The sequence below is a fragment of the Flavobacterium sp. GQ95 genome (assembly GCF_059758655.1).
Genome location: NZ_JCAXEB010000010.1, coordinates 172,752 through 272,347 on the forward strand (window position 1 = coordinate 172,752; position 99,596 = coordinate 272,347).

General features: G+C 33.5%; 88 protein-coding genes (1 of these 88 only partly in view). 52 read left to right on the plus strand and 36 right to left on the minus strand.

The window, feature by feature from the left end:
* From AC6CH4_RS19035 to AC6CH4_RS19055, 5 genes are all read right to left on the minus strand, one after another.
* Positions 1-61: the beginning of an undecaprenyl-diphosphate phosphatase gene (locus AC6CH4_RS19035; protein WP_498105740.1), read on the minus strand. The gene continues 737 nt to the left of window position 1, outside the view; only the first 61 of its 798 coding nucleotides appear in the window; its start codon is at positions 59-61; its stop codon lies off the left edge, out of view.
* 104 nt (positions 62-165) lie between these two features.
* Complete coding sequence (locus AC6CH4_RS19040; protein WP_072969714.1) at positions 166-420, minus strand: DUF3098 domain-containing protein; 255 nt, start codon at positions 418-420, stop codon at positions 166-168.
* Between the two features lie 85 nt (positions 421-505).
* Complete coding sequence (locus AC6CH4_RS19045; protein WP_498105742.1) at positions 506-1,381, minus strand: cell division protein FtsX; 876 nt, start codon at positions 1,379-1,381, stop codon at positions 506-508.
* Between the two features lie 274 nt (positions 1,382-1,655).
* Positions 1,656-4,208, minus strand: coding sequence for a TonB-dependent receptor (locus tag AC6CH4_RS19050; RefSeq protein WP_498105744.1), 2,553 nt, complete (start codon positions 4,206-4,208; stop codon positions 1,656-1,658).
* 96 nt (positions 4,209-4,304) lie between these two features.
* Positions 4,305-4,652, minus strand: coding sequence for a winged helix-turn-helix domain-containing protein (locus AC6CH4_RS19055; protein ID WP_498105746.1), 348 nt, complete (start codon positions 4,650-4,652; stop codon positions 4,305-4,307).
* Between the two features lie 324 nt (positions 4,653-4,976).
* On the opposite strand from AC6CH4_RS19055, the gene leuS reads away from it, so the two are divergent.
* Together leuS and AC6CH4_RS19065 are read left to right on the plus strand one after the other, a co-directional pair.
* Positions 4,977-7,844, plus strand: coding sequence for a leucine--tRNA ligase (gene leuS, locus AC6CH4_RS19060; protein ID WP_498105748.1), 2,868 nt, complete (start codon positions 4,977-4,979; stop codon positions 7,842-7,844).
* Positions 7,845-8,276: 432 nt separating this feature from the next.
* The gene (locus tag AC6CH4_RS19065) at positions 8,277-8,963 is read left to right on the plus strand and encodes a zinc metallopeptidase (RefSeq protein ID WP_498105750.1); all 687 of its coding nucleotides are present in this window, start codon (positions 8,277-8,279) and stop codon (positions 8,961-8,963) included.
* Positions 8,964-9,122: 159 nt separating this feature from the next.
* On the opposite strand, the gene AC6CH4_RS19070 is transcribed toward AC6CH4_RS19065, so the two are convergent.
* The 3 genes from AC6CH4_RS19070 to AC6CH4_RS19080 all read right to left on the minus strand — a co-directional run bounded on the left by AC6CH4_RS19070 (position 9,123) and on the right by AC6CH4_RS19080 (position 11,397).
* A complete protein-coding gene (locus tag AC6CH4_RS19070) occupies positions 9,123-9,593 on the minus strand; it encodes an Lrp/AsnC family transcriptional regulator (RefSeq protein WP_041518480.1) in 471 nt (156 codons plus the stop codon).
* Between the two features lie 368 nt (positions 9,594-9,961).
* Entirely contained in the window at positions 9,962-10,711 is a 750-nt protein-coding gene (locus tag AC6CH4_RS19075) for a uroporphyrinogen-III synthase (RefSeq protein WP_056187230.1), read from the minus strand.
* A 14-nt stretch (positions 10,712-10,725) separates the two neighbouring features.
* The gene (locus AC6CH4_RS19080; protein WP_498105752.1) at positions 10,726-11,397 is read right to left on the minus strand and encodes a DUF4271 domain-containing protein; all 672 of its coding nucleotides are present in this window, start codon (positions 11,395-11,397) and stop codon (positions 10,726-10,728) included.
* A gap of 105 nt (positions 11,398-11,502) precedes the next feature.
* On the opposite strand from AC6CH4_RS19080, the gene AC6CH4_RS19085 reads away from it, so the two are divergent.
* From AC6CH4_RS19085 to AC6CH4_RS19095, 3 genes are read left to right on the plus strand one after another with little or no spacing between them, the layout of a single operon-like run.
* A complete protein-coding gene (locus tag AC6CH4_RS19085) occupies positions 11,503-12,228 on the plus strand; it encodes a polyprenol monophosphomannose synthase (protein WP_498105754.1) in 726 nt (241 codons plus the stop codon).
* Positions 12,229-12,238: 10 nt separating this feature from the next.
* Positions 12,239-13,579 carry a dihydroorotase gene (locus tag AC6CH4_RS19090; protein ID WP_498105756.1) on the plus strand — a complete coding sequence of 447 codons (1,341 nt, stop codon included), beginning with the start codon at positions 12,239-12,241 and terminating at the stop codon, positions 13,577-13,579.
* Between the two features lie 9 nt (positions 13,580-13,588).
* Positions 13,589-14,071: a DUF4296 domain-containing protein gene (locus AC6CH4_RS19095; RefSeq protein ID WP_498105758.1), complete on the plus strand. Its 483-nt coding sequence runs from the start codon at positions 13,589-13,591 to the stop codon at positions 14,069-14,071.
* A 3-nt stretch (positions 14,072-14,074) separates the two neighbouring features.
* Here AC6CH4_RS19095 and AC6CH4_RS19100 read toward each other — a convergent pair whose 3' ends face one another.
* Positions 14,075-15,076 (minus strand): NAD-dependent epimerase/dehydratase family protein, encoded by a 1,002-nt coding sequence (locus tag AC6CH4_RS19100; protein WP_498105760.1) that lies wholly within the window; start codon positions 15,074-15,076, stop codon positions 14,075-14,077.
* A 170-nt stretch (positions 15,077-15,246) separates the two neighbouring features.
* Positions 15,247-16,497, minus strand: a complete 1,251-nt coding sequence (locus tag AC6CH4_RS19105) for a porin family protein (RefSeq protein ID WP_498105762.1) — start codon at positions 16,495-16,497, stop codon at positions 15,247-15,249.
* Between the two features lie 237 nt (positions 16,498-16,734).
* Here AC6CH4_RS19105 and tyrS point away from each other — a divergent pair, with 237 nt between their 5' ends.
* Both tyrS and AC6CH4_RS19115 read left to right on the plus strand, forming a co-directional pair.
* Positions 16,735-18,030 carry a tyrosine--tRNA ligase gene (tyrS, locus tag AC6CH4_RS19110; RefSeq protein WP_498105764.1) on the plus strand — a complete coding sequence of 432 codons (1,296 nt, stop codon included), beginning with the start codon at positions 16,735-16,737 and terminating at the stop codon, positions 18,028-18,030.
* Between the two features lie 125 nt (positions 18,031-18,155).
* Positions 18,156-18,728: a uracil-DNA glycosylase family protein gene (locus AC6CH4_RS19115; RefSeq protein ID WP_498105766.1), complete on the plus strand. Its 573-nt coding sequence runs from the start codon at positions 18,156-18,158 to the stop codon at positions 18,726-18,728.
* Between the two features lie 27 nt (positions 18,729-18,755).
* Here the strand turns inward: AC6CH4_RS19115 and AC6CH4_RS19120 are convergent, their stop codons facing one another.
* The 4 genes from AC6CH4_RS19120 to AC6CH4_RS19135 all read right to left on the minus strand — a co-directional run bounded on the left by AC6CH4_RS19120 (position 18,756) and on the right by AC6CH4_RS19135 (position 24,526).
* Positions 18,756-19,736, minus strand: a complete 981-nt coding sequence (locus AC6CH4_RS19120) for a LuxE/PaaK family acyltransferase (RefSeq protein ID WP_498105893.1) — start codon at positions 19,734-19,736, stop codon at positions 18,756-18,758.
* A 137-nt stretch (positions 19,737-19,873) separates the two neighbouring features.
* Positions 19,874-20,212 carry a T9SS type A sorting domain-containing protein gene (locus AC6CH4_RS19125; RefSeq protein ID WP_498105768.1) on the minus strand — a complete coding sequence of 113 codons (339 nt, stop codon included), beginning with the start codon at positions 20,210-20,212 and terminating at the stop codon, positions 19,874-19,876.
* Between the two features lie 203 nt (positions 20,213-20,415).
* Positions 20,416-21,546, minus strand: coding sequence for a beta-helix domain-containing protein (locus tag AC6CH4_RS19130; RefSeq protein WP_498105770.1), 1,131 nt, complete (start codon positions 21,544-21,546; stop codon positions 20,416-20,418).
* Positions 21,547-21,751: 205 nt separating this feature from the next.
* Complete coding sequence (locus AC6CH4_RS19135) at positions 21,752-24,526, minus strand: TonB-dependent receptor (RefSeq protein WP_498105772.1); 2,775 nt, start codon at positions 24,524-24,526, stop codon at positions 21,752-21,754.
* Positions 24,527-24,756: 230 nt separating this feature from the next.
* On the opposite strand from AC6CH4_RS19135, the gene AC6CH4_RS19140 reads away from it, so the two are divergent.
* From AC6CH4_RS19140 to AC6CH4_RS19150, 3 genes are all read left to right on the plus strand, one after another.
* Entirely contained in the window at positions 24,757-25,440 is a 684-nt protein-coding gene (locus AC6CH4_RS19140) for a response regulator transcription factor (RefSeq protein WP_498105774.1), read from the plus strand.
* Positions 25,441-25,735: 295 nt separating this feature from the next.
* Positions 25,736-26,815, plus strand: a complete 1,080-nt coding sequence (locus AC6CH4_RS19145) for a sensor histidine kinase (protein WP_498105776.1) — start codon at positions 25,736-25,738, stop codon at positions 26,813-26,815.
* Between the two features lie 171 nt (positions 26,816-26,986).
* Entirely contained in the window at positions 26,987-28,282 is a 1,296-nt protein-coding gene (locus tag AC6CH4_RS19150; protein ID WP_498105895.1) for a porin, read from the plus strand.
* Between the two features lie 2 nt (positions 28,283-28,284).
* On the opposite strand, the gene AC6CH4_RS19155 is transcribed toward AC6CH4_RS19150, so the two are convergent.
* The 3 genes from AC6CH4_RS19155 to AC6CH4_RS19165 form a co-directional block, all read right to left on the minus strand.
* Positions 28,285-29,355 (minus strand): glycosyltransferase, encoded by a 1,071-nt coding sequence (locus AC6CH4_RS19155; RefSeq protein ID WP_498105778.1) that lies wholly within the window; start codon positions 29,353-29,355, stop codon positions 28,285-28,287.
* A gap of 226 nt (positions 29,356-29,581) precedes the next feature.
* Positions 29,582-30,190 carry a hypothetical protein gene (locus tag AC6CH4_RS19160; protein ID WP_498105780.1) on the minus strand — a complete coding sequence of 203 codons (609 nt, stop codon included), beginning with the start codon at positions 30,188-30,190 and terminating at the stop codon, positions 29,582-29,584.
* A gap of 62 nt (positions 30,191-30,252) precedes the next feature.
* Positions 30,253-33,684 (minus strand): DUF8818 domain-containing protein, encoded by a 3,432-nt coding sequence (locus AC6CH4_RS19165; RefSeq protein ID WP_498105782.1) that lies wholly within the window; start codon positions 33,682-33,684, stop codon positions 30,253-30,255.
* Between the two features lie 238 nt (positions 33,685-33,922).
* On the opposite strand from AC6CH4_RS19165, the gene AC6CH4_RS19170 reads away from it, so the two are divergent.
* Together AC6CH4_RS19170 and AC6CH4_RS19175 are read left to right on the plus strand one after the other, a co-directional pair.
* Positions 33,923-34,984, plus strand: a complete 1,062-nt coding sequence (locus AC6CH4_RS19170; RefSeq protein ID WP_498105784.1) for a helix-turn-helix domain-containing protein — start codon at positions 33,923-33,925, stop codon at positions 34,982-34,984.
* Between the two features lie 115 nt (positions 34,985-35,099).
* Entirely contained in the window at positions 35,100-37,274 is a 2,175-nt protein-coding gene (locus AC6CH4_RS19175) for a TonB-dependent receptor domain-containing protein (RefSeq protein WP_498105786.1), read from the plus strand.
* Positions 37,275-37,352: 78 nt separating this feature from the next.
* On the opposite strand, the gene AC6CH4_RS19180 is transcribed toward AC6CH4_RS19175, so the two are convergent.
* Entirely contained in the window at positions 37,353-38,612 is a 1,260-nt protein-coding gene (locus AC6CH4_RS19180; protein WP_498105788.1) for an aspartate kinase, read from the minus strand.
* 46 nt (positions 38,613-38,658) lie between these two features.
* A complete protein-coding gene (locus AC6CH4_RS19185; protein ID WP_498105790.1) occupies positions 38,659-39,147 on the minus strand; it encodes a GNAT family N-acetyltransferase in 489 nt (162 codons plus the stop codon).
* A gap of 263 nt (positions 39,148-39,410) precedes the next feature.
* On the opposite strand from AC6CH4_RS19185, the gene fbp reads away from it, so the two are divergent.
* Positions 39,411-40,418 carry a class 1 fructose-bisphosphatase gene (fbp, locus tag AC6CH4_RS19190; protein WP_498105792.1) on the plus strand — a complete coding sequence of 336 codons (1,008 nt, stop codon included), beginning with the start codon at positions 39,411-39,413 and terminating at the stop codon, positions 40,416-40,418.
* A 133-nt stretch (positions 40,419-40,551) separates the two neighbouring features.
* On the opposite strand, the gene AC6CH4_RS19195 is transcribed toward fbp, so the two are convergent.
* The gene (locus AC6CH4_RS19195) at positions 40,552-40,983 is read right to left on the minus strand and encodes a TerB family tellurite resistance protein (RefSeq protein ID WP_498105793.1); all 432 of its coding nucleotides are present in this window, start codon (positions 40,981-40,983) and stop codon (positions 40,552-40,554) included.
* Positions 40,984-41,154: 171 nt separating this feature from the next.
* Here AC6CH4_RS19195 and AC6CH4_RS19200 point away from each other — a divergent pair, with 171 nt between their 5' ends.
* The 5 genes from AC6CH4_RS19200 (at position 41,155) to AC6CH4_RS19220 (ending at position 44,542) form a co-directional block, all read left to right on the plus strand.
* Positions 41,155-41,748 carry a HupE/UreJ family protein gene (locus AC6CH4_RS19200; RefSeq protein WP_498105795.1) on the plus strand — a complete coding sequence of 198 codons (594 nt, stop codon included), beginning with the start codon at positions 41,155-41,157 and terminating at the stop codon, positions 41,746-41,748.
* A 5-nt stretch (positions 41,749-41,753) separates the two neighbouring features.
* Positions 41,754-42,185 (plus strand): deoxycytidylate deaminase, encoded by a 432-nt coding sequence (locus tag AC6CH4_RS19205; protein WP_498105797.1) that lies wholly within the window; start codon positions 41,754-41,756, stop codon positions 42,183-42,185.
* Positions 42,186-43,763, plus strand: a complete 1,578-nt coding sequence (locus AC6CH4_RS19210; protein ID WP_498105799.1) for a S41 family peptidase — start codon at positions 42,186-42,188, stop codon at positions 43,761-43,763.
* A gap of 17 nt (positions 43,764-43,780) precedes the next feature.
* Positions 43,781-44,146, plus strand: a complete 366-nt coding sequence (locus tag AC6CH4_RS19215; RefSeq protein ID WP_498105801.1) for a nuclear transport factor 2 family protein — start codon at positions 43,781-43,783, stop codon at positions 44,144-44,146.
* A gap of 78 nt (positions 44,147-44,224) precedes the next feature.
* On the plus strand, positions 44,225-44,542 hold the full coding sequence (locus AC6CH4_RS19220; RefSeq protein WP_498105803.1) for a hypothetical protein: 318 nt from the start codon (positions 44,225-44,227) through the stop codon (positions 44,540-44,542).
* A 118-nt stretch (positions 44,543-44,660) separates the two neighbouring features.
* On the opposite strand, the gene AC6CH4_RS19225 is transcribed toward AC6CH4_RS19220, so the two are convergent.
* The 3 genes from AC6CH4_RS19225 to AC6CH4_RS19235 all read right to left on the minus strand — a co-directional run bounded on the left by AC6CH4_RS19225 (position 44,661) and on the right by AC6CH4_RS19235 (position 46,161).
* Complete coding sequence (locus AC6CH4_RS19225; protein ID WP_498105805.1) at positions 44,661-45,266, minus strand: FAD-dependent oxidoreductase; 606 nt, start codon at positions 45,264-45,266, stop codon at positions 44,661-44,663.
* A gap of 4 nt (positions 45,267-45,270) precedes the next feature.
* A complete protein-coding gene (locus AC6CH4_RS19230) occupies positions 45,271-45,474 on the minus strand; it encodes a hypothetical protein (protein WP_056187321.1) in 204 nt (67 codons plus the stop codon).
* A gap of 108 nt (positions 45,475-45,582) precedes the next feature.
* A complete protein-coding gene (locus AC6CH4_RS19235; RefSeq protein ID WP_056187324.1) occupies positions 45,583-46,161 on the minus strand; it encodes a MarC family protein in 579 nt (192 codons plus the stop codon).
* A gap of 319 nt (positions 46,162-46,480) precedes the next feature.
* On the opposite strand from AC6CH4_RS19235, the gene AC6CH4_RS19240 reads away from it, so the two are divergent.
* The 22 genes from AC6CH4_RS19240 to AC6CH4_RS19345 all read left to right on the plus strand — a co-directional run bounded on the left by AC6CH4_RS19240 (position 46,481) and on the right by AC6CH4_RS19345 (position 72,382).
* A complete protein-coding gene (locus AC6CH4_RS19240) occupies positions 46,481-47,050 on the plus strand; it encodes a DUF3109 family protein (protein ID WP_498105807.1) in 570 nt (189 codons plus the stop codon).
* Between the two features lie 336 nt (positions 47,051-47,386).
* Positions 47,387-48,364 carry a ribonucleotide-diphosphate reductase subunit beta gene (locus AC6CH4_RS19245; protein WP_210668018.1) on the plus strand — a complete coding sequence of 326 codons (978 nt, stop codon included), beginning with the start codon at positions 47,387-47,389 and terminating at the stop codon, positions 48,362-48,364.
* Positions 48,365-48,617: 253 nt separating this feature from the next.
* On the plus strand, positions 48,618-51,011 hold the full coding sequence (locus AC6CH4_RS19250) for a ribonucleoside-diphosphate reductase subunit alpha (RefSeq protein WP_498105809.1): 2,394 nt from the start codon (positions 48,618-48,620) through the stop codon (positions 51,009-51,011).
* 145 nt (positions 51,012-51,156) lie between these two features.
* Positions 51,157-51,411: a histidine kinase gene (locus tag AC6CH4_RS19255; protein WP_498105811.1), complete on the plus strand. Its 255-nt coding sequence runs from the start codon at positions 51,157-51,159 to the stop codon at positions 51,409-51,411.
* Positions 51,412-51,709: 298 nt separating this feature from the next.
* The gene (locus tag AC6CH4_RS19260; protein WP_498105813.1) at positions 51,710-53,107 is read left to right on the plus strand and encodes a DUF1800 domain-containing protein; all 1,398 of its coding nucleotides are present in this window, start codon (positions 51,710-51,712) and stop codon (positions 53,105-53,107) included.
* Positions 53,108-53,119: 12 nt separating this feature from the next.
* Positions 53,120-54,286 (plus strand): DUF1501 domain-containing protein, encoded by a 1,167-nt coding sequence (locus AC6CH4_RS19265; RefSeq protein WP_498105815.1) that lies wholly within the window; start codon positions 53,120-53,122, stop codon positions 54,284-54,286.
* A 100-nt stretch (positions 54,287-54,386) separates the two neighbouring features.
* Positions 54,387-54,593 (plus strand): addiction module protein, encoded by a 207-nt coding sequence (locus AC6CH4_RS19270; RefSeq protein WP_498105817.1) that lies wholly within the window; start codon positions 54,387-54,389, stop codon positions 54,591-54,593.
* Positions 54,593-54,892, plus strand: a complete 300-nt coding sequence (locus AC6CH4_RS19275) for a type II toxin-antitoxin system RelE/ParE family toxin (RefSeq protein ID WP_498105819.1) — start codon at positions 54,593-54,595, stop codon at positions 54,890-54,892. Before AC6CH4_RS19270 ends, AC6CH4_RS19275 begins: the two co-directional genes overlap by 1 nt.
* 373 nt (positions 54,893-55,265) lie before the next feature.
* A complete protein-coding gene (locus AC6CH4_RS19280) occupies positions 55,266-56,102 on the plus strand; it encodes a prephenate dehydratase (RefSeq protein WP_498105821.1) in 837 nt (278 codons plus the stop codon).
* Between the two features lie 77 nt (positions 56,103-56,179).
* Positions 56,180-57,325 carry a pyridoxal phosphate-dependent aminotransferase gene (locus tag AC6CH4_RS19285; protein ID WP_498105823.1) on the plus strand — a complete coding sequence of 382 codons (1,146 nt, stop codon included), beginning with the start codon at positions 56,180-56,182 and terminating at the stop codon, positions 57,323-57,325.
* Positions 57,326-57,444: 119 nt separating this feature from the next.
* Positions 57,445-58,305: a prephenate dehydrogenase gene (locus tag AC6CH4_RS19290; protein WP_498105825.1), complete on the plus strand. Its 861-nt coding sequence runs from the start codon at positions 57,445-57,447 to the stop codon at positions 58,303-58,305.
* Between the two features lie 12 nt (positions 58,306-58,317).
* Positions 58,318-59,400, plus strand: a complete 1,083-nt coding sequence (locus AC6CH4_RS19295; protein WP_026983484.1) for a bifunctional 3-deoxy-7-phosphoheptulonate synthase/chorismate mutase type II — start codon at positions 58,318-58,320, stop codon at positions 59,398-59,400.
* Positions 59,401-59,658: 258 nt separating this feature from the next.
* A complete protein-coding gene (gene rsgA / locus AC6CH4_RS19300; protein WP_498105827.1) occupies positions 59,659-60,642 on the plus strand; it encodes a ribosome small subunit-dependent GTPase A in 984 nt (327 codons plus the stop codon).
* An 85-nt stretch (positions 60,643-60,727) separates the two neighbouring features.
* Positions 60,728-61,180, plus strand: a complete 453-nt coding sequence (gene dtd, locus AC6CH4_RS19305; RefSeq protein ID WP_498105829.1) for a D-aminoacyl-tRNA deacylase — start codon at positions 60,728-60,730, stop codon at positions 61,178-61,180.
* A gap of 63 nt (positions 61,181-61,243) precedes the next feature.
* Complete coding sequence (locus AC6CH4_RS19310) at positions 61,244-63,151, plus strand: DUF3858 domain-containing protein (protein ID WP_498105831.1); 1,908 nt, start codon at positions 61,244-61,246, stop codon at positions 63,149-63,151.
* Positions 63,152-63,164: 13 nt separating this feature from the next.
* A complete protein-coding gene (locus tag AC6CH4_RS19315; protein WP_498105833.1) occupies positions 63,165-65,192 on the plus strand; it encodes a DUF3858 domain-containing protein in 2,028 nt (675 codons plus the stop codon).
* Positions 65,192-67,183: a DUF3858 domain-containing protein gene (locus AC6CH4_RS19320; protein ID WP_498105835.1), complete on the plus strand. Its 1,992-nt coding sequence runs from the start codon at positions 65,192-65,194 to the stop codon at positions 67,181-67,183. The genes AC6CH4_RS19315 and AC6CH4_RS19320 overlap by 1 nt, the downstream gene beginning before the upstream one ends.
* Before the next feature lie 2 nt (positions 67,184-67,185).
* A complete protein-coding gene (locus tag AC6CH4_RS19325) occupies positions 67,186-67,512 on the plus strand; it encodes a nucleotide pyrophosphohydrolase (protein WP_012022600.1) in 327 nt (108 codons plus the stop codon).
* Positions 67,513-67,646: 134 nt separating this feature from the next.
* Positions 67,647-68,870 carry a 3-phosphoshikimate 1-carboxyvinyltransferase gene (locus AC6CH4_RS19330; RefSeq protein WP_498105837.1) on the plus strand — a complete coding sequence of 408 codons (1,224 nt, stop codon included), beginning with the start codon at positions 67,647-67,649 and terminating at the stop codon, positions 68,868-68,870.
* 337 nt (positions 68,871-69,207) lie between these two features.
* Entirely contained in the window at positions 69,208-70,257 is a 1,050-nt protein-coding gene (gene queA, locus AC6CH4_RS19335; RefSeq protein WP_498105839.1) for a tRNA preQ1(34) S-adenosylmethionine ribosyltransferase-isomerase QueA, read from the plus strand.
* Between the two features lie 228 nt (positions 70,258-70,485).
* Positions 70,486-71,763 carry a kynureninase gene (gene kynU / locus AC6CH4_RS19340; RefSeq protein WP_498105841.1) on the plus strand — a complete coding sequence of 426 codons (1,278 nt, stop codon included), beginning with the start codon at positions 70,486-70,488 and terminating at the stop codon, positions 71,761-71,763.
* A 190-nt stretch (positions 71,764-71,953) separates the two neighbouring features.
* On the plus strand, positions 71,954-72,382 hold the full coding sequence (locus tag AC6CH4_RS19345) for a YMGG-like glycine zipper-containing protein (RefSeq protein ID WP_498105843.1): 429 nt from the start codon (positions 71,954-71,956) through the stop codon (positions 72,380-72,382).
* Between the two features lie 54 nt (positions 72,383-72,436).
* Here the strand turns inward: AC6CH4_RS19345 and AC6CH4_RS19350 are convergent, their stop codons facing one another.
* A complete protein-coding gene (locus AC6CH4_RS19350; RefSeq protein ID WP_498105845.1) occupies positions 72,437-74,248 on the minus strand; it encodes a hypothetical protein in 1,812 nt (603 codons plus the stop codon).
* A 182-nt stretch (positions 74,249-74,430) separates the two neighbouring features.
* Complete coding sequence (locus AC6CH4_RS19355; RefSeq protein ID WP_498105847.1) at positions 74,431-75,993, minus strand: hypothetical protein; 1,563 nt, start codon at positions 75,991-75,993, stop codon at positions 74,431-74,433.
* Between the two features lie 116 nt (positions 75,994-76,109).
* Between AC6CH4_RS19355 and AC6CH4_RS19360 the strand changes: the two genes are divergently transcribed.
* On the plus strand, positions 76,110-78,497 hold the full coding sequence (locus AC6CH4_RS19360) for a penicillin acylase family protein (protein ID WP_498105849.1): 2,388 nt from the start codon (positions 76,110-76,112) through the stop codon (positions 78,495-78,497).
* Between the two features lie 74 nt (positions 78,498-78,571).
* Here the strand turns inward: AC6CH4_RS19360 and AC6CH4_RS19365 are convergent, their stop codons facing one another.
* From AC6CH4_RS19365 to AC6CH4_RS19395, 7 genes are all read right to left on the minus strand, one after another.
* Complete coding sequence (locus AC6CH4_RS19365; RefSeq protein ID WP_498105851.1) at positions 78,572-79,021, minus strand: hypothetical protein; 450 nt, start codon at positions 79,019-79,021, stop codon at positions 78,572-78,574.
* A gap of 148 nt (positions 79,022-79,169) precedes the next feature.
* The gene (locus AC6CH4_RS19370; RefSeq protein WP_498105853.1) at positions 79,170-80,621 is read right to left on the minus strand and encodes a serine hydrolase; all 1,452 of its coding nucleotides are present in this window, start codon (positions 80,619-80,621) and stop codon (positions 79,170-79,172) included.
* Between the two features lie 231 nt (positions 80,622-80,852).
* Positions 80,853-81,320: a nuclear transport factor 2 family protein gene (locus AC6CH4_RS19375; RefSeq protein WP_498105855.1), complete on the minus strand. Its 468-nt coding sequence runs from the start codon at positions 81,318-81,320 to the stop codon at positions 80,853-80,855.
* Between the two features lie 32 nt (positions 81,321-81,352).
* Entirely contained in the window at positions 81,353-82,885 is a 1,533-nt protein-coding gene (locus AC6CH4_RS19380; protein WP_498105857.1) for a serine hydrolase domain-containing protein, read from the minus strand.
* A 76-nt stretch (positions 82,886-82,961) separates the two neighbouring features.
* A complete protein-coding gene (locus AC6CH4_RS19385) occupies positions 82,962-83,756 on the minus strand; it encodes a helix-turn-helix domain-containing protein (protein WP_498105859.1) in 795 nt (264 codons plus the stop codon).
* A gap of 36 nt (positions 83,757-83,792) precedes the next feature.
* Positions 83,793-84,626 carry an alpha/beta fold hydrolase gene (locus tag AC6CH4_RS19390; RefSeq protein ID WP_498105861.1) on the minus strand — a complete coding sequence of 278 codons (834 nt, stop codon included), beginning with the start codon at positions 84,624-84,626 and terminating at the stop codon, positions 83,793-83,795.
* Between the two features lie 61 nt (positions 84,627-84,687).
* Positions 84,688-85,281, minus strand: coding sequence for a GNAT family N-acetyltransferase (locus AC6CH4_RS19395; protein ID WP_498105863.1), 594 nt, complete (start codon positions 85,279-85,281; stop codon positions 84,688-84,690).
* 489 nt (positions 85,282-85,770) lie between these two features.
* On the opposite strand from AC6CH4_RS19395, the gene AC6CH4_RS19400 reads away from it, so the two are divergent.
* Positions 85,771-87,114 (plus strand): FAD-dependent oxidoreductase, encoded by a 1,344-nt coding sequence (locus AC6CH4_RS19400; RefSeq protein ID WP_498105865.1) that lies wholly within the window; start codon positions 85,771-85,773, stop codon positions 87,112-87,114.
* A gap of 196 nt (positions 87,115-87,310) precedes the next feature.
* On the opposite strand, the gene AC6CH4_RS19405 is transcribed toward AC6CH4_RS19400, so the two are convergent.
* Positions 87,311-88,828: a helicase HerA-like domain-containing protein gene (locus AC6CH4_RS19405; protein ID WP_498105867.1), complete on the minus strand. Its 1,518-nt coding sequence runs from the start codon at positions 88,826-88,828 to the stop codon at positions 87,311-87,313.
* A gap of 379 nt (positions 88,829-89,207) precedes the next feature.
* On the opposite strand from AC6CH4_RS19405, the gene AC6CH4_RS19410 reads away from it, so the two are divergent.
* The 8 genes from AC6CH4_RS19410 to AC6CH4_RS19445 all read left to right on the plus strand — a co-directional run bounded on the left by AC6CH4_RS19410 (position 89,208) and on the right by AC6CH4_RS19445 (position 95,701).
* The gene (locus AC6CH4_RS19410; RefSeq protein WP_498105869.1) at positions 89,208-90,032 is read left to right on the plus strand and encodes a MotA/TolQ/ExbB proton channel family protein; all 825 of its coding nucleotides are present in this window, start codon (positions 89,208-89,210) and stop codon (positions 90,030-90,032) included.
* A 56-nt stretch (positions 90,033-90,088) separates the two neighbouring features.
* Positions 90,089-90,715 carry an ExbD/TolR family protein gene (locus AC6CH4_RS19415; protein WP_498105871.1) on the plus strand — a complete coding sequence of 209 codons (627 nt, stop codon included), beginning with the start codon at positions 90,089-90,091 and terminating at the stop codon, positions 90,713-90,715.
* Positions 90,716-90,734: 19 nt separating this feature from the next.
* Positions 90,735-91,292: an ExbD/TolR family protein gene (locus AC6CH4_RS19420; RefSeq protein WP_498105873.1), complete on the plus strand. Its 558-nt coding sequence runs from the start codon at positions 90,735-90,737 to the stop codon at positions 91,290-91,292.
* Between the two features lie 38 nt (positions 91,293-91,330).
* Positions 91,331-92,128, plus strand: coding sequence for an energy transducer TonB (locus tag AC6CH4_RS19425; protein WP_498105875.1), 798 nt, complete (start codon positions 91,331-91,333; stop codon positions 92,126-92,128).
* Positions 92,128-92,358 (plus strand): hypothetical protein, encoded by a 231-nt coding sequence (locus tag AC6CH4_RS19430; protein WP_194570439.1) that lies wholly within the window; start codon positions 92,128-92,130, stop codon positions 92,356-92,358. The genes AC6CH4_RS19425 and AC6CH4_RS19430 overlap by 1 nt, the downstream gene beginning before the upstream one ends.
* Before the next feature lie 2 nt (positions 92,359-92,360).
* Complete coding sequence (locus AC6CH4_RS19435) at positions 92,361-93,284, plus strand: PstS family phosphate ABC transporter substrate-binding protein (protein WP_498105877.1); 924 nt, start codon at positions 92,361-92,363, stop codon at positions 93,282-93,284.
* Positions 93,285-93,300: 16 nt separating this feature from the next.
* Positions 93,301-94,968, plus strand: a complete 1,668-nt coding sequence (locus tag AC6CH4_RS19440; protein WP_498105879.1) for a tetratricopeptide repeat protein — start codon at positions 93,301-93,303, stop codon at positions 94,966-94,968.
* Positions 94,969-95,068: 100 nt separating this feature from the next.
* Positions 95,069-95,701, plus strand: a complete 633-nt coding sequence (locus tag AC6CH4_RS19445; RefSeq protein WP_498105881.1) for a 7-carboxy-7-deazaguanine synthase QueE — start codon at positions 95,069-95,071, stop codon at positions 95,699-95,701.
* Positions 95,702-95,785: 84 nt separating this feature from the next.
* Here AC6CH4_RS19445 and AC6CH4_RS19450 read toward each other — a convergent pair whose 3' ends face one another.
* Together AC6CH4_RS19450 and AC6CH4_RS19455 are read right to left on the minus strand one after the other, a co-directional pair.
* Positions 95,786-96,331: a YfiT family bacillithiol transferase gene (locus AC6CH4_RS19450; RefSeq protein ID WP_498105883.1), complete on the minus strand. Its 546-nt coding sequence runs from the start codon at positions 96,329-96,331 to the stop codon at positions 95,786-95,788.
* Between the two features lie 18 nt (positions 96,332-96,349).
* Complete coding sequence (locus tag AC6CH4_RS19455; protein ID WP_498105885.1) at positions 96,350-97,057, minus strand: class I SAM-dependent methyltransferase; 708 nt, start codon at positions 97,055-97,057, stop codon at positions 96,350-96,352.
* 74 nt (positions 97,058-97,131) lie between these two features.
* Between AC6CH4_RS19455 and AC6CH4_RS19460 the strand changes: the two genes are divergently transcribed.
* Together AC6CH4_RS19460 and AC6CH4_RS19465 are read left to right on the plus strand one after the other, a co-directional pair.
* Positions 97,132-97,626 (plus strand): YkgJ family cysteine cluster protein, encoded by a 495-nt coding sequence (locus tag AC6CH4_RS19460; protein WP_053472553.1) that lies wholly within the window; start codon positions 97,132-97,134, stop codon positions 97,624-97,626.
* Positions 97,627-97,745: 119 nt separating this feature from the next.
* Positions 97,746-98,981, plus strand: a complete 1,236-nt coding sequence (locus tag AC6CH4_RS19465; RefSeq protein ID WP_498105887.1) for an ABC transporter permease — start codon at positions 97,746-97,748, stop codon at positions 98,979-98,981.
* A 139-nt stretch (positions 98,982-99,120) separates the two neighbouring features.
* Here the strand turns inward: AC6CH4_RS19465 and AC6CH4_RS19470 are convergent.
* Positions 99,121-99,596 (minus strand): hypothetical protein (locus AC6CH4_RS19470; RefSeq protein ID WP_498105889.1); only part of this gene is annotated, 476 nt, incomplete at its 5' end.

The window sequence follows — 99,596 nt, forward strand, 5'->3', positions numbered from 1 at the left end:
CAGGTAAAAATTCTGTGATTCCTTCAATAATGGCAAGAACGATAGCTTGTAATGTATTCATTTAATTAGATTTTTAGATTTTTAGACATCTTAGATTTTAGACTTTTTTAAAAGATTAATCTAATAATCTAAGATGTCTGAGAATTCTAAGGAGTCTAAAAAAGTCTATTTTGATTTTTTGAAGATAGAATAAATCGTGATTCCAAAACCGATTAAAACAGTTGTCGGAGCTAAACGAATACGTCTAAAACTAAAAACATCTTCATTAAAAACATTCGGATTATCACTTCCTCCACCGGACATTAAGATAAATCCCAAAGCGATTACACCAATCCCGATCAATAAGATTTTGTAATTGATACCGTCAAAAAGGAATTCTTGTTTTTGAGGTTGTTGTTCTTCTTTAATATTGTTTTTCATTTTGTCATTGCGAGGAACGAAGCAATCCCATCCTCTGTTTTATGAGTTTGTTTTTAATCTAATATCTTAAATCTACAATCTAAAATTAATAAAGATCGTCTGTTCTTAAATTCAGGAAACGTTGTGTTGCAAAATGCGTGCTTACCCAGGTAATTAAAACACCTAATCCGAAAACGGCTAATAATACCAATCCAATTAAAATCTTATCTTCTAAAATTCCTAATCCCGGGAAATTAGTTTCTACATAAAGTAAAAGTGCAATCAAAGCTATAATAGCCAATCCGGCACCCAACATTCCTAATTTTACACTACGCATTACAAATGGTTTACGTATAAACGATTTTGTTGCGCCCACCATTTGCATGGTTTTAATGATAAAACGGTTCGAGTGAATGGATAAACGTAGCGAACTGTTGATTAATAAAACAGCAATTATCGCAAGGAAAGCACTGATAATTAAAATCCACATACTTACTTTTTTGATGTTGTCGTTTACCAGATTTACCAATTGTTTGTCGTAAACAATATCTTCGATCATTGTATTTTGACGTAAACTGCTTTCAATTTTAGAAATGCTGTCTCTCTCAACGTAATCTGCTTTTAAGTGAATGTCGTAAGAATTCAATAATGGGTTTTCACCCAAAAAGGTTAAGAAATCTTCTCCGATAATCTCTGTATGCTCTTTTGCTGCTTTTTCTTTAGAAACATAAGCATAAGATTTTGCGAAAGGCGCTCTTTTTAATTCAGCGTTGAATGCTTTGATAACACTATCATTGGCTTCGTTTTTAAAGAAAACCGTCATTGCGATTTTTTCTTTAAAATCATTAGCCAGTTTTTTAGAATTGATAATGAATAATCCGAGTACTCCTAAAAGGAATAGTACCAGAAAAACACTTAATACAACCGAAAAATAAGAGGAAATTAACCTGCGCTTTTGAAATTTATCAAAGTTGGAACTCATAGTATGCTTAAATTATGTGGTAAAAATAATAAAGAATTTCTTTATTTAAAGTTAATAACGATCAAAGTTTTAACTTTTGTTCCATAAATATACGATTAGATATTGAATAAAAAGTTGATTTAACCGCAAAGTACGCTAAGTTTTGCGCCAAGTTTGCAAAGTTGTTTCTATTTAATCTCGCAAAGTCGGGAAGTCGCAAAGAATATAAAAACTTTGCGACTTCCCGACTTTGCGTGAGATAAGTAAGCTTCTTTAGTGCACTTTGCGGTTAGATTTATTTCGTTTCCCAAACTAAAGATAAATAATATAACCCGCCAATTGACGGTCCGCCAAGAATAGAAGTATAGGTTTTATTTAAGACATTCGTTGCTCCTAATTTAGCTGAAATTCCTTTTTTGAAACCATAATTTACCTGTGCATCCATGGTCCAATAGGCCGGAACAGTCCCGCTTACTAAAAAAGAAACGTAATCAAAATTGTTTTGATAACGGACCGTTACGCTCGCGCCAAGATTTCTCCAGATATTATTGGCTAATAACGTTCCGTTCACATTAAATTCAGGTGTATTAAAACCGTCTTCTAAGCCATCTTTATCGTCTGTTCTGTCAAGTTTAGTGTAAGTAATATTTGTCAAAGCGGTAAAAGTCTGATCGAGACGATATCTTAAACCTAAACTTCCTCCGTAATTATAAATTTTACTTTTAGAATTCGTCCATAAACGATAACGATTTTGCGTGTTTTTCGAATATAAAGCGGTCGGAATTAAATTTGGATCGTTAGTATTTGGAATACTGGCTTCAACCTGAGCAATGAAATTTTTATAGGAGTTGTAATAAAAATCGACATCAATAAAAAGATTTCGGTTTAAGGCCATTGCTCTGAATCCAAATTCAAAAGATTTTACAAATTCAGGTTCTAAATAAGTATATGGATTTTTCTGAATCGTATTTTTATTCTTTTCAATGGCCTGCGCCTGAGTTAAACCATTTGTGTTTACATCACTGTTGACCTGCGCCTGAAATTTATCAATTGAAGCTTTAGTGTACGAATTTTCGAAAATTCCGTCAGACATAATTCTCAAACCACCAACACGTTTTACACCACCTGAATTTACATTCGAAAATCCTTCAAAAATACTAGGGAAACGATATCCGGTTTGATAAGATGTTCTAAAACTAATGGTTTCTTTCGGAGAATAAACTGCGGTAAATTGAGGCGTGAATTTAGCATCAAAATAATCAGCTTTGTCAACTCTTAAAGTCGCGCCCAAAATTAATTTCTCCTGGAATAAATTTTTTGTCAATTGTGTAAATCCGCCTGTTTTTTGATAAGTCAGATTTTCAGAACTGCTTACAGGATTAATGAAATAATTTCCATCGGGAACAATTATATAATTTCTATAATCGAATCCGCTTAATAATTTGGTGTCTATTTTTTCGAAGAAAGAAGCAAAAGCCTTATCCCAATTAATTAAACCCTCGCCATGAACCAAAGTTGATTTTACACGTAGTGCCGCGCCAATATCCCAATTGTTGATGTCGATTAATTCATTTTTCTTGTTTTCGTAAGCTTCTGTTCCAGGGACAAATCGTCCCTGATCAGATGAAGTTCTTGCCATTCTGTGTGCATCGGCAACTGTTGCACCACCCGTAATGGCATTTTTATAGGCAGTTGAATAATCGGTAAACCATTTATCGTCTGATTTATAAGCGCGATCCATATTTTCGGCTAAGGAACGCATATTATAAGAGTCTCCTGTATTTTCGGTTGTTGCGTATGCCTTTACCTGAAAAATTGGTGTGTGGTAATCAACAGCAAATTGATTTAAGGTATAATTGTCTAATCTAAACCGATTCGAACGTTGATAAATTGTATTTATTAAAGCCGTTTTATATGTTGCTGATAATTCATGTCCCTGTTTCGGACGGAAATAAAAACCAATATCCGCCTTATAATTTTTGATTTCATAATCTGAAATATCAGTTTCGCGATAACCCGTTCTGGCAACAACGTAGTTTTTACCGTTTAAATTCAGTGTTTTTCGGTTCGCCGATTCATTTCCGTATCCGTTGACTTCGTCATAAGCCGGATTGTCAGCACCAAATAAATTGGTTGATGCATTGGCAAGTGGAGCCAAATCGTTTCGGTCATCGGCAACCCAATCTGTTCCGCCCGTTGATGAAGCATTTATTTTGAAAGCGAATTTTTCAGTAAATGCTCTGGCAAATCTTAAATTAAATTGCGAATATACTTTTGGTGAAAACCGGTCAATATTGCCGACATGATTTACGCCGGTTAATTGCTGAATGCTGATGCCTTGATATTCGAATGGATTTTTAGTCTGAATATTTGCAAGACCATTTATGGCGTTCATTCCGTACAAAGCCGCAGCCGTTCCTGGAATTATTTCGATTTTGTCAATATCAAGATCATTTGCTCCGAGTGCATTCGCAATTGGCGCACCTAAATGTGGTGCCTGATTGTCGATTCCGTCAACCAATTGCGCAAATCTAACGTTGGTCGAATTGGCAAAACCTCTCGTATTTATCACTTTAAATCCCAAACTCGGCGTAATAATCTGAACGCCTTTTACATTTTCAAGTGCTTCATAAATACTTGGGGATGCCATTTTCTTGGCTTCCGCCGATTTCAATTGTTCGATACTTATAGGAGAATGCATGATATTTTCAGAACGACGGGAAGCGGTAATTATAACTTCGTTTAAATCTTCTTTTTTGATGCTGTCTTGAACTGTTTTTGATTTTTCAGTTTGAGAAAAGCTTTTCAAACTTATAAAAAGAAAAATCAGATATAATTTTTGGTTCATAATCTAGGGTTTAGCTTTCAGTATGTTTTAAAATGAATACTGATGATTAAAAAAAATGGTTTTGGTTATTTTGTTTTTTTAAATAAAATAATGAGTTTAAAATTTCAGATTTTGAGTTTCTTTTAAAGCAAAATCCTTAATACGTTTTTCAATTTCATAAAAAACAGAAATTGCTTTTTCTCCGGCTTCAGTCAGTTTTGCACCGCCGCCGCCTTTTCCACCAAGCAGTTTTTCTACTAAAGGACTTTCAGCGCGCTGATTCATTTCTTCTACTAATTGCCAGGCCTGACGATACGCCATTTTCATTTCTTTGGCGGCATTGGTTATAGAACCTGTTTTGCGAATATTTTCAAGCAACCAGATTTTTCCAATTCCAAGAAAAGCTCCTTCAGTTTCTTCAATCCAAACCCGAACTTCAACTTTGTATTTTTTGCTGTCAGCCATTTTGATTTTTTTAATGCTATTCAAAAATAATTCTTTTTTGATTAATAATTCTTTCGCTGGTCTTCGTTTAAACTGGACTGAAGTCCAGCCCTACAATATGGTTCGTCCCTCCGGAACTTTATAGACTTCACAATCTTAAGCAAAAAGATTATTTCCTAAGTATTAAAATACAAACATACGTATTTTTACGTAATTAAAAATACGTATTTTGTTATTTTATTTGTTTGTCAACGAAATAGCTTTGGTACAATCTGTAATAAATGTAAATTTGCGCACTAAAAACTTAGAAACTTAGTTACTCAGTAACTTAGCAACTCAAAAAAAATGAAATACAATCCAAACGAAATCGAAGAAAAATGGCAAAAATATTGGGCTGAAAACCAAACTTTTGCTGCAAGTAACAATTCTGAAAAACCAAAGCATTATGTGTTAGACATGTTTCCTTATCCATCCGGAGCGGGATTACACGTTGGGCATCCGCTGGGTTATATTGCTTCAGATGTTTATTCTCGTTTCAAAAGACATCAGGGTTTCAATGTATTGCACCCAATGGGATATGACAGTTTTGGATTGCCTGCAGAGCAATATGCGATACAAACTGGACAGCGTCCTGAAGATACAACGCGCGTAAATATTGATGGTGGAGTTGATAAAGAAGGAAAACAAATTGCCGGATACAGAAAACAATTAGATAAAATCGGATTTTCATTTGATTGGAGCCGTGAAGTTCGTACTTCGAATCCCGATTATTACAAACATACTCAATGGATTTTTATCCAATTATTCAATTCATGGTATTGTAGAAAAGAAGGAAAAGCTTTTGATATTGCTGAACTTGTAAAAGTTTTTGAAGAAGAAGGAAATGGATTGGTAGAAGCAGTTTGCGATGACAACGTTGCAATTTTTACTGCGGCAGAATGGAAATCTTATTCTGAAGATCAAAAAGAAAAAATCCTTTTGCAATACAGAATGACGTATTTGGCAGAAACAGAAGTAAACTGGTGTCCTGGTTTAGGAACTGTTTTGGCAAATGACGAAATCGTAAACGGCGTTTCGGAACGTGGAGGATATCCTGTTATAAGAAAAAAAATGACACAATGGAGTATGCGAATTTCTGCTTATGCCGAACGCTTGCTTCAAGGTTTGAATGATATCGATTGGAGTGAATCTATAAAAGAGTCGCAAAGAAACTGGATCGGAAAATCAGTTGGTGCAATGGTTTCTTTCAACGTGAAAAATCATGATGAGGTAATCGATGTATTCACAACTCGTCCTGATACTATTTTTGGAGTGACTTTTATGACTTTGGCGCCAGAGCATGATTTGGTAGCGAAAATTACAACTCCGGAACAAAAAGCGACTGTTGAAGCGTACATCGAAAAAACGGCAAAACGCTCAGAGCGTGAGCGTATGGCTGACGTGAAAACCATTTCCGGAGTATTTACAGGAGCTTATGCTGAACATCCTTTTACGAAAGAACCAATTCCGGTTTGGATTGGAGATTACGTTTTGGCCGGTTACGGAACAGGCGCTGTAATGGCGGTTCCTTGTGGAGACGAAAGAGATTACGCTTTTGCGAATTTCTTTAAAGGTCAAAACGGAATGCCGGAAATCAAAAATATTTTTGCCAATGTTGATATTTCTGACGCCGCTTACGGTTCAAAAGATAATGTTGAAATTGCCAATTCTGATTTCTTAAACGGATTAAATTATAAAGAAGCAACTCAGGCTGTAATTACCGCTTTGGAGAAAATAGGACAAGGAAGCGGAAAAACAAATTACCGTTTGCGTGATGCTGTTTTTTCTCGTCAGCGTTATTGGGGAGAGCCTTTCCCTGTTTATTATGTAAATGGATTGCCAAAAATGATCGATGCACAGCATTTGCCAATCATTTTGCCTGAAGTAGAAAAATATTTACCAACCGAAGATGGTTTGCCTCCGTTAGGAAATGCGACAATCTGGGCTTGGGATACAAAAAACAATGAAGTTGTCAATACTGATTTAGTTGATAATTTCGAAATTTTCCCTCTTGAATTGAACACTATGCCAGGTTGGGCAGGAAGTTCATGGTATTGGATGCGTTATATGGATGCACACAATGAAGACAGATTCGCTTCCGCGGAAGCGTTAAAATATTGGGAAAGTGTAGATTTATACATTGGAGGAAGCGAGCACGCAACCGGGCACTTATTGTATTCTCGTTTCTGGAATAAATTCTTAAAAGACAAAGGTTTTGCTCCAACAGAAGAACCATTCAAAAAACTGATCAATCAGGGAATGATTTTGGGAACTAGTGCTTTTGTTTATAGAATTGAAGGAACGAATAGTTTTATTTCTAAAAATAAAATTGGAGATCATAAAGTACAACCAATTCACGCTGATGTCTCAATGGTTAATTCTTCTGATGAATTAGATGTTGAAAAATTCAAAGCGTGGAGAGAAGATTATACTGATGCAGAATTCATTACAGATGATAATGGAAAATACATTGTAGGCCGTGAGGTTGAAAAAATGTCAAAATCAAAATACAATGTCGTAACTCCGGATGATATTTGTGCTGAATATGGTGCTGATACATTGCGTTTGTACGAAATGTTTTTAGGTCCGTTAGAGCAGGCAAAACCTTGGAATACCGCTGGAATTTCAGGAGTATTTGGCTTCTTGAAAAAATTGTGGAGATTATACATCGATGAGAACAATGGTTTAATCGTTAATAATGACGAACCAACAAAAGACAATCTAAAATCATTACATAAAACTATCAAAAAAGTGGCAGAAGACATTGAGAATTTCTCTTTCAATACTTCGGTTTCTCAGTTTATGATTTGTGTGAACGAATTGTCTTCTCAAAATTGTCATTCAAGAGCAATTCTTGAACCATTGGCTATTTTGGTTTCGCCATATGCACCTCACATTGCTGAAGAATTATGGGAACAATTAGGTCACACCACTTCAATTGCAACAGTTGATTTTCCTGTTTTTGATGCGAAACACTTAGTAGAAAGCAGTAAAGAATATCCCGTTTCTTTCAACGGAAAAATGCGTTTCACTATCGAATTGCCTTTGGATTTAACCGCAGTGCAAATCGAGGAAATCATTATGAAAGATGAAAGAACATTACGTCAATTAGATGGAAGAACTCCAAATAAAGTGATTATTGTTCCCGGGAAGATCATCAACCTTGTTGGATAAATAAAAATTCCAAATATTTTAAATTCCAAATTCCAATTTTACGATTGGGGTTTGGGATTTTTTTTACATCCAGTTTGTCATCCTGACGGAGGAAGGATCACACTAGAAACTCGACAAAGATTGACGAATCACTATGCGGAGTTACATGTATGGTCCTCCGTTCCTCAGGATGACAAGATTGTAGAAATTTTAGTTTTTTTGCCACGAATTGCACAAATTTCCACAAATTCAATTCGTGCTAATTCGTGACTCGAGCGATAGCACAGACGAAGTAAATTCGTGGTTAAAAAACATCCTTAATTGGAATTTGGAATTTCCTATTTGGAATTTAATTTAAAATTAGGATGTCATTTTGGCATTTTAGAAAAATGGTTCGTAAATTGTAGAATATTTAAAAAACATATTCTAAAACAATTTAAAAAATATATAAACATGGGAAGTGGATATTTAATTATTGCCGGAGCAATTATGCTTTTCAGTTGGCTGGTAAGCTCAAGATTGAAAAGTAAATTTGAATTATATTCTAAACTGCAACTAAGAAACGGAATGAGCGGTGCCGAAATTGCCGAAAAAATGTTGGCTGATAACGGAATCAGAGATGTTCGTGTAATCTCGACTCCGGGTCAGTTAACAGATCACTACAATCCGTCAGATAAGACGGTTAATTTGAGTGAAGCGGTTTACAATCATCGCAACGCTGCTGCTGCTGCAGTTGCAGCGCACGAGTGCGGTCACGCAGTTCAACATTCAATAGGATATGAATGGCTAACAATGCGTTCTAAGTTAGTACCCATTGTTAGTGTAGCATCTAATTATGTACAATGGATTTTACTTGCAGGAATTTTGATGATCAGAACTTTTCCGCAATTATTATTAATCGGAATAATCATTTTTGCCGCAACAACCTTATTTACAATCATTACTTTGCCTGTAGAATACGATGCAAGTAACAGAGCGCTGGCCTGGTTGGAAAATAAACACATGCTGACACAAGAGGAGCAGGCCGGAGCAAAAGACGCCTTAAAATGGGCTGCAAGAACTTATGTAGTAGCGGCTATTGGTTCTATTGCAACGCTGTTGTACTATATTTCGATTTATTCAGGGAATAGGAGGAATTAATAATGTGCCAATTAGATAATGTGGCAATTAGATAATTAATAGCAAACCCGACAGGTTTTAAAAACCTGTCGGGTTTTTTGTTGTAAGTATTTTTGAAATTATCTAATTATCAAATTGCCGCATTCTCTAATTAAATTATCTAATTGCGGCATTATCTAATTAAAGTTGAATCTGCCTGTCAATCTGCTGATCTAGCGAAATAAATGTTTCTGTTCTTGAAACCCCTTCGATTGCCTGAATTTTAGTATTCAAAAGCTGCATTAAATGTTCGTTGTCGCGACAGATGATTTTAATCAAAACTGACCAGTTTCCTGTAGTATAATGACATTCTAAAACTTCAGGGATTTTTTTTAAGTCCTTTACGGCTTCAGAGTTTCGGGAAGCTTTGTCAAGATAAACACCTATAAACGCCATGGTGTTATAGCCTAAGACTTTTGGATTTACGGTAAATTTTGAGCCTGAAATTACACCCGATTGCTCCAGTTTTTTCAAACGCTGATGAATTGCCGCTCCGGAAATGCCAATTTTATTAGCAATTTGTAAAATAGGTTTTCGGGCATCGTCCATTAAGTAACGTAGAATTTCTTTGTCGATACCGTCAATTTCAATTATAAGGGAGTTAATTTTCATGAGTTGTAATTTGAAACTAATTTAGTTGTTTAGGTTTTAGTTAGAAATCAAATGTACTCAAAATGCTGTAAAAAAGAAAATTCCAATGTTTGAAACTCCAAATTCCAAATGATTAATATGAAACAAGAATTTAAAATAGTATTGAGACAAAGATTTTGATATAAGAAATTAATCGTATTTCAATTATAGCCCACGGATTTAGCCGTGGGAGACGGATTGTGATAAATTTTTTTGCTTCAACTACGGATACCGAGGACAATATCAAGGTTTGAGTGTGTTTTTTAGAGTTTCATCTAAAAAAGAAAAATTCCAAATCTCAACAGAAAGTTGGAATTTGGAATTTTCAATATTGTAATTTAAAAAGAATTTTATTTTCCTTTGTTTGCTTCACTAATGTATTTCTCTAAAGCCATTGTCATAGAAGGTGTTTCAGGAGTTGGGGCAAGAATATCAATTCTTAAACCATAGTCTAAAGCTTCTTTTTGAGTTGTACTTCCAAAAACAGCAATTCTGGTGTCGTTTTGTTTAAAGTCCGGAAAGTTTTTAAATAAAGATTTAATTCCGGTTGGACTAAAAAATGCTAAAACGTCATAATAAACATCAGCCAAATCAGATAAGTCACTCATTACAGTTTTGTAAAAAATAGCTTGAGTCCAATCTACTTTTAAGTTGTTTAATGTAACAGGTGCATCTGCATTTAATTGATCAGAAGCAGGTAACAAGAATTTTTCATCCTTGTATTTTTTAATAAGAGGGGATAAGTCTGCAAAATCTTTTGCTCCCACATAAATTTTACGCTTTCTGTACACTACATACTTTTGCAGATAAAATGCAACAGCTTCAGATTGACAAAAATACTTCAATCCTTCTGGGACTTTGTAACGCATTTCATCAGCCACTCTAAAAAAATGATCTACAGCATTTCGACTTGTTAAAATGATCGCAGTGTAATGATTAAGATCGATTTTTTGCAATCGAATCTCTTTTGCGCTAACCCCTTCCACATGAATAAATGGTCTGAAATCAATTTTTATTTTGTGTTTTTGTTGGAGCTCAAAGTAAGGAGAATTCTCCACTTTAGGTTCAGGCTGTGACACCAAAATTGTTTTCACTTTCATATTATAAACATTTTCTAAGCACTCCCTTTTGTAATCCAATAATAGAGAAAATAATAAGGGGCTATTTCAAGTGCGCAAAGATATAAAATAAAATAAAATAACTTGCCGATTATTACGTTTTGATATGTTTTTATCGAAATAAAATACGAGTAGAGGCTCAGACACAGCGAAACGCCTATGATTACTAGAGGAATGATCTGTGGAATATTGTCATAATAGAACAAAACAGCATTGATAGGCAGAATTAAAACGCCAATATAGGTTCTGTAAGTTACTTTTTGTAAGTTAAAAAGGTCCGCAAAATCGTCAATATTGAAGGAAGTAGCTACAATTTTCTCAATTAAATATTTTGCAAGGATAAAATAAAGTAAAAAGGTAGCAATCTGAATGAATAAAATCCAGTCGGTTTTTTTTATACTATCGTCAAAAATATTTAGCGTAAGCAGTATGAAAAAAGCAAACGAAATAATCTGAACGAAAAACAACCCAATAGTAAAACTGCTTTTCAAATGGTTATTATCACGATAAATTTTTGCGTATTTATCTGAAAAAATAAGCTTACTAAATTCGCTGAATCTAGTTTCATAAGCTGATTTTGTCATTGCAACAACGGCAAAGGTCACCACAAATAAAAGTGTTGCCCAATCTTTGTTTTCGAGGATTCTGGGAGTAAGTTGTTCAATCATAACGACACAAAATTAGTAATTTTTTGTTTCAATACTTTTATTATAAATTTATTATGAATCAAATGCCATAAAAAGTTTACTTTTGCGGTGAAATTACCCAGAAAAATGAATGATTGTATTGTCATAATTCCCACTTACAACGAAATCGAAAATATTGAAAGTATAGTTAGAGCTGTTCTTTCACAACATAAACCTTTTCATCTCTTAATCATTGATGATAATTCGCCAGATTTTACTGCAAATAAAGTAATTGCATTACAGGAAGAATTTCCTGATAGGTTATTTTTAGAAAAAAGAGCCAAAAAATCGGGTTTAGGAACTGCTTATGTTCACGGTTTCAGATGGGCTTTAGAACGCAATTATGATTTCATTTTTGAAATGGATGCCGATTTTTCCCATAACCCAAATGATCTTGAAAAATTATATGACGCCTGTCATTTTGGAGGCGCATCATTAGCTGTTGGATCTCGTTATGTAACGGGTGTAAATGTGGTCAACTGGCCGTTAAGTCGTGTATTAATGTCTTATTTTGCTTCGGTTTATGTGAAATTCATTACCGGAATGAAAATTCATGATGCAACTGCTGGTTTTGTTTGTTATAAAAGAGAAGTTTTGGAGAAGATAAATCTGAACAAAATTAAATTTGTTGGATATGCTTTTCAAATCGAAATGAAATATCGAACATATTGTGGTAAATTTGAAATAACAGAAGTTCCGATTATTTTTACGGATCGGACTAAAGGAGTTTCAAAAATGAGCAATGCCATTATTAAAGAAGCTATACTTGGAGTAATTTCACTTCGATTAAAAAAATTATTCAATACATTATAAAGCCAGGGTGATGAACAGGATTTTAATTAAAAATGCTAAAATTGTAAACGAAGGATCAATTTTTGAAGGTGATGTTTTGATCGAAAACGACTTAATCGTTGAAATTTCAGACAGCATCAGCCTAAAAACCTCTGATTGCAAAGTAATAGATGCCGAAGGAAGTTATTTAATTCCCGGAGCAATTGATGATCAGGTTCACTTTAGAGAACCGGGATTAACACACAAAGGAGATATAGAATCAGAATCAAGAGCGGCAGTTGCGGGTGGAATTACTTCTTTCATCGAACAACCCAATACGGTTCCGAATGCTGTTACTCAGGAAATCCTTGAAGATAAATACGAGATTGCTGCCGAAAAATCATTTGCGAATTATTCGTTTATGATGGGAGCAACCAACGATAATTTAGAAGAAGTTCTAAAAACGAATCCCAAGAATGTTGCGGGAATTAAGATCTTTTTAGGTTCTTCAACCGGAAATATGTTGGTTGATAAAGAAGAAACTTTAGAGAAAATTTTCTCAAGTACGCCCATGTTAATTGCAGTTCACTGTGAAGATGAAACTACAATTCAAAATAATCTTGCTGCATTTAAGGAACAATATGGTGATGACATTCCGGTAACGGCGCATCATTTAATTCGTAGTGCGGAAGCTTGTTATATTTCGTCTTCAAAAGCAGTTGCTTTGGCGAAAAAAACAGGAGCAAGACTTCATATTTTCCATCTTTCAACTGCGAAGGAAATGGAATTATTTACGAATAAAATTCCGTTAGAAGATAAAAAAATTACCGCTGAGGTTTGTGTGCATCATCTTTGGTTTACTGATGAGGATTACAAAACAAAAGGAAATTTTATCAAATGGAATCCTGCGGTAAAAACAGCTGATGATAGAAAAGAACTGTGGAAAGCTTTAAATGACGGACGTATTGATGTTATTGCAACAGATCATGCACCTCATACGAAAGAAGAGAAAGAACAGTCTTATTTAAAAGCGCCTTCTGGAGGTCCGTTGGTTCAGCATGCTGTGGTGGCAATGTTTGAAGCACATCACCAAGGAAAAATTACTGTTGAAAAAATCGTAGAAAAAATGTGCCACAATCCGGCTAAAATTTTCAAAATCGAAAAAAGAGGTTTTATAAAAGAAGGTTATTTTGCTGATTTGGTAATTGTGAATCCAAGTTTGCCATGGAGTGTTAAACCAGAGAATATTTTATATAAATGCGGTTGGTCGCCATTTGAAAATTTTACTTTTAAATCGAGAATCACTCATACTTTTGTAAATGGTGAAATGGTTTATAATAATTTTAAAGTAAAAGATATTCGTGCCGGAAAAAGATTATTGTTTGACAGATAAAAAAGGTAAATGAAGAATTTTGTATTTATAATATTGGTATTGTTTCTTTCTGTAAGTTGTAAAAAAGAATTGGTCAAAGAACCAAAACGACTTATTGAGAAAGAGAAAATGATTGATATTATGTATGATTTGTCTCTTTTGGAGGCGATCAAATATCAAAATCCATTGTCTTTGGATTCTGTTAATTCTGATCCAAAGAATTTTGTTTTTAAGAAATATAAAGTAGACAGCCTTCAGTTCGCTCAAAGCAATATCTATTACGCAGCCGATTACAATATGTATAAGGAAATGTATGATGAAATTGGCAAACGATTAGCTGTGAACGAACGAGCCGTTGATTCAATTGTTAAAATTGAAGAGAAAAAGGCTGCAAAAGCTGTAAAAGCCGCTGCTAAAAAGAAGAAGGTAAAAGTGAATCCAAAAGATTCTATAAAAAAGCCTTTAAAACCTATAAATATTGATTCGATCAGAAGAACAAGACAATTAAGATAGTTTTTATAACGTCGAACTGTCTTTTATATATTGATGAACATCCAGAAAAACCGTTCCCAGAGCGGTTTTTATTTTTTCATTTGAATAGAGATTTTTAGAATAAGAAGCTTTTGCGGTTGCTTTGGTCATGCGTCTTTTCTGAAAAAATAAGGTTGAAAATATTCCGTCAGCTATCCAAAGGAAATTCATGAATATTGGCGCTGCGTGAATAGTTGGTTTTTTTACGTTTAAAGTCTCAGCAATTGTATTTAGGATATCTCTGAAAACAATATTATCTGAAATTATAGTAAAACGTTCATTTTTGATAGCGCTTTTCATTAATTCAAAAGCAATTTTCACTACGTCATTTACGGTAATAAAGCCAGTGTTTCCCAGTGTGTAAAACGGAAGCCCGTTAGCCACTTTTCGATATAGCTCATTACTACCTTCGTGAAAAATCTTTGTTGTTGCAATTGGTCCTAAAATCACGCCCGGATTTATAATAATAATATCTAAACCTTCCTGAACAGCACGCCAAACTTCCATTTCAGCACCATATTTAGAAATGGCGTAGTCACTATGTGGTTTTTCTGGATTCCAGTCGGTTTCTTCGGTTATATAGGTTTCGTGAGGAGCCAAATCTCCCAAAGCCGCAATGGAACTTACATAGCAAAATTTCTTTATTCCTTTAGCTAAAGAAAAATTAACCATATTGGCAGTTCCTTCAATATTGGTCTTTCGGAGTCCGTCTTCATCTTTTGGATCAAATGAAATTAAAGCGGCACAATGATAAACGTATTCAATATGCATAAAAGCAATTTCAAGGGAAGGAACGTCTAAAATATCGGCTTCAAGCCAATTAATTTTTTCAAATAAATCAGTTTTTCCATAAAGTTCAAAAACCGATTTTGTTTTCTGAATGCTATTGTGGGTACGGTAAATTGCCCGAACGATTTCTCCATTTTCAATTAAATGAAGTATTAAATGTGCGCCAACTAAACCCGTTCCTCCAGTTACTAGTACCATTTTGTAAAGATAAGTTTTTGCTTTAAAGGTGCAAAGTTACAAAGGCTCAAAGTTGCAAAGGTTTTTGATTACATTTTACAAAATGCTGATTTTATAAAGTGTTATAAAAATAAAGCAGGTTAGTAAACTTGCTAACCTGCTTTGCTGTAGAATTTTATATAATGTTTTTATTAAAATATGCTGTACCCTAAAATAAAATCGATAGCATTATATTGTGCGGAATAATTGCTATAGTCACGCATTAGTTCTTTTTTAGTGTTTAATCTTATTTCAGCACTTAATTTATTTTTAAAATTGTATCCAAGGCCAAAAGCAAAATTAGCTCCTGATTTACTTTTGTAATCTGTTTTTGTGTTATTTGATATGATAGTGTAATTAATTTCTGTGTTACTGGCGATATCAACCGCATAAGCTGCGTTAACGAAAATTTTTGATGTTGCATTTAAGAATATATAATGTCTTACACCAATAGGTACTTGTATTGAAGTGTATTTTGCTTTTACATTGGCTTCAGTTTCAGGATTTGTTATAAAACCACTTGGAATCATATATGTTTTTTCATCTTGATATTTTTGATAAGAAGGATTGATGAAAATACTCCACTTGTTTTTATTGTATGGAAGTATATATTCTGCTTCTCCACCAAATTTGAAAGTGACTTTGTTGTCCAGTTTAACATTATTTTGTGTTGCAATTTCATTTTTAGCAGTTAGTGATACCATACTTATAGCAGGTGTGATTTTAACTAGAAAACGACCTTTGTTTATTTTTGCTTCTTTATCACCAGTGGTACTTGGTGCGATGTTATTGTACTTTATAAAATACTTTATCAAATCTGATTTTTTGTAAGAAAGCTTTAATATGTCATTTTCGGATGTATTTGCTGATGATACATTTTTGAATAATTGCTGTTTATATTCATTGTTTTCATTTAATTTAATGGCTCCTTCGTTATCGTCAGATTGAGAGTATTTTACATAAATTAGTTGTTCTGTTGGGACTACTTTGGTATCGTAAAAATATCTGTTAATATTCTCGTCGCTATAACTGTATAAAGTTGCATCGCCTTTTACAAGAGTTTTTAAGAAGATTGTTTCTTCATTCCAAACAGGATTTTTGTTGGTTGTTATTTTTTTTAAATCATTGCTTGAACGATCTATTTTTATTTTAAATCTTTTGAAGGTTACGTCGTTATCAATTCCAAATTCCTGCACATTTGCAATGTTTTCAGTTTTAAATTCGGAATCACTAAATTCTATTTTGTATTTGAATTCAGTTGGGTTATTTTTCCAGTCTAAGTTTTTTATAAAGCATTCTGTCTTAGTTCCGTTGTTTGAAATAAAATATCCTTTTTCAAAAGATATTTGGGCATTGATAAAAGAGAAATTGAGGAAAAGTAAAAGGAGTAGAATTTTTTTCATGTTGCTGTTTTTAATTTTGACGAAACTAGAGAAAAAGACAAACAAATTTTTACGGTTTCGCGTAATTTTATTTAGCATTTTCAATGTTTTTTATAATGCACTGAAAATCATCTATTTGTTTGTAAATTTTTAAATAATAGTATTAGGAATTAAAATGAGGAAATAATTTTTAGTGATACAATTTATGCCAACACTACTGATGGAATTAATTATATTTGCACCAAATTATTTTAAAAAATGAAGAATCTAGTTGAAGAATTAAAGTGGCGCGGGTTATATCATGATAGCATGCCAGGAACGGAAGAACAATTGCTAAAGGAAGTAACTACGGCGTATATTGGTTTTGATCCAACGGCAGATTCACTACATATTGGTAGTATGGTTCAGATTATTTTATTGGTTCATTTAAATAAAACTGGTCATAAAGCGATTGCTTTAGTTGGTGGTGCGACCGGAATGATTGGTGATCCATCTGGAAAATCTGATGAGAGAAATTTACTGAACGAAGAAACTTTGGCTAAAAACGTTGCGGGAATCAAAAGTGTATTGTCTCGTTTCTTAGACTTTAATTCATCTGATAAAAATGCTCCGGTTATGGTGAACAACTATGACTGGATGAAAGAATTCTCCTTTATTGATTTTGCCCGTGAAGTTGGAAAACGTATCACGGTAAATTATATGATGGCAAAGGATTCTGTTAAAAAAAGATTGAGCGGAGAAGGAGAAGGGATGTCTTTCACAGAATTCACTTACCAATTAATTCAGGGTTATGATTTTTACCATTTATATAAAAACAATGGTTGCCTTTTGCAAATGGGAGGTTCTGACCAATGGGGAAATATTACTACCGGAACAGAATTAGTACGCCGAATGGGTGGAGAAAATGCAAAAGCATTCGCCTTAACAACGCCATTAATTACAAAAGCAGACGGATCTAAATTTGGAAAATCTGAAGGAGGAAATGTTTGGCTGGATGCTGATAAAACTTCGGTATATAAATTCTACCAATTTTGGGTAAATGCAACAGATGTTGATGCAGAAAAATATATCAAAATCTTTACTTTCTTAGATAAAGAAACTATTGATGCTTTAATTGAAGAGCATAAAACGGCTCCGCATTTAAGAGTATTACAAAAGAAACTAGCTGAAGAAATTACTATTTTTGTTCATAGCAAAGAAGAATTAGAAAAAGCAATCCAATCTTCAAATATTTTATTTGGAAATTCAACTTCTGAAGATTTAAAACAATTAGACGAGGCTACTTTCTTAGAAGTTTTTGACGGAGTTCCTCAGGCAGAAATAGCAAAAGCAGATTTTGAAAACGGATTGGATATTGTTTCTGTTCTAAATGAAAAAACGGGTTTCTTTAAATCAAACGGAGAAGCGAGACGTGCTTTGACAGCAAATTCAATTTCGGTAAACAGAGAAAAAATCAAAGAAGATTTTGTTTTAACAGCAAATGATTTAATCAACAATCAGTTTGTATTATTGCAAAGTGGGAAGAAGAATTATTTTGTGATTAGAGCAAAATAATTCCTGGCTTTCCCTAAATTCTTCAAGTTTTAAAATCCGATTAAGTTTTAATCGGATTTTTTTTAGAACTTTTTTTGTTGGTGAAGAATACAAAATTTAGTACTTTAATTGAAATGTATAAATTTATGGAGGAGCTTTTCGAACAAATTAAAAACTGTCGTGTTTGTGAAGATTGCTTAAAAGACGGGGTGAATCCCGTTGTTGCGGCTAGTGAAAAGAGTAAAATTATCATCATAGGTCAGGCACCTGGGCGCATAGTGCATAACACAGGTATTCCCTGGAATGATAAAAGCGGGGATAATTTGAGAAGTTGGTTGCAAATTGATAAAACAACATTTTACGACGCTACTAAAATTGCTTTAATGCCTATGGGATTTTGTTTTCCGGGTACAGGAAAAACAGGAGATTTAGCACCACGACCAGAATGTGCTCCATTATGGCATGAAAAATTACTAAAATTAATGCCAAATGTAGAACTTGTTTTACTTATTGGGCAATATGCACAAAAATATTATTTAGGGGACAATGCTAAAAGCACTCTAACGGAAACGGTTCGTAATTTTACGACTTATTTACCACAATACTTTCCGTTGCCACATCCTTCACCAAGAAATAATATCTGGCAAGCTAAAAATGAATGGTTTCGGGAAATTGTTTTAACTGAATTAAGAGAAAAAATTAAAGGTATATTGAGCTAAAAGCGGAAATATGTGAATATTCGACTTTTACAATACCATCAAATTACAACCACGAATATCAGAATTATCAAAACGTCCCAATACCTCAAAAGAGTTGTTGGGATATTTTTTGCCTAAATCCTGTGTGGCAATAAAAGAGCATGAATTGATGTTGGCTAAATCAATAACATTAATTCCGCCGGTTTTTCCGTCTTTTACGTAAGTGAGTGCATCTTCAGGATCGCGAACTAAAATATGCATCCATGACGGACATTCGAATATCCCTTCACCTAAAGAGTAGGCTTGCGCTAAAAGTTCCGTCATTCCGTATTCAGAATGAATAGAAGAAACACTAAAACCTTTACAAAGCTGTTCGTGCAATTCTTCGCGAATCATTTCTTTGCGTTTTCCTTTCATTCCCCCAGTTTCCATAATAATGGTATTCTGAAGATTGAATTGATGCTTTTCAATCAAATCTAATAAGGCGTAAGTCACACCAATTAAAATCACATTTTGCCCAGATTCATCTAAGGCAGTCAGTTTTTTAATTAAGTCGTCGTGGTTATGTAAATAAAACCCGCTCTCAGGCTGATTGGATAGCTTTATTAGGTCTTCGACCATGTAAATTAACGAAGAGCCATCGCGCTCAAGATAAGACGGCAAAAGAGCTAAAACAACGTAATCTTCAATATTACCATAAAACTGTGAAAATCCGTTGCGGTAACTTTCTTCATAAAGAGAAACATCGGTAACTAAATGTCGGCTGGTGATCATTCCGGTTGTACCGCTGCTGGTAAAAGTAACCTGTGGTAAATTTGAATTGGAAACTACCTCATGACTTTTGAAAAACTGAATGGGTAAAAACGGAATTTGTTCCAAGGATTTTACCTGTTGTGGATTTACTTTTAAAAAATCACAGAAATCGCGATATACCTTATTATTCTCGTGCTGAAAACGAAACACTTTCAGTGCTATTTTTTCAAACTGTTTCTGACTCGAAATGGTAAAGATATCGTTGGCTGTAATCAAAACTTTTTTTTGCAAAGATATTGTTTTTTAGTTTTCAGTCTCAGTTTTCAGTCTCAGTTTTACAATGCAATATGCTTAACTGAATACTGCGACTGTAAACTAAAAAAAGCTCCTTTTGGGAGCTTTTTTTTTATGTTTTACCGAATAATGAGTTTTCGGGTTGCTGATGCATTTTCTTCGTAAATTTTGATGATATAAACACCGGGAACCAAATCAGAAACGTTTAATTCTTTTGAAGATAAATGGGTTTGAATTAATTTTTTTCCAAGAATATCAAAAACGATTACCTCTTTTTCTAAATCATTCTTAGAGGAAATATAAACCTTTCCGTTTGTAACTGGATTAGGGTACAAGCTCAGTCCCTCAATAGTTGTAGGCTCTTGAGTTTTTGGTAATTGCTTACTGTCTTGTGCCGAGACACTTACAGTAAAGAAAAAAGCCAATAAGAATGTAATATAAAAGTAGTTTTTTGCCATCGCGTTATTTTGGTTACAGTAAATATACAAAAAAAATTACAAAAACTACACCAAAAAAAAACATCCTAAATATTTAGGATGTTTTTAACATTTTACAAACGAGTGACTTACGTCTTTGTTGATTATTTGAGAAAAATAAGTTTAAAAAAAAAGCTGTCAGAAGATTTTTTCTGACAGCTTTAATTAAAAATATTTTAAACTAATTATTTAGTCCAGTTAGCCCAAGTTGGTAAGTCAGCACCAGCACCAGCACCAGTTGCACCAGTAGTAGTTCCTGATAATTTAGCACCCTCAAAAGCAGTTACAGAAGCTCCAAAAGTATAGTTTGTGATAGTAAAGTTACCAGCAGCGATATTCGCAACTGCACCTGCATCAGTAGATAATTTTGTAAGGTCTTTAGGCATTCCGTCAGCAACATATAAGTTTGTGTAAGCTTGTTTTCCACCACCTTCTTTGTAATTGATTGCTTTTTCGTCAGCTAAGAAAGCAGCACCACCTTTAACGATAGAGATGTTGATGATTTTAGCGTTAGTCATTGGAACAGCTGTACTTGGGTCTTTTGCGTTAGTAGATCCTTCAACACCCGCTTTAGAAACACCGCTAATGTATACGTTAGTAGCAGTACCTTGCCATCCGTCAGCGAAATCTAATGAATCATCATAAGAGTTTATGATTGTTAAGTTAGAAGCGTTTACAGCTCCTCCGAAGAACTCAATTCCGTCATCACCACTTTCAAAAGTATAGATGTCAGATACTACTGTTCCTGAACCTACTCCAAAGAAAGAAACTCCATTATATTCTTTTTCAGAAGTGTATTTAGAACCTGTGTAAGAAATTTTCAAGAAGTTGATATTTCCAGAAGAATCTGAATTGTCATTACCTCCATAGCTTAAACCACCTACTTCAGAAGTACCATTGTCTCCAGTGTTTACTTTAGCATTACCGGCGATAATTAATCCACCCCAGTCACTTTGAGCAGGAGTAGCTTTTCCAGATGTCATAATAACTGGTTTAGCAGCAGTACCATTGATATTGATTTTAGCATTTCTTTCTACAGCGATATATAATGATGTAGCTTGTGCAGTAGCAGAACTTTTAATTACTGTTCCAGCAGGAATAACTAAAGTAGCTCCGCCTTTAACAACTAAACCTCCAGTTAAAGTATAAGTTTGTGTTGGATCTAAAGTTACAACACCATCATTGATACTCCCTTGTAAATCGTCAACTTTTAAAACGAAAGTACTTTTGTTGTCGTTTTTGTTGTTATCATCAGAACTACAGCTTGTTAAAGCAAGTCCTAATATTGCAGCCATTGCAAATAAACTTTTTTTCATTTTGTTGTGTTTTTATTGTTTTATTTTATTGAAGCAAAGTAAAAGAATATATGTTTTTACTGGGTTAAGACCGTATTAACAATACATTAAGTATATTGAGTAAAAAACAAACCTGCTTAATGTAAAATTTACATTGTCTTTATGATTAATAAAAAAAGGTGACTAGAGAATACTAATCACCTTTGTTTTTTTTATGGTTTTACTTTTAGAATGTATAGTTTAAAGTAAATCTAAGATCTGAACCTGCTTTGTATGAAACTGCAGTAATATCTCCAACAGATTCTTTTCCTGGTACTTCACCCTGCTCCTGGACACGTTTGAAAGTTGGATTCAGAATGTTGTTGTAAATAAGACCAAGTTTAAGGTTTTTAGTCAAACTTGTATTAGCGATAAAGTCTAATTTATTTACAGCTTTATCAACCAGGTTTCCTACTCTTGAAGTTCCAATTACAGCTAATTTATCTGAGAAATAAGAGTAAGATACTGTTGCACTGAAATCCTGTCCTTCTCTGAATTCATTTAAAAAGGATAAGTTAGCATTGGCAAGGAAATTAGAAGCTCCTGTTAATTTACTTTCTGTAAAAGTAAAGTTTGCTCCAAAATCATTTTCGTCGTTTACTTTTTCGTTGCTTAGATCCTGGTTTGTGTATAAATAAGATCCGTTTGCATCAAAAGAAAGTTTTGTCTTTAGGTTGTCATTTTTTTCAATTTCAAAAATATCTTTTCTAAATTCTACTTCAACCCCTGCTACTGTTCCCTTGTCTCCTGTATTTGCGTACGAGATATCATTTGAAGAAGAATTAAGGAACATTTCGTTGATCGGGTTTTGAATAATTTTTCCAAATGCAGTTACAGAAATTAACTCCCCTGCTTTCGGGAAAAATTCCCATCCTAAATCGAAGTTGTAATTTGTTGAAGCATATAAATTAGGATTTCCTTCGTATGCTTGTGCGACATCTTCGTAAATAATTGGCACTTTTTCTTTAAACTGAGGAAGCGTATAAGTTTTACTTGCAGAGAATTTTAAATTCTGCTTCTCATTCAGGGTATACTTCGAAATTAAACTTGGTAAAATATTAAACTTTGAATCATTAGAAGTATCTCCTGCAGGAACTGTAGTTGTGATATAGGAAACATTTTGAGTCAATTGCTCCAGTCTCGCACCTAATATCACACTCAATCTATCAGTTAAAGAGTATTGAACATTAACAAATGCAGCATTAATATCTAAATTTCCATTATAAAATTGGTTAATTCTGTTTGAATATGATGAACCCCAATGTGCAGGATCTAAATAATTATCTACATGGTGTATGTCTTCTTTAGGAAAAGAAATTGTAGTTCTGTTCGGGAAGAATGAATATTGTTCCATATTGTAATCTACATCCTTGAACTTTCCTGAATAACCAACAGTTGCTTTTCCTTTGTAAGTATCATCAATTCCTTTTTTGAAGTTATATGAAAGAGCAATATTTGCAGCGATTTCATTTTCTTTTAAGTCCTGAAAAAATCTGTGATTATTGATATTTGAATTGGTAAAGAATGTGTAGTCTATAGCATTTGGAGCATATACAAAAGAGTTTTGCATACGATCCGGAATTGCACTGTTAGACATACTGTATCCTACTCCCCAGTTTAAATTCCATTGATCGTTGAATTTGTTTTTTCCTGTTAATTGGTTTACAATTAATTGAGTTCTTTCAAAAGTTCCACGTTTGATAAAACCTGATATTTGTTGAAGAGCGTCTCCACCACCGTCAAAATTCTGGTTTGTTCCTTCGTACTCACTGTAATCCTGATCACTTGAATTTAAGAATAAAGAAGTAAAGAAGATCGAATTCTTTTTGTTGATTTTATAATCAGCAGTCCCCATAACAGTTGTAGTAGTGCTATGTTTGTATGCCGTTCTGATAAAATCAGAAAATATATCTCCGTCAGAAGTAATTCCTCCTCTGCTGTATCCTTCTGTGTATTTGTTCTTTGCACTAAATGAACCAGTAACAAAAGTACCGATTGAACTTTCTTCATTTATATTAAATCTTTTACCAGCTGATACCGTATAGAAAGCATTCAATACATTTTTGTTTTCTTGTCTGTCCCAGCTTGTTGCATAGCTGTATGGCAATAAGGGAGCGTTAGGTACTCCAACTTTTTTAAAACCAGTATAATTTGGGCCATCTTGTAAGTAAAAATGATCTTGTCCTAATACATTTGTGTTAGCGCCTGTTCCGATTGAAAAACTAACGAATGGTTTTCCATTGAATTTTTTTGCGGTAATGTCAATATTTGCTCCACCAAAATCAGCGTAATTTTGAGCCTCAAATGTTTTGCTTACTCCAATATTATCTACAATATTTGTTGTGAAAATATCTAAAAGAATATTTTTATTAGCTGGATTATTTGATGGTAACGGAAGTCCGTTTAAAGTAGTAACGTTATAACGGTCACCTAATCCTCTTACAAAAACATTTCCAGAATCATCTTGCTTAGATACGCCGCTCACTTTTGCTACGGCATTAGCAACATCGTTAAGTCCTTTTCTTGAAATTTCTTCGGCACCAATTGCTGCTTTAAAAGAAACTGCATTTTTTTGGTCCAATAATAAGGCTGATTCTTTTTGTTTGTTTACTGCTGCTGATTTTACTACAACATCTTTAAGAGTATAGCCTCCCGAAGAAAGAACCTGATCTAAAGTAACAGTTTCGCCTGCTTTAACCGTTACAGGTTTTTCTACAGATTCATATCCTACGAAGCTAAAAATAATAGTATAAGTTCCAGTATTTACATTTATGGAATATTTTCCGTCAATGTCAGTGTTAGCGCTAATGTTAGTTCCTTTTATAAGGACATTTGCAAAAGGTAAAACTTCATTATTCATTTCTTTGTCAGTTAGTACACCAGAAATTGTACCTTTGTTTTGAGCGATCGAAATCGTGCAGATAAATAATGTAATAAATAGAAATTTTAAATTGAATTTCATTTCAGTTGTGTTTAATTTATTTTTGTGCAAAGAAATGACCGCTTTGTAAAGTTCATGTTAGCTACTTGTTATGTTTTTGTTCCTGCTAGATTATCAAATTGTTACCAGATTAAATTACCGTTAACACGAATTTTTAACCGTTGATTTATTGTTATATTTACCATCGCAATTACAAATCATCGGATTTAGAAGAATAGAATTTGATGAAAAAACTCAATTTTTGCTATTTTATGAAAAAAACTCAAACCAAGATCTTATTAGTTGACGATGAACCGGATATCCTGGAAATTGTAGGCTATAACCTTGCTCAGGAAGGCTACCAAATTGTAACAGCTTCAAATGGAAAAGATGCCATTGCAAAAGCTCAAAAAGAACTTCCGGACTTAATTATTATGGATGTGATGATGGCCGAAATGGATGGAATGGAAGCCTGTGAACACATCAGAAAAATTCCTGAATTAAATAATGTTATCATAACATTTTTAACGGCTAGAAGTGAAGATTATTCACAAGTTGCTGGTTTTGATGCAGGTGCAGATGACTATATTACAAAACCAATAAAACCAAAATTATTGGTCAGCAAAGTAAAGGCTTTGTTAAGAAGGTTAAAAGAACAAGAAGTGGTTAGCGATACCTTAAACGTTGGCGGCATCGAGATTAACCGTGAAGAATATAAGATCATTAAAGGCAATGTCGAAATTGCTTTGCCAAGAAAAGAATTCGAATTGTTCTACTTATTAGCTTCAAAACCCGGAAAAGTTTTTAAAAGAGACGAAATCCTTGATAAAGTTTGGGGTAACGAAGTAGTTGTGGGTGGAAGAACAATCGATGTTCACATCAGAAAACTACGTGAAAAGATTGGAGAAGATTTTTTCAAAACAATAAAAGGAGTAGGATACAAATTTGAGGTTTAATTTTTTTTAAGATACTAAGTTGCTAACGGACTAAGATTCTAAGCGATTTTTTAGATTTAAAAATAAATTCAATTTTTTTAAAGTATAATGAACCTGTAAGTGATATAAGTTCATTTTAATTAGACTCTATACTTTTATAAATTTAAAGTCAATGTTTGTCAAAGTTTTAATTTTGACAAACATTGACTTTTTCAAAATTCTTATTTGATTCACAGAAATAAGCTTTACTTTTAAATGAGCTTATATTTCTTATATGGTGGAAAGAATAATTTCTAAATGGTTATCAAATATTTCAATGAAAATTAATTTTAAAAAAACATACAAGTTTGCTGTAAAATCGGCATTATACATAAGCCTCTTTGCTACTGGATTTGTATTGATGTTAATGTCTTTGTTCTATAAAGGTCAATTGAACCATCAAATTGCTTTTGGAATAATTTTTCTGATATCCATTTATATATTCTCTTTTTTGGTTTTACAATATCGTGTAGAACGCTTCATCTATAGAAGAGTGAAAAAAATCTACGATGAGGTTTCCCTACTAGAATCAACAACATTGATCAACCAGCCGATCACTACTGATATGGAAACGCTTTCGCGCGAAGTGAAAAAGTTTGCTACCGATAAAAAACTCGAAATTGAAATGCTCGAAATTCGTGAACAATATCGAAGAGAGTTTTTAGGAAATGTTTCACACGAACTTAAAACGCCTTTGTTTACCGTTCAGGGGTATGTTTCAACTTTATTGGATGGGGCTATGGATGATAAAAACATTCGAAAAAAATATTTAAAACGTGCTGAAAAAGGAGTAGAGCGTCTTATATATATAGTCGAAGATTTAGATATGATTACCAAATTGGAATCTGGTGATCTGGATTTGAATATGACTGATTTTGATATTGTGGAGTTGATTCAGAATGTTTTCGATTTATTGGAAATGAAAGCGGACAAAAAGAAAATCAAATTGGCTTTTGAAAGCCGAAATGTAAAATCTGTTATTGTTCGTGGTGATCAGGACAGAATTCAGCAAGTTTTGGAAAATTTAATTGTGAACTCTATTAAATACGGAAAAGATGGCGGTCTGACTGAAGTTGGTGTTGTAAATCTAACCAAGAAAAAAGTCTTAATTCGTATTAGTGATAACGGTGAAGGTGTTGAAAAACAAAATATTCCAAGACTTTTTGAGCGTTTTTACAGAGTAGACAAAAGCGGAACCCGATCTGAAGGTGGTTCTGGTTTAGGTTTGGCTATCGTAAAACATATTATTGAAGCACATAAAGAGAAAGTTTATGTAGAAAGCGAGTTTGGAATTGGTTCTGAATTCTCTTTTACACTTGAAAAAGCGAATAAAACGGTAAAGACTGAGGTTAAATAATTGTAAGTTCAATTAATATAAAGTCGCGTATAACAAGGTATAGTAATCTCAATAATAGTTACCTAACTATTTGGAAACAAATATTCTTATAATGGTAACATCCTGTTAATGATTTCTTAACACAGGAAGTTACATCTTTGCACTCGAAATTGAGTGTCAAAGAAAAAAGAAATAATGAAAATAAAATTTTTAGCAATCTTGTTGCTATTTACTTGTGTTTCAAACGCACAAGAATTGAATAAAGAAGATGTAAAAAAAGAAGTAATTCGACTTCTTGATTCAATTAATAAAGCAAAATTACCGGATACTAAGTCGGGAGTTAGTAATAATGAACATTGGTACGACAGAATTTCGTTAAGAGGTTACGCGCAAATCAGATACAATGGTTTGTTATCTACAAATGATAAAGTTTCCTGTGAACAATGTGATAAATCCTGGGGAACTACTTCTACAGCTCCTGATGCAAAAGCAAACAACGGACTTTTTATTCGTCGTGCACGTTTAGTGTTTTCAGGACAGGTTCATCCAAATGTATTTTTCTATTTCCAACCTGATTTTGCCAGTTCACCAGTGACCGGAATTCAAAACTTCGTTCAGATTCGTGATTTATATTTTGATCTTTCTTTTGATAAGAAAAAGGAATATCGCGTTCGTGTAGGGCAAAGTAAGATTCCGTATGGTTTTGAAAACATGCAGTCAAGTTCACAGCGTTTAACTTTAGACCGCGCTGATGGTATAAACAGTTCAATAGCAAATGAACGTGATTTGGGTATATTCTTTTATTGGGCACCAGCCGAAATCAGAGAACGTTTTGCCATGTTGGTTAAAGACGGTTATAAAGGTTCGGGTGATTTTGGTGTATTTGCTTTTGGAGTTTATAATGGGCAGATCGCAAATAAAATAGACGGAAACAGAGATTTGAATGTGGTAACAAGAGTAACTTATCCGTTTGTCATCGGAAGCCAGATTATTGAACCTGGAATTCAGGCATACACAGGAAAGTGGGCTTTTACCGGTGAAGTTTCATCAGGGGTTATTGTTAATGATCCGCAATATGTGAAAGACCAGAGAGTTGGAGCAACTTTTGTTTTATATCCAAGACCTTTCGGAATCCAGACTGAATATAACATTGGTACCGGACCACGTTACAACACACTTACCAATACGATCGATGAAACGGATCTAAACGGTGGTTACGTTTTGTTAAATTACAAATGGGATGTGAAAAAACAGCATATTTATCCTTTCGCAAAATTTCAGTATTATGACGGAGGAAAAAAATATGAAAAAGATGCCAGAAGTTATGTAGTAAGAGATTACGAGTTCGGTGTAGAATGGCAGCCAATTAGTGCATTAGAACTTACGGCTGAATATGTAATTGCAGATCGTACTTTCGAAGACAGTGCGCTTCCAATAAACAGGCAACAAGGAAATGTTTTGCGATTACAAGCACAGTTTAATTTCTAAAATTAATCTTCAAAAACAGAAAATAACTTGTCCCAATCGATTTCATTATTAAATTGAGACAAACCTTTAAACGACTTTACTTTGGAGAGATCTTCAATGGTAAAGTCGTCTTGCATTGCATACGGTACCAAATTCTCTTCCTGAAGTTTTATCGCCAGATATTCCTGTTCATATTGTCCCGGAGTTGGAATAAAAAAGGCTTTTTTGCCCAATTTCGCCAAATCCATTACGGTAGTATATCCTGAACGGCAAAGAACAAATTCACTCTCATTAAAAGTTTGTTCGAGCTGCTTTGAGTTCATGAAATTATAATACGTTACATTTTCGGCCTGCCATTTGGTTTGTGTTTTATCAACAATACCTTGTACAAAAACAACCTTGCCTTTAAAATTTGTAACTTCTTTTTGCAATTTCTCATCGAGATAAGTACGCTGAGGTTCCGGCCCGGACAAAATGACCATTAGATCATATACTTTTGGTGTTTCCTTTTGGCGCATTCTGCTTAAAGGGCCAATATATTTTAAGTTCAGATTACTGGTTTTTAAATGTCCTAAATCGCCCGTAAGATTAGTTTCTTCATTTGTATCAGGAATCCAGCATTCAGTATATTTTTTTATAATATGCTGATGATATTTACTAGTAAACCAGGTCGTATTTCCTGTCATCACATTCAATTGATGCGTCATAAAAACGGATGGAATTTTTCTGCTGAAAACTCCCAATCTATTATCAGAAATGATACCGTCAATTCCGTGTTTTTTAATCCAGGAATTCACTATTTTTTTCTCATCCAAAATAGCGGTAATCATTTTGGGCAAGTTCTTAATCAGTTTCCATTTAAAATTTTTACCATTTTTAGCATATTCAATATGATAAGATGGTAATTCTAAAGTTTGTATGTAAGGAAATTCTTTTCGAAGTAAAGCAAGTGCAACTCCATCAGAAGCTATAATCGGAATAAAATTATTTTCCTGAAGCGCTTTAATAATTGGGATACATCTCGTGGCATGGCCTAATCCCCAGTTTAATGGAGCAACTAATATTGTTTTGTTCGCAGAATAGTCAATGCTCATAGTTTAACGCTTTTTAAAACGAAGATAAAGAAATATGTTTTTTAAGCTATTTCGCACACATTACTAAATTATTAACTCTATATTTTTTTTAAGTTGCTAAGATGCTGAGATTCTAAGGTTCTGAGTTTTTTTGCTTAACAAAGAAAAAAGGCCGAACGTAAGTTCGGCCTTTTTTAATCCTCGTATTAAGTGACTTAGAGACTTAGAGTCTTAGTAACTTAGAATCTTAATCTTGGATATAGGTTTTGTTTCCGTTTTTATTAATGTAGTATTTACCGCCTCGAGGTCCGGTATATACTTTTTTGCCATTGTATTCTCCTGTAACTTTGTCCGGAACTGACGGTGCTTTTTCGTTAGTTTCTTTTAAAGTTTTAGTGCTGCTTTTTTTAGCCGCAGTTGCATCTTTTTTAGCTTTTGCTGCTGCTGCATCAGCGCTGGCTGCAGATTTTTTAGCTTTATCAGCACTAGCTTTTGCTTTTGTTGCTTCTTTGTCTGCTGATTTTTTAGCTGCGCTTGCAGATTCTTTTTTCGCTTTTGATGCCGCTGTAGTAGCATCATCTGCTGATTTTTTAGCTTTTGCCGCTTCTTTATCTGCTGTTTTTTTAGTTGCGCTTGCAGATTCTTTTTTCGCTTTTGATGCTGCTGCAGTTGCATCATCTGCAGATTTTTTTGCTTTTGCAGATTCTTTTTTTGCATCTGCTGCTGCTTTATCTGCTGTTGCTTTTTTCTTTTTAGCCGTTGCCTCGCTTTTGGCTTTAGTTGTTGTTGCGGTTTCCTGAGCGTAAAAATTACCCGATAAAACTACTAGAAAACAAAGTAAAAATAATTTTTTCATGAGGTTAAGAGTTTAAATTCCAACTAAAATTAAACAATTTATCTATACGTTTTTGTAAAGTGTTAAAAATAAGCACGTAACTGAATATTTCCTGTGTGAACAGTTGCGCCAGCCTCACTTTTACGCCCCTGATAATTTAAATTCACATCCAGAAACTGTGTGATATTTTTCTGCAAGAGCAATTTCCATACTAAGTTTTGTCCGGCTTGAAGTCCTTCCAGCATTTGAAAACCGACGGATGAAAATTCATTTCCGTCAAATTTATTTTCATAGAAAGAAAACTCTCCGTTTAGGGTGACTTTTTTTTCACCGGCATAAGAAAATGATGTTCCAAGTCGGTTTTGACGTAAAGTCTCTAAATTTCCAATTTGATTTTCTTTGTTCTGAAATTCATAAAAGAAATCTAAACTGGTATTCTTTGAAAATAAATAACTGATTTTTGGCGCAATTTGATAACCCTTTAAATCGTAATTTTTCTCCACAAAATCTTCTGAAACTAAATCGGTTTTGATGGTTTTGGTAAAGAAGTTAAACAACCAGCTTTTTTGATATAGATGAGTATATTGTAATTGATGGGAGTTGTTTGTGACCGTTTGCGAACCAACCGAAAGCAGGTTTTTTCCTTTATTAACAAGGTAAGAATAGGTAACAGAATGTTTCTGTTTTCCACGATTATAAAATAAACTGTTCCTGAAACTCGAATTTAATCCCAAAATATTTTCTTCAGAGGAAGCAAACGGATTCAGTTCTAATCGTTCGCCTTCACTTTTTACTTTTCGATCCATTATAAAGGACGTCTGATTGTAAAAATAAGAAACAAACTTTTTAAAACCTTTTTCATTTTGCCATTGCAAAGGATTCAAGGCAACTGACTGTGAAAACTTATTTTGATTGGTTTTGATGTAAACCTGATTCGGTAAAAATATCCTGATGAATCTAGCCTGATCAGAATATTGGGCAATTTCAAATTCTTCTAATTCCTGAATACCATTGCCGTTATAATCGTTCCAGGTATAAACGCCTTGCCCCGTTGGAACTTCAATATAAGTGAATTCCTGTTGCGCAATAGTTCCTGAACTCGTTTCGTAAGCAGTTCCAAGTTGCATTAATTGATTAAAAAAACGGTCAGTGTATAAAATTCTTGAATTTAGTGATGGTTCGTTTTTTCTAGAAGTGTCTGTGAAATCTAAAGTTCTGTAACTTGCATAAACAGCTAAATCTGTTTTTTTGTTCTGAATCAATTTTGATCTAAAAAAGTAGGTTTGCGAATTGTTTACATGTTGTAATAATCCGTTTTGTAAACTGTCGTTACGACGTTGCAGAAATCCGAGTTCGATAAAGACTTTTGTACTGTCTCCGCGACCAACGAAAGCGCCATATTCTGAAAATCTTTGGCTCAGGGCCGAAAACTGATTGGTAACTTTATCTTTTTCCTGATTGTCTTCAATTTGAAAACTTGCACCAATCCAGTTTTTTCCAAAATGATATTTAGTTCGCGCCTGATTTCGAATAAATTTCGAAGTTGAGGTTGTAGCGTCACTATTTAAAAAGCTACCCTGATTTTCAATCGTCCATTTTTTTAATTTGAAAAAGGCAGTTGTAGTATGTCGCGCTCCCGAGTAACTTTCGGTATAATCTAATTTCTCAAATTGATAAGTAAATAAACCAATGTTTGCCGTTTTCTTTTTAGCAAACAAATTAAAATTTAAACCTGTTACAAAAAGACTTTGATTGCCAAAAAGTGTAGTGTTTAAATTCCAGTCGCGGTTAAATTCAATATTATACAAACGCTCCACAGATCTGAAATCTTCCTGAACAAATTGATAATTGGCAAATCCGTCTAAAGTCCAGCTTCGGGTAAAAAGTCGTTTTTTGATATTGGTTTTCAAAGCAATTCCATTATTATTGGCGTCATCAATATTCGAAAACAAATTTTTATCATTGCTGCTCATTGCAATTTCAAAATCAACAGCCGTTTTTTCGTTAGGATTGTATTTTCCTAAAAAAGTGGCAACCTGAATTTTTATGGGTGCTACCAATTGAACGATAGGTTCATAATTTCCTTGTGGAATGCCATTTATCGGAGCAATATATTCGAAAATTCGTTCTACCGTATTGCTGTTTTGAATGATGTAGTTTCCGAGATTATTCCCTACAAGGCTAAATTTTACATTGTACAAAACTTCATTGGGATCGTTTGAATATTCATAAACTTCAACCGAATTAAGAATCGTTTTTTTATACAAAATTTTGTTGTCGGCATATTTGTCGACGTAAGCAGACGGCGCAGTCATTAAAGTTGGATCATCTCCGGCCTGACTTAAAACCTGTACCTGATCTGTCGAAAGATTTTGTTGTAAAGGCTGATTTTTTAAATCGTTTTCAGAATATAAATAACCGCCAAAACTCCAGTTTTTGTTTTCGTGTGTGGCGCCAGCGTAGGTAACTAATCGATTATAATTTCGTTCGGAATATTGATATTCAACATTAATTCTCATTTCAGAAGTAATTGTAAAAAGAGAGGTAAACACAATTTCACCCGCGTTGTAATCAATCACATAATCATTATTTTCACCACGTTTCAGCAAAACACCATTAACGTACACCCTTTCTGAACCCGAAATAACCAAAACATACAATTCACCATTTTGGCCTTTTAACTTATAGGGACCCTGATTACCTTCCTGTCCGGTAAAAGTACTTTTGGCATATTGTCCCTTTACAAAGGCGACCGATGCAAAAACATTGGTTTTACTTTCGTCTGTCCCAAAATTAAAACTCGTTGAAAGACCCTGAACCTTTTTATTGAAACTTAAAAATTGCGTTTTTCTATTTTCTAAAAAAACATCTCCTGCACGAATGTTCCAGTCATCGCTAAAAAGTTCCATGAATATATTATCGAACTGATCCAGTTTTTGAGAATATCCGCCATCCTGCAACGGAATATTACTATCCTGAAGCGAGGCCCGCAAACTAACTTTATCCGATATTTTTCCGGTAATCTGAAGATCCAGATTTGAATTTAAAACGGTGTTTTGATTGTTTCCAACAGTCACGCCACGCGTAATACTTCCGGAAGTATTTAAGCCATCAAACGGTGTGACTTTTTTCGTGTTTTGATTTTCTATCTTATATAGTTTCTCCGTACCAACATCATTACTTACAACCTGACTTTCTTTGTATAGGCCATACTCTTTAGTTAGAAAATCGGGATATTTTAGATAATTGACAATTAAAGTGTCAGAGCCTAAATTGAATTTTTCGTTTAAAAGTAAAGTTCCTTTTTGGAAATCGATTTTATAAAAGGCTGAATCGACAGGTTCGTTTTTTGTATTTAAAAGCTGAAAATAACTAGAGTTGATACTGAATTTTTCCAGATGAATGGTATCGCGGGTTGCAATTACTTTTTTGGTTTTGTACGCTGATTCTGTTTCTTGGGCATGAAGTCCAGAAAACCAGAAGATAACCGTTAAAAACAGTAATTTTTTCAACATAAATACTTTAACTCTAAAAAGCCAAAAGTAGTATTTATAATTGGGAAATACGGGGTGGTAAATTTTAGTTTTATTAGCTAATAAGTACGATTACAGCCGTATTTGGCAAATTTTATAAAAATGACTATAACAGCAATTAATAATGAAATTGTAATTATGATAGTAATATTTTGAAATTTTATTCTCAGCTTACGTCAATCTTTTTTTTAGCTTTGTCCTGATAAAATAAACTTAAATCATGGATACAGGCAAAGAACTTTTATTTTTTTTTAGTGCTTTGGGAGTTTTCAACGGAATTATTTTGGGAGTTTATTTCTTCTTCTTTACCAAGAAAAAATACCTGACCAATTATTTCCTGGGAGCGCTTTTATTCGCATTAAGCATACGAATTGGGAAATCTGTATTTGTATACTTTGATTCGGCTTTGCCAAAAATGTATTTGCAATTTGGGCTTACGGCTTGTTTTTTTATTGGTCCTTGTTTGTATTATTTTCTTAAATCGGCAATTGAAGAAATCAATATAATGCCGAAATCGTGGAAATTCACACTTTTATTTTGGGCGATACTTATTATTACTACTGGCGTTATCTTTCCTTATGAATATTACCCAAAACTTTGGGGTGGTTATTTTATAAGAATTATTTATTTGCAATGGTTTGTTTACATTGTTTTTTCAGGTTTTGCAATCAAAGATATATTGGTAAAAATTATCAGCAGAAAACACAAAGCAACTCCGGCAGAAACGTGGTTTGGAATGCTTTTTCTTGGGAATTTTTTATTATTTCTTTTTTATTTTCTGTCAATAATGGGAGCGCCGGGAGCAACTTATATAAGTGGAGCAGTAGTTTTTTCTTTTATTCTGTATTTAATTATTTCGATTCTTTTGTACCGAAAAAAGACAGATGATTTGTTTCTTTTGAATAATCAGAAGTATTCAGGCAAGAAAATAGATTTGGCAGAAGCGGTAATTTTATCTCAAAAACTGGAAAATGTAATGAATGAGAAAAGTTTATATAAAAACCCAAATTTAAGCTTGCAGGACTTATCACAGGAACTCAATATTTCAAGCCACCAATTGTCACAGTTTTTAAATAATAATCTGAATAAGAATTTTACCAGTTTTGTGAATGAATTCAGGATAAATGAAGCTTGCAAAATTATTACATCAAATGATAAATTTACGTTAGAAGCTGTAGGTTATGATGTTGGTTTTAATTCTAAATCGACTTTCTTTTCAGCCTTTAAAAAACATACCGGAACAACGCCGCTAAATTACCAACTCCAGGCTTTACAAGTATAAAACGAAGTGTGAATTTATAAATTCGTACTCCTGATTTCTCTTTTGGTTACCTCATTTTGCGATTAAGAATTGACTTTTGTTTCAAGTAAAGTCAAATTTATAATCGCTAAAATTTATGAAATTCCAGGTTTCAGTTATCTTCTCTCTTTATTTGTTTTTGTATTCTACAGAAGCAAATGCACAAACAACACAAACTACTTCGGATAAGGTTGTCAATAAGAATAATGAATTAGATGAGGTTGTCATTAAAAAACAGACAGCATTAGTAAAATATTCTTCAAACGGAACAATCGAAGTAAATGTGGCCAATACATTGCTTTCGACAAGTAGTTCTGTAAATGAATTATTAGGAAGGGTACCAAATGTGATTGTTGCTGAAGGGCAAATTAGTGTACTCGGAAAAGGAGAAGCAATAATTTATCTTAACGGAATATTGATTAATTACGAAAGGTTTGCTGCAATCCCAGTTTCGCAAATCTCGAAAATTGAAGTAATTTCAAATCCGTCGTCAAAATATGATGCCGAAGGAAAAGCCGTAATCAATATTATTACGAAAAGAAATATCGAAAACGGAATTATGGGAACCGCAACGCAGCAGGCAACTGTTTCAGAATTTGCCGGAACGAGCACGAATACACTTCTCGATTTTAATTATACCAAAGGAAAGTTTTCTTTTATAACCAATTACGGTTTGCAGTTAGGGAAAGGGAGAGAGTTATTGTACACGACAAGAACACGGCCAAATCCTGACGAATTTATGAGATCAGAATTGACAACAGACTGGAAACGTCGGTTTAATAATTACTCTAATTTCGGGTTTGGATTGCAATATGCTTTTTCTGAAAAGAATTACATTTCACTTGCTTACAGCGGTAATATTGAAGATTTAGACGGAGTTGTTGAAAGTCGAAATGCAATCGAAAATAATTCAGGGAATAGCTTTTATGCCACTGATATTGATAAAAATGATGTTTTGTTAAATCAGTTTGTGAATTTAAATTACAATGCAATAACGGATAAAAGAGGGACGTCATTATTTATTGGATCGCAATATTCTAATTATAACGGAACCATCAGAGATTTTATTGATGAAAATGGTTTGGTAAATGACGTTTTTACACAAAAGTATCTTAAGAATAATGTTGGTAATACTATAAATATAATTGCCACTCAGGTTGATTATTCAAAAAAAATTAAAGTAGACACCAGACTAGAAACAGGAGCTAAGTATAGCTATGCGACCATAAAATCAACTACAGATTTTTTGATTGCAGCTGCAGCTGATATGAACTTTGAGTTTGATGATCAACTATCGAGCGATTTTAAATACGAGGAACGTATTGGTGCAGCCTATTTTAACTACGGAAGTTCAATTGGTAGTAAGTTTGATTTTTCTGTAGGTGCAAGAGGCGAATGGACAAAATATAATTTGTACACGAATGCAAACGGGATTCAAAAATTTGAGAAAAGTTACGGGAATCTTTTCCCAAACGTACTTTTAAACATGAATTTTTCTGAAGATTGGAAAGCTCATTTTTCGTATGTCTCAAGAATTACAAGACCACGATATCAGGCACTAAATCCGTATGTTATTTATCAGGATCCATTTACAACCATCGAAGGAAATCCTGATTTACTTCCGGAAAAAATTCATGCATTTGAAATTGGCACAATGTATAAAAAGTTTGATTTTAAAATAGGATATACTTATAAGATTGACCCTATTTCTGGAGCAGCTTTACGGGGAGATACTCCAAACAGTTATATTTTACGATCATTAAATCTTGATAAGGGACATGTCTTTTTTACTTCTCTTTCAAGATCTTTTAATGTAAAATGGTGGAATTCTACTAATACCGTAAGTATGAACGTGACCAAATCTGTAGACAATTTTTATTCGTTTGAAATGGGACAGGTTAGGCTCCAGATTTATTTATACTCGAATAATACATTTACGATTCCGAATCTTTTTAAGCTGCAGCTCCTTGCCTGGTATTTAGGAAACAGAAGTTATGGGTTGGGAAGTGATAACAGCCGTTCAACAGTAACATTAGGAATCGAGAGAAATTTTTTCAAGGATGCTTTAAAGCTAAATTTTACTGCAAATGATATTTTTCACGACTTTATGGTTTCGGGAGATTATAATGTTGGACAAACTCAAATATATTATCATAGAACTTATACAACTAACTATTTTAAGTTTATCGCAACTTATAGTTTTGGGAATTCAAAGAAAACAAATTACAAGAAATCAGAATTAGAACAAACTGAAAATAATAGAGCAAGATAGAAAGTAAAAAAGGCTTCACGTATTTGTGAAGCCTTCTTGAAATATGTTTGAATTTGAATAATTAACTTTTCTAAAGTATTAGTTTAGCTCTTTAGTAACAATCTGCATCGTTTCGCGGCTTACTTGTTTCAATAAAACTTCCTTGTTTTCTTCGACAGTATGTGCAGCATTTTCTGTAAAGTGACGAATTGTGTATAAAGTTACATGTTCGTTATAATCAACTTTGAATTTTTTCGAAAGTATCGCGTTCAATTCATTGAAATTCTCAAATTTATCTTCCACACAAACAGAAAAACTAATCGCCGAATTCTGAATTAAATTCACTTTTATTTTGAATTCATGAAACAAAGCAAAAATCTCACTGATATTTTCTTCCATAATGAAAGAGAAATCTATAGATGAAAGCGAAATTAAAAGCTGATTTCTTTTTACGATGAAACAAGGATATTGTGGTTCAAGATCAACACCTTTAGAAACGCAGGTTCCTTTTAATAATGGGTTGATAAATGATTTTACGTATAAAGGAATTTCTTTTTTCTGTAAAGGCTGTAATGTTTTTGGGTGAATTACCGTTGCACCGTAAAAAGCCAATTCAATAGCTTCACGATATGAGATTTGGTTTAACAAACTCGCATTTTCAAAATAGCGCGGATCAGCATTCATAACTCCCGGAACATCTTTCCAGATCGTTACACTCTCGGCATTTAAGCAATAAGCAAAAATCCCTGCAGTATAATCAGAACCCTCGCGACCTAAGGTGGTTGTGAAATTATTTTCATCGGCACCTAAAAATCCTTGCGTGATATTTAATTGTTTTCTTGGAACATTTTTACTGATAAGTTGTTGCGTAGTTTCCCAATCCACTTCTGCATCTCTGTAATTTGCATTAGTTTTGATGAAATTACGAACGTCCAGCCATTGGGTTTTAATGCCCATGAAATTCATGAAATGACTTAGGATTGTAGTCGAAATCAATTCTCCAAAACTTACAATCTGATCGTAAACAAAATTGTAATTTGGAGATTTATTATGTGCCAAAAAGTATTCTAATTCAGAGAATTGATCTTTTACAGCAGCAAAAACAGCATGTTTTTCATCCTCAAACAAATCTAATAATATTTGATTGTGATATTTCTTGATTTCCTGTACAGACGAATTCAACTCTGCCGATTTATCAAAATAATTCTTGATCACAACTTCAAGAGCATTTGTGGTTTTTCCCATTGCCGAAACCACCAAAATTACATCTTCATACCCCACTTTTTGTAAAACGTCATAAACGTTTTTAATTCCATCTGCATCTTTTACTGATGCTCCTCCAAATTTAAATACTCTCATTTTTAATTTTGTATATGCTGTTCTTTTTAATTTTTAATCTGTTTATTTATAGTTTTTCGAGAAACGAATTAATTCCGGTTTCATCCATCTGAACCACTTGCCAGTCTTCAAGAATTCTTGCGCCTGAATTCTTGTAAAAGTTAACTGCCGGTGTATTCCAGTCTAAAACGTTCCATTCAATTCTTCTCACATTATCTCTTTTTCCTTGTTGCATAATTTCAGCATAAAGTGCAGATCCTAAACCTGTACCACGCATTTTTTCTTTTACAATTAAGTCTTCAAGATGTATTGTTTTTCCTTTCCAGGTTGAGTAACGGTAATAGTATAATGCGATTCCAACAATTTCTTTCTGTTTTTCATCATTTTCAATTTCTGCTACAAACACATGAAATAATGGTTTTTCACCAAAACCATCACGCACTAAATCTTCTTCGGTTATTACAACTGCTTCTGGTTCTTTTTCGAATATTGCCAACTCCTGTATCAATCCTAAAACTGATTTCATGTCTTCATGATTCCCTTTTCTAATATTCATATTTATAAAATTTATCTTTTGTACTATAATAGAGTATTTACCATTCTCTGAACGTGTTTATTTACGTAAACCTTTTCTTAAGGGCAATTTCTATATTCTTATTATTAAGTGTTTATTAGCTAAAAAAGTGTGTTTTTACTACGTGCTTTGTGCCTTTAATTAGCAAATATACAATAGTAGCAAACTAACAAAATAATTTTTAAATCATTCTCACAAAATAAGCGATATTTGTGACTTAAAATTAAAACTATAACGATATAGCAATGGAAGAACGCAATAAAACACTGGGAGAGTTTATTATTGAGAACCAAAAAGCATTTCAGTATTCGTCGGGGGAGCTTTCCCGAATTATCAACTCTATACGTTTGGCAGCAAAGGTTGTCAACTATAAAGTAAACAAGGCTGGATTAGTCGATATTATTGGCGCCGCTGGCGAGCAAAATATTCAGGGCGAAGACCAGCAAAAATTAGATGTGTATGCCAACGAAGTATTTATTCAGACGTTAATAAACCGTGAGATTGTCTGTGGAATTGCTTCAGAAGAAAACGACGATTTTATAACTGTTCAGGGGAGCGACAACAGTCATAATAATAAGTACGTGATCTTAATGGATCCGCTTGACGGATCTTCAAACATTGATGTGAATGTTTCTTTGGGAACTATTTTTTCTGTTTTTAGAAGAATAACGCCAATTGGAACTCCGGTAACAAGCGAGGATTTTTTACAACCGGGAATCAATCAGGTAGCAGCAGGTTATGTAATTTATGGAACTTCAACAATGTTAGTTTATACAACCGGACATGGCGTAAATGGTTTTACATTGAATCCGGCAATCGGAACATTTTATCTTTCACATCCAAATATGCAATTTCCAAAAGACGGGCATATTTATTCTGTAAACGAAGGAAATTATGTTCATTTTCCGCAAGGAGTGAAAAATTACATTAAATATTGTCAGCGTGAAGAAGATGACCGACCTTATACTTCAAGATACATTGGAAGTTTGGTTTCTGATTTTCATCGAAATATGATCAAAGGCGGGATTTATATTTATCCAACAAGTTCAAAAGCACCAAAAGGAAAGTTACGTTTATTATATGAATGTAATCCGATGGCATTTATTGCTGAACAAGCTGGAGGAAAAGCAACAGATGGTTTTGGAAGAATTATGGAAATCCAGCCTACAGAATTGCATCAAAGAGTTCCGTTTTTCTGCGGAAGTTATAATATGGTTGAAAAAGCTGAGGAATTTATGGCAGAAGCTTTATAGTTTTCAGTCTCAGTCACAGTTTTCAGTTTTATATTGAAACTAAAAAATAAAACCCGACACGTTTATAAAACGGTCGGGTTTATTTTTGAAGTTCAAACAGTCACTGAAAACTGTGACTGAGACTGAAACTTTCTTATTTGTTCATGTTTTCCATTTCGAAAAGGAAAGTATCCAAATCTACTTTTTTGTCAACTAAAGACAATGCTTTTCTAATAATATGATTTACGTTTCCTGGTGTAAATCCTAAAGCTAATCCCATACGGGTTAACATCACTTCTTGTTGGTCACCCAAATGATGGTCTACGTGAACCATTCTTGCTAAATCATACAAACGCTCTAAACGCTGCGCATATAAATAAGGTGGATTTATAGAATGTTGCCACGGATCTATAAGGATTTCCTTGTATTCTTCTTCTGAAATTTCTAATCTTGAAGCTAATTTGTCCAAGAAAGCTTTTTCTTCGTCATTAATTTTTCCGTCAGCATAAGCTACACGAACAATGGCAGAGAAATGACCTCTGTTTCTTTGTTTGAATTCGTTATCAAATAATTCTGAAAATGGCATAATTAATAGGGTTTTTTATTGAACAAAGATAAATCTTATTTTAATTTAACATTTTAAATTTCTCATAAAATTTAACTTATTTTTCTGCGTTGATTTAATATCGGGGTTTCTTTCATTTTCAAAATAAATCGTAAGTTTACATCCCCTTAATCAATTAATACCATTACCCCTATGTCAGAATTTTGGATTTATTTTCAGATAGGATTAAAACACGTTTTAGATATCCACGCTTATGATCACGTTCTTTTTTTAATCGCTTTAACGATTCCGTATTTGTTTAAAGACTGGAAACGCATTTTGCTTTTGGTTTCTCTTTTTACAATCGGCCATACGTTGGCTTTGCTGCTTTCTGTCTTTGGAATTATTACTATAAAAGTAAATATAGTCGAATTTTTAATTCCGATTACCATTTTAATAACAGCAGTATATCATCTTTTTACAGCTGGAAAAGCAACTAAAAATGAAGGTGTAAATTTAATTTTTATGGTGACGCTGTTTTTCGGAATCATACACGGACTTGGTTTTTCGAACTATTTTAAAACTATTTTAGGTGGTTCGCCAAGCTCAAAATTACTACCTTTAGGCGAATTTGCATTAGGAATTGAAGTAGCGCAGTTAATTGTGGTTTTTGTGGTTTTGATATTATCCTATATTGTGCAAACCGTGTTTCGTTTTTCTAAACGCGATTGGGCACTTGTAATGTCGGCTTTTATTATCGGAGTTGTGATTCCGATGATTATTGAAAGCCCAATTTGGAACAGATAAAATAAATGGACTTAAAAAAAATAAATAAGTACGATAAAGCGTACCTTCGTATAGCAAAGGAATGGGGCGCACTCTCTTACTGCAAACGCAAACAGGTAGGTGCCATTATCGTAAAAGACCGAATGATTATTTCTGACGGTTATAACGGAACACCATCCGGATTTGAAAATTGCTGCGAAGACGAAGAAGGATTGACCCGTTGGGAAGTTTTACATGCCGAAGCAAATGCAATTCTAAAAGTGGCCAGATCAACACAATCTTGTGAAGGTGCCACTTTATATATTACACTTTCACCCTGCAAAGAATGTAGCAAATTAATACATCAATCGGGGATCAGGAGAGTGGTTTACCAAAACGGATATCGCGATGATTCCGGAATTCAATTTTTATTAAAAGCAGGTGTCGAAGTCGAACATATTCCTGTTTTAGAAGAGTAAATGAAATTTAATTCGAAATATTTGCCAATCGTGATCGGAGCGACTTTTGCTCTCGGAACTGTCCTCGGAAGCCTGATGAATGCTCCCGTTGATGACGGTCTTTTGGCTAAAAATTACTCCAAAACAAAACTCAATAAACTGATTGATTTTATCAATAATGAATATGTCGACAGTATCAATACAGATTCAATTGTAAATCTTACAGTGGATAATATTTTATCCAAATTAGATCCACATTCTGTTTACATTCCGCCAAGCGAACAGGCAGAAGTGGCTGAAAGCATGAAAGGTGATTTCGTTGGAATCGGAATCAATTTTTATATGTATAAAGATTCGGTTGCGATTATAAAACCAATTGAAAACGGACCTTCGGCGAAAGCCGGAATAAAATCCGGAGACCGAATTTTATTTGCCGGAAAGACAAAATTATTTGGCAGAAAATTACCTTCGGATAGTTTGTTCTCCAAATTAAAAGGTTTGCAGGGTTCTGAAATAGAATTGACGGTTTTTAGAAAATCGGAACAAAAGAAACTGAAATTTAAAGTAAAACGAGATGTTATTCCGATAAAAAGTGTCGATGCTTCTTTATTGCTTGGAAATAATACAGGTTACATCAAAATCAATCGTTTTGCTGAAACGACTTTTAATGAATTCAAAACCGGTTTAACAAGATTAAAACAAAGCGGAATTCAATCACTTGTAATTGATCTTCGTGACAACGGCGGTGGTTATATGGAAGAAGCGGTGGCTATTGCTGATGAATTTTTAAAGGACAAACAATTAATCGTTTTCACCAAAAATAAAAACGGAACAACAGAGAAAACATACGCAACAAAAGCCGGAAGTTTTGAAACCGGAAAAGTATATGTTTTGATTAATGAAAACAGTGCATCTGCAAGTGAAATTCTGGCAGGAGCATTACAAGATAATGATCGCGGAATTATTGTAGGGCGCCGTTCTTTCGGAAAAGGTTTAGTGCAACGCGAAATGGATTTCAACGACGGATCTGCAGTACGATTAACAGTGGCGAGATATTATACGCCAACAGGAAGATCAATTCAAAAACCTTATAAAAAAGGAAACGAAGAATATTTTAAAGAATCAGAATCTCGTATAAAATCTGGTGAGCTTTATGCTAAAGACAGTATTAAAGTAGCCGATTCGTTAAAATTTAAAACACCAAAAGGCAAAATCGTATACGGTGGCGGCGGAATTGTTCCCGATGTTTTTGTTCCGATGGAAGCAGAGCACGGAAATGAAAATGTTGGATATTTACTTCAAACCGGGGTAGTAGGACATTTTGTTTTTGAAGAATTAGATAAAAACCGAAAAGCTTTTACGGGACTTAAATTTAATGCCTTTTTGACCGAAATGAAAAACTCGGATGTCTATTTCAAGAAATTCAAAAACTATATTTTCATGACAGGCTTAGATTTGAAATTAGACAAAACCAAAGCTTTAGTGAATCGTTATATCACTGCTGAATTTGCCAGACAATTGTACGGTGAAATCTATTACTATGATGTGATTTTGAAAGAAGATGCTATGATTAAAGCAGTTCAGAATCCGAAAAAATAACGCAGAAACCTTTTAAGATGAAAACAGAAGACGTTGTAAATGCCGAGATTGAACTTTTGACAGCTATTAAAAATGCTAATGTTTCGGTTTTAGAAAAAATCCTTCATGACGATTTGCTTTTCAATTTACCCGACGGAAATACAATTACGAAAGAATTTGATTTGGCTTCCTATCGATCTGGAAAAATGAAAGTTGACACACTTGAAGCTTCAGATCAAATTATAAATCTAATTGGTGATACGGCTGTGGTTGCAGTTACAGTTTCATTAAAAGGATCATTTGATAATAATCCTATAAATGGTGCTCTTCGGTACATCAGGGTCTGGAAACAATTTGACGAAAGTTTAAAAGTGATTGCGGGAAGCTGCATTCAATTACAATAAAATAATTAATAATAATTTAAATATAACTTAGCGAACTTTGCGTAGAACCTTGCGAGCTTTGCGGTTAAATACACAATCATGAAAAATTTAAAAAAAGTAAGTATCCTTGTAGTTTTAATGACTTTTATAATTTCCTGCACCAGTATGAAAGATTCTAAAAGCAATACAGTAACAGGAAAAGTAGATTCAATAGAAGCTGGAAAAGACGGTTATACCGCTAAAATTTCTACAGCTGCGAAAGAAGTATATTTTGCAACTATCAGCATTGTAAATGTTGGCGGGCCGCAAAACTACAAACAATTAAAAATTGGAGATAATGTTTCTGTAAAAGGAGAAATCTGGAAAACAGATGATGAAAAACATATCAAAGTGACTGAGATTGTTTCAGTAAAATAGAACCAAGCATAAATTTTAAACCATATAAGTTATATAAGTTCATTTAATCTATGCGCAAAGCATTTACTTAACTTATATAACTTATATAACTTATATGGTTTAATGATTTTATAGCGTTTTATCGAATACTATCGTGAGAATGGGTCTGAACACCATTATTCCATAAAGTCAGAATATCGGTAGCCACAGCGGCGCGGCTTCCTGCAGCAATCGCTAATTGACTTCTCCAGCCTGCTAAAGTTCCAATAACATAAATGCCATCGGCTACTTTATGATCGTCGTTTTTAAGCTGAATACGTTGTTTTTCGGGAAGTGCTTTTTTGTGCGGTTCAACATAGTGCATTAAACCTTCAATGTCGAAAGTATTGGCAGAACCAATTCCGATAACAATATTTTTAGTTTTGTACGAGTTTTTGTTTGTTATAACAGTAAATTCAGGATAAGAACCTTCTACTTTAATTACTTTCTCGTTTGGGATTTGAGCAATATGCGGATAGGTCATGGCTAAATCCTGAGTACTTTCTACAAGTAGTTCAGAACCTAATTTACCTGGTGTTATTCCGTATGCATTATAGAAGATTGCTTCCTGTAAAGAAGAATTCTTTTGATGGGTAAAGATTCCGATTTTTTTATCGGTAACAAAAGCTTTGTTTTTGGCAGAACCTAAAACGAGAGCACAAGACATGCCTGATACGCCTCCGCCAATAATTAGAACGTCAAACATAAAATTATCTGTTGTCGTGCATTTTTTCTTCAATTCTTTTTGAAATTCTAAAAATCAAAAGAATCAATACTGCGCAAAATGCTGCTGCGATTCCAATAAGCGCGACACCGCTATCTCCCTGAAAAGGGTTTTTGAAGTCTAATTGCGTAATATTAAAAACAATTAAAGCTAATGCTAAAAGCACTAAGATTGAAGTAAAGATTTTCATAGGGTTGTTTGTTTGTCTAAAAATTAAACTAAAACTTTTAAGTATATATGTAATATGTTAAAAGTTCTATTTTAGAAATTTTATGGGGTAAATTTATAAAAATATCCGTTAGACGAACAAACCTTTAACATTAGCAGCGAATAATTTAACAGCAATTGCTAAAAGTATGACTCCAAATGTCTTGCGTACTACGCCAAGTCCGTTTTCTCCTAATAAATTTTCTATTTTTTTTGATGATTTCAAAACGATATATACTAAGATAATATTCAATAAAATGGCAATGATAATATTGATCGTATGAAATTGAGATCGAAGTGAAAGTAAAGTCGTCATTGTTCCCGCTCCTGCAATCAGAGGAAAAGCCAACGGAACAATAGAAGCCGATCCGGGTTCTTCGTCGCGGTAGATTCTGATTCCCAAAATCATTTCTAAAGCCAGAAAAAATAATACAAAAGAACCGGCAACGGCAAAAGAATGCACATCAATTCCGATAAGATTTAGTAAACCTTCTCCAACGAAAAGAAAAACAATCATAATTAGTCCCGCTACAATCGAAGCTTTTTCAGATTCAATATGTCCAACTTTTGCTCTTAAATTGACAATAATCGGAATAGATCCTACAATATCAATTACAGCAAAAAGTACCATTCCAACAGTAATAATTTCTTTAAAGTCGATTTCTAACATATTACTTTGATTTTAAGGGTTTGAAATTTTTTGCAAAGGTAGATAATAAAGATAGGTGTTTTTTGAATACGGCGCATTATTGTTATAAAAACACGTTTTATGTTCGTAAAAAGTGATATTTGTAACAAATGATAATTTAACCGCAAAGATCCGCAAAGATTTACGCAAAGTTCGCAAGGATAAAAACTGACAAAGCTTTGCGAACTTGGCATATCCCGATAGCTATCGGGACTGCGTCCTTTGCGGTTAAATATTTAGAGTGTTTTATCTGCTTTCTTTGACTATCTTTGCACTTTATAAATTACAGTACTTTATTATCATGTTTCAATTAGGGAAAACCATTATTTCAGAAGATATTCTTGAAAAAGAATTTGTGTGCAACTTGTCAGCTTGTAAAGGAGCCTGCTGTGTTGACGGAGATGCCGGTGCGCCTTTAAGCGAAGCTGAGACTAAAATTCTGGAAGAAATTTACCCAAAAGTAAAACCATTTTTACGAAAAGAAGGAATTGCAGCGATTGAAGCACATGGAGCCTGGGTAAAAGGAACTGATGGTGATCTTGAAACACCATTAATTGATGAGAAAGATTGCGCTTACGTTATTTTTGACGGAAAAACCGCCCTTTGTGGAATTGAGCAAGCTTACAATCAGGGAATCGTAGATTGGAAAAAACCAGTTTCTTGTCATTTATATCCAATCCGTGTGAAAGACTTTACGGAGTTTGCCGCGGTGAATTATGATAAATGGGATATTTGCGATGATGCCTGTTCTTTAGGAAAAGAATTGGAAGTTCCTGTGTATAAATTTGTGAAAGAAGCTTTGATTCGCCGCTTTGGTGAAGACTGGTATATGGAGCTCGAAAAAGTAGCGGAAGAGCTTAAAAATTCTTAATAAAATAAGTGTTCTAATTACATCTTTTCGAGGATATATTTTAACTCAAAAAATAAAGTTTTAACTCAAAAAAAACTTTTTAAAAACAATTAGAATTTCTTGCTTTTTATTCTAAAAAGTCTATATTTTACAGGGACTTTAGGTATAGGTGACTATATTAAATGTCTCATTTACAAATATTTAATTATTGTCTGAAAAATATCTCATTTTTCCTGCGTTGTTAAAAACTACATCGAATTGTGAATAAGTTTGGCTTTCATTTTTGGCTACAAATGACAATCTTTGTAATCGTTCTGAATAAGTAAAAATTCAGCATAAAAATTAAATAAAACTGTCATGTCACAAGTCGAACCAATATTACAAGAAAATAAAAATCGTTTCGTTATTTTTCCTATCAAACATCATGATATTTGGGAATGGTACAAAAAGATGGAAGCTAGTTTTTGGACTGCGGAAGAAATCGACTTACACCAGGATTTGACAGACTGGAATAATAAATTAAGTGACGACGAAAGATATTTCATCAAACATATTTTAGCATTCTTTGCTGCATCTGATGGAATCGTAAACGAAAATCTTGCTGAGAACTTTGTAAATGAGGTACAATATGCTGAAGCGAAGTTTTTCTACGGATTTCAAATCATGATGGAGAACATTCATAGTGAAACGTATTCCTTATTAATTGATACTTACGTGAAAGATGAAGCCGAAAAAGCAGAATTGTTTAATGCTTTGGAAGTTTTTCCTGCTATTAGAAAAAAAGCAGACTGGGCTTTAAAATGGATCGAATCTGATTCATTTGCTGAAAGACTAATTGCTTTTGCTGCTGTTGAAGGTATTTTCTTCTCTGGTGCTTTCTGTTCTATTTATTGGTTGAAAAAACGTGGTTTAATGCCAGGTTTAACTTTCTCTAACGAGTTGATTTCTCGTGACGAAGGCGTACATTGTGATTTTGCAGTTCACCTGCATAATCATCACTTGATTAACAAAGTTCCAAAAGAAAGAATCAAAGAAATCATCGTTGATGCTTTGGATATTGAGAGAGAATTCGTAACAGAATCTCTTCCGGTAAGTTTAATTGGAATGAATGCTGTTCTAATGACGCAATATCTGGAATTTGTTGCCGATAGATTATTGGTAGAATTAGGTTGTGAGCGTGTGTATGGATCAGCCAATCCGTTTGATTTCATGGACATGATCTCTCTTCAGGGAAAAACTAACTTCTTTGAAAAACGTGTTGCCGAGTATCAAAAATCTGGTGTGATGAACACCGACAGTGATGCTCAGAAAATTTCATTTGACGCAGATTTTTAGACAACAAAATATTTTAGCGATCCCAAAAACGCTAAAAGAATAAAATCATTTTTTTAAGATTGAATCTCTTTCCCAAATCGTGGATTCAATGACAATTTTTAATGGGTTTAAATTCATATTTCGAATTTGAAGCGGATAACTATTGAGAATCCTGCAATTCTCAAAAAATAATTTAAAAACACGCAATGTTTAAGTGCTGGAATTCGTTTTCTAGTGTCTTTCATTATTTCAATAACAATAAAATAGTAAGCTTATGTATGTAGTAAAAAGAGATGGCCACAAAGAGCCCGTAATGTTTGATAAGATTACAGAAAGAATCAAAAAGTTGTGTTACGGCTTGAATGAACTTGTAGATCCTGTTAAGGTAGCCATGAGAGTTATCGAGGGATTGTATGATGGGGTTTCTACTTCTGAACTGGATAATCTTGCGGCAGAAACGGCGGCTTCTATGACTATTGCGCATCCTGATTATGCTCAATTAGCAGCGCGTGTGGCAATTTCAAACCTACATTCAAATACAAAAAAATCTTTCTCAGAAACGATGAAAGATATGTATCACTACGTAAATCCAAGAAATGGACAGGAAGCGCCATTACTTTCGGATGAAGTATTTAACGTGATCCAGGAAAACTCCGCATTCTTAGATTCTCATATCATTTATACAAGAGATTTCAATTACGATTACTTTGGTTTCAAAACTTTAGAGCGTTCGTATTTGCTTAAAATAAACGGGAAAATCGTAGAAAGACCACAACATATGTTGATGCGTGTTTCGGTTGGTATTCACTTAGACGATTTAAAATCGGTAATTGAAACTTACGATTTAATGTCTAAAAAGTTCTTTACGCACGCAACGCCAACGTTGTTTAATGCCGGAACTCCAAAACCTCAAATGTCTTCTTGTTTCCTTTTGGCAATGCAGGATGATAGTATTGACGGTATTTACGATACTTTAAAACAAACGGCTAAAATCTCGCAATCAGCGGGAGGAATTGGTCTTTCTATTCATAATGTTCGTGCAACCGGATCTTACATTCGCGGTACAAACGGAACTTCAAACGGAATTGTTCCGATGTTGAGAGTTTTTAATGATACGGCTCGTTACGTAGATCAGGGTGGTGGAAAACGTAAAGGTAGCTTTGCGATTTACATCGAAACCTGGCATGCTGATATCTTTGAATTTTTGGATTTAAAGAAAAATACAGGAAAAGAAGAAATGCGTGCGAGAGATTTATTCTTCGCAATGTGGACTTCAGATTTATTCATGAAACGTGTTCAGGAAGACGCTAGTTGGACATTAATGTGTCCGAATGAATGTCCTGGATTATACGATGTGTACGGAGAAGAATTCGAAACCATGTATTTGGATTACGAATTTAGAGGGAAAGGTAGAAAAACCATTCGTGCACGTGAATTATGGGAAAAAATCCTTGAATCACAAATCGAAACAGGAACGCCTTATATGTTGTACAAAGATGCAGCAAACCGTAAATCGAACCACAAGAATTTAGGAACAATTCGTTCTTCTAACTTGTGTACTGAGATTATGGAGTACACTTCTAAAGATGAAATCGCGGTTTGTAACCTGGCTTCTATTTCGTTGCCGATGTTCATTGAAAACGGAAAATTTGATCACCAGGCACTTTACAATGTTACAAAACGTGTAACGCGTAATTTGAACAAAGTAATCGATAGAAACTATTATCCGGTAAAAGAAGCTGAAAACTCTAACATGCGTCACCGTCCGGTTGGATTAGGAGTGCAAGGTTTGGCTGATGCTTTCATTATGTTGCGTTTACCGTTTACAAGCGATGAAGCTAAAGTATTAAACCAGGAGATTTTCGAAACTTTATACTTCGCAGCTGTAACCGCATCTATGGAAATGGCGAAAGAAGAAGGACCATATTCTACATTTGAAGGTTCTCCAATGTCTAAAGGAGAATTCCAATACAACATGTGGGGAATGAAAGATGAAGAATTATCAGGCCGTTGGGACTGGGCTTCATTAAGAAAAGAAGTAATGGAACACGGAGTTCGTAACTCATTATTAGTTGCTCCAATGCCAACTGCTTCGACTTCTCAAATTCTTGGAAACAACGAAGCTTTCGAACCTTATACATCAAACATTTACACACGTCGTGTATTGTCTGGAGAGTTCATCGTAGTAAACAAACATTTGCTTCATGATTTAGTAGAAAGAGGTTTGTGGAATGAGACTTTGAAACAAGAAATCATGCGTCACAACGGATCTGTTCAAAATATTGATGTGATTCCGCAAGACTTAAAAGAATTATACAAAACGGTTTGGGAAATGTCGATGAAAGATATTATTGATATGTCTCGTCAGAGAGGTTATTTCATTGACCAATCACAATCACTGAACTTGTTCATGCAAGATGCTAACTATTCTAAACTTACGTCAATGCACTTTTACGCTTGGCAATCAGGTTTAAAAACTGGAATGTATTATTTGAGAACGAAATCAGCAGTTGATGCGATTAAATTCACATTAAACAACGATAAAAAAGAAGAAACAGCACCAGCTTTAGTTGCAGAAACTGAAGAGATCAATATTGAGGAATATAAAGCGATGTTGCTAAAAGCACAAGCTGCAGGTCCTGAAGATTGTGAGATGTGTGGGTCTTAATTTCTTTTTTAGAAGAAAGATAATAGAGTAAAGAGAAAAGATTTATTCTTTTTAATAAGAAAGCAGTTATTGTAATGATAGCTGTTTTTTTATACACATTTCAATAAATATAAGAAAATACTTATATTTATAAAAAAATATTTATATGAAAATTACAATTGAAAGTTACAGTAAAATTGCAAAACAGCTAAAGGAAGAATATCCAAAATTTTCGGATTTTGAAATTTTATCTCTAGCAATTCAATTAGAGAGAAATCAAATTTTAGAAAATGGTTTGGTGGTTAGTTCATCTGATAAATATCCAGTTGGCTTAGAAGCAATAGCTATTGCTTTAGGTTTTGAAGGAAATAAATCAGATATTACTATTACTGATGCTTTGCGAGATATAGCAAACAAATAATTTTTGTATATCATTCTAATGAGAAATTGTCATAAAGTAGTTTAACATAGCCCGTGGTTTCAACCATGGGAACACAATGCATTTCCCCTATATGTCTCCCGTGATTGAAACCACGGGCTATGTTTGATTATGATTGTTGAATATAAAATAAAACAATATCCTCAAAAATTCCCCGTTCTAAATTACTACCAAAGACTTTTTAAAATCTTAGCACCTTAGCATCTAAGAACCTCAGAACCTTTCTCAAATTAAACCTTTAAGTGAAAGTCAAGTCTTATTTCTAAACAATTCCTGCGTTATGAAAAAAAGCAATCTTTGGTCGTTACGATTGGGTTTTTCCGGTAAAGAAGCCGATAAAATTGAAAAACTAGGGTTAGAAAAATTTCTAAAACATTCCTATGATTCAAAATTTGACATGCAGCTTCCTGCTTTTTTAGATGACGATCCCAAAACACTTCTCGAACTTAAAGCATTGCGAGAATCCATAAAAACTGCCGATACTGAATTCAAAAAGAAGATTCTGAAAAAGGAAATCTATTCGAATGTAGAATTAAAGAAATGGTGGATTTCTAAAATGCGGAATGATGAATTTCCGTTACGCGAGAATATGGTTTGTTTTTGGCACAATCATTTCGTTTCTACTTCCCAAAAAGTAAAAGTCAATTATTGGATTTATCAGCATAACATGATTTTACGCGAACATGCTTTTGGTAATTTCAAGGAATTAACGAAGCAAATTGTAAAGTCTAATGCAATGGTGAAATACTTAGATAATGTCGATAATAAAAAAGGCAAATACAACGAAAACCTAAGCCGTGAATTATTGGAACTATTTACAATCGGAATTGGGAATTATTCTGAAAGTGATATCAAAGAAGGAGCAAGAGCTTTAGCCGGATTAAATTATGGAGATGATGGTGCCGTTTACAGAAAAAACATAGAAGATAATAGTGATAAAACGTATTTTGGGAAAACCGGAAACTGGAAAGCCGACGATTTGGTGGATATTATTTTTGAGCAGAAACAGATCCCGTATTTAATTACCCGAAAAATTCTAAAATGGTTTGTTTACGATAATCCGCCAGAAGATTTAATTACCTATTATGGAGATTATTTCAGAAAAGTAAAATTTGAAATTCAACCGTTGCTGACAAAAATTTTTACAGAAGAATATAAAAAAGAGAATTCAGGATCTAAGATCAAAAATCCATTAGTCTATATTTTACAACTTTTAGAAGAATTGCATATTGATGATTTGGATGACGCCATGATAATGTTTTTCCTAAAACAACAAGGAATGGATTTCTACAATCAAATCAATGTGAAAGGTTGGGACGGAGGAAATTCCTGGCTGACTTCGCAAATTTACCTGCAACGCAATAATACTTCAGATTTGCTTTGCAGCGGAAGAAGCATCACCAGAAGAGTTTTGAATACAATGAATTCTGAGGATGAAAAACCAAAAACAGAATTCGAAAAAATTGATGTGAAAATTGATTTTGATTCCGATGGAAATAACAAAACCATTATCACTGAATTGTCAAACAGATTGTTATTTAAAGTAAACGATTCCATGCAAAAAGATATGGAAAATTTACTGAAATACGATTTTGATCCAAAAGACCCACATGCCAATTTTGCGGTTGCCAGACTCTTTAATTACATCACGAAATTGCCGGAATATCAGTTGATTTAAAAACTTGACATTATGAACAGAAGAAATTTTCTAACATTAACGGGAACATTCACAGGCGGATTGCTTGTGCTTCCTGATTTATTGCATGCTTTTGGTTCACAAAATAATCTGATAACCGGCGAGCAATGTATTGTTTTTGTACAATTGAACGGAGGAAATGACGGACTGAATACTTTTATTCCGTACGACAATCCGTTGTATTATGATTTGAGAACCAAAATCGCTCTGAATAAAGATGTTGTTATTGGTAAAAATAAAGGAATGGCATTTCATCCTTCGCTCAAAGATTTTGCTCAAATGCAGCAGAATGGAGATTTAACCGTAATTCAGAATGTGGGATATCCGGAACCCATTCGCTCGCATTTTCGTAGTCAGGAAATTTGGCAAACCGCAGCCGATTCTAATAAATATATAAACGAAGGCTGGCTGGGAAGATATTTAGATTTGCAATGTAATGGCCACCAGGCCACGGCGGGAATTAATTTGGATTCGATAGATAATTTGGCTTTAAAAGGAGTTGAACCCAATTCGATCACTGTTAAAGATCCAAACCGATTTAAAGTGAAATCAGATAAGGACGAAAATGTAACATTGTCTGATAATCCACAATTGGATTTTGTTCGAAAAATCGCAAATTCAGTAACAGAAGGTTCTGATGAAATCCAGAAAGCATTGGCAAAATCAAAAACAGAAATCAGTTATCCAAAAACTGGATTATCTAAAAACCTCGAATGGATTGCCCGATTGATAAAAGGAAATCTGAATTCAAAAGTATATTATACTTCACTTGGAGGTTTTGACACGCATGATAATCAGCTTGCCATTCACGAAAGAAAACTAACGGATTTGAATGATGCGTTGTACAGCTTTTATCAGGATTTAAAACAAGCGCAATTGATGCAAAATGTTACTGTTGTTGTATTCTCTGAATTTGGAAGAAGAGTAAAAGACAACGGAAATGGTACCGACCACGGAACTGCAGCGCCAATGTTTATTATAGGTGGAAATAATAAAGGAACGATTTTAGGTAATAATCCAAATTTAGCCGACTTAGATAATGGTGATTTAAAACATGAAATTGATTTCAGAAGCGTTTATGCCTCTTTATTAAAAGAAAAAATGAATTTTGATTATTCTAAAATTGGGATTAGGAATAAACCGGTTTCTGGGTTATTTTAAAAATGAAGAAATTAAATCTCTTAGTATTTTTTTTGTTGATCCAATTTCGTGGTAATTTGATTAAATTTGTAACATTGATAATATTAGTAATACTGAAAATATGGAAATCAAAAATTTATCTAAATATAGTAATGCTGAAAAAATTATTTTGGCTGAACAACTGTGGGATAGTGTTTCTAAAGAGAATTTAGAAGTTTCTGATGATGTTAAGAGAGAATTAGATATTCGTATTCAAAATTTAGAAGAGGGAAAAACTGAATTATATACTTGGGATGAGGTGAAGGCCCATTTAAGATCGATTAGATAATGCATAGAATTAGGTTTGTTAAAGAAGCATTATTTGATGTTGAAGATATTGTAATTTGGTACGAAGAACAAAGAATAGGACTTTCTTATGATTTCGAACTTTGTCTAGAAGCGGGACTTGATGAAATCTCACGAAATCCGGATGCTTTCCAAAAGAAATATAAAAATATTAAAATTAGATTTATTTCCAGATTCCCTTATGGAATTCACTATCGATTTGAGAAAGACGAAATTGTTATTATAGGCGTATTCCATACTTCCCGTTCTCCTAAAAATTGGAGTAAAAGATTAAACTTATAATTAGAATCTTAGATCCTTAGCAACTCAGTCCCGAGACTTCGGGATAGAATCTTCCTTAACCTCAATTACCTAAATCGCATTTTAAGACCGATTTATTAAATTATCCTACAAAACTAATAGATTTTGTTAAGAAATCCTTTTTTGTTTCATAAAATGCATTATTTTTTTTGGTGCGCTAAAAATAATTTATACATTCGCAGAGAATTTAAATAATAACACAAACAAAATGGCATCTAACCGTTTTTATTTTAGCAACTCTTTTTATTTCTTCTTTAGTAGAAGTAAGGATTGTGCTATGGTTATTTGAGAAATATAAAAGACAAATAAAACTAATATACAATCCTGATGAAAATCAGGATTTTTTTTTGAATATATGACAACTAAAATTGCAATACAAGGTATAAAAGGTTCTTTTCATCATCAGGTAGTGAATGAATATTTCTCTGAAAATGTGGCTATTGATGAATGTTTGTCTTTTGAAGAATTAATCGACAGCCTTCTTTCAGGAAAATCGGATCAGGCAGTTATGGCGATTGAAAATTCGATTGCAGGTCCAATTATTCCGAATTATGCTTTGATTGACAAGAACAATTTGCACATTATTGGAGAGCATTATTTAAGCATTCACCAAAATTTAATGGCTTTGAAAGGTCAGAAAATTGAAGATATAAAAGAAGTTCATTCGCACCCAATGGCAATATTACAATGTATGGATTTCTTAAAACAGTATCCAAACATCAAATTGGTTGAAGATAAAGATACAGCTGAAACTGCTAGAAGAATTCAGGAAAAACAATTAACCGGAATCGCTGCAATTGCAAGTAAAACGGCTTCTGAAATGTATGATTTAGAAATCATCGCTCCAGAAATTCAAACGATCAAAAATAACATGACTCGTTTTGTGATCATTAAAAAACAAAATTCATTTTTACCGGAAAGCGAAATCAACAGAGCTTCTATCAAATTTGAATTAGATCATAAAAGAGGAAGTCTGGCAGCAGTTTTAAATGTAATGAGCGACTGCAAATTGAATTTGACAAAGATTCAGTCGCTTCCAAAAATTGAAACACCCTGGAAATATTCCTTTTTCGTAGATGTGACATTTGAGAAATACGAAGATTTTGCAAAAGCCAAAACGTTATTAAATATAATGGCAGAATATTTTAAAGTTCTGGGAGAATATAAAAATACTAAACCTTTTATCGGTTAGAAGTTATTTGTAAAAAGTTAGAAGTTAAAACAAAGCATAAAGCTTACGGCCTAAAGCTTAAAGCAAAAAATAAAAAAATGATTACAACAGCAAAAAGATTAGATACAGTTGAAGAATATTACTTCTCCTCAAAATTGCGAGAAGTTCGTCAATTGCAGTCTGAAGGAAAATCTATCATCAATATGGGAATCGGAAGCCCTGATTTGAGTCCGTCTAAAGCAGTAATTGAAGCGGTTGCCGCGGCAATTCAGGATGAAAACGGGCACGGTTATCAGAGTTATCAGGGATTGCCGGAATTGAGAAAAGGAATGGCAGATTTTTATCAGAATCAATTTGGTGTTGAGTTAAATCCGAATAATGAGATTTTGCCTTTGATGGGTTCGAAAGAAGGAATTATGCACATTTCGTTAGCGTTTTTAAATGAAGGCGATCACGTTTTAATTCCGAATCCAGGTTATCCAACTTATACTTCGGTAACCAATTTGGTAGGAGCAGTTCCGGTTTATTATGATTTGAAAGAAGCAAATGCATGGGAACCAGATTTTGAAGCTTTAGAAAAACTGGATCTTTCGAAAGTAAAAATTATGTGGCTGGGTTATCCGCACATGCCAACAGGAGCGAGAGGAAGTTTGGCGTTATTTGAAAAATTAGTTGCTTTTGCTAAAAAACACAACATATTATTGGTCAACGATAATCCGTATAGTTTTGTTTTGAATGATAACCCGATGAGTTTGTTGCAGGTTGCGGGTGCAAAAGAAGTGGCTCTGGAATTAAATTCATTAAGCAAAACATTCAACATGGCAGGCTGGAGAGTCGGAATGGTTTTAGGAAATCCTGAAATTATCGATGCAGTTCTGAAAGTAAAAAGCAACATGGACAGCGGTATGTTCTACGGAATTCAGAAAGGTGCAATTGCAGCGTTGAATTGTGATAAATTATGGTTTGAAGATCAAAACAAAATTTACAGACGCCGAAGAGAATTAACAGAAAAACTAGCAGAAAAATTAGGCTGTGAAGTTTATAAAGAAGGAGTTGGCCTTTTTGTTTGGGCAAAACTACCAGAAGGAATACAATCAGCAGAAAAGTTCATTGACGAAATATTATACGAGAAACACATTTTCATCACACCGGGAACAATTTTCGGAAGTAATGGTGAAGGTTATATCAGATTCTCGTTGTGTGTGAAAGAAGAAAAAGTACAAGAGGCGATTGATAGATTTTAGACTTTAGAGTGTAGATTTTAGATTTCAAACTTTGCGAACCTTGCGTAAATCCTTTGCGAACTTTGCGGTTAAATAGGTTGGAATTTGGAATTTTAAAACTTGGAAATTAAAAAAATAGTATGAAAGTATACGTAATAGGAATAGGGTTAATAGGCGGTTCGATGGTGCTCGACATCAAAGATCAACATCCTGAAGCTACTATTTTTGGAATAGATAATAACGAGAAACATTTGCAGGAAGCAATTGATTTAGGTGTTATCGACCAGGCAGGAAACTTTGAAGATTTGGCTGAAGCCGATTTTGTAATTGTTTCAGTTCCGGTTGATGTAGCGCTGACGGTTTTGCCAAAAGTACTGGATTTGGTTGGCGATAAAACAATTGTTTTTGAAGTAGGATCCACTAAAAAACCAATTTGTGATGCAGTTACCAGTCATCCTAAAAGAAGAAATTTTATCGCAACGCATCCAATTGCAGGAACAGAGTTTTCTGGACCATCGGCGGCGATAAGAGGTTTGTTTAAAGGAAAGACAAACATTATCTGCGAAGTGGAAAAGACCACTTTTAAATTGCAGGAAAAGGCGTTACAGCTTTTCAGCGAAATTGGAATGAGGATTCGATATATGGATCCGACGTCGCACGATAAACACATTGCTTACGTTTCGCATTTGTCGCACATTAGTTCGTTCATGCTCGGAAAAACGGTAATGAATAAAGAAAAAGACGAACAGGATATTTTTGATATGGCGGGAAGTGGATTTGAAAGTACCGTTCGTTTAGCAAAAAGTTCTCCGGCAATGTGGACACCGATTTTTAAGCAAAACAAAGAACACGTCATTGAAACATTAGAAGAATATATTTCAAATCTCAGTCGGTTTAGGGATTTGCTAAAAGAAGATAATTACAATGCCATTTTTGAAGAAATGGAAAGCACAAATAAAATAAAAGAAATACTAAACGGATTAACAACAACTAAAAAGTAAATTAGAATTAAGATGGAAAATAAGAAAGAAATGAGAAAGTGGTTAGAAGATTTCAATTTAAATCACCCACTTGTGATAGCTGGACCTTGTAGTGCAGAAACGGAAGATCAAGTATTAAAGATTGCTCATGAATTGAAAGATTCAAAAGTTAGTGTATTCAGAGCTGGAATCTGGAAACCAAGAACGCGTCCGGGAGGATTTGAAGGTGTTGGAGAAATTGGTTTAAAATGGTTGCAAAAAGCTAAAAAAGAAACTGGTTTATTGATGGGAACTGAAGTTGCGACTGCAGCTCACTGTAAATTGGCTTTAGAACATGATATTGACGTTTTATGGGTTGGTGCACGTACAACTGCAAACCCTTTCGCAGTTCAGGAAATTGCTGATACATTAAAAGGAACTGATAAAATCGTTTTGGTTAAAAACCCTGTAAACCCAGATTTAGCTTTATGGTTAGGTGGTGTTGAGCGTTTACACATGGCTGGAATCGAGAAATTAGGAGTTATCCACAGAGGATTCTCTACTTACGAAAAAACAAAATACAGAAACATTCCGGAATGGCAGATTGCTATCGAATTGCAAAATAAATTTCCTGATTTACCTTTAATCATCGATCCGTCTCACATTACCGGAGATCGTAAAATGATTTTCGAAGTAACGCAAGAGGCTTTAGATTTGAATTACGATGGTATGATTATCGAAACGCACTACGATCCGGACAATGCCTGGTCTGATGCTGCTCAACAAGTGACTCCTGATGCTTTGAAACAAATCATTAAAGATTTGACTATCAGAAAAACAGATGATACTACAGATGAGTACAGTTCAAAAATGACTAAACTAAGAGCTAACATCGACGTACTTGATGCTAACTTATTAGAGTTATTAGGAAAACGTATGAAAGTAGCTGACGAAATTGGTCAGGTGAAAAAAGATGCAAACGTAGCGATTCTTCAAAACAATCGTTGGAATGAAATCTTAGGAAAAATGATTTTAGAAGGTGAGAAAAAAGGTCTTACTGAAGAATTCGTTTTGCGAATGTTCAAAGCTATCCATCAGGAAAGTATTGGTCACCAAGAGAAAATTTTCAACGCATAATTTTTTTAAACCATATAAGTGATATAAGATAATTTTAGGTTTTTCTAAAATTTGTTATTTGGTTTTCTTATATCATAATTTTAAAAATAGATTGTTTTTTTAAAATCTCCATCGCTTTGAAAGAAGTGTTGGAGATTTTTTTATGATTTTAAATACCGAAATCAATGGGTTTCAATTGTAAAACAGTAATTTTGTGCTTTAATATTTTTTAGTTTTCAGAGTAATCTAAAAATCTAAAGTCTAAAATCTAAAATTTGAATGACAGGACTCGTATATAAATCTACAGGAAGTTGGTACACCGTAAAATCGGAACAAGGCGATTTTATAGAATGCCGTATGAAAGGGAAGTTTAGGATGAAAGGTATTAAAAGTACCAATCCTATTGCTGTAGGCGATATTGTCGATTATGAATTGGAAGAAACTTCAGATGCCGTAACCGGAACGATTTTTAATATTCACGAAAGAAAGAATTACATCGTTCGTAAATCGGTTAATCTTTCGCATCAAATGCATATTATTGCTTCGAATATTGATCGTGTTTTTTTATTGATCACGATTAATAATCCGCCAACAACCTTCAATTTTATAGACCGTTTTTTGGTCACTGCCGAAGCTTACAATATCGAAACTATTTTGGTTTTTAATAAAATAGATACTTTTGATGAACCAACTTTGGAAGATCAATTGTATATGCAATATGTTTATCAGCAAATTGGTTATAAATGTCTTCGTGTTTCGTCAACTGAAATGAAAGGGGTTGATGAATTAAAAGAAATGATGATTGGTAAAGTAAGTATGTTCTCCGGACATTCAGGTGTTGGAAAATCGACTTTGGTAAATGCTATGGAACCTTCTCTACATCTTAAAACTAAAACCATTTCAGAAGCTAGTAAACAAGGGCAACACACCACGACTTTTGCTGAAATGTATGATTTGTCCTTTGATGCCAAGATTATCGACACGCCGGGAATTAAAGGTTTCGGAATTGTGGACATGGAGAAAGAAGAGATCAGTGGATATTTTCCTGAATTTTTCAGATTGAAAGATCAATGCAAGTTTAACAACTGTTTACATAAAGAAGAACCACATTGCGCTATAAAAGCTGCACTAGAAAGAGACGAGATCGCCTGGTCCCGCTATAATAGTTATTTGAAGATTCTGGAAGGCGATGAAGAAAATTATCGCACGGATACTTATGATGAAGATCGTAAAATTAGTGATGAAACAAGAAACCAAAAGTAAAACAGTCGAAAGTCAAAAGTCTAAAAGTCAAAAGGTACATTCCGGACTTTCAACTTTATGACTTTCCAACTTTAAGACTAAATATATGAGAGTTGTCCTTCAAAGAGTTTCCCAAGCGTCAGTAACTGTGGAAGGAAATAAAACTGCCGATATTCAAAAAGGACTATTAGTTTTAGTTGGAATTGAAGATACTGATACTCAGGAAGACATTGATTGGCTTGTTGGAAAAATCATAAAAATGAGAATTTTTGGTGATGAAAATAACGTCATGAACTGCTCGGTTCAGGATATGGACGGAGATATCATTGTAGTAAGTCAATTTACACTTCACGCTTCTACTAAAAAAGGAAATCGTCCCTCTTATATAAAAGCTTCTAAACCAGAGTTTGCTATTCCGATGTATGAAAATTTTGTACAATCTTTAGAAAAAGACTTTAATAAAAAAGTGCAAACCGGAATTTTTGGTGCCGATATGAAAGTCAGTCTGTTAAATGACGGACCTGTTACAATCTTAATAGACAGCAAAAACAGGGAGTAAAAAATAATAAACAAATGTTAAGAATTTCTAAAAATAATATATATTTGAAGAAATTCCCTAGTAATGAAAAAACCTTTTTTTGCGTTATTTTTTTTATTGTTTTCTCTTATTTCTTCTGCTCAAAAGAGCAATTATTCTGTTGTAACTCTTACTGATAGTCTTAAGGCTAATGCCGATGCTGTAGTACGTTTGGACCAAATGGATATAATCATTGCTTCGCAAAGAGCTATGACCGTAAAAACACAAAGAATTGTAACAGTTTTTAATGAGGAAGGATTGAGCGACATTGATGCCTATCAGAGTTATGATAAATCAACTTCGGTAAAAAATATTGAAGCGATTGTTTATGATGCTTTTGGGAATGAAATCAAGAAAATCAAACGTAAAGATTTTAAAGACCAAAGCGCCGTTAGCGGGAGCACCCTCTTCTCAGATAATCGTGTAATTTTTTTAGAATATACTCCGGTTTCTTATCCGTTTACCATTGTCTACAATAGTGAAATTGAAAGCTCAAATACAGCCTTTTTGCCACAATGGTATTTTTTAGGAGGCTATTCTGTAAGTATTGAGAAATGTGTCTTAAATGTTACTTATCCAAATAACCTCGGATTTAAAAAGAAAGAATTTCAGTTTGCCGGTTATAATATCAAAAAAACTGTAGATAGTGACATGCAATTAAGTTATGTTGCGACCAATATTTTCGCTCAGAAACCGGAAAGTTTTAGCCCATCCGGAAGAGATCTTTTTCCCAGAATTATGATGGGTTTAGAGAGTTTTCATTTAGAAGGTGTTGATGGAACAGCTAAAACCTGGGAAGCATTTGGTAAATGGTATAGTGACAAAATTCTAACCGGAACTACCGATTTATCTGAAGAAACTAAAACAAAAATAAAAGCATTAGTTGGTGATGAAAAAGACCCAATAAAGAAAGCAAAAATCATATATGACTATGTTCAGAAAAAATCACGATATGTAAATATTGCTGTTGGTATTGGAGGATGGAAACCAATGCTTGCAACCGATGTGGATCGTTTAGGTTATGGAGATTGTAAGGCGTTGTCAAATTACACTAAAGCACTTTTACAGACTGTTGATGTTCCCTCCTATAATACTATTTTATATGGCGATACCTATAAATCTAACATACAGTCTGATTTTGTTTCTATGCAGGGAAACCATATGATATTGGCAATTCCAAACGGGGATAATTATACTTTCCTGGAATGTACGAGTCAGGATGATCCTTTTGGATATCAGGGAACCTTTACAGATGACAGAGATGTTCTGGTTGTTAAACCGGAAGGTGGCGTAATTGTCAGAACTAAAATTTATGAAGACAAAGGCAATAAGCAAATTGACAAAGGAATTTATACCATTGATGAAAATGGTAATTTTTCGGGTTCAATTTCGATAATTTCAGAAGGTAGTCAATACAATTCTAAACAAAGATTGGAAAGCAGCCAGCCTACGGAAAAAGAAAAATATTATAAGAAGTATTGGGATCACATCAATAATTTGAAATTGGGTAAAATAAACTTTACTAATGATAAGGAAAGCATTCGTTTTACTGAAGATATTCAAATTAGCGCTATAAACTACGCTCCAATTTCATCCAATAAAATGATTTTTGCTGTCGATGCATTTAATCAAAATACAGAAAATATCAGACGCATCAGAAATAGAAAAAATCCTTTTGAAATTCAGCGTGGCTATTTGGATACAGATGAAATTGAAATCAATTTACCAGCCGGTTTTACTATCGAATTTCTTCCTTCAAACTATGAATTGAAAGGAAAATTCGGAGAATACAAAACTGAAATCATTAAAAAGGAAAATAACAAACTGCTTTACAAACGTTCCATATTTGTAAATAAAGGCAAATATTCAAACAAGGAATATGATGAATATCGTCTTTTTATGGAACAAGTGTCAAGAAACGATAATGCCAAAATTGTACTTACCAAAAACTAACCAAAACCAACCAATGAAATCTATCAAACTTTTTAGTCTATCTGTTCTCTTGTTGTTTTTTTCGAAAGTAGCAGCACAGGAATTTAAATTAGGAAAGGTATCAATCGCTGAATTAGAGCAAAAAGTGCATCCAAAAGATTCGTCTGCGGTTGCAGCTATTTTGTACAAAAGAGGGAAAACAAGAATTGAATACGATCAAACTGACGGTTTTGTTACGTTGACGGATGTAGAGGCCAGAATAAAAATTTACAAAAAAGAAGGTTATAACTGGGCTAATCAGGCAATTTGGTATTATGATATGCCAGGTCTAACTGAAAAAGTTATTATTAGCGATGTCTGTACTTATAATTTGGTCGATGGTAAAATTGAAAAAACAAAACTCAAAAGCGAGGGGCTTTTTGATGAAAGAATAAATAAATTTAGAGGTCAAAAAAAAATAACGTTGCCTAACGTTAAGGAGGGGTCTGTAATTGAGTATCATTATAGCATTAAAAACCCAAGGGATGGAATGATTCGTGAATGGGATTTTCAATCTAAGATTCCTGTAAATTATTCAGAGTTTAGTACTTATATTCCTGAATATTATGTTTTTAATCCGAGACAAAAAGGGTATGTTTTTCCTAAATCTATAATTACTAAAAATAATAAATCAATCACTTTTACAAATAAAGAACGAGTTTCTACCGGAGGAGTAGGTGGAGGTGGAGTAAGAACCGAATATTCTGTTGATAAAGTAGATTATATTGAAACTCAGACTACTTATATAGCACAAGATTTTCCAGCGATGAAACAGGAAGCCTTTGTTAATAATATGGATAATTATCTTTCTAGTGTTCAACATGAGTTAGCGATGGTTAAATTCCCTAATCAGCCTTTAAAGCCACTGTCGACAGATTGGAATTCGGTTGCAAAAACAATTTATGATTATGATTCTTTTGGACCTGAGTTGAATAAAACTGGTTATTTTGAAGATGATATAAAAGTGGTATTAGTTGGAAAAAATACACCAGACGAGAAAATATTGGCGATTTTAAATCATGTGAAGTCAAATGTAAAGTGGAATCACTACACAGGCTACGATACCGATTTAGGAGTTAGAAAGGCTTACAAAGAGAAAACAGGAAACATTGGTGATATTAATTTAATGTTAACCGCAATGTTGCGTTTTGCAGGTTTAAATGCCGATCCTGTTTTGGTTAGCACGCGTTCTAACGGAATTTCATTGTTTCCCAACAGAAATGCTTTCAATTATGTAATTGCAGCTGTTCAAACGCCAACCGGATATGTTTTGTTAGATGGGTCTGATAAATTTTCAGTTCCAAATGTTTTACCACTTCAAACTTTAAATTGGTATGGAAGATTGATTCGTAAAGATGGAAGTTCTGAAGAAATTGATTTGATGCCTAAAAAATCATCAAATGATGTCGTTTTTATGAATTACAGTATTGATGCCGAAGGTAAAGTTACCGGTAAAGCAAGAAGACAATGTACAGATTATAATGCTTTAGTTACGAGAGATAATATTGATGGCGTTAAAGAGGAAGCCTACCTGGAAAAATTAGAAAATGAAAATAATAAAATTGAAATTAGTGAATATTCAAGAACTAATGAAAAGGAAATTTTATTACCACTGATAGAATCTTATTCTTTTACCGGAAATAATTTTTGTGAAGTTATTGGAGGGAAAATTTACGTGAGTCCAATGTTGTTTTTCACAGAAGATAAAAATCCGTTTAAGCAGGAAATCAGAGAATATCCTGTAGATTTTAGCTACCCATTTACAGATAAGTATAACATCATTATTAAAATACCTGAAGGATTTGTGGTTGAAACATTACCAGCTCCTGCTGTAATCGCAATGGAAGACAATTTAGGTACTTTTAAATTTAATATTGCGGCAAACGATGGAACGTTGCAATTGGTGGTTTCACATCAAATCAATGAGGCGATAGTGTCAACTGAAAAATACGAAATGCTGAAAGAATATTACAAAGGAATGGTTGCAAAAGAAACAGAGAAAATAGTTTTAAAAAGAATCTAATGAGATTACGTTTAATGGTTGTTTCAACTTTAATGATTTTTTGGGCTTCAAAAGTCAGTGCTCAAAAGTATGAGTTGGGAAAAGTAACTGTTGCACAATTACAGGAAAAAGTGCACCCGAAAGATACTAGCGCTCCGGCGGCGATTATCTTTAAGAAAGGAAGAACTTTTTTTACTTATAATAACACTAATGGTTTTTCGGCGAATCATGTTTATGAATTTAAAATTAAAATTTATAAAAAGGAAGGACTTGTCTGGGCAGATCAAAAAGTGCGATTTTATATTGGTTATGAAAAGCTAAACGAAGACCGATTGGAGTTTTCACAAGCAGTTACATATAATTTAGAAAATGGTTCAATTGTCAAAACAAAATTGGACAATCAGGGAACCTTTAAGAAAAAAATAAATAAATATTGGAACGAGAAAACCATAACATTGCCAAATGTAAAGGTGGGTTCGATTATTGAATATAAATATATCTTAAAGACAGAGAACATTGTGAAGCTTCCGGACTTTGAGTTTCAATATGAAATTCCTGTTGATTATTTTGAATACAAAACAGAGATTCCTGAATTTTATGTCTATAAGACAATTTTAATTGGAAAGACACCCATAACATCCGATGCTAAAATTGCTGCCGGAAGTCAGAGTTTTGAGAATGAACACAACCAAACGAGCACACTTTACTTCAAACAAGTTAATTCTCTATTTAGCGGAAAAGATATTTCTCCATTAATATTAGAGCCTTATGTAAATAATATTGAAAATTATAAAGGAAGTATTCAATACGAACTAGAACGTATACGATATCCTGATCAGCCGGTAAAAGATTATTCTCTAACATGGGAAGGAGTCGCATCGACTATTTTTAAAGATGAAAATTTTGGAAAAGAACTGAATCAAAGCGATTTTTTGCTGGAAGATGTCAGGAAATTATTAGCGAATATAGAATCGCTAAATGAGAGATTAGATATCATTTTTAAATTCGTTCAGAATAAAATGAACTGGAATGAGGAGAATGGTTATTATACAGATAAAGGAGTTGTAAAAGCATACAAAGAACAAACAGGAAATGCAGCCGAAATCAATTTTATATTGATCAATATGTTAAAAGTAGCGGGTGTAGAAGTGAATCCGGTTTTGGTTAGTACTGTTGAAAATGGGATTCCCGTCTACCCTACGAGAACTGGTTTTAATTATGTTATTGCCGCTGCTGAAATTGATGGAAAACAAATTCTGCTTGATGCGACTCATAAATTTACTTCCCCAAATATTTTACCGCTGAATCTTTTAAACTGGAAAGGCCGACTTATTAGAAAAGACGGAACTTCTAAAGAAATAGATTTATATCCTGCTTTGGTATCTAAAGAATTTTCAAATACAATAGCCAAATTAGATGCTTCAGGTAAAATAGAAGGAAAGGTGAGGGTACAAAGAACAGATTATGATGCTTATAGTTTCAGGGTTCAAAATGCAGATAAAAATCAGGAAAGCTATCTTGAGAAATACGAAGAGCAATTAGGCGATTTGAAGATATCAGATTATGCAATCGAAAACAAGAAAACAAATTTTTCTAATCCGATAATAGAGACTTTTTCTTTTAGTTCAGATAACCAATCGGAGATTATTGGTGGCAAAATATTCATCAATCCGTTATTGTTTTTTACCAGAACAAAAAATCCTTTTACGCAGGAAAGAAGGCAAATGGGAATTTATTTTGGTTACCCGACACAGGAAAAATTCAACTTAAATTTAGATATTCCAGAAGGCTATAGTGTAGAGTCACTACCGAAACCTGTTCGAATTTCTACTGAAGATAAAGCGATAACTTATGTTTTTAATATTTCTAACGAAGGGAATAAAATTCAAATTAGTTGTATAAAAGAGATTAACAATAGTATTTTTGCAGCGGATGAGTATACTGGATTAAAAGATATTTTTCAGAAAATGCTTGCCAGTCAAAATGAAAAAATTGTTCTTAAAAAAATTTAACGATGGATTTGAAAAATGCCCAACTTGATGTTGATACCTGGATAAAAGAACACGGAGTTCGTTATTTTAACGAATTGACCAATATGGCTCAGCTTACTGAAGAAGTAGGTGAGGTGGCACGAATTATTGCGCGTCGCTACGGGGAACAATCAGAAAAAGAAAGCGATAAAAACAAAGATTTAGGCGAAGAACTGGCTGATGTTGTTTTTGTAGTTTTATGTCTGGCGAACCAAACCGGAATAGATTTGCAAGCTGCTTTTGATAAAAAAATGGATTTGAAATCGGTTCGCGATAAAGACCGTCATAAAAACAACGATAAATTAAAATAATTGTGAAATATCACTCATAAGTTTTGAATTATGAGTTTTGAATTTTGAATTATGAGTAGGGAGTGGTAAATTGCGTGGCTGAATTACGTTTCTAATCATTCGTAATTCATAATTTACAACTTACAATTAAAAAAATGAATTTACTACTTCAGACAACTCAACATAATTTACAAGGACAAATTGCAGTAACAGGATCAAAAAGTGAAACCAATCGTTTATTGTTATTAAAAGCATTATTCCCAAATATTACACTTGCCAATACTTCAAATTCTGATGACAGCGAAGTAATGCAAAAAGCTTTGATTGGGAATGATGAAGTTGTAGATATTCATCATGCCGGAACTGCAATGCGTTTTTTAACTGCTTATTTTGCTGTGAATGAAGGTCGCAATGTAGTAATGACGGGTTCAAGCAGAATGCAGGAACGTCCGATAAAAATTTTAGTGGAAGCTTTAGCGCAATTAGGCGTTGAAATCTCATATGAAAAAGAGGTAGGATATCCGCCGATAAAAATCAAAGGAAAAAAAGTTACGGCTTCAAAAGTAACTTTGGCAGCGGATGTAAGCAGCCAGTATATTTCGGCTCTTTTATTAGTAGCTTCAAAACTAGAAAATGGTTTAGAACTGACTTTAGAAGGAGAAATCACTTCAATTCCGTATATCAAAATGACTTTGGCTTTGCTTAACGATTTGGATATTCAAACCACTTTTGAAGGAAATGTAATTAAAGTTTATCCAAAAGAAAGTGTTGCTTCAAAAGAAATGGTTGTAGAATCAGACTGGAGTTCGGCATCTTACTTTTTTAGTTTAGTGGCTTTAGCTGACACGGCCTCAATAACATTAACTAGTTATAAAGAAAATAGTTTACAAGGAGATTCTGAGTTGGTTTCACTTTACGAGAAATTAGGAGTGAAAACAACATTTCAGAACAATAAAATGACATTGGTTAAACAAGAGAATTTTAAATACGAAATCGTAAATTTTGAATTAAACAATACACCGGATATCGCACAGACAATCGTTGTGACTTGTTTAGGATTAGGAATAGGTTGTCATTTGACAGGTCTTCATACCTTAAAAATTAAAGAAACTGACAGATTGGAAGCACTTAGAATTGAGCTTACAAAATTGGGAGCTAATATTTCTGTTACAAATGATAGTTTGACTTTAGTTGCTTCAGAAAATATCAATCATAATGTGAAAATTGCAACATACAACGATCATCGTATGGCAATGGCATTTGCTCCATTAGCTCTGAAAGTTCCAATTATTATCGAAGATGCCGGAGTAGTTTCAAAATCATACCCGGATTTCTGGAATGATTTAAAAGCCTTAAACTTCGAAATCTCAGAACTGTAAAATTTCCACCATATAAGGAATATAAGTTCATTTAAACAAAATGAGCATAAATTGCATAGCCTCCAGTTTTAACTGGAGGTTTTTTTTGTTTTTTATTTTCGGCTTTAGCCAAATAATTACGTTCCAATTCTTTAGAATCCAATTTAAATGAACTTATTTAACTTATATGGTGGGAAAAACGTTTTTTAGTCAATCCGAAACACCACTAAATCAACGACTTTTGAAAATAAACAGCAAAACACTTGACAACGCCTATCTCACAATCGTATATTTGCACACGATTTATAATTTTAGATATAAAATCTAAGATCTACACTTTAAAATCAACAATTCAAATATGAAATTATCACATTTTCAATTTAATTTACCAAAAGAACTTTTAGCGGAATTTCCAGCAGAAAACAGAGATGAGTCTCGTTTAATGGTAATCGACCGTCAAAAACAAACTATAGAACATAAAATGTTTAAAGATGTTATCAATTATTTTGATGACGGAGACGTTTTAATTCTTAACAATACAAAAGTTTTCCCGGCACGTTTGTACGGAAACAAAGAAAAAACAGGAGCAAGAATTGAGGTTTTCTTATTAAGAGAATTAAATTCAGAGCAACGTCTTTGGGATGTTTTGGTTGATCCGGCCAGAAAAATCCGTATCGGAAACAAACTTTATTTTGGTGATGACGATTCGTTAGTTGCTGAGGTAATTGACAATACAACTTCTCGTGGTAGAACATTACGTTTTTTATATGACGGTTCTTACGAAGAATTCAGAAACAAATTGACAGAACTTGGAGAAACTCCAATTCCTAAATACATCAACAGAGAAGTAACTGCTGAAGATGCTGAAAGATACCAAACTATTTATGCAAAAGAAGAAGGAGCTGTAGCCGCGCCAACTGCAGGTTTACACTTCTCAAAACACCTTTTGAAAAAATTAGAAATCAAAGGAATAAACTTTGCTGAGGTTACACTTCACGTTGGTTTAGGAACTTTTAATCCGGTTGAGGTTGAAGATTTATCTAAACACAAAATGGATTCTGAGGAATTAATCATCAAACAAGAAGCTTGTGATATTGTAAACGAAGCAAAAACAAAGAAAAAACGTATCTGTGCTGTTGGAACAACTTCAATGCGTGCTATTGAAAGTTCAGTTTCATCTCAAAACACTTTAAATCCTTACGAAGGATGGACAAATAAATTCATTTTTCCTCCTCACGATTTTAGTATTGCAAACTGTATGATTACGAATTTCCACACACCAAAATCAACATTATTAATGATGATTTCTGCTTTTTGTGGACATGATTTAATGAAAAAAGCATACGACGAAGCGATCAAAGAAGGATACAAATTCTATTCTTACGGAGATGCGATGTTGATTATCTAATTCATAGAATTATTAAATATTTAAAACCTGTCAGTGATGACGGGTTTTTTTATGGTTTACAGTCGCAGTTTTCAGTCTCAGTCACAGTCACAGTGCTCAGTCTCAGTTTAAGTCAAAGTTTTGGAACTGAATACTGCGACTGCGACTGAAAACTATAATCTAAACTTGAAACCTGAAACTTGAAACAAAAGAAACATTTCCCTATTTTTACGCCTCAAAATAAAAACAATGACTTTTCAAAATACACGCGAATTTGCACGAGAGCTTGATTCGCAAGACACTTTAAATCACTATCAGGATCAATTTATTTTTCCGAAAGTGAACGACAAACGAGTAATTTATTTCACAGGAAATTCTTTAGGATTACAACCAAAACGTACCAAAGCTTATATTGACGAAGTAATGAACGACTGGGCAGAATTGGCTGTTGAAGGTCATTTTTATGCACAAAAACCATGGTGGGATTATCAGGAAAGATTTGCTGAACCGTTGAGTAAAATTGTGGGAGCTTTGCCTTCAGAAGTTACGGTAATGAATACGTTGACGGTAAATCTTCATTTGTTGATGGTTTCTTTTTACCAGCCGAAAGGAAAACGTTATAAAATTATCTGCGAAGAAAAAGCTTTTCCTTCAGATCAATATATGTTTCAGAGTCAGGTTCATTTTCATGGATATAAGCCAGAAGATGCAATTGTAGAAATTAAACGTCGCGATGGTGAACATAATATTCGTCTGGAAGATGTTTTAGCAAAAATTGAAGAAATTGGCGATGAGTTAGCTTTGATTTTAATTGGAGGGGTAAACTATTATACCGGACAAGTTTTTGATATCCAAACCATCACAGTAGCCGGACAAAAAGCTGGTGCAAAAGTAGGTTGGGATTTAGCGCACGCCGCAGGAAATATCAAATTAGAACTTCATGATTGGAATGTAGATTTCGCCGCCTGGTGTAGTTATAAATACATGAATTCAGGCCCTGGAAATGCATCAGGATGTTTCGTTCATGAAAAACACCATAACGATTCTGATTTACCAAGATTTGCAGGTTGGTGGGGACATAATAAAGAACGTCGTTTTAAAATGGAACCAACTTTTGATCCCGTTCATGGAGCAGGAGGTTGGCAAATTAGTAATTTACCGGTACTGTCGTTAGCACCCTATTTAGCTTCTGTAGAAATGTTTGCTGAAGTTGGAATGGATACTTTAATTGCAAAAAGAGACCATATTACGTCTTACTTAGAATTCATTTTACATGAAATTGACAAAGAAGTTAAAGGTAATTTTGAAGTTATTACACCGTCTAATCCTTTAGAAAGAGCTTCTCAATTATCTGTCTTTTTGCATGGAGAAGGAAGAAGCTTATTCGATTATTTAATGAAAAACGGAGTGATTACAGATTGGCGTGAACCGAATGTAATCCGATTAGCTCCGGTTCCTTTATATTGTTCTTATGAAGATATGTACCATTTTGGACAAATTCTGAAAAAAGGAATCTTAGAAAAATAGTACTAAGTTATAAAAGAAAAAATCTCGCAGGTCGTGAAGCCGCAAAGAAAATATTTAAAAGAAAACTTTGCGCCTTTGCGAGATTATTTTTTTACAAACGTGTAATTCTGTAACCTTTCTTTCAAATAATATAACATCAACCAATAGCATCTTCTTTACTTTGTAATGTATAATCATTAAAAGTACAATCATGAAAGCCTTATATATATTATTTGCCGCATTGTCTATTGTTTCTTGTCAAAACCAGGGAAAAGAAGATATCAATAAAGCCAAACAAGCCAGTATTGATTCGATGAAAGTTGAAATTAATAAACAAAAAATTATTGATTCAATGAAAACCGAAATGGCGCAAATCAAAGAAGAACAGAAAGTAGAAGCGCAAAAAGTTGTAGTAGTTCATCAACAAGATGGAACTGCCACTACAACGACTACAACAAAAAAGAAAGGTTGGAGTTCTACCGCTAAAGGTGCTGTAATTGGTGCCGGAGTTGGTGCTGCAACAGGTGCAATCATTAGTAAGAAAAAAGGCGAAGGAGCCATAATTGGTGGTTTGGCCGGAGCCGGAGTTGGTGCCGGAACAGGTGCCATAATCGATGGCAGTAAAAAGAAAAAAGAATAAAATTTTAAAATAAATAAAAACCCCGATTTAGATTTCTAGATCGGGGTTTCTTTTTTATACCATTTCAGGAACAGGAATCTTTATAGAAGTTAATTCCAATTTATAAAAATCGATTTGGTATTTAATTTTTTCCGTCTCGCTTTTGAAATAAAAAGTAGATTCGAATAAATTATGATAGTATTCAATTCCTTCTAAAAGATTTGCTTTGAAACTATTCAATTTCTTAAGGTGATTAGCAGTGATTTCACCTGAAATTGTTTCAATTTCATTCCTGAAATATTCAACATACATTTTCAATTCCTTTACAAACAAATTAGGACGATTATTAGCCCTTAAAACCGACTTATTTCCATAAATGTGTTCTACCATATGTTTTAAAGAAACTTCCTGATCAAAATAAGCCATATTAGGCCCGGGGCAAATCACAACACCTTGCGCCTGACCTTTAATTTTGATATCATTTTCTAAATAGGATGCATTGGCCAAACCAACACATAAACACGATTTCTCGGTGATTTTTATTTTTGATTTTTCAAAGGCATCAGGAGAAAGGGTTTCTTTTATGTTTTCTAATTCTGCCAGTTTGATATCCTGATATTTTTTTGAGGCAGTGCAAATTCCGTGAGAATCATATTCTTTACTTAAAGCCAGGAATTTTTTCGGACATGAACTTCCGGCTTTATTTTCCTGAATTCGTTTCTGTTTCAAAATTTCATTTGTTGTTCCTTTCAAAGTATTAAATGGAACTCCCAAAGGCGAAATATGACTTAAATACAAATCTCTTTCTTTGGCATTGATCAATAAATTTCGGGTGGTCTGGTCTACAGAAGTTGCTTCTGGAACCAGTAAAAAGGGTGTTCCCCAACCTACAGAATCAACATTATAAGTACTTAATAAAAATTCATGTTCTTCAGAAGTTCCTACGCCACCTTGAACGGTGATTTTCAAATTTAAAGGTTGATCAGGAAAAATCATTCCTTTTTGCTGTAAAGCTTTAACCATTAAATCGTGAGCTGATTGAACTAACTGCTCTTTTTTCTGTTTGAATTCTTCTAAAATTGTACCTAATAAAAGTCCTTCAGTGGCGAATGCATGTCCTCCACAATTTAAGCCTGATTCGATTCGGTATTCAGAAACCCAAAGTCCTTTTTTAGCTAAAAAATTTCCCTGAATCATAGCCGATCTGAAATCACTTACTTTTAAAATGATTTTCTTTTTAAGCTGATTGTTTTCATTTGGAAAGAAATCAGAAAAATTCTCAAAATAACTGTAAAGCCTCGGATTCATTCCGGCAGAAAGTACAACTGAAGATTCTAAATTGCTATTGGCAAAACCTCGTAAAGCTGCATGTGCATCATTAAATTCAATTGGCAGCTGTTCATTTTTAATAAAATTATCTTTATCTAGTTTTGTCATGATATTGACATCAATATTTCCGGGAGAAAGATGTGATTCGATATAATGCTGAATGTTTTCTTTGAATGAAATTCCGTCTTCCAGTAAATTTTGAAAGCCTTTTTTGATGTCGGATGAATTAGGAAGCATCGAAATAAAATTTTCTAAAGTCGTTTTGCTTTCTGCTAATTCCATTTTAAAACTTTCGAATTTCTGTTTGACAATTTTGTCAACTAAATTAAGGTATGAAGTAATTCTTTCGGCTCGATAGTCATGAAATTTCTGACTTATTTCTTCGTAAGGAAGATTGAATTTGGTACTGTAAAAATTACGCATCTTCTCAATTAAATCATCATCTGCGATTGAGATTACAGACGAAATTCCATATTGTGCCACGCGGATTGGACTATCAATGGTATAAGCAAGCCCCATCACGGGAATATGAAAAGTATGTAAAGGTGATTTTGTCATTTGTTTTCAAATTAAAATAAAAACAAATGTTAGAAAAAGGATTTTCATAAAACCTGATAATTGTCAGGTTTGTAGTGAGTTGAAAAATGTTTGCCACGAATTTCACGAATTTACACTAATTTTTAGCAACTGTGGGAAAAAAAATAATTCGTGTAAATTCGTGAAATTCGTGGCTAAAAAATCTAAATCAAAATCTTCTTCAAAGATTCTGCAATGCTTCGCCATAGAAAATTGTAAAATGATTTTTCCTGAATTCGTTCAACTTCGACATCGGCCGTTTTTGCTTTTTCTTTTGAATCATTTTTGACCAATAAATTAGCAAGTGCAGATTTTAGTTTAGCCTCTTTTTCAGGATGTTTTTTCTTGTATAATTTTACTTTTAAATCGTCATAATCTAATGAAGCGTTTCCTTTTGAAATATTGTCATTTCCATAAAAATTAAATCGGTATTTATTAAAAACGCCAGTAAATGAAGCGTTCATATAAGGCTTGCTGAATCGACCCATAGCCGCAATATCAAAATTTGAAATAACGCCCTGAATATGAAAACTGTCCCTTTTATCCAGAACATTAAAACTCCAATCAACATTTAAAGGAGAAGTTTTCATAAATTGACAGTTGATTTTAATCTTCACATCGGCAGTCTTTTTTAAGCCAAAACCACTTCGGAGGTTAGTTGCCCGCAAATTAAAGTGATCAAAATTTAATTTTCCTGGACCTTTAGAAAAATCAATTTCTTCTTCATAAACCAATTTCGATTTTAGAACCTGTAAAGTGTCGATTTGCAGCGGAAATTTAATATTTCGCAATAAATGATTATAAAGATATTTTTTGCTCAAATCATCTTTTGGCATTTTACCACGGTAAATATTAGCATCAAAATGATTCATTACAATTGAATTTGCTTTAAAGAAAAAACGATCCTTTTTAAAACCCCAATCCATTTTGTTGATGTGGACAGAATCTACTTTTAGCGTATAAATGTCTTTTTCTTTTTCTAGTTTTTGTATAAAGGTTTTTCGGTTATATTCTGGCAGCATCGAAAAATTCTTTACTTTCAAAAAGTTGTTTTCCGTACTGATTTGACCAATATCCATACGGTAAAATTGATTTGGTTTATAATATAAACTATCACAAACCAAAACGTATTTTTCATACTGCATCGGAATTTTTTCCTTTAAAGTTGCATCTGTAATTAAAATGCCTTCGAGTTTTAGCAGAATGTTTTTGACACTGAAAATAGGTTTATTGTTTTTCAAATAAACAACATCAATGCTTCCGTCATTAAGGTAAATGTTAGAAACAGCAACGACTTTTCGAAAGGGTTCTATAATTTCAGTCCGTATACTTTTACTGTTGTTTAAAAGCTTGTCATTCTTTTTATATAAAATAACTCTGGCTTTATTAATGATGATACTTTCGGCCTGAATTACATCTCGAAAAGCTAAATCCCAAATATTGAAATGTTTAATCGTAATAGATTCAATTTTAGAATAAATTCCGGTTTTTATTTTCGTGTTTTCAAGCTGATTTTTTGGGTGTACCAATAAAGTTTGGGCATAAATATTTCTAGACCAAAGAGAGACTTCAATTTTTTCGTAATTAATATGATAAGCTGTTTTGTTCTTCTCCTCAATAATAATCGGCAGCTGTTTTTTAATCCAATAATTCAGTTCGAAATTGATTAAAAGTCCAAAAACGAAGATTGAAATTACACCGATCGTTATTTTTTTGTAGATTGACATTTGTCGTATTGATTTTAAATCTAAATTTAGGCTTTTAAAATATATTGTTTCTTATAGGATTATCTCTTTAAGTTACATCATTATCGAATCATCTTATTGTCACACTTTTTTTGAATATGAAAAAAATTAAAAAATTCCTGTTGTTTTTAGTGATCATAATTGTTCTTTTAGGAATAGGTTTATGTGCTTATATTTTTCATTTGAAGCCTAAATACGAAGGTGAAGTTCAGTTGGAAAATTTGCAAAAAGAAACCACAGTTTATTTTGATGATTTTGGTGTCCCTCATATTTATGCCGATTCTGAAAAAGATGCGATGACAGCTTTGGGTTATGTACATGCGCAGGAAAGATTATGGCAAATGGAATTGCTTCGTAGAATTGCGCCAGGACGTTTGTCTGAAATATTCGGATCAGTAGCACTTAAAAATGATATGTTTTTCTCCGGAATTGGTATCGAAGAAGCTTCGGCGAAAGCTATTGCCAAATTAGATAAAAACAGCCCGAGCTATCAATTGACATTGGCCTATTTGGATGGAATTAATCAATATTTAGAAGAAGGTGTAACGCCAATTGAATTTACTTTGGTGGGTGTAAAAAAAGAAAAATTTACCATAAAAGATGTTTATAATATTTTTGGCTATATGTCTTTCAGTTTTGCCATGGCTCAAAAAACGGACCCGTTATTGACTGATCTTCGTGCCAAATACGGAGATGCATATGTGAAAGAGTTGGGACTTGAAGGTGAGTTTAATACAACCAAAATCAGAAGCTCAAAAGAGAATTTGGAAGAGTATAGCGAGATTTCAAAATCGGTTGCAAGTTTGCTCGATAAATCTCCAATTCCGCCATTTGTTGGCAGTAATAGTTGGGTTGTTGGCCCAAACAAAACCAAAAGCGGAAAAGTGATTTTTGCAAATGATCCTCATATTGGATTTTCGCAACCAGCCACCTGGTACGAAGCGCATATTGTGACGCCGGATCATGAATTATATGGCTGTTATTTGGCCGGAACTCCATTTCCATTACTAGCGCACAATCGTGATTATGCTTATGGTTTGACCATGTTTGAGAATGATGATATCGATTTTTATCAGGAAACAAACAAAGCAAATGATGTAAATCAGTATCAGACACCAACTGGTTTTGCAACTTATGAAACCAGAAAAAAGACCATTAAAATAAAAGATACATCAGATGTAGTTTTGACGGTTAAGTCAAGCCGACACGGACCAATTATGAATGATTTGCTGGCGAACCTTAAAAGTAAAAAACCGATCGCAATGTCGTGGATTTACACCCAGCAACCTATTCAGATTCTGGATGCGGTTTATGGACTTTCACATGCGAAAAGCAAAGACGATTTTAGGAAAGCAGTCCAATTGGTTGCCGCACCTGGATTGAATGTAATGTATGGAGATGCTAAAGGAAATGTCGCCTGGTGGGCGACAGGAACACTTTATAAACACAATAAGGGAGTGAATTCATTTTTTATCTTAGATGGCACGAGTGGCAAAGATGATATAACGGAATATTTAGATTTTACTAAAAATCCATCGGCTGAAAATCCGAAATGGGGTTATGTGTATTCGGCGAATAATCAACCGGAAGCAATTGATGGCTATTTATATCCGGGCTATTACTTACCTGAGGATCGAGCAAAAAGAATTTCAGGTTTAATGGATGCAAAATCAGATTGGGACAAACAAGCGATTAGTAAAATGATTTTTGATAATACATCTTCTGTTGCGACTGGAGTTGTTCAGAATTTAATTGCGAATCTGGATAAGAACAAGATTTCAGCTGAAGAAAAAGAAGCGCTGAATGTATTAAAATCTTGGAAAGGAACAACGAATTTAGAAGATGTTGGACCCACGATTTACAACAAATGGATTTACTTGTATTTAAAAAATACGTTTGAAGACGAAATGGGCAAAGAAGCTTTTAATATATTTCTTGGAACGCATTTAGGAAAACAAATTATTGCGAGACAAATTGTTAATGAGAATTCGGTTTGGTGGGATAATATTAAAACTAAAAATGTAAAAGAAACCAGAAGTGAAATTGTTTCAAAATCGTTTCATGATGCCGTTTCGCAACTTACTATACAATTAGGAAATACAATTGCCGACTGGAATTGGGGTAAAGTGCATACTGTAGAGCATGAACATCCGCTTGGAAAAGTGGCTGCGCTTCGCAAATTATTTAATGTTGGACCTTTTGCTGCTCCCGGATCAAATGAAGTGATCAATAATCAATTTTTTGGTTTTAATGATGAAGGAAAATATTACGTAAAAGGTGGGCCATCGACCAGAAGGGTTGTAGATTTCTCTGATATCGAAAATAGTTGGAGTATCATTCCAACAGGACAATCCGGAAATCCGTTTAGCAAGCATTACAGTGATCAGGCTGAAATGTTTAATGCCGGTAAATTCAGAAAAATGAAATTGAATAAAGAAGAAATTATAAAAACATCAACAAAACTGCAATTGAAACCAAAAAAATAAAAAAGTTTCAAGTTAGGTTCTAAGGCTGGAATATAAAAAACCTTAGAACCTTAGTGTCTTAGAATCTTAGCAACTTATTTAGAAATATATTTCCCTTTAACAATATCAGTTGCAAAAATATTCAGATTATTAATCAGTGCTTTATTAGTCGTCATGATATTGGTGGATTGATATGCAGTATCTTTTTCGTACGCTTTTAATAAAGTTTCTAATTCTACTTCATCATAAAAGGCAAATACGTTATAAATTGCATCCCTGAAATTTTTGTAATTAATACTTTCTGTGATTTCCATTGCTTTTTGTTCGTTCCAGCCTTCTTTGGCAGAAGCCTCATTTATTTTGGATAAGCAATAATCAACAACATAAGTTTTGTAATGAGCCGCTTCGATAATTCTGTCAACTATAATTTTATTTTGCTGAGTCGGCATTGCCGGAGGCAGAGGGTTAGTTTGAGAAATAGAAATCGTTGGAATAAAAAGACATAGCAAGAAAGCTAAAAAGGCGAACTTTTTTAAATTTTTCATAGGTTATTTTAATGTTTTTGGGTACGGCTAAAATAGTATTTTTTATGACAAATTATCGAATTTGAATGTTAGAAATTGTAACAAAAAACAACTTCGATAATACCTTTTTTAAATTGGTACTATCGAAGTCGTTTTGTGATTTTTAAGATTATTTTTTTAAAATTCCTTCTAAAGCTTTTTTTCCACTTTCGTTCTTTGGATCCAGTTCAATAGATTTAGTGTAATTTGCAATAGCCAGATTTTTATCTCCATCGGCTAAATAAGCTTCGCCAAGACTGTCGTAAACATTTCCTGATTTAGGAAAGTTTTCTACATTAATTTTAAAAGCTTCAATGGCTTCTTTCTTTTTGCCACTTTGCAATAATTGATACCCAATACTATTTATATCCTCTTCTTTAATACGATAAGTCGGATCGTTTTTTAATTTTTTATAACGCTCTGTACCAGCAATTGCACCCTTTTCTGAATACACATCCAAAAGTTCAAGTGCCAATGATTTTTTAGGTTCATTAAAAGGCTGATTGTATAAAATAGCTCTGATTCCCTCGTTGATTTCACCTAAAATTGTACCGCCAGTATTATTTAATAAGACTACTAAGTTCTTATCTGCAGGAACTCGCGAAATAACAGTATTAAATCCGTTGATGCCTCCTCCGTGTTCAATAATTTTCAATTTAGCTTTGTCTCCGTTTGGAGCTTCTTCTAAAAACCAGCCATATCCATAAGCACTATCTCCAAATTTAATATAAGGCTTGAACAACGATTCCATTGATTTTGCAGAAAGCAATTTATTGGTATAAAGCGCCTGGTCCCATAAATACAAATCCTCCACAGTAGAATACAATGATCCTGCTGCGTATGGAATACTCATATCAAGATAAGGGCTATTTCGGACTATCTTGCCTTGTTTTTCGTAACCCGAAGCTCGGTTTTTAAGAATGATCTCAAAATGATCGTATCCTGTATTGGTCATTTTTAAAGGCGTAAGAATTACTTCCTGCAAATATTGCTCATAGGTTTTGCCTGAAACTTTTTCAATAATATAACCCAATAAAAAATATCCAGAGTTGCTGTAGTTGAATTTTTCACCTGGTGTAAATTCAAGCGGTAAACTTGAAAATGTCTTTACAAATTCTTCAGGAGAATAAGGATTTCTACTTTTCTCTTTAAAGAAATTGGGAGCCGAAGTATAATTCGGAATTCCGGAAGTATGTGTTAATAGATGATGAATCGTAATTTTGTCGCCATTTGCCTTTGGATAATCTGGTAAATAAGTTGTGATGGGAACATCAAGTTTTAGTTTTCCATCTTCAGCCAGTTTAACAAGTAAGAAAGCCGTAAATTGTTTGCTAATCGAACCCAATCTAAATTTAGTGTCAGGTTGGTTTGGAATATTCCATTCCATATTGGCAGAACCATATCCTTTCTTGAAAATAACTTTTCCGTTTTCTGATACAAGTGCAGATCCGTTGAATTGTCCATACTCATTATATTTGCTTAAGAGCTGGTCGATTTTTTTTGCTTTGTCTTGCGCAGCAACATGAAAGACAAATAGTTGTGCTAAAAGGCAGACTGCAAATAATTTGATTGTTTTATTCATGTGATTGATGATTATTGATTAAGATTAATGATTTGTTGTTTGATTTTTTTGATTGATGATTGAAACTGTTTAATCATCTGAAATTTAATTTATTATACGAATGTACAAATTAAAACGATGATGATGTTTGCGTTTGATTCTTGTTAGACGATTCAAATGCAATTTGGTTTCAGGAACAATCAGCTTTTTTCTGTTTTTTTTCAAAAGTGCTAAAATGACATAAAAAAAGAGCTATTTTTTAATAGCTCTATGTTCATAACTAACAATTCTTTTCAGTACCCAATCTTTATCCTTTCTTTCCCAGATGTGAACGAATTTTCCGGTTCCTGAGGGTTTTCCATTAACATAGAAAGTGTGTTCTCCTATTTGCACAGCTCCAAAATCGCCTAATTTATCTATAGTGCAGGAATTTAATTTTCTAGTCAGTTTCTCAGATCTACCACATTTATCTAGTAATGATTTTATTTCATTTCCTTTTGAGGTGTTTAACCCGGAACGATCGTCGTAAAATTCGATATCATCAGCTATTATTTTTTTGAAAAGTGCTGCATCACACTGATTAAAAGAAACATCAAATAATAAACTGTCCATCTTAATGATTTCTGTTTTTAAAACATCCATTTTTAAAACATCACTATTGGTTTGCGCTTTTACTTCCCTGCTTAAAAAAAGCATGAAAAGAATTAATATATTCATCATGGGTTCCATAGTTTTGATTTTGTTAGTTTTCATTATTTCGTTTCAATATCAATTAGCTTTCGTCCTTTTTCTCCAAGATAATTCAAAAGAAGCTTTTCATAAACCTTGTAGCCATCGTCAACATTTGTAAAAATTATCAAGCCTTGTTTTGTTTTTGGAAGAAGAAAAACCAACGTTTGAACGCCTTGGTCAGCGCCACCGTGCGACAAGGCATAATTATCATTCCCTAAATCATATATTTCAAAACCCAAACCAAAGTATTTGTCTTTTTTCTTTTGAGCAACCTGATGTGAGTTCATTTCTTCAAAAATCTTCTTGCTTAAACCGTCACCATTCATTACACTGCATAAAAAGGTGCCGTAATCCTGAATTGTAGTTAATAAATCATCAGCGGCATTTGCGGTTTTGTTTTTAACCGGTTCGTAAGCGTTTCCTTTATTGTCATAATTAATGGCGTATCTGGAAACATCGGTTATGTCGTTCCAAATGAATTTAGTATCATTCATTTTTAGCGGTTTAAAAATCAATTCATCTGCTAATTGATCCAATGTTTTATGGAATTTCTTTTCTAATGCTCGTCGCAAATATTCCATTCCTTCACCAGAATAAGAATATTGGGTTCCGGGTTTAAATTTGAAATCTAGTTTTTTAGATTCGTTCATAAATCTCCAATTCGGAAAACCAGTTTGATGACTTAAGACAATTCTTGTAGTCAGCAATTTATGATTCGGATCGCTGGCAATATCCGGATCTATCCAATATTTATCTAAAGACTCGTCTAAATTCCATTTTCCCTGGCTTACCAATTTTAAAGCCACGATTGCAGTAACGGGTTTAGTTAATGAAGCTACATTCCAAATGGTGTTGTATGGCGCAGTAACTCCTTTTTTTAGTTCACCAAATACTTTTATTTCCTGAAGTTTTCCATTGTTGATAATTCCAATTCCTAAAGTTGGAACGTTGTTTTGTTGCAGCCATTTTTCAATTTCCTTGTCATTATCAAAAATGGTTGAGTTGGTTCCCGCGGTACTTGTGCTTTGATGATCATAACTGAAAGACCTTTTTAGTTTCCAAATTCCATTTTCTAAGAGCCAAACGTGTGTAAAACGAGCTGTGCTGCCAAAATGTTCTTTTGCATCTGTTAATGATTCGTTTTTACCGACCGATTTTTCATAAAATTGATGAGTGCCCATTTGCATCGCGCCGTATAAAATGCCTTTTTTGTATAAAGGATAAACCTCAGTACTATTTGGTACTAAATATCTTCTGGATTGATAAGTGGTTGGCGAACCACATAAACCTTTTTTTAGGTTTTTTAAAAATAACGCTTTGTCAGAAAGACTGTCTTTGTCGTGATAAAATTCAAAATCGTCGCTTAATAAATTTTCGAACTGTGAAATGTCACAGGTATTGAAGCCAACATTAAAAAGAAGACTGTCTTTGGACATAATAGTTTTGTACAATGCCGAGTTTTTTTCTTCCTGGGAAAATCCAAATTGGATTTGGAAGAATAGAATTCCAATTAAAATGGTTTTTAACGGGAAAAACGATGGGTTGATTTTCATTTTGTGATTGATTATGATTGATGATTTTGCAAAACTAAATCAATCACAATTCTCAAAATTGTATAAATGCGAAATGTTATCTTTTTTTCGAAAGAAAATACGAGTCCGAATTGAACATTTTTGGAGTTGTTTTGGTCACATCTTTAAACTGTTTTATAAAATGCGACTGATCAAAATATTGATTGTAAAGCGCAACATCAGTCAGTTTTAATTTATCCAAACCAGAATTCACCATTTGATCGACGGATTTTCTGAATTTCAGAATCTGAATGTATTTTTTAATCGTAAGCCCGGTTGCCGATTTAAATTTGATTTGTAGCAATCGTTGTGAAACATTTAAACTTTTTCCGATTTCCGAAACCGAAATTTCTTCATAGTGAAATTTGATGATTTCGCAGATTTTTTCAATTGTATTTTTCGAAGAATTAATAGCATCTAATTCTTCGAAATAAGTATTAATCGTATTTAATAAAACAGAAAGATCACTGTTTAAATTAGTTTTAAAAGGCAATTCGGAAGAATCGATTTTGATGATCGAATCGGTAAAATTATTCAAATCATAATTTGGAAGAAATGAAAGTGTCCAGGCGTATAATTGAATAATGGTAACTTTAGTTTTCGGCTGAATATGAACCAAAACTTTATTAGTCATTTGTGAACAAAAGTAAAAACCTTCGTTCATTACATATTTATTTTTGCTTGTATGAACTTCTATTGCATTTCCGCTTACAATCGCGAGATTAAAACAACCATTGGGTAAAATGAGTTTGTTTTCGATCAGGCTTTCGCCGATGCTGTTGTCAAGACACCAAATTTTATTCACGAACCGTTCGCAAGTTTTGCTGACATAATGTTCGGAATATAGGTCCATTTTTAAAGAGTATATTATTGAATAACTATTTGATTTTTACTTTTTTCCTGTAAATAATTCTACGCTAGATGTTTTTTTAAACGGATCATTGAAGAAACTCATTAAAACTAAATTAAATAATTCTGGTTTTTCATAAGCACCAAAATGAGTTGCGCCAGGCATTACAAAAAAGTTTGAATTTTCGATATTATTAAAAATTTTGATAGAATGTTCTAGTCTGATAACATCTCTGTCTCCCGACATAATTAAAACGGGGCATTTAATTTTTTGCAAATCTTTCTCTGTAATGTTTGGCTGATATTGTAAAAGAGAATATAAATTTTTGGTGTAAGAATCTTTTGTTGTTTTTAAAGTGTCCTGAACCATTTGGTCAATTTCGTTAAAAACAGCTTTTTTTCCGGGAAATATATTAGCCCCAAAGGTGGCCACTTTGGCTGTTTTGTCAGGATGATTAATAGCCAGTAAGAGACCGAGAATTCCCCCATCGCTTTGTCCCCAAATATTTGCGTTTTTAATTTTAAGCGAATCTAGTAAAGTACTAACATCATCTGCCATCTGTACATAATTCAATTGTTTTTTTGAATCATCAACTGACTTTCCGTGACCTCGGCTGTCTATCGCTATTATCTGAAAATATTGTTTAAAATATTCAATTCGGTTTCTATGACCTTTTATTGATCCTCCATTTCCGTGAAGTAAAATTAATGATTTTCCACTTCCGTAAATTTCATAGTACATTTTGAAGCCATTAATTTGTTTATAGTTTCCGGCTTCTTTGTTGTCTCCGTAAGGTGTTTTTGGCTCTGTTTGCGCAGAAATTTCCCCAAAAACTAAGAAAATAAAGGAAAGTAAAATGATTGATTTTTTCATGATTTGATTGATTGTTGATGTGTGTTAAAGTAGTATTTATTTGATAAATATAACTTATATTTTAAAAAAACTCCGAAAAATATTCTCGTTTAGTTTTCTGCCATTCCTCCAAAATAATACTATAATAAACATCATCTTTACTCTTTCCTTCAGAATCGACATAATTATTTCTAAAGATTCCTTCTTTTATAGCACCCAATTTTTCAATTGCCCTTTGTGATTTTTTGTTTTCTAAATCAGCACTAAATTGTATTCTTCTGAATTGAATGTTTTCAAAACCAAAATTCAGTAACTCATATTTACAAGCCTTGTTTAAACCGGTTCCCTGAAATGCTTTTCCATACCAGGTCCAGCCAATTTCGCATTTTTGGCTTGCATGATTTAAGTAGCCGTATCTTGTGCTTCCCGCAACTTTGTTGGTGGCTTTGTCAATAATTAAAAATGGATAACAAATTCCGTCTGCTTTTTGTTTTAAAGTGTTTGCTAGGTAGTTTTCAAAGTCAGTTTGAATTCGTACATACATTCCCATATATTTCCAGATTTCATCATCAAAAATGATTTCTTTGAGTTCGATGTTCCTTTCGTTTTCAAAAGGGAGTAATAAAATACGTTCGTTTTCTAAAATGATGTTTGATTGTAATAGTTCGCTATTCATTGGATTAAGTTTTAGGTTTTGCCACAAAGTCACAAAGACACAAAGGTTTTAGCACAATCTTGTCATCCTGAGGAACGAAGGACCACACTAGAAACTCCGCGAAGAGAGTTGCCAATCTTTGTCAAATTCCATGTGTGGTTCTTCCTTGGTCAGGATGACAAACTGAACTTAAAAATAAACACTTGCGACTTTGCGTATTTGCGAGATTATTTCTTCAACGAAAGTAGTCCTTTCCATATTCCTAATAAATTTATAAAAACGGGATTTTGTTATGAAAACGAGTCTTGCATGAGGGATAGAGACGGTATCTCCCGATTTAGAAAAACAAGGCTTTTTAGCCGTAGTTTTTGTTAATCGGGAATATAACCGAAAGCCCGACCCGCTTTTTTCGGCGGGTCATGCCTGTATAAATCATAAATATTTCCTTTATTTTTAAGCTCTTGTAGAATTATTACTTATTTTTACGATCTTATATTTAGATTTTTCTTGATGCAAACTTCACTAAAAATTGCCATTGTAGGTTCTGGGTTGGTAGGATCGCTGTTGGCAATTTACCTTAAAAAAGCAGGTCACACCGTTCATGTTTATGATCGTAGTCCTGATATTCGCAAAATTAATTTTTCGGGCCGTTCTATAAATCTGGCAATGTCTAATCGGGGCTGGAAGGCACTTGACGGCGTTGGCGTTGGCGATTCGGTACGAGAAATCGCGATTCCGATGGACAAACGTGCGATTCATTTGGTCGATAAACTCAATTTTCAGAATTACGGGCAGGAAGGCGAATCGATTTATTCGATTTCAAGGGGAACTTTGAACCGAAAAATGATTGATCTTGCAGAACAGGCCGGAGCAGAGTTTTATTTCGAAGAGAAAATCTGGGATGTGACGCTAAGCGATGCGACTTTGCACATTGGCGAAACCGAAAGAGGGGAGTGGGAAGAGAAAAAATACGATATGGTTTTTGGGGCCGATGGTGCCTTTTCGAGAATCCGCCATAGAATGCAACGTCAGAGTATGTTCAATTATTCGCAGGAATTTTTGAATATGGGTTATAAAGAATTGAATATTCCGGCCAATGCCGATGGAACCCACAAACTGGATAAAAACTCGTTTCATATTTGGCCTCGCGGTAAATACATGCTGATTGCGCTTCCTAATTTGGATGGAAGTTTTACCTGTACTTTATTTATGCCTTTTGAAGGCGAAAATTCTTTTGAATCGCTTATAGATCGAAAAATGGTCGAAGATTTTTTTGAGAAAAACTTCCCGGATTCGATTGAGGTAATTCCGAAGCTGGCAGAAGATTTCTTTAAGAATCCAACGAGTACTTTGGTAACGATGAAATGTTTTCCGTGGACGTATGAAGATAAGATTGCATTAATTGGAGATGCCTGTCACGCCATCGTTCCGTTTTACGGGCAAGGAATGAATGCCGGTTTTGAAGATATTACGGTTTTGAATGAAATGATAGAGAAATATGGAAACGACTGGAAAAAGATTTTCTCTGAATATCAAATTTCACGTAAACCAAATGCCGATGCCATTGCAGAACTATCCTATCGCAATTTCATGGAAATGAGTACCAAAACTGCCGATGAGAAATTCTTATTACAAAAGAAAATCGAAAAAGCATTTTCAGATAAACATCCGGATAAATGGATTCCGCTTTATAGTCGTGTAACTTTCAGCGATCGTCCATACGCCGAGGCTTTGGCAATTGGAGATTTCCAAAACGGAATTATGGAAGAAATTCTAAAATTAAATAACATTGAAAATATTTGGAACACACCAGAAATCGAAAATAAGATTTTGGAGTTGTTGCAAAACGCATAATTTTTTCTACCATTATAAGTAATGTAAGTTCATTTTATACATGCAGTAAACCCGACAGGTTTTAAAACCTGTCGGGTTTACTGCATGTATAAATCTATTTGTTTTAAAACGTGTAAAACTTTTAAACCATATAAGTTCACTTAATCTCCACGCAAAGTTTTAAATGAACTTACATTACTTATATGGTGGATTTTTTTTACTTCTTGAAGATTTTTGATAGCACGCCAAAAACACCTCTTATAAAGGTAGCACTTGTTACGACTTTCAAAACCGATTTTCCGACAACACTTGCAGTGCTTGGTTCAGATTTGGAAGATTTTGTTGGTGTTTGTTCTTCTTGCTCGGCTGCAGCTTGTGTAGCATCTTCGATTTTTTTGCATAGCAATTCGTAAGCGCTTTGTCTGTCAATTTCCTCGTTATATTTTTTTACCAGTTTCGATTTATTATTTATTTCGTCAATTTCTGTTGAAGTCAGAATGTCCATTCGGCTTTGTGGCGCACGCATTATGGTTGCTACAAGCGGGGTTGGAACTCCTTTTTCGTTCAAGGCGGTAACCAAAGCTTCTCCAATTCCCAGGCTCGTCAATAATTCATCGGTCTTATAATAAGGAGAGGTTGGGTAATTATCAGCTGTTTTTTTAATGGCCTGGCGATCGTTTGCAGTAAAAGCTCTTAAAGCATGCTGAATTTTTAAACCTAACTGTGCCAAAACACCACTCGGAACATCCATTGGGTTTTGAGTTACAAAATAAACGCCAATACCTTTTGAACGAATTAGTTTTACTATAGTTTCAATTTGTTCTAATAATACCTTACTGGCTTCATTGAAAATCAAATGTGCTTCATCTATAAAAATCACTAATTCAGGTTGTTCGGCATCTCCTTTTTCGGGCATTTTCTGGTAAATCTCAGCTAATAAACTCAGCATAAAAGTAGAGAATAACTTAGGTTTATCCTGAATATCCGTCAGGCGGATGATGTTTACATAACCTTTTCCGTTTTCATCGATACGCATTAAATCATCAATTTCAAATGACAATTCACCAAAAAACAAATCGGCTCCCTGTTGTTCCAATTCAATGATTTTTCTTAAAATCGTTCCGGTTGTTGCAGTTGAAATTTTGCCATAACTTGCAGCAATTTCGTCTTTACCTTCCTCGGTAATATAATTGATCACTTTTTTAATGTCTTTTAAATCTAATAGAGGCATCTGATTATCATCGCAATATTTAAAAATTACAGCAACAACTCCAGCTTGTGTATCATTTAAATCCAAAATTCGGGAAAATAAAACGGGACCAAATTCAGAAACAGTCGCACGCAGGCGAACTCCGTGTTGTTTTGATAATGACATTAATTCAACAGGAAATGAGGCTACATTATAAGGTATGTTTATTTTGGTATGACGCTCCGTTATAAAACCTTCTTCTTTTCCTTCTTTTGCAATACCACTAAAATCACCTTTTATATCCATCATCAAAACAGGTATTCCTGCATTTGATAATTGTTCTGAAAAAACCTGAATAGTTTTAGTTTTTCCGGTTCCGGTTGCGCCGGCAATCAGGCCGTGGCGATTCAAGGTTTTAAGAGGGATTTTTACATGAGCCTCAGCAATTGGTTCCCCATCCAGCATAGCGCCTCCTAAAATGATACTGTCACCTTTAGAAAGATAACCTGTATTGATATCCTGAATGAAATTATCTTTTTTATTCATGTTTTATTTGTAATTTAGATGATTATAAGAGTATTGCTTAATTTTTTAAGAATTTTGATATATATATTTTAGTAGGAAAAAGCTATTTCTCATTAAAAATATGATAAAAAAAAATTTCGCAACTTTTTAAGAAGATATCAACGGAATCTTTGAATATTTACTAAAACGTTGTAATTTTCCCATATTTCGTCATGTTTTTTGTTTTATCAAAAAAATAGCGTTGGCAATTTAATGAGATATTTTTTAAATTGACGTTAAATTTCCTTCAATAAAATTAAAAAAAGTTTTTTTATTTAAACTAAACGTATAAATTTGCTCCTCTACAAGTTAAATATAACTAAAAAATAAAAATTATTTAAAACTATTAAAATTAAAAAAAATGGCAAACGTTAAAGTTAAAAAAGAAAGCACTTCAAATGGAGGAGGAATGGTTACTGGAATCATTATTGCAGCGTGTATCTTAGTAGGGGTGTTTATTTGGAAATTCGTTATGGGAGCACCAGCTAACTTTGAAGGAGGAAATCCTGAAACTGGTCACCCAATCAACACATTAGGAATGGTATATAAAGGAGGATTTATTGTACCAGTATTATTAGGAATGTTTTTAATGGTTGTTGTTTTTTCTATTGAAAGATTTATTGTTATCGGTAAAGCTGCTGGTAAAGCGAACTTAGATAAATTCATGCAAGGTGTTCAGGCAAGTATCAAAGAAGGAAACATCGAGGCTGCTATCGCATCATGTGACAAACAACAAGGTTCAGTTGCTAATGCAATTAAATCTGCTTTGATTAAATATCAAGACGTTAAAAAAGAAGGTTTCAACAGTGAAGAAGCTTCAGAAGTAATCCACAAAGAAATCGAAGAGGCAACTTCATTAGAAATGCCAATGTTAGAAAAAAATATGACTATTATCTCTACTTTAGTATCATTAGGAACTTTAGGAGGATTATTAGGAACTGTATCAGGTATGATTAAAGCGTTTGGTGCGTTAGCTTCTGCTGGAACTCCAGACCAGGCTGCTCTTGCAACAGGTATTTCTGAGGCACTTATCAACACTGCAACAGGTATCTCTACTTCAGTTTTAGCTATTATCTCTTATAACTTCTTTACTGCTAAAATTGACGATTTAACTTACTCTATCGATGAGGCTGGTACTACAATCGTAAATACTTACAGAAGATTCAGAGGAAGTTTGAAACAATAATTAATTTTTGATATTAATAATTACAATTAATTATATCAAAATAAAAATAAAAGAGAATGGCTAAAATAAAAATGAAAAAAAAGTCAACATCGACAGATATGACTGCCATGTGTGATGTTGCGTTCCTTTTGCTTACGTTCTTTATTTTGACCGCTACTGCTAAGGTGCCAGAAGCACTTCCTGTAGATATGCCTGCTTCGACTGTACAAAGTAAATTGCCAGATTCTGATTTGGCTATTATTACAATAGGTAAAGGCGCAGACGGGAAAAGCAAAGTGTTTTTTGACATCAAAGGAAGAGAACTTCGTAAAAGATCTCTTGAAGGAATGGGTGCAAAATTCGGTGTGACTTTTTCAGAAGATGATAAAGCTAAATTTGCTTTAATGGATGACTTCGGTGTGCCAATAACAAATTTGAAACAAATTATCGACTTAAAAGCGGCTGACAGAACTAAAGCGAATCAACCTGGAATTCCAATCGATTCTTTAGATAATCAATTAAAAGAATGGCTTTTAGTTTCAAGAAGAGCTGCGATTGACCTTGATGATAAAGAATTGCAAATTGCAATTAAAGGAGATGCTAAAGAACAGTATCCACAAATCAAAAAGATTATGGATATTTTACAAGATCAAAAAATCAATTCCTTTAACTTAGTTACTGGTATGAGAGGAAAAGACTTTTAATTAAAAAAGATACACTAAAATGGCTGAATTAAATACCGGCGACGGTGGTGGCGGAAAAGGTGGTAAAGTAAGAAGTAAAAAGCAAAATTCTAAAGTCGATTTAACGGCAATGGTGGATTTGGCATTCTTATTGATCACATTCTTTATGTTAACCACATCGTTGTCAAAACCTCAATCGATGGATTTGTCATTGCCAGATAAAGATGAAGATTCTACTAAGAATAAAAATATTAAAGTAGATGAGAATCGTACAATGACAGTAATATTAGAGGAGAATAATAAAATGATTTACTATATGGGGTTATTGGAGTCTCCTATTGCAGGGCCAAAAGATATCACATATGGTAAGGACGGAATTCGTAGAGAAGTTCTTAAAAGAAAAAAATCAGTTTTAGAATATTCAACAGCGCAAGGGAAACCTAAAAATGGAATTATTGTTATTATCAAACCAACTAAAAAGTCGACTTATCGTAATTTAGTTGATATGTTAGATGAGATGGCTATTGCTGGAGTGGAAACTTATGCTATTGTTCCTGAGTTTACACCAGAAGAAACAAAATTGATAGATAAAAAATAAGCATTGTCTTGTTTTTAACATCCTAATAATCAAGAAAAATGAAATTAGATATTATTAAAAATCAGTGGCTTGATATCGTATTCGAAGGTCGTAATAAGATATATGGTGCATATGAGTTAAGAAAATCGAACAGCAAAACTACGGTAAAAGCGCTTATCATAGGTTCGATCATTTTTAGCTTTGCTGTAGCAGCTCCTCTTATTGCAAGCTTTTTGCCAGATTCTGGTGAAGATGATGTGAATAAAGATATTAAGATTGCCACAGTAAAATTACCTCCTAAAAAAGAGGAAGTAAAACCTAATCAACCACCACCACCACCACCACCACCAAAAGTGGATCAGGTGAAGTTCGTGAAACCAGTGGTTGCTAAGGCAAATGAAGTTACTGAAGATCCTCCGAAAATTGAGGAACTGAAAGACAAAAAAGTTGGTTCTGAAACTATCAAAGGAGATCCGGATGCAGTTTTAACTGTTGATGAGCCAGTAGGTACCGGAACTGCTGCAGTAGTAGAAGAAGATAACCAAGTATACAACACAGCTGGTATCGAAGTAAAACCAGATTTCCCTGGAGGGATTGAAAAATTCTACAAATTCGTAGGAAATAATTATAAGACTCCAGAAGAAGAAGGTTTAAAAGGTAAAGTTTATGTTACTTTTGTAGTTGAAAAAGACGGTTCATTAACCGACATTAAAGTTCTAAGGGATATCGGTTACGGTACAGGAGCAGAAGCAATTCGTGTTCTTAAAAAATGTCCAAGATGGACACCTGGTGAGCAAAATGGTAAAAAAGTTAGGGTACTTTACTCTCTTCCTATTACTATTCAATCTGCAGAATAATGTTAAAAGATATGCTTAATAATATTCAGAAGAAATCGCTCAAAGAGCGATTTCTTCTTGTTTTAGGAATACTGTTTTTTTTAATATATCTTGTGCTTGGTTTAATGATTATGTTTTGGAAGAAATTACCGTTAGACATGGAGCCTAAATACAGATATGCTTTTGGTGGATTGCTGATCGTTTATTCAGCAGTACGTTTTTTGAGGTTAATTAATTCAAACGCAGAGTAAATATGTTAAAATATAGTAGAATTTTCGGTTTGGTAGTTTTTGTTTTTTTGTTTGCCATGTGTAACCAAAAAAGCAAGAATGAATCAGGGAAAGAAACAATTCTAAAAGGAGCTATTGATATTACAGTTGATGAAACTGTAAAGCCAATTGTTGATGATCAGGTTGCTGTTTTTGAAGGAACTTACTATGATGCAAAAATTACGGTTAAACCAAAATCTGAAGCAGAGGTTATAAACGATTTATTAGATCAGAAAGCTAAAGTTGCTATTACCACCAGAGATTTAACTAAGGAAGAGTTGCGAAGATTCGAAAAAAGTAAAATAAATCCTAGAGTTACACCGTTTGCAACTGATGCTATCGCTTTAATTTCAAGCAAGAGCAATAATGACACATTAATTGCGTTGAGAACTGTGATAGATTTTATGCAAGGTAAAGCAGATCCAAGAATAAAAGGTCTTGTTTTTGATAATCCAAATTCCAGCACGGTTCGTTATATGAAGGAATTAGCTAAAGTAAAAGAGATTCCGGCTACTGGTGTTTTTTCTTTTAAAACAAACGACGAAGTAATTAAATTTGTGTCCGAGAATGATGGAATGATTGGAGTGGTTGGTGTAAATTGGTTATCACAACCTTCTTCAAATATGATAGAGATCATTAAAAAGATTAATGTTTTAAGCGTTAAAGGCTTGAATGAGGATAGATATTATAATCCGAGTCAAAATGATATTGCTGAGGCAAAATATCCTTTGGCACGTGATTTGTATATTATCAATTGTCAGGGTTATTCTGGATTAGGAATGGGGTTTGCCTCATTCATTGCGGGTGACATCGGACAAAGAATTGTATTGAAATCGGGATTACTGCCAGTTAGAACTCCGGGAAGAAAGCTTAAAATTAGAAATCAGATTATAAACGATAAAGAATAAATTAATTACAATAAAGATGAATAAATTTAAAATTTTTAGTCTTGCCTTAGTTGCTTCAGCTTCTGTTGCAAAAGCGCAAGATATAAACCAGGCCAAAAAGGCAATTGATGCTGAACAATTTGAGAAAGCTAAATCTTTGCTGAAATCAATAATCAAAGCTAAACCTTCTGATGGGGAAGCTAATTTTGTATTGGGTAATATTTACCTTAATCAGGCTATTGTTGATTCTGCTAAAATTTATTACTTAAATGGAATAGAAGCAGCAGACCACAAAAACTTAAATTATATTGGTTTAGGTCAATTAGATCTTGATGCAAAAAATACAGCTTCTGCTCAGGCGAATTTCGGTTTAGCTACAAAAGATATGAAGCGTAAAGATGTAAATGAATTTATTTACATTGGTAGAGCTTATATGAATTCTACTAATCCTGATTATACAAATGCAATTGCAAGTTTAAAGAAAGCTTTATTAATTGAGCCTCAAAATGCAACTGCGCTTTTGGCAATTGGTGATGCTTATTATGGAGCAAATAATCAAAATGATGCTTACAAAGCTTACCGTGATGCATTTACTGCTGATCCAACACTTTTAAGAGCAAAAATGCAATTAGGTGTTTTGTTAAAAGGTGCTAAATCTTACGATGAAGCAATTAAAGCTTTCAATGAAGTTATTGCTATTGACGCTAATTATGGACCAGTTTACAGAGAGCTTGCTGAAACTTATTACAAATGGGCTAGAAATAAACCTTCTACGAGACAGGTGAATTATCAAAAAGCAATTCAAAACTACGAGAAATACTTGAGTTTAACAGATTATTCTATGAACTCTAGAATGCGTCATGCTGATTTCTTGATTTTAGTTGAAGATTATAAAGCTCTTGAAAAAGAAGCTAACAAAATGATTGAGTTGGATAAAGTTAATCCTAGAATTTACAGATATTTAGGATATTCTGCTTACGAGAATGGTAATTATGATGTTGCGATTAAATCGTTAGAAGATTATATGAAGGTGCCTAATAATAAAGTTATTGCAAAAGATAATTTATACTTAGGATTTGCTAAAATTAAAAAAGGAACCGATGCTGCTGGTGTAGTTGATCCTGCTGCTTTTGAAGCTGGTTTAGCTGAAATCAAAAAAGCAGTTGCTGTGGAGCCATTAGCTGTTGAAGATCTTGGAGATTTCGGTAAAGAATTGTTTGGTAAAAAACAATATAACCAAGCTGCTGCAATTTATGAATTGAGTACTACAAATACAGAGCAAAAAAATTATCTAAATGATAATGTATACTATGGTATTTCTCTTTACTATGCAAATGCAAATAAAGAAAAAACTGCAATGGATGCTGCTGCTTTAACTAAGGCTGATGCTGCTTTTGACAGAGTTTTGGTTGCTTCTCCAACTTATGATGAGGCTTATTTATACAAAGGAAGAATCAATAACTTATTGGAGAAAGATGATTTAATTATCAAAAACTATCAAGAGTATATTACTAAAACAACTGCAAAAGGAGCTGAAGAATTAGCAAAACCCGCTACAGTTAAAAAAGTTGTGGAATCGTACAATTCAATTGGTGCTGCTTATGCTAACACTGACAAAGCAAAAGCTATTGAATATTTCAATAAAAGTTTGACTTTAGACCCAACGAATGCTTACGCAACTCAATCTGTGAAAGCTTTAAAATAAGAAAAGTTATTTGACTTAATATAAAACCGATAGTTTCTTGAACTATCGGTTTTTTTTGTTCCGTATTTAATTGACTATCTTTGCACTTTAAAATAAAATAATGTTATCAAAAGAAATACAATTAGAAGTTAATAAAGGAGCGATGTTGCCTTTGATGGAAGAATTTTATACCATTCAGGGAGAAGGTTTCCATACAGGTACAGCTGCATATTTTATTAGAATTGGAGGCTGCGATGTGGGTTGTCACTGGTGTGATGTGAAGGAAAGTTGGAATGCTGAATTACATCCGCCAACAAGTGTTGATTTAATTGTAAAGAATGCTTCAAGTTATGCAGATACCGTTGTAATTACGGGTGGTGAGCCTTTAACCTGGGACATGAGTTTGTTAACTCAACAATTAAAAGATAAAAATTTAAAAGTTCATATTGAAACCTCAGGTGCTTATCCGCTGTCAGGAACCTGGGATTGGATTTGCCTTTCTCCTAAAAAGAATAAATTGCCTACGCAAACTGTATATGATAATGCGCACGAGTTAAAAGTAATTATTTATAATAAACATGATTTTATCTTTGCGGAAGAGCAAGCAGAATTAGTAAACGATGATGCAATTTTATTCCTTCAGCCAGAATGGAGTAAAAAAGAAGAAATGACTCCTTTGATTGTTGATTATGTAATGAGCAATCCGAAATGGAGAGTGTCACTTCAGACTCATAAGTATTTGAATATTCCGTAAATAGAATAAAAAAATCTCTTCAGCTGAAGAGATTTTTTGTTTGCGGTAATTTGTATACGTTGTGTAAAAAAGAAACAACTTTGTTTATTGCCAGTTTTTGTGCTTTTTTAAATTGGTGATATGTGCCAAATGATGATTTCCGTGCCAGGCATACGTTCCTATAATTTGTTTAATTCGATATTCAGAATTATTTTCGGGATGTATAAATGATTTTTCTAAATCAGCTTCTGATAAATTTTTCATTATAAAGGCTAATCGATAATGTAATCCTTCCAGTAAATTTAATGTTGGTTGAATGGGCATTTTTAAATTATCGGGTAATTCAGACCATAATACTTCGTCGTAGGCTTTTATCACAGGATTATTTTCAGTCAAAGCCCATTTGATTCTGATAAATGCGTTCATATGGCTTTCAGCACAATGATGAATTACTTGACGAACAGTCCATCCTCCTGGGCGATAGGGCGTGTCTAATTGTTCATCACTTAAGTGAAATGTTTCTTTTTTTAGCCTTTCAGGAAAAGATTCGATTTCCGCAATTTTATCTGAAATATATTCGGACGTGAAGGTTGCCGGTGTCTCAAATTTTCCAATAGGAAATTTTAATTTCTCTAAATCTAATTCTTCCATAATATTATAATGAGGTTTTTATATTGAAAGTCGGGCTAAATAATCATAATGTTCCCCTTCTAAAATAAGCTCGCATTTGAGTCCGTTTGCAATAGCAGCGTTTTGCAATGTATTATAATCAAGATATAACCAATCAAAAGGTTCTTCTTTTTCACCTTTATAAGAAATATTGAATACTAGTTCGCCATAATAATCATTATGAGATGGAATCCATTTTCCACCGTCTTCATCTTCGTCAAACATATAGATAATATCAGAACTGTCCAATAGAATTTGACCACCAGAATTTAATAGCGATTTAAGTTTTGATAAATATATGTTGCAGTTGTCTAATTTTCCAAAAATCCCAACTCCATTCATTAATAGTATAATGGTATCAAATTTTTCTCCGTCAAAATCTAATATATTTTGAACTTTGGCATTGGTAACACCGCGAAGTTCGCAGGTTGCTATTGCTTTTTCTGAAATATCTATCGAAGTAACATCTAAATTACGATCATTTTGTAATGATAAACTGTGGCTTCCGGCTCCGCAACCCACATCTAAGGTTTTTCCGAAAGCTAATTGTAGTGCTTTTTGTTCCAGTTTGGGCATTTCATTATAAGAACGGAATAAATAATCGACACTCATTTCATCTTCTTCAGAAATAGAAGTTTCCGTTATTATATCTTCAGGTGAATTATTGGTCTGAAAATCGTACATCGCTTTTCCAAAAAGATCTTTCATGGTAATTTAGTTCAAAGTTTAAGGTTTCAAGTTCAAAGTTGTTTAATTTTGCAGATCAACTTTAAATTTTAAACTTGAAACAAATTTTAAATAACTTAAATAAGTTAGCCAAAGATAAGCATATCGAAAACAAAAAGTATTTTGATAAGCTGAAAAAGAAGCAGCCGAAGAATTTAGATTACGTTATGCAGGATTTGCATGATGCCGAATTTAAAAAAACGGATTGCCTGCAATGCGCCAATTGTTGTAAAACAACCGGGCCGTTATTTACTTTGGCTGATATCGAAAGAATTTCGAAATCTTTCAGGCAAAAACCGCAGCAGTTTATCGATCAATATCTCCGTATTGATGAGGATAAGGATTATGTTCTAAAAAGTGTTCCTTGTACTTTCCTGGATAGTGAAAATTATTGTATGATTTACGATGTGCGTCCAAAAGCCTGCAGGGAATTTCCTCATACAGATCGTAAAAAGTTTCATCAGATTGCAGATCTTACTTTAAAAAATGTCGCGATTTGCCCGGCAGCATATAATATAGTAGAAGAAATGAAAAAGAAATTGCCACTTTAGAACTTAATTGTTTTGTAATTGTTTTTCGGAACAATTCTTTTTTATTTTTTAAAATGTAATTTTGAACACAGATGTAAGCCGGATAAAGGACTAAACCATTAATCAGACAATATAAAAAATTGAATCTAGAATATTTTATAGCGAAAAGACTTATCACTGCCAAAGATTATAGAAGCAGTATTTCAGCACCAATTATAAAAATTGCCATTTCGGCTATTGCCATCGGTATTATTATGATGTTGGTTTCAGTAGCAACCGGAATTGGTTTACAGCAAAAAATACGAGACAAGGTCTCAGCTTTCAATGGTCAGGTTATTATTTCAAATTACGACAATAATAATTCTGAAATAACCTTAATCCCTATTTCTAAAAAACAAGATTTTTATCCCAATTTCAAATCAGTTCCAGAAGTGAAACATATTCAGGCAATCGCAACTAAGGCGGGAATCATTCGAACCGAAAATGCTTTTGAAGGAATTATTTTCAAAGGAGTTGGTGCTGATTACGATTGGAACAATATAAAAGAATATTTAGTAGAGGGTAGATTACCTGATTTTACTAAAGAATTAAATGAAGAAGTTATAATTTCAAGATTTCTGGCTGATCGTTTAAATTTAAAAGTAGGCGATCAATTCAATACCTTCTTTATAAAAGAAGAGCAGGGCAAAATGCCAAATAGCCGCCGATTTAAAATTACAGGAATTTTTAATTCAGGTTTCCAAAATTTCGATGCTACATATATAATAGGAGATATTCGTCATATTCAAAGAATAAATAAATGGACGCCGGATCAAATTGGTGCATTCGAAGTTTTTGTAAAAGACTTTAAAAATATTAAAACAACTGGCACTCAAATTTATGATCAGACATCGTCAAATCTCGATACAAAAACAATAATCGAAAAATACAGTTACATCTTTGACTGGCTTCAGCTTTTCGATTTTAATATAATCGTCATTCTTGCTGTGATGATATTAGTAGCGACTATTAATATGGTAGTAGCATTGTTGGTTCTTATTCTCGAGCGCACTCAAATGATCGGAATTCTAAAAGCACTCGGAGCAAATAACTGGACAGTTCGTAAAATATTTTTGTACAATGCGTTTTACCTTATTATACGAGGGCTCTTTTGGGGGAACTTAATTGGTATTTCATTATTACTAATTCAGCAACAATTCGGAGTCATTCATCTTAATCCTGAAAACTACTATGTAAATGTGGCACCGGTATACATAAACTGGGGTTATATAATACTTCTAAATTTACTAACGGTTACGGTCTGTTTTTTAGTATTATTAATTCCGTCATATATTATAACCCGAATTTCGCCAGTCAAAGCAATTCGTTTCGATTAATTGTTTTATTATATATCAATTCCCAGCCCGACAGTTTTGCAAAAGCTGTCGGGTTTGTTTTTTATACAATATATAAGGAGAAATACCCAGTCATCGAATTCGAACCATTTTTAAAATTGAAATTTCGTTATTTTGATTTTCAGGAGCTGATCCCGCTGTTCCTTCCAATCTTTTGTGGTGAACCCCACCACAAAAGGATTTTCCCTCCCATCGGGGCTAGGGGAGCTGTTTTCAAAAAAAGATTTATCGTTTTGAGCAAGAAAAGGGAGACTTTGCGCCTTGGCATTTGCGAGAACCTAACACATAAGGAAGAAAAATCCAGCTTTGTGTCTTTTTGAAAAGCAGGCATAGCCCAATAAAAAGGGAAATCAAAACTTTGTGTCCTGGTGCCTTTGTGGCAAAAACACTCCCAAACAGGCAAATCCACCCAAAACCCGCAAACAGACAAAAAAAACTTTATCTTATAAAAACCGTCATACCAGCCACTTATAAAAAAGATTGAAATTATATAATAAAAACCCTTGTAAATGTAAATAAAGGTGGTACTTTTGCACCCGCAACAGCGATAGACGTTCACTGAAATACTGACAAGCAAACGAATTAAGACTGAAAAAA

What these genes read in the sequence shown, in the direction of transcription:
- AC6CH4_RS19040 (WP_072969714.1), bottom strand. Translation starts at nt 420, where the DNA reads ATGAAAAACAATATTAAAGAAGAACAACAACCTCAAAAACAAGAATTC.
- AC6CH4_RS19045 (WP_498105742.1), bottom strand. Translation starts at nt 1,381, where the DNA reads ATGAGTTCCAACTTTGATAAATTTCAAAAGCGCAGGTTAATTTCCTCT.
- AC6CH4_RS19050 (WP_498105744.1), bottom strand. Translation starts at nt 4,208, where the DNA reads ATGAACCAAAAATTATATCTGATTTTTCTTTTTATAAGTTTGAAAAGC.
- AC6CH4_RS19055 (WP_498105746.1), bottom strand. Translation starts at nt 4,652, where the DNA reads ATGGCTGACAGCAAAAAATACAAAGTTGAAGTTCGGGTTTGGATTGAA.
- leuS (WP_498105748.1), top strand. Translation starts at nt 4,977, where the DNA reads ATGAAATACAATCCAAACGAAATCGAAGAAAAATGGCAAAAATATTGG.
- AC6CH4_RS19065 (WP_498105750.1), top strand. Translation starts at nt 8,277, where the DNA reads ATGGGAAGTGGATATTTAATTATTGCCGGAGCAATTATGCTTTTCAGT.
- AC6CH4_RS19070 (WP_041518480.1), bottom strand. Translation starts at nt 9,593, where the DNA reads ATGAAAATTAACTCCCTTATAATTGAAATTGACGGTATCGACAAAGAA.
- AC6CH4_RS19075 (WP_056187230.1), bottom strand. Translation starts at nt 10,711, where the DNA reads ATGAAAGTGAAAACAATTTTGGTGTCACAGCCTGAACCTAAAGTGGAG.
- AC6CH4_RS19080 (WP_498105752.1), bottom strand. Translation starts at nt 11,397, where the DNA reads ATGATTGAACAACTTACTCCCAGAATCCTCGAAAACAAAGATTGGGCA.
- AC6CH4_RS19085 (WP_498105754.1), top strand. Translation starts at nt 11,503, where the DNA reads ATGAATGATTGTATTGTCATAATTCCCACTTACAACGAAATCGAAAAT.
- AC6CH4_RS19090 (WP_498105756.1), top strand. Translation starts at nt 12,239, where the DNA reads ATGAACAGGATTTTAATTAAAAATGCTAAAATTGTAAACGAAGGATCA.
- AC6CH4_RS19095 (WP_498105758.1), top strand. Translation starts at nt 13,589, where the DNA reads ATGAAGAATTTTGTATTTATAATATTGGTATTGTTTCTTTCTGTAAGT.
- AC6CH4_RS19100 (WP_498105760.1), bottom strand. Translation starts at nt 15,076, where the DNA reads ATGGTACTAGTAACTGGAGGAACGGGTTTAGTTGGCGCACATTTAATA.
- AC6CH4_RS19105 (WP_498105762.1), bottom strand. Translation starts at nt 16,497, where the DNA reads ATGAAAAAAATTCTACTCCTTTTACTTTTCCTCAATTTCTCTTTTATC.
- tyrS (WP_498105764.1), top strand. Translation starts at nt 16,735, where the DNA reads ATGAAGAATCTAGTTGAAGAATTAAAGTGGCGCGGGTTATATCATGAT.
- AC6CH4_RS19115 (WP_498105766.1), top strand. Translation starts at nt 18,156, where the DNA reads ATGGAGGAGCTTTTCGAACAAATTAAAAACTGTCGTGTTTGTGAAGAT.
- AC6CH4_RS19125 (WP_498105768.1), bottom strand. Translation starts at nt 20,212, where the DNA reads ATGGCAAAAAACTACTTTTATATTACATTCTTATTGGCTTTTTTCTTT.
- AC6CH4_RS19130 (WP_498105770.1), bottom strand. Translation starts at nt 21,546, where the DNA reads ATGAAAAAAAGTTTATTTGCAATGGCTGCAATATTAGGACTTGCTTTA.
- AC6CH4_RS19135 (WP_498105772.1), bottom strand. Translation starts at nt 24,526, where the DNA reads ATGAAATTCAATTTAAAATTTCTATTTATTACATTATTTATCTGCACG.
- AC6CH4_RS19140 (WP_498105774.1), top strand. Translation starts at nt 24,757, where the DNA reads ATGAAAAAAACTCAAACCAAGATCTTATTAGTTGACGATGAACCGGAT.
- AC6CH4_RS19145 (WP_498105776.1), top strand. Translation starts at nt 25,736, where the DNA reads ATGAAAATTAATTTTAAAAAAACATACAAGTTTGCTGTAAAATCGGCA.
- AC6CH4_RS19155 (WP_498105778.1), bottom strand. Translation starts at nt 29,355, where the DNA reads ATGAGCATTGACTATTCTGCGAACAAAACAATATTAGTTGCTCCATTA.
- AC6CH4_RS19160 (WP_498105780.1), bottom strand. Translation starts at nt 30,190, where the DNA reads ATGAAAAAATTATTTTTACTTTGTTTTCTAGTAGTTTTATCGGGTAAT.
- AC6CH4_RS19165 (WP_498105782.1), bottom strand. Translation starts at nt 33,684, where the DNA reads ATGTTGAAAAAATTACTGTTTTTAACGGTTATCTTCTGGTTTTCTGGA.
- AC6CH4_RS19170 (WP_498105784.1), top strand. Translation starts at nt 33,923, where the DNA reads ATGGATACAGGCAAAGAACTTTTATTTTTTTTTAGTGCTTTGGGAGTT.
- AC6CH4_RS19175 (WP_498105786.1), top strand. Translation starts at nt 35,100, where the DNA reads ATGAAATTCCAGGTTTCAGTTATCTTCTCTCTTTATTTGTTTTTGTAT.
- AC6CH4_RS19180 (WP_498105788.1), bottom strand. Translation starts at nt 38,612, where the DNA reads ATGAGAGTATTTAAATTTGGAGGAGCATCAGTAAAAGATGCAGATGGA.
- AC6CH4_RS19185 (WP_498105790.1), bottom strand. Translation starts at nt 39,147, where the DNA reads ATGAATATTAGAAAAGGGAATCATGAAGACATGAAATCAGTTTTAGGA.
- fbp (WP_498105792.1), top strand. Translation starts at nt 39,411, where the DNA reads ATGGAAGAACGCAATAAAACACTGGGAGAGTTTATTATTGAGAACCAA.
- AC6CH4_RS19195 (WP_498105793.1), bottom strand. Translation starts at nt 40,983, where the DNA reads ATGCCATTTTCAGAATTATTTGATAACGAATTCAAACAAAGAAACAGA.
- AC6CH4_RS19200 (WP_498105795.1), top strand. Translation starts at nt 41,155, where the DNA reads ATGTCAGAATTTTGGATTTATTTTCAGATAGGATTAAAACACGTTTTA.
- AC6CH4_RS19205 (WP_498105797.1), top strand. Translation starts at nt 41,754, where the DNA reads ATGGACTTAAAAAAAATAAATAAGTACGATAAAGCGTACCTTCGTATA.
- AC6CH4_RS19210 (WP_498105799.1), top strand. Translation starts at nt 42,186, where the DNA reads ATGAAATTTAATTCGAAATATTTGCCAATCGTGATCGGAGCGACTTTT.
- AC6CH4_RS19215 (WP_498105801.1), top strand. Translation starts at nt 43,781, where the DNA reads ATGAAAACAGAAGACGTTGTAAATGCCGAGATTGAACTTTTGACAGCT.
- AC6CH4_RS19220 (WP_498105803.1), top strand. Translation starts at nt 44,225, where the DNA reads ATGAAAAATTTAAAAAAAGTAAGTATCCTTGTAGTTTTAATGACTTTT.
- AC6CH4_RS19225 (WP_498105805.1), bottom strand. Translation starts at nt 45,266, where the DNA reads ATGTTTGACGTTCTAATTATTGGCGGAGGCGTATCAGGCATGTCTTGT.
- AC6CH4_RS19230 (WP_056187321.1), bottom strand. Translation starts at nt 45,474, where the DNA reads ATGAAAATCTTTACTTCAATCTTAGTGCTTTTAGCATTAGCTTTAATT.
- AC6CH4_RS19235 (WP_056187324.1), bottom strand. Translation starts at nt 46,161, where the DNA reads ATGTTAGAAATCGACTTTAAAGAAATTATTACTGTTGGAATGGTACTT.
- AC6CH4_RS19240 (WP_498105807.1), top strand. Translation starts at nt 46,481, where the DNA reads ATGTTTCAATTAGGGAAAACCATTATTTCAGAAGATATTCTTGAAAAA.
- AC6CH4_RS19245 (WP_210668018.1), top strand. Translation starts at nt 47,387, where the DNA reads ATGTCACAAGTCGAACCAATATTACAAGAAAATAAAAATCGTTTCGTT.
- AC6CH4_RS19250 (WP_498105809.1), top strand. Translation starts at nt 48,618, where the DNA reads ATGTATGTAGTAAAAAGAGATGGCCACAAAGAGCCCGTAATGTTTGAT.
- AC6CH4_RS19255 (WP_498105811.1), top strand. Translation starts at nt 51,157, where the DNA reads ATGAAAATTACAATTGAAAGTTACAGTAAAATTGCAAAACAGCTAAAG.
- AC6CH4_RS19260 (WP_498105813.1), top strand. Translation starts at nt 51,710, where the DNA reads ATGAAAAAAAGCAATCTTTGGTCGTTACGATTGGGTTTTTCCGGTAAA.
- AC6CH4_RS19265 (WP_498105815.1), top strand. Translation starts at nt 53,120, where the DNA reads ATGAACAGAAGAAATTTTCTAACATTAACGGGAACATTCACAGGCGGA.
- AC6CH4_RS19270 (WP_498105817.1), top strand. Translation starts at nt 54,387, where the DNA reads ATGGAAATCAAAAATTTATCTAAATATAGTAATGCTGAAAAAATTATT.
- AC6CH4_RS19275 (WP_498105819.1), top strand. Translation starts at nt 54,593, where the DNA reads ATGCATAGAATTAGGTTTGTTAAAGAAGCATTATTTGATGTTGAAGAT.
- AC6CH4_RS19280 (WP_498105821.1), top strand. Translation starts at nt 55,266, where the DNA reads ATGACAACTAAAATTGCAATACAAGGTATAAAAGGTTCTTTTCATCAT.
- AC6CH4_RS19285 (WP_498105823.1), top strand. Translation starts at nt 56,180, where the DNA reads ATGATTACAACAGCAAAAAGATTAGATACAGTTGAAGAATATTACTTC.
- AC6CH4_RS19290 (WP_498105825.1), top strand. Translation starts at nt 57,445, where the DNA reads ATGAAAGTATACGTAATAGGAATAGGGTTAATAGGCGGTTCGATGGTG.
- AC6CH4_RS19295 (WP_026983484.1), top strand. Translation starts at nt 58,318, where the DNA reads ATGGAAAATAAGAAAGAAATGAGAAAGTGGTTAGAAGATTTCAATTTA.
- rsgA (WP_498105827.1), top strand. Translation starts at nt 59,659, where the DNA reads ATGACAGGACTCGTATATAAATCTACAGGAAGTTGGTACACCGTAAAA.
- dtd (WP_498105829.1), top strand. Translation starts at nt 60,728, where the DNA reads ATGAGAGTTGTCCTTCAAAGAGTTTCCCAAGCGTCAGTAACTGTGGAA.
- AC6CH4_RS19310 (WP_498105831.1), top strand. Translation starts at nt 61,244, where the DNA reads ATGAAAAAACCTTTTTTTGCGTTATTTTTTTTATTGTTTTCTCTTATT.
- AC6CH4_RS19315 (WP_498105833.1), top strand. Translation starts at nt 63,165, where the DNA reads ATGAAATCTATCAAACTTTTTAGTCTATCTGTTCTCTTGTTGTTTTTT.
- AC6CH4_RS19320 (WP_498105835.1), top strand. Translation starts at nt 65,192, where the DNA reads ATGAGATTACGTTTAATGGTTGTTTCAACTTTAATGATTTTTTGGGCT.
- AC6CH4_RS19325 (WP_012022600.1), top strand. Translation starts at nt 67,186, where the DNA reads ATGGATTTGAAAAATGCCCAACTTGATGTTGATACCTGGATAAAAGAA.
- AC6CH4_RS19330 (WP_498105837.1), top strand. Translation starts at nt 67,647, where the DNA reads ATGAATTTACTACTTCAGACAACTCAACATAATTTACAAGGACAAATT.
- queA (WP_498105839.1), top strand. Translation starts at nt 69,208, where the DNA reads ATGAAATTATCACATTTTCAATTTAATTTACCAAAAGAACTTTTAGCG.
- kynU (WP_498105841.1), top strand. Translation starts at nt 70,486, where the DNA reads ATGACTTTTCAAAATACACGCGAATTTGCACGAGAGCTTGATTCGCAA.
- AC6CH4_RS19345 (WP_498105843.1), top strand. Translation starts at nt 71,954, where the DNA reads ATGAAAGCCTTATATATATTATTTGCCGCATTGTCTATTGTTTCTTGT.
- AC6CH4_RS19350 (WP_498105845.1), bottom strand. Translation starts at nt 74,248, where the DNA reads ATGACAAAATCACCTTTACATACTTTTCATATTCCCGTGATGGGGCTT.
- AC6CH4_RS19355 (WP_498105847.1), bottom strand. Translation starts at nt 75,993, where the DNA reads ATGTCAATCTACAAAAAAATAACGATCGGTGTAATTTCAATCTTCGTT.
- AC6CH4_RS19360 (WP_498105849.1), top strand. Translation starts at nt 76,110, where the DNA reads ATGAAAAAAATTAAAAAATTCCTGTTGTTTTTAGTGATCATAATTGTT.
- AC6CH4_RS19365 (WP_498105851.1), bottom strand. Translation starts at nt 79,021, where the DNA reads ATGAAAAATTTAAAAAAGTTCGCCTTTTTAGCTTTCTTGCTATGTCTT.
- AC6CH4_RS19370 (WP_498105853.1), bottom strand. Translation starts at nt 80,621, where the DNA reads ATGAATAAAACAATCAAATTATTTGCAGTCTGCCTTTTAGCACAACTA.
- AC6CH4_RS19375 (WP_498105855.1), bottom strand. Translation starts at nt 81,320, where the DNA reads ATGATGAATATATTAATTCTTTTCATGCTTTTTTTAAGCAGGGAAGTA.
- AC6CH4_RS19380 (WP_498105857.1), bottom strand. Translation starts at nt 82,885, where the DNA reads ATGAAAATCAACCCATCGTTTTTCCCGTTAAAAACCATTTTAATTGGA.
- AC6CH4_RS19385 (WP_498105859.1), bottom strand. Translation starts at nt 83,756, where the DNA reads ATGGACCTATATTCCGAACATTATGTCAGCAAAACTTGCGAACGGTTC.
- AC6CH4_RS19390 (WP_498105861.1), bottom strand. Translation starts at nt 84,626, where the DNA reads ATGAAAAAATCAATCATTTTACTTTCCTTTATTTTCTTAGTTTTTGGG.
- AC6CH4_RS19395 (WP_498105863.1), bottom strand. Translation starts at nt 85,281, where the DNA reads ATGAATAGCGAACTATTACAATCAAACATCATTTTAGAAAACGAACGT.
- AC6CH4_RS19400 (WP_498105865.1), top strand. Translation starts at nt 85,771, where the DNA reads ATGCAAACTTCACTAAAAATTGCCATTGTAGGTTCTGGGTTGGTAGGA.
- AC6CH4_RS19405 (WP_498105867.1), bottom strand. Translation starts at nt 88,828, where the DNA reads ATGAATAAAAAAGATAATTTCATTCAGGATATCAATACAGGTTATCTT.
- AC6CH4_RS19410 (WP_498105869.1), top strand. Translation starts at nt 89,208, where the DNA reads ATGGCAAACGTTAAAGTTAAAAAAGAAAGCACTTCAAATGGAGGAGGA.
- AC6CH4_RS19415 (WP_498105871.1), top strand. Translation starts at nt 90,089, where the DNA reads ATGGCTAAAATAAAAATGAAAAAAAAGTCAACATCGACAGATATGACT.
- AC6CH4_RS19420 (WP_498105873.1), top strand. Translation starts at nt 90,735, where the DNA reads ATGGCTGAATTAAATACCGGCGACGGTGGTGGCGGAAAAGGTGGTAAA.
- AC6CH4_RS19425 (WP_498105875.1), top strand. Translation starts at nt 91,331, where the DNA reads ATGAAATTAGATATTATTAAAAATCAGTGGCTTGATATCGTATTCGAA.
- AC6CH4_RS19430 (WP_194570439.1), top strand. Translation starts at nt 92,128, where the DNA reads ATGTTAAAAGATATGCTTAATAATATTCAGAAGAAATCGCTCAAAGAG.
- AC6CH4_RS19435 (WP_498105877.1), top strand. Translation starts at nt 92,361, where the DNA reads ATGTTAAAATATAGTAGAATTTTCGGTTTGGTAGTTTTTGTTTTTTTG.
- AC6CH4_RS19440 (WP_498105879.1), top strand. Translation starts at nt 93,301, where the DNA reads ATGAATAAATTTAAAATTTTTAGTCTTGCCTTAGTTGCTTCAGCTTCT.
- AC6CH4_RS19445 (WP_498105881.1), top strand. Translation starts at nt 95,069, where the DNA reads ATGTTATCAAAAGAAATACAATTAGAAGTTAATAAAGGAGCGATGTTG.
- AC6CH4_RS19450 (WP_498105883.1), bottom strand. Translation starts at nt 96,331, where the DNA reads ATGGAAGAATTAGATTTAGAGAAATTAAAATTTCCTATTGGAAAATTT.
- AC6CH4_RS19455 (WP_498105885.1), bottom strand. Translation starts at nt 97,057, where the DNA reads ATGAAAGATCTTTTTGGAAAAGCGATGTACGATTTTCAGACCAATAAT.